104 protein-coding genes, 2 tRNA genes, 1 pseudogene and 1 riboswitch (1 of these 108 cut by a window edge) are annotated in these 115,075 nt (G+C 62.5%); of the genes and pseudogenes, 39 read left to right on the forward strand and 68 right to left on the reverse strand.

What is annotated here, in order from left to right:
* The 5 genes from AC1DDS_RS00005 to AC1DDS_RS00025 form a co-directional block, all read right to left on the reverse strand.
* The coding region (locus AC1DDS_RS00005) for a GTP-binding protein (protein WP_477477730.1) at positions 1-146 on the reverse strand (146 nt) is incomplete at its 3' end.
* Positions 147-213: 67 nt separating this feature from the next.
* A complete protein-coding gene (gene fusA, locus AC1DDS_RS00010; protein WP_310423668.1) occupies positions 214-2,313 on the reverse strand; it encodes an elongation factor G in 2,100 nt (699 codons plus the stop codon).
* 21 nt (positions 2,314-2,334) lie between these two features.
* Positions 2,335-2,805, reverse strand: a complete 471-nt coding sequence (rpsG, locus tag AC1DDS_RS00015; RefSeq protein ID WP_192244053.1) for a 30S ribosomal protein S7 — start codon at positions 2,803-2,805, stop codon at positions 2,335-2,337.
* A 54-nt stretch (positions 2,806-2,859) separates the two neighbouring features.
* The gene (gene rpsL, locus AC1DDS_RS00020) at positions 2,860-3,231 is read right to left on the reverse strand and encodes a 30S ribosomal protein S12 (RefSeq protein WP_108001311.1); all 372 of its coding nucleotides are present in this window, start codon (positions 3,229-3,231) and stop codon (positions 2,860-2,862) included.
* 421 nt (positions 3,232-3,652) lie between these two features.
* On the reverse strand, positions 3,653-3,808 hold the full coding sequence (locus AC1DDS_RS00025) for a hypothetical protein (protein WP_477477037.1): 156 nt from the start codon (positions 3,806-3,808) through the stop codon (positions 3,653-3,655).
* On the opposite strand from AC1DDS_RS00025, the gene AC1DDS_RS00030 reads away from it, so the two are divergent.
* Positions 3,807-4,100, forward strand: coding sequence for a transcriptional regulator (locus tag AC1DDS_RS00030; protein WP_310423672.1), 294 nt, complete (start codon positions 3,807-3,809; stop codon positions 4,098-4,100). The two genes, AC1DDS_RS00025 and AC1DDS_RS00030, sit on opposite strands and share 2 nt — an antisense overlap.
* Positions 4,101-4,219: 119 nt before the next feature.
* Here AC1DDS_RS00030 and AC1DDS_RS00035 read toward each other — a convergent pair whose 3' ends face one another.
* The 10 genes from AC1DDS_RS00035 to AC1DDS_RS00080 form a co-directional block, all read right to left on the reverse strand.
* The gene (locus tag AC1DDS_RS00035) at positions 4,220-4,465 is read right to left on the reverse strand and encodes a hypothetical protein (protein WP_477477038.1); all 246 of its coding nucleotides are present in this window, start codon (positions 4,463-4,465) and stop codon (positions 4,220-4,222) included.
* 261 nt (positions 4,466-4,726) lie between these two features.
* Complete coding sequence (gene rpoC, locus AC1DDS_RS00040) at positions 4,727-8,941, reverse strand: DNA-directed RNA polymerase subunit beta' (RefSeq protein ID WP_477477039.1); 4,215 nt, start codon at positions 8,939-8,941, stop codon at positions 4,727-4,729.
* 180 nt (positions 8,942-9,121) lie between these two features.
* Positions 9,122-13,261, reverse strand: coding sequence for a DNA-directed RNA polymerase subunit beta (gene rpoB / locus AC1DDS_RS00045; protein WP_477477040.1), 4,140 nt, complete (start codon positions 13,259-13,261; stop codon positions 9,122-9,124).
* A gap of 251 nt (positions 13,262-13,512) precedes the next feature.
* Positions 13,513-13,890 (reverse strand): 50S ribosomal protein L7/L12, encoded by a 378-nt coding sequence (gene rplL / locus AC1DDS_RS00050; RefSeq protein WP_310423682.1) that lies wholly within the window; start codon positions 13,888-13,890, stop codon positions 13,513-13,515.
* 60 nt (positions 13,891-13,950) lie between these two features.
* Positions 13,951-14,469 carry a 50S ribosomal protein L10 gene (rplJ, locus tag AC1DDS_RS00055; protein WP_477477041.1) on the reverse strand — a complete coding sequence of 173 codons (519 nt, stop codon included), beginning with the start codon at positions 14,467-14,469 and terminating at the stop codon, positions 13,951-13,953.
* A 341-nt stretch (positions 14,470-14,810) separates the two neighbouring features.
* Positions 14,811-15,506, reverse strand: a complete 696-nt coding sequence (gene rplA / locus AC1DDS_RS00060) for a 50S ribosomal protein L1 (RefSeq protein ID WP_310423688.1) — start codon at positions 15,504-15,506, stop codon at positions 14,811-14,813.
* A 4-nt stretch (positions 15,507-15,510) separates the two neighbouring features.
* Entirely contained in the window at positions 15,511-15,939 is a 429-nt protein-coding gene (gene rplK, locus AC1DDS_RS00065) for a 50S ribosomal protein L11 (protein WP_310423691.1), read from the reverse strand.
* 210 nt (positions 15,940-16,149) lie between these two features.
* On the reverse strand, positions 16,150-16,680 hold the full coding sequence (gene nusG, locus AC1DDS_RS00070; protein WP_310423694.1) for a transcription termination/antitermination protein NusG: 531 nt from the start codon (positions 16,678-16,680) through the stop codon (positions 16,150-16,152).
* Positions 16,681-16,696: 16 nt separating this feature from the next.
* Positions 16,697-16,897 (reverse strand): preprotein translocase subunit SecE, encoded by a 201-nt coding sequence (gene secE / locus AC1DDS_RS00075; RefSeq protein ID WP_310423697.1) that lies wholly within the window; start codon positions 16,895-16,897, stop codon positions 16,697-16,699.
* 180 nt (positions 16,898-17,077) lie between these two features.
* Positions 17,078-17,153: transfer RNA gene (locus AC1DDS_RS00080), tRNA-Trp, on the reverse strand.
* Between the two features lie 506 nt (positions 17,154-17,659).
* Here AC1DDS_RS00080 and AC1DDS_RS00085 point away from each other — a divergent pair.
* Both AC1DDS_RS00085 and AC1DDS_RS00090 read left to right on the forward strand, forming a co-directional pair.
* On the forward strand, positions 17,660-18,853 hold the full coding sequence (locus tag AC1DDS_RS00085; protein ID WP_477477042.1) for an HlyD family secretion protein: 1,194 nt from the start codon (positions 17,660-17,662) through the stop codon (positions 18,851-18,853).
* Between the two features lies 1 nt (position 18,854).
* Positions 18,855-20,828, forward strand: a complete 1,974-nt coding sequence (locus AC1DDS_RS00090; protein WP_477477043.1) for a glycosyltransferase family 2 protein — start codon at positions 18,855-18,857, stop codon at positions 20,826-20,828.
* Here AC1DDS_RS00090 and AC1DDS_RS00095 read toward each other — a convergent pair.
* From AC1DDS_RS00095 to AC1DDS_RS00105, 3 genes are all read right to left on the reverse strand, one after another.
* A complete protein-coding gene (locus tag AC1DDS_RS00095; protein ID WP_477477044.1) occupies positions 20,806-21,969 on the reverse strand; it encodes a cache domain-containing protein in 1,164 nt (387 codons plus the stop codon). The two genes, AC1DDS_RS00090 and AC1DDS_RS00095, sit on opposite strands and share 23 nt — an antisense overlap.
* A gap of 148 nt (positions 21,970-22,117) precedes the next feature.
* Positions 22,118-22,600 (reverse strand): N-acetyltransferase family protein, encoded by a 483-nt coding sequence (locus AC1DDS_RS00100; protein ID WP_477477045.1) that lies wholly within the window; start codon positions 22,598-22,600, stop codon positions 22,118-22,120.
* Positions 22,601-22,800: 200 nt separating this feature from the next.
* Entirely contained in the window at positions 22,801-23,139 is a 339-nt protein-coding gene (locus AC1DDS_RS00105) for a hypothetical protein (RefSeq protein ID WP_477477046.1), read from the reverse strand.
* Positions 23,140-23,647: 508 nt separating this feature from the next.
* On the opposite strand from AC1DDS_RS00105, the gene AC1DDS_RS00110 reads away from it, so the two are divergent.
* Entirely contained in the window at positions 23,648-24,268 is a 621-nt protein-coding gene (locus AC1DDS_RS00110; protein ID WP_477477047.1) for an SCO family protein, read from the forward strand.
* 65 nt (positions 24,269-24,333) lie between these two features.
* Complete coding sequence (locus tag AC1DDS_RS00115) at positions 24,334-24,654, forward strand: hypothetical protein (protein WP_477477048.1); 321 nt, start codon at positions 24,334-24,336, stop codon at positions 24,652-24,654.
* A 222-nt stretch (positions 24,655-24,876) separates the two neighbouring features.
* On the opposite strand, the gene AC1DDS_RS00120 is transcribed toward AC1DDS_RS00115, so the two are convergent.
* The 3 genes from AC1DDS_RS00120 to AC1DDS_RS00130 are packed head-to-tail and all read right to left on the reverse strand — an operon-like array spanning position 24,877 to position 27,821.
* Positions 24,877-25,629, reverse strand: a complete 753-nt coding sequence (locus AC1DDS_RS00120) for an ABC transporter ATP-binding protein (RefSeq protein WP_477477049.1) — start codon at positions 25,627-25,629, stop codon at positions 24,877-24,879.
* Positions 25,623-26,687 carry a FecCD family ABC transporter permease gene (locus AC1DDS_RS00125; RefSeq protein WP_477477050.1) on the reverse strand — a complete coding sequence of 355 codons (1,065 nt, stop codon included), beginning with the start codon at positions 26,685-26,687 and terminating at the stop codon, positions 25,623-25,625. Before AC1DDS_RS00125 ends, AC1DDS_RS00120 begins: the two co-directional genes overlap by 7 nt.
* A gap of 3 nt (positions 26,688-26,690) precedes the next feature.
* Complete coding sequence (locus tag AC1DDS_RS00130; protein ID WP_477477051.1) at positions 26,691-27,821, reverse strand: ABC transporter substrate-binding protein; 1,131 nt, start codon at positions 27,819-27,821, stop codon at positions 26,691-26,693.
* Positions 27,822-27,928: 107 nt separating this feature from the next.
* Between AC1DDS_RS00130 and AC1DDS_RS00135 the strand changes: the two genes are divergently transcribed.
* The gene (locus AC1DDS_RS00135; protein WP_477477731.1) at positions 27,929-28,744 is read left to right on the forward strand and encodes a class I SAM-dependent methyltransferase; all 816 of its coding nucleotides are present in this window, start codon (positions 27,929-27,931) and stop codon (positions 28,742-28,744) included.
* 99 nt (positions 28,745-28,843) lie between these two features.
* On the opposite strand, the gene AC1DDS_RS00140 is transcribed toward AC1DDS_RS00135, so the two are convergent.
* Positions 28,844-29,473 carry a CatB-related O-acetyltransferase gene (locus AC1DDS_RS00140; RefSeq protein ID WP_477477052.1) on the reverse strand — a complete coding sequence of 210 codons (630 nt, stop codon included), beginning with the start codon at positions 29,471-29,473 and terminating at the stop codon, positions 28,844-28,846.
* 123 nt (positions 29,474-29,596) lie between these two features.
* Complete coding sequence (locus AC1DDS_RS00145) at positions 29,597-30,418, reverse strand: enoyl-CoA hydratase (protein ID WP_477477053.1); 822 nt, start codon at positions 30,416-30,418, stop codon at positions 29,597-29,599.
* Between the two features lie 151 nt (positions 30,419-30,569).
* Between AC1DDS_RS00145 and AC1DDS_RS00150 the strand changes: the two genes are divergently transcribed.
* The 5 genes from AC1DDS_RS00150 (at position 30,570) to argC (ending at position 34,389) form a co-directional block, all read left to right on the forward strand.
* Entirely contained in the window at positions 30,570-31,019 is a 450-nt protein-coding gene (locus tag AC1DDS_RS00150) for a PaaI family thioesterase (RefSeq protein ID WP_477477732.1), read from the forward strand.
* 225 nt (positions 31,020-31,244) lie between these two features.
* Positions 31,245-31,709: a 50S ribosomal protein L13 gene (gene rplM / locus AC1DDS_RS00155; protein WP_310423735.1), complete on the forward strand. Its 465-nt coding sequence runs from the start codon at positions 31,245-31,247 to the stop codon at positions 31,707-31,709.
* A gap of 2 nt (positions 31,710-31,711) precedes the next feature.
* Entirely contained in the window at positions 31,712-32,185 is a 474-nt protein-coding gene (rpsI, locus tag AC1DDS_RS00160) for a 30S ribosomal protein S9 (protein ID WP_477477054.1), read from the forward strand.
* Positions 32,186-32,355: 170 nt separating this feature from the next.
* Positions 32,356-33,309 carry an agmatinase gene (speB, locus tag AC1DDS_RS00165; protein ID WP_477477055.1) on the forward strand — a complete coding sequence of 318 codons (954 nt, stop codon included), beginning with the start codon at positions 32,356-32,358 and terminating at the stop codon, positions 33,307-33,309.
* Positions 33,310-33,456: 147 nt separating this feature from the next.
* Positions 33,457-34,389 carry an N-acetyl-gamma-glutamyl-phosphate reductase gene (gene argC / locus AC1DDS_RS00170; protein WP_477477056.1) on the forward strand — a complete coding sequence of 311 codons (933 nt, stop codon included), beginning with the start codon at positions 33,457-33,459 and terminating at the stop codon, positions 34,387-34,389.
* Between the two features lie 116 nt (positions 34,390-34,505).
* Here the strand turns inward: argC and AC1DDS_RS00175 are convergent, their stop codons facing one another.
* Positions 34,506-35,612: a COX15/CtaA family protein gene (locus tag AC1DDS_RS00175; protein ID WP_477477057.1), complete on the reverse strand. Its 1,107-nt coding sequence runs from the start codon at positions 35,610-35,612 to the stop codon at positions 34,506-34,508.
* A 124-nt stretch (positions 35,613-35,736) separates the two neighbouring features.
* Here AC1DDS_RS00175 and AC1DDS_RS00180 point away from each other — a divergent pair, with 124 nt between their 5' ends.
* On the forward strand, positions 35,737-35,952 hold the full coding sequence (locus AC1DDS_RS00180) for a DUF2842 domain-containing protein (RefSeq protein WP_310423751.1): 216 nt from the start codon (positions 35,737-35,739) through the stop codon (positions 35,950-35,952).
* 197 nt (positions 35,953-36,149) lie between these two features.
* Entirely contained in the window at positions 36,150-37,421 is a 1,272-nt protein-coding gene (locus AC1DDS_RS00185; protein ID WP_477477058.1) for a GNAT family N-acetyltransferase, read from the forward strand.
* Between the two features lie 11 nt (positions 37,422-37,432).
* Here the strand turns inward: AC1DDS_RS00185 and AC1DDS_RS00190 are convergent, their stop codons facing one another.
* Positions 37,433-39,652, reverse strand: a complete 2,220-nt coding sequence (locus tag AC1DDS_RS00190) for a GumC family protein (protein WP_477477059.1) — start codon at positions 39,650-39,652, stop codon at positions 37,433-37,435.
* A gap of 201 nt (positions 39,653-39,853) precedes the next feature.
* Here AC1DDS_RS00190 and AC1DDS_RS00195 point away from each other — a divergent pair, with 201 nt between their 5' ends.
* The 7 genes from AC1DDS_RS00195 to AC1DDS_RS00225 all read left to right on the forward strand — a co-directional run bounded on the left by AC1DDS_RS00195 (position 39,854) and on the right by AC1DDS_RS00225 (position 47,004).
* Positions 39,854-40,432, forward strand: a complete 579-nt coding sequence (locus AC1DDS_RS00195) for a polysaccharide biosynthesis/export family protein (RefSeq protein ID WP_477477060.1) — start codon at positions 39,854-39,856, stop codon at positions 40,430-40,432.
* 5 nt (positions 40,433-40,437) lie between these two features.
* Positions 40,438-41,619: a glycosyltransferase family 4 protein gene (locus tag AC1DDS_RS00200; protein WP_477477061.1), complete on the forward strand. Its 1,182-nt coding sequence runs from the start codon at positions 40,438-40,440 to the stop codon at positions 41,617-41,619.
* Positions 41,620-41,676: 57 nt separating this feature from the next.
* Positions 41,677-43,248 carry an undecaprenyl-phosphate glucose phosphotransferase gene (locus AC1DDS_RS00205; RefSeq protein WP_477477062.1) on the forward strand — a complete coding sequence of 524 codons (1,572 nt, stop codon included), beginning with the start codon at positions 41,677-41,679 and terminating at the stop codon, positions 43,246-43,248.
* Positions 43,245-44,504: an O-antigen ligase family protein gene (locus AC1DDS_RS00210; RefSeq protein ID WP_477477063.1), complete on the forward strand. Its 1,260-nt coding sequence runs from the start codon at positions 43,245-43,247 to the stop codon at positions 44,502-44,504. Before AC1DDS_RS00205 ends, AC1DDS_RS00210 begins: the two co-directional genes overlap by 4 nt.
* The gene (locus AC1DDS_RS00215) at positions 44,491-45,645 is read left to right on the forward strand and encodes a glycosyltransferase (protein WP_477477064.1); all 1,155 of its coding nucleotides are present in this window, start codon (positions 44,491-44,493) and stop codon (positions 45,643-45,645) included. Before AC1DDS_RS00210 ends, AC1DDS_RS00215 begins: the two co-directional genes overlap by 14 nt.
* A 255-nt stretch (positions 45,646-45,900) precedes the next feature.
* Positions 45,901-45,977 (forward strand) — tRNA-Pro (locus AC1DDS_RS00220).
* Positions 45,978-46,497: 520 nt separating this feature from the next.
* Positions 46,498-47,004 (forward strand): GreA/GreB family elongation factor, encoded by a 507-nt coding sequence (locus AC1DDS_RS00225; protein ID WP_477477065.1) that lies wholly within the window; start codon positions 46,498-46,500, stop codon positions 47,002-47,004.
* Between the two features lie 121 nt (positions 47,005-47,125).
* Here AC1DDS_RS00225 and AC1DDS_RS00230 read toward each other — a convergent pair whose 3' ends face one another.
* Positions 47,126-48,184, reverse strand: coding sequence for a phytanoyl-CoA dioxygenase family protein (locus AC1DDS_RS00230; protein WP_477477066.1), 1,059 nt, complete (start codon positions 48,182-48,184; stop codon positions 47,126-47,128).
* A gap of 188 nt (positions 48,185-48,372) precedes the next feature.
* Between AC1DDS_RS00230 and AC1DDS_RS00235 the strand changes: the two genes are divergently transcribed.
* Entirely contained in the window at positions 48,373-49,428 is a 1,056-nt protein-coding gene (locus AC1DDS_RS00235) for a DUF2865 domain-containing protein (protein WP_477477067.1), read from the forward strand.
* A 7-nt stretch (positions 49,429-49,435) separates the two neighbouring features.
* On the opposite strand, the gene bluB is transcribed toward AC1DDS_RS00235, so the two are convergent.
* The 4 genes from bluB to AC1DDS_RS00255 form a co-directional block, all read right to left on the reverse strand.
* Positions 49,436-50,122 carry a 5,6-dimethylbenzimidazole synthase gene (gene bluB, locus AC1DDS_RS00240; RefSeq protein ID WP_477477068.1) on the reverse strand — a complete coding sequence of 229 codons (687 nt, stop codon included), beginning with the start codon at positions 50,120-50,122 and terminating at the stop codon, positions 49,436-49,438.
* Between the two features lie 45 nt (positions 50,123-50,167).
* Positions 50,168-50,424: riboswitch (cobalamin riboswitch) on the reverse strand.
* Positions 50,425-50,435: 11 nt separating this feature from the next.
* Positions 50,436-51,974 carry a diguanylate cyclase domain-containing protein gene (locus AC1DDS_RS00245; RefSeq protein ID WP_477477069.1) on the reverse strand — a complete coding sequence of 513 codons (1,539 nt, stop codon included), beginning with the start codon at positions 51,972-51,974 and terminating at the stop codon, positions 50,436-50,438.
* Between the two features lie 171 nt (positions 51,975-52,145).
* Positions 52,146-52,970: a TolB family protein gene (locus AC1DDS_RS00250; protein ID WP_477477070.1), complete on the reverse strand. Its 825-nt coding sequence runs from the start codon at positions 52,968-52,970 to the stop codon at positions 52,146-52,148.
* A gap of 17 nt (positions 52,971-52,987) precedes the next feature.
* Positions 52,988-54,664 (reverse strand): NAD+ synthase, encoded by a 1,677-nt coding sequence (locus tag AC1DDS_RS00255; RefSeq protein ID WP_477477071.1) that lies wholly within the window; start codon positions 54,662-54,664, stop codon positions 52,988-52,990.
* Positions 54,665-54,914: 250 nt separating this feature from the next.
* On the opposite strand from AC1DDS_RS00255, the gene AC1DDS_RS00260 reads away from it, so the two are divergent.
* Entirely contained in the window at positions 54,915-56,843 is a 1,929-nt protein-coding gene (locus AC1DDS_RS00260; RefSeq protein WP_477477072.1) for an LTA synthase family protein, read from the forward strand.
* 136 nt (positions 56,844-56,979) lie between these two features.
* Here the strand turns inward: AC1DDS_RS00260 and mgrA are convergent, their stop codons facing one another.
* From mgrA to ccoG, 6 genes are all read right to left on the reverse strand, one after another.
* Positions 56,980-58,011, reverse strand: coding sequence for an L-glyceraldehyde 3-phosphate reductase (gene mgrA, locus AC1DDS_RS00265; RefSeq protein WP_477477073.1), 1,032 nt, complete (start codon positions 58,009-58,011; stop codon positions 56,980-56,982).
* A 300-nt stretch (positions 58,012-58,311) separates the two neighbouring features.
* Positions 58,312-59,748, reverse strand: coding sequence for an NADP-dependent phosphogluconate dehydrogenase (gndA, locus tag AC1DDS_RS00270; protein WP_477477074.1), 1,437 nt, complete (start codon positions 59,746-59,748; stop codon positions 58,312-58,314).
* A gap of 178 nt (positions 59,749-59,926) precedes the next feature.
* Entirely contained in the window at positions 59,927-60,109 is a 183-nt protein-coding gene (gene ccoS / locus AC1DDS_RS00275) for a cbb3-type cytochrome oxidase assembly protein CcoS (protein WP_310423803.1), read from the reverse strand.
* Complete coding sequence (locus AC1DDS_RS00280; RefSeq protein ID WP_477477075.1) at positions 60,106-62,415, reverse strand: cation-translocating P-type ATPase; 2,310 nt, start codon at positions 62,413-62,415, stop codon at positions 60,106-60,108. The genes ccoS and AC1DDS_RS00280 overlap by 4 nt, the downstream gene beginning before the upstream one ends.
* On the reverse strand, positions 62,412-62,915 hold the full coding sequence (locus tag AC1DDS_RS00285) for a FixH family protein (RefSeq protein WP_477477076.1): 504 nt from the start codon (positions 62,913-62,915) through the stop codon (positions 62,412-62,414). Before AC1DDS_RS00285 ends, AC1DDS_RS00280 begins: the two co-directional genes overlap by 4 nt.
* A complete protein-coding gene (gene ccoG, locus AC1DDS_RS00290; RefSeq protein ID WP_477477077.1) occupies positions 62,912-64,498 on the reverse strand; it encodes a cytochrome c oxidase accessory protein CcoG in 1,587 nt (528 codons plus the stop codon). Before ccoG ends, AC1DDS_RS00285 begins: the two co-directional genes overlap by 4 nt.
* Before the next feature lie 478 nt (positions 64,499-64,976).
* Here ccoG and AC1DDS_RS00295 point away from each other — a divergent pair, with 478 nt between their 5' ends.
* Genes AC1DDS_RS00295 through AC1DDS_RS00310 form a run of 4 tightly spaced genes read left to right on the forward strand, consistent with a single transcriptional unit; the run spans position 64,977 to position 66,439 of the window.
* Positions 64,977-65,390: an SRPBCC family protein gene (locus AC1DDS_RS00295; protein WP_477477078.1), complete on the forward strand. Its 414-nt coding sequence runs from the start codon at positions 64,977-64,979 to the stop codon at positions 65,388-65,390.
* Positions 65,390-65,746 (forward strand): VOC family protein, encoded by a 357-nt coding sequence (locus AC1DDS_RS00300; protein WP_477477079.1) that lies wholly within the window; start codon positions 65,390-65,392, stop codon positions 65,744-65,746. The genes AC1DDS_RS00295 and AC1DDS_RS00300 overlap by 1 nt, the downstream gene beginning before the upstream one ends.
* Before the next feature lie 58 nt (positions 65,747-65,804).
* Positions 65,805-66,032 carry a hypothetical protein gene (locus AC1DDS_RS00305; RefSeq protein WP_477477080.1) on the forward strand — a complete coding sequence of 76 codons (228 nt, stop codon included), beginning with the start codon at positions 65,805-65,807 and terminating at the stop codon, positions 66,030-66,032.
* Positions 66,032-66,439, forward strand: coding sequence for a type II toxin-antitoxin system VapC family toxin (locus AC1DDS_RS00310; RefSeq protein ID WP_477477081.1), 408 nt, complete (start codon positions 66,032-66,034; stop codon positions 66,437-66,439). Before AC1DDS_RS00305 ends, AC1DDS_RS00310 begins: the two co-directional genes overlap by 1 nt.
* 12 nt (positions 66,440-66,451) lie before the next feature.
* Here the strand turns inward: AC1DDS_RS00310 and ccoP are convergent, their stop codons facing one another.
* The 4 genes from ccoP to ccoN are packed head-to-tail and all read right to left on the reverse strand — an operon-like array spanning position 66,452 to position 69,880.
* Positions 66,452-67,330: a cytochrome-c oxidase, cbb3-type subunit III gene (gene ccoP, locus AC1DDS_RS00315; protein ID WP_477477082.1), complete on the reverse strand. Its 879-nt coding sequence runs from the start codon at positions 67,328-67,330 to the stop codon at positions 66,452-66,454.
* A gap of 4 nt (positions 67,331-67,334) precedes the next feature.
* Positions 67,335-67,487 (reverse strand): cbb3-type cytochrome c oxidase subunit 3, encoded by a 153-nt coding sequence (locus AC1DDS_RS00320; RefSeq protein ID WP_477477083.1) that lies wholly within the window; start codon positions 67,485-67,487, stop codon positions 67,335-67,337.
* A gap of 12 nt (positions 67,488-67,499) precedes the next feature.
* Positions 67,500-68,231 carry a cytochrome-c oxidase, cbb3-type subunit II gene (ccoO, locus tag AC1DDS_RS00325; protein ID WP_477477084.1) on the reverse strand — a complete coding sequence of 244 codons (732 nt, stop codon included), beginning with the start codon at positions 68,229-68,231 and terminating at the stop codon, positions 67,500-67,502.
* A gap of 14 nt (positions 68,232-68,245) precedes the next feature.
* Positions 68,246-69,880: a cytochrome-c oxidase, cbb3-type subunit I gene (gene ccoN, locus AC1DDS_RS00330; protein ID WP_477477085.1), complete on the reverse strand. Its 1,635-nt coding sequence runs from the start codon at positions 69,878-69,880 to the stop codon at positions 68,246-68,248.
* A 99-nt stretch (positions 69,881-69,979) separates the two neighbouring features.
* On the opposite strand from ccoN, the gene AC1DDS_RS00335 reads away from it, so the two are divergent.
* Complete coding sequence (locus tag AC1DDS_RS00335) at positions 69,980-70,549, forward strand: hemerythrin domain-containing protein (RefSeq protein ID WP_310418650.1); 570 nt, start codon at positions 69,980-69,982, stop codon at positions 70,547-70,549.
* Positions 70,550-70,571: 22 nt separating this feature from the next.
* Here AC1DDS_RS00335 and AC1DDS_RS00340 read toward each other — a convergent pair whose 3' ends face one another.
* The 6 genes from AC1DDS_RS00340 to AC1DDS_RS00365 form a co-directional block, all read right to left on the reverse strand.
* A complete protein-coding gene (locus tag AC1DDS_RS00340; RefSeq protein WP_477477086.1) occupies positions 70,572-71,516 on the reverse strand; it encodes a lipid A biosynthesis lauroyl acyltransferase in 945 nt (314 codons plus the stop codon).
* A 4-nt stretch (positions 71,517-71,520) separates the two neighbouring features.
* The gene (locus AC1DDS_RS00345; protein ID WP_477477087.1) at positions 71,521-72,549 is read right to left on the reverse strand and encodes a zinc-binding dehydrogenase; all 1,029 of its coding nucleotides are present in this window, start codon (positions 72,547-72,549) and stop codon (positions 71,521-71,523) included.
* Between the two features lie 306 nt (positions 72,550-72,855).
* Positions 72,856-74,142 carry a beta-ketoacyl-ACP synthase gene (locus AC1DDS_RS00350; RefSeq protein WP_310418640.1) on the reverse strand — a complete coding sequence of 429 codons (1,287 nt, stop codon included), beginning with the start codon at positions 74,140-74,142 and terminating at the stop codon, positions 72,856-72,858.
* Positions 74,143-74,152: 10 nt separating this feature from the next.
* Positions 74,153-75,355 carry a beta-ketoacyl-ACP synthase gene (locus tag AC1DDS_RS00355; RefSeq protein WP_477477088.1) on the reverse strand — a complete coding sequence of 401 codons (1,203 nt, stop codon included), beginning with the start codon at positions 75,353-75,355 and terminating at the stop codon, positions 74,153-74,155.
* 3 nt (positions 75,356-75,358) lie between these two features.
* The gene (locus tag AC1DDS_RS00360) at positions 75,359-75,841 is read right to left on the reverse strand and encodes a 3-hydroxyacyl-ACP dehydratase FabZ family protein (protein WP_477477089.1); all 483 of its coding nucleotides are present in this window, start codon (positions 75,839-75,841) and stop codon (positions 75,359-75,361) included.
* Positions 75,842-75,961: 120 nt separating this feature from the next.
* A complete protein-coding gene (locus AC1DDS_RS00365; RefSeq protein WP_310418631.1) occupies positions 75,962-76,240 on the reverse strand; it encodes an acyl carrier protein in 279 nt (92 codons plus the stop codon).
* 356 nt (positions 76,241-76,596) lie between these two features.
* Between AC1DDS_RS00365 and AC1DDS_RS00370 the strand changes: the two genes are divergently transcribed.
* A complete protein-coding gene (locus tag AC1DDS_RS00370; protein WP_477477090.1) occupies positions 76,597-77,322 on the forward strand; it encodes a Crp/Fnr family transcriptional regulator in 726 nt (241 codons plus the stop codon).
* An 18-nt stretch (positions 77,323-77,340) separates the two neighbouring features.
* On the opposite strand, the gene cbiB is transcribed toward AC1DDS_RS00370, so the two are convergent.
* From cbiB to AC1DDS_RS00430, 12 genes are all read right to left on the reverse strand, one after another.
* Positions 77,341-78,318, reverse strand: coding sequence for an adenosylcobinamide-phosphate synthase CbiB (gene cbiB / locus AC1DDS_RS00375; RefSeq protein ID WP_477477091.1), 978 nt, complete (start codon positions 78,316-78,318; stop codon positions 77,341-77,343).
* Positions 78,315-79,325, reverse strand: coding sequence for a threonine-phosphate decarboxylase CobD (cobD, locus tag AC1DDS_RS00380; RefSeq protein WP_477477092.1), 1,011 nt, complete (start codon positions 79,323-79,325; stop codon positions 78,315-78,317). The genes cbiB and cobD overlap by 4 nt, the downstream gene beginning before the upstream one ends.
* A complete protein-coding gene (locus tag AC1DDS_RS00385) occupies positions 79,322-80,623 on the reverse strand; it encodes a cobyrinate a,c-diamide synthase (RefSeq protein ID WP_477477093.1) in 1,302 nt (433 codons plus the stop codon). Before AC1DDS_RS00385 ends, cobD begins: the two co-directional genes overlap by 4 nt.
* Complete coding sequence (cobA, locus tag AC1DDS_RS00390) at positions 80,620-81,462, reverse strand: uroporphyrinogen-III C-methyltransferase (RefSeq protein WP_477477094.1); 843 nt, start codon at positions 81,460-81,462, stop codon at positions 80,620-80,622. The genes AC1DDS_RS00385 and cobA overlap by 4 nt, the downstream gene beginning before the upstream one ends.
* Entirely contained in the window at positions 81,462-81,953 is a 492-nt protein-coding gene (locus AC1DDS_RS00395; protein ID WP_477477095.1) for a cobalamin biosynthesis protein, read from the reverse strand. The genes cobA and AC1DDS_RS00395 overlap by 1 nt, the downstream gene beginning before the upstream one ends.
* 304 nt (positions 81,954-82,257) lie before the next feature.
* Positions 82,258-82,878 carry a riboflavin synthase gene (locus AC1DDS_RS00400; RefSeq protein WP_477477096.1) on the reverse strand — a complete coding sequence of 207 codons (621 nt, stop codon included), beginning with the start codon at positions 82,876-82,878 and terminating at the stop codon, positions 82,258-82,260.
* Positions 82,860-83,987, reverse strand: coding sequence for a bifunctional diaminohydroxyphosphoribosylaminopyrimidine deaminase/5-amino-6-(5-phosphoribosylamino)uracil reductase RibD (gene ribD, locus AC1DDS_RS00405; protein ID WP_477477097.1), 1,128 nt, complete (start codon positions 83,985-83,987; stop codon positions 82,860-82,862). The genes AC1DDS_RS00400 and ribD overlap by 19 nt, the downstream gene beginning before the upstream one ends.
* A gap of 3 nt (positions 83,988-83,990) precedes the next feature.
* Positions 83,991-84,470: a transcriptional regulator NrdR gene (gene nrdR / locus AC1DDS_RS00410; protein WP_310418603.1), complete on the reverse strand. Its 480-nt coding sequence runs from the start codon at positions 84,468-84,470 to the stop codon at positions 83,991-83,993.
* A gap of 9 nt (positions 84,471-84,479) precedes the next feature.
* A complete protein-coding gene (glyA, locus tag AC1DDS_RS00415; protein WP_477477098.1) occupies positions 84,480-85,778 on the reverse strand; it encodes a serine hydroxymethyltransferase in 1,299 nt (432 codons plus the stop codon).
* Positions 85,779-85,973: 195 nt separating this feature from the next.
* Entirely contained in the window at positions 85,974-87,290 is a 1,317-nt protein-coding gene (locus AC1DDS_RS00420; RefSeq protein WP_310418597.1) for a L,D-transpeptidase family protein, read from the reverse strand.
* A gap of 326 nt (positions 87,291-87,616) precedes the next feature.
* Complete coding sequence (gene ldtR / locus AC1DDS_RS00425) at positions 87,617-88,126, reverse strand: transcriptional regulator LdtR (protein WP_310418594.1); 510 nt, start codon at positions 88,124-88,126, stop codon at positions 87,617-87,619.
* A gap of 125 nt (positions 88,127-88,251) precedes the next feature.
* Positions 88,252-88,635 carry a DUF6163 family protein gene (locus AC1DDS_RS00430; protein ID WP_477477099.1) on the reverse strand — a complete coding sequence of 128 codons (384 nt, stop codon included), beginning with the start codon at positions 88,633-88,635 and terminating at the stop codon, positions 88,252-88,254.
* Positions 88,636-88,833: 198 nt separating this feature from the next.
* Between AC1DDS_RS00430 and hemB the strand changes: the two genes are divergently transcribed.
* The 4 genes from hemB (at position 88,834) to AC1DDS_RS00450 (ending at position 92,256) form a co-directional block, all read left to right on the forward strand.
* Entirely contained in the window at positions 88,834-89,841 is a 1,008-nt protein-coding gene (gene hemB / locus AC1DDS_RS00435) for a porphobilinogen synthase (RefSeq protein ID WP_477477100.1), read from the forward strand.
* A gap of 110 nt (positions 89,842-89,951) precedes the next feature.
* Complete coding sequence (locus AC1DDS_RS00440; RefSeq protein WP_310418584.1) at positions 89,952-90,413, forward strand: RDD family protein; 462 nt, start codon at positions 89,952-89,954, stop codon at positions 90,411-90,413.
* A gap of 154 nt (positions 90,414-90,567) precedes the next feature.
* Positions 90,568-91,329, forward strand: coding sequence for an arginyltransferase (locus tag AC1DDS_RS00445; RefSeq protein ID WP_477477101.1), 762 nt, complete (start codon positions 90,568-90,570; stop codon positions 91,327-91,329).
* Between the two features lie 15 nt (positions 91,330-91,344).
* Positions 91,345-92,256: a DMT family transporter gene (locus AC1DDS_RS00450; protein ID WP_477477102.1), complete on the forward strand. Its 912-nt coding sequence runs from the start codon at positions 91,345-91,347 to the stop codon at positions 92,254-92,256.
* A 75-nt stretch (positions 92,257-92,331) separates the two neighbouring features.
* Here AC1DDS_RS00450 and parC read toward each other — a convergent pair whose 3' ends face one another.
* Positions 92,332-94,608: a DNA topoisomerase IV subunit A gene (parC, locus tag AC1DDS_RS00455; RefSeq protein WP_477477103.1), complete on the reverse strand. Its 2,277-nt coding sequence runs from the start codon at positions 94,606-94,608 to the stop codon at positions 92,332-92,334.
* A 215-nt stretch (positions 94,609-94,823) separates the two neighbouring features.
* Between parC and AC1DDS_RS00460 the strand changes: the two genes are divergently transcribed.
* Complete coding sequence (locus AC1DDS_RS00460) at positions 94,824-96,011, forward strand: YdgA family protein (RefSeq protein ID WP_477477104.1); 1,188 nt, start codon at positions 94,824-94,826, stop codon at positions 96,009-96,011.
* A 344-nt stretch (positions 96,012-96,355) separates the two neighbouring features.
* Here the strand turns inward: AC1DDS_RS00460 and AC1DDS_RS00465 are convergent, their stop codons facing one another.
* The 7 genes and pseudogenes from AC1DDS_RS00465 to AC1DDS_RS00495 form a co-directional block, all read right to left on the reverse strand.
* Positions 96,356-98,500, reverse strand: coding sequence for a methyl-accepting chemotaxis protein (locus AC1DDS_RS00465; RefSeq protein WP_477477105.1), 2,145 nt, complete (start codon positions 98,498-98,500; stop codon positions 96,356-96,358).
* 194 nt (positions 98,501-98,694) lie between these two features.
* Entirely contained in the window at positions 98,695-98,943 is a 249-nt protein-coding gene (locus AC1DDS_RS00470; RefSeq protein ID WP_477477106.1) for a DUF1236 domain-containing protein, read from the reverse strand.
* A 147-nt stretch (positions 98,944-99,090) separates the two neighbouring features.
* Positions 99,091-100,881, reverse strand: coding sequence for an aspartate--tRNA ligase (gene aspS / locus AC1DDS_RS00475; protein WP_477477107.1), 1,791 nt, complete (start codon positions 100,879-100,881; stop codon positions 99,091-99,093).
* Positions 100,882-101,154: 273 nt separating this feature from the next.
* Entirely contained in the window at positions 101,155-102,207 is a 1,053-nt protein-coding gene (locus AC1DDS_RS00480; protein ID WP_477477108.1) for a D-alanyl-D-alanine carboxypeptidase family protein, read from the reverse strand.
* A gap of 146 nt (positions 102,208-102,353) precedes the next feature.
* Positions 102,354-102,720: pseudogene (locus tag AC1DDS_RS00485) on the reverse strand (DUF2161 family putative PD-(D/E)XK-type phosphodiesterase); the annotation flags it as partial.
* 151 nt (positions 102,721-102,871) lie between these two features.
* Positions 102,872-103,231 carry a hypothetical protein gene (locus AC1DDS_RS00490; protein WP_477477109.1) on the reverse strand — a complete coding sequence of 120 codons (360 nt, stop codon included), beginning with the start codon at positions 103,229-103,231 and terminating at the stop codon, positions 102,872-102,874.
* Between the two features lie 44 nt (positions 103,232-103,275).
* The gene (locus tag AC1DDS_RS00495) at positions 103,276-105,717 is read right to left on the reverse strand and encodes an arylsulfatase (protein ID WP_477477110.1); all 2,442 of its coding nucleotides are present in this window, start codon (positions 105,715-105,717) and stop codon (positions 103,276-103,278) included.
* 357 nt (positions 105,718-106,074) lie between these two features.
* Between AC1DDS_RS00495 and AC1DDS_RS00500 the strand changes: the two genes are divergently transcribed.
* Positions 106,075-107,313 carry an MFS transporter gene (locus AC1DDS_RS00500; protein WP_477477111.1) on the forward strand — a complete coding sequence of 413 codons (1,239 nt, stop codon included), beginning with the start codon at positions 106,075-106,077 and terminating at the stop codon, positions 107,311-107,313.
* A 69-nt stretch (positions 107,314-107,382) separates the two neighbouring features.
* Here the strand turns inward: AC1DDS_RS00500 and AC1DDS_RS00505 are convergent, their stop codons facing one another.
* Positions 107,383-107,802 (reverse strand): DUF1801 domain-containing protein, encoded by a 420-nt coding sequence (locus AC1DDS_RS00505; RefSeq protein WP_477477112.1) that lies wholly within the window; start codon positions 107,800-107,802, stop codon positions 107,383-107,385.
* A gap of 193 nt (positions 107,803-107,995) precedes the next feature.
* On the opposite strand from AC1DDS_RS00505, the gene AC1DDS_RS00510 reads away from it, so the two are divergent.
* The 3 genes from AC1DDS_RS00510 to AC1DDS_RS00520 all read left to right on the forward strand — a co-directional run bounded on the left by AC1DDS_RS00510 (position 107,996) and on the right by AC1DDS_RS00520 (position 111,205).
* Positions 107,996-109,393: a multicopper oxidase family protein gene (locus AC1DDS_RS00510; RefSeq protein WP_477477113.1), complete on the forward strand. Its 1,398-nt coding sequence runs from the start codon at positions 107,996-107,998 to the stop codon at positions 109,391-109,393.
* A gap of 90 nt (positions 109,394-109,483) precedes the next feature.
* On the forward strand, positions 109,484-110,629 hold the full coding sequence (gene rnd, locus AC1DDS_RS00515; RefSeq protein WP_477477733.1) for a ribonuclease D: 1,146 nt from the start codon (positions 109,484-109,486) through the stop codon (positions 110,627-110,629).
* A 63-nt stretch (positions 110,630-110,692) separates the two neighbouring features.
* The gene (locus AC1DDS_RS00520) at positions 110,693-111,205 is read left to right on the forward strand and encodes a phosphatase domain-containing putative toxin (protein ID WP_477477114.1); all 513 of its coding nucleotides are present in this window, start codon (positions 110,693-110,695) and stop codon (positions 111,203-111,205) included.
* Here the strand turns inward: AC1DDS_RS00520 and AC1DDS_RS00525 are convergent.
* On the reverse strand, positions 111,202-112,017 hold the full coding sequence (locus tag AC1DDS_RS00525) for a methyltransferase domain-containing protein (protein ID WP_477477115.1): 816 nt from the start codon (positions 112,015-112,017) through the stop codon (positions 111,202-111,204). The two genes, AC1DDS_RS00520 and AC1DDS_RS00525, sit on opposite strands and share 4 nt — an antisense overlap.
* Before the next feature lie 287 nt (positions 112,018-112,304).
* Here AC1DDS_RS00525 and AC1DDS_RS00530 point away from each other — a divergent pair, with 287 nt between their 5' ends.
* Together AC1DDS_RS00530 and AC1DDS_RS00535 are read left to right on the forward strand one after the other, a co-directional pair.
* Entirely contained in the window at positions 112,305-113,663 is a 1,359-nt protein-coding gene (locus AC1DDS_RS00530; RefSeq protein WP_477477116.1) for an esterase-like activity of phytase family protein, read from the forward strand.
* A 193-nt stretch (positions 113,664-113,856) separates the two neighbouring features.
* On the forward strand, positions 113,857-115,075 hold the 5' portion of the coding sequence (locus AC1DDS_RS00535) for a calcium-binding protein (RefSeq protein WP_477477117.1). Its footprint extends 92 nt past the window's final position; 1,219 of the gene's 1,311 nt are visible here — the first part of the coding sequence; it begins with the start codon at positions 113,857-113,859; its stop codon lies off the right edge, out of view.

Below are 115,075 nucleotides of genomic sequence, written 5' to 3' on the forward strand. Positions count from 1 at the left end.
GGAGCGGCGTCGATCTGGTCATACGCCTTGAACTCGCCGAAGTACTTCGTGATCGCCGCCGTCGTCGACGTCTTGCCATGGTCGACGTGGCCGATCGTGCCGATGTTTACGTGAGGCTTGTTGCGCTCAAACTTACCTTTTGCCATTTCCGGCTCTCCATATCTGCCCCCTGGAGGGGGAATAGTTCAAATCGTTTCGGATGGCGTATTCCGGTCACTTCTGACCGGAATACTTCGCCTGGATTTCCTGCGCTACGTTCGACGGAACCGGCGCATAGTGATCGAACGTCATCGTGTACTGCGCGCGGCCCTGAGACATCGAGCGCAGGTTGTCGACGTACTTGAACATGTTTGCCAGCGGCACGTGAGCGTTGATGACAACCGCCACGCCACGCGCTTCCTGACCCTGGATCTGACCACGACGCGAGTTCAGATCGCCGATCACGTCGCCGACGTAATCTTCCGGGGTCACGACCTCGACCTTCATCATCGGCTCGAGGAGCTGAGCTCCGGCCTTCTTTGCCGCTTCACGGAAGCAGGCACGCGAGGCGATTTCGAAGGCGAGGACCGACGAGTCGACGTCGTGGAACGCACCGTCGATGAGGGTCGCCTTGACGCCCAGCATCGGGAAGCCGGCAAGCGGACCAGACGTCAGAACGCTTTCGATGCCCTTCTGAACGCCCGGGATGTATTCCTTCGGAACCGCACCGCCGACGATCTTGGACTCGAACTTGAAGTCTTCGCCTTCCGGATTCGGTTCGAAGATGATCTTGACGCGGGCGAACTGGCCGGTACCACCGGTCTGCTTCTTGTGCGTGTAGTCTTCTTCGCAAGCCTTGGTGATCGTTTCGCGGTAGGCAACCTGCGGTGCACCGACGTTTGCTTCGACCTTGAACTCGCGACGCATGCGGTCAACGAGGATGTCGAGGTGAAGCTCGCCCATGCCGGCGATGATCGTCTGGCCGGATTCCTGGTCGGTCTTGACGCGGAAGGACGGGTCCTCGGCGGCCAGACGGTTGAGCGCGAGGCCCATCTTTTCCTGGTCGCCCTTGGACTTCGGCTCGATCGCGATCTGGATGACCGGCTCCGGGAACTCCATGCGCTCAAGAATGACCGGCTTCAGCGGGTCGCAGAGCGTGTCACCGGTGGTGGTTTCCTTCAGACCGGCCAGAGCAACGATGTCGCCCGCGAAGGCTTCTTCGATGTCTTCACGCGAGTTGGAGTGCATCTGCAGCATACGGCCGACGCGCTCGCGCTTTTCCTTGACCGTGTTCATCACCGAAGCGCCCTTCTCGAGCTTGCCCGAGTAGATGCGGCAGAAGGTGAGCGAACCGACGAAGGGGTCGTTCATGATCTTGAACGCCAGCAAGGACAGCGGCTCGTTGTCGTCGGAATGACGCTCGATTTCAGCTTCCGTCTTGGCGTCGATGCCCTTGATGGCCGGGATATCGACCGGCGACGGCAGGTAGTCGACGACCGCGTCGAGGAGCGGCTGGACGCCCTTGTTCTTGAAGGCGGTGCCGCAGAAGACCGGGTGGAACTTGACGTCGATCGTGCCGCGACGAACGAGTTCGCGGATCTTGTCGTTGTCAGGCATCTGGCCTTCGAGATAGGCTTCCATCGCGGCTTCGTCGATCTCGACCACGGTCTCGATCAGCTTCTCGCGATATTCTTCGGCCTGGGCCTTCATGTCTTCCGGGATCTCAACAACGTCCCACTGCGCACCAAGCGCTTCGTCGCGCCAGACGAGGGCGTTCATTTCGATCAGGTCGACGACGCCCTGGAAATCGCTTTCGGCGCCGATCGGCAGCTGCATCGCAACCGGGATCGCACCCAGACGCGACTTGATCATGCTCAGGCAGCGATAGAAATCGGCGCCGGTCTTGTCCATCTTGTTGCAGAAGATCATGCGCGGAACATGATACTTCTCGGCCTGGCGCCAGACGGTCTCCGTCTGCGGCTCGACGCCGGCGTTGGAGTCGAGCAGCGCGACAGCGCCGTCGAGAACACGCAGCGAGCGCTCGACTTCAATAGTGAAGTCAACGTGGCCGGGGGTGTCGATGATGTTGAAGCGGCGCATCTTGCCGTCACGGCCCTTCCAGTAGGTCGTGGTGGCGGCGGACGTGATGGTGATGCCGCGCTCCTGCTCCTGCTCCATCCAGTCCATCGTCGAGGCGCCGTCGTGGGTCTCGCCCATCTTGTGCGACTTGCCGGTGTAATAGAGGATGCGCTCGGTCGTCGTCGTCTTGCCGGCGTCGATGTGCGCCATGATACCGAAGTTACGGTAGTCTTCGATCTTGTATTCGCGTGCCATAAGGGACTGCCTTTTTCGAGATTACCAACGGTAGTGCGAGAACGCACGGTTGGCATCGGCCATCTTGTGCGTGTCTTCGCGCTTCTTGACGGCGCTGCCGCGGTTGTTTGCCGCGTCCATGAGTTCGCCCGAAAGGCGCTCGACCATGGTGGTTTCGTTGCGCTTGCGCGCCGCGGCGATCAGCCAACGGATTGCGAGAGCCTGGCGGCGCTCCGGACGAACGTCGACCGGAACCTGGTAGGTCGCACCACCGACGCGGCGCGAGCGCACTTCGACGTGCGGAGCGACGTTGTCGAGAGCAGAATGGAATACCGTCACCGGATCCTGCTTGGACTTGCCCTGGACAACATCGAAGGCGCCGTAAACGATCGTTTCGGCGACGGACTTCTTGCCGTCCAGCATGATGGCATTCATGAACTTGGTGACTACGAGGTCGCCGAACTTCGGGTCCGGGTTGATCTCGCGCTTTTCTGCTTTATGGCGACGGGACATACTTTTCGTCTCTCAACTTAGAATGGGTTCCAGCGAAATGGCGCCGGTGACTGATTACTTCGGACGCTTCGCGCCGTACTTGGAGCGGCGCTGCTTGCGGTTCTTGACACCCTGGGTATCGAGAACGCCGCGGATGATGTGGTAACGCACACCCGGAAGGTCCTTCACGCGGCCGCCGCGGATCATGACCACGGAGTGCTCCTGAAGGTTATGGCCTTCGCCCGGGATGTAACCAATGACTTCGAAGCCGTTGGTCAGGCGAATCTTGGCGACCTTACGCAGAGCCGAGTTCGGCTTCTTCGGGGTCGTCGTGTAGACGCGGGTGCATACGCCGCGCTTCTGCGGGTTCTCCTGAAGAGCGGGAACCTTGTTGCGCTTTACCTGTGCCTGACGCGGCTTACGGATCAGCTGTTGTACGGTAGGCATATAACCATCCCTTGCAATTTGTCTCGTTTACCCTTCCGGGCGGAAATGTACCGTTTCCGGTGATTGCCACACGCCTGCGTTCATGCGCAAAACAGGACCGATCCGCTTATCGCAGATGGCCCTCAAAGGCAGAGGACGCGATATTCCCGCGTCATGCGTGCAGCAGTCATGTCTTCAACGTGCGTTGGAGCCTTGTTTGAGGCGAACTTCAGAACGAGTCGAACCGAACCAGCCAGCCTCACATGGGCTCCGATGCGCGTGCCATCTACTGACTTAAACCCCTGGCGTCAAGGGGAGCCGGGAAATATTCTTGCGCGCAGGACGTCGAAAGCCCTGAAAAGCGGGGTTTACGCGTCGATACCTGAGGCTTGCTCTTAAAACTGCTATCCAGCTTGGAGCGAAGCCTCTTGCACGGCCATTCTTAAAGAATCGTGAAGAAGGAATCAATGCCGATCTGCGCCGGCCCATCGACGCCGGTGGCAGCCGCGCATTTTTCGGCGTCACTTTCCATTTGGCGGCAATCGGCGTATGCAGGACGGCTCTTGCACGCTCGCAGCATTCCGAAGGACAGCATCATGACCATCTCGCCCGACAACGACAATACCGAGGACGCAATGGTGTTCATCATCATCGGCAAGGCCTATGAGCGCGATGGCGACGAGGAAGGCATCGACATCCACGTCATGTTGCGGGCTCCGGACGACGACAGTGCGGTTCGCGAGGCTCTCAATGCGCTGGCGGAGGAAGGATTTCTGGAGGCCGACCTTGATCAGATCGGTACGCTGTCCGGCGCGCCCGAAGACGAACCGCACGCTTCCGCGTATCAGGGGGCGCTTGAAGGTGAGGTTGCGATCATTCGCTTTGCCTGATCGCCGCCGGCCTGTTCCCCAATAGCCGGCTCATGCAGGTCATCCCAATGCGGCTTCGCCGATCGCCACAGCCCCCTAGCGCGTCCCTGTCCGCGTCGATCGGCGAAGCTCTCGGGAGGCTAGGCCTCCCAAGCGAGATAAACGGCTCCTGCTCTGTCGCTGAAGGTGGCACCTGTGACGGTACCACCGACGGCGACATCGCCTTCGTATTGGAATCCCCTCCCCCTCAAGAGGATCTCGCCACCGCGGGCGTCACGATAGATCGCCTTTGTCGCGGTTTTTGAGATCAGTATCGGCACGCTTCCATTGACGGCACCCAAATGCGATTCAGCAGGGTGCAGTATGCATTTCACTTCATCTGCCATCGAATTCCCCTCTGGATTGTAAGTTGCGCCGTAACTTTTGCGTGCAATGCGTTGTGCCTGCCACCCCCATTTGGGTTAGACCTGCAAATTTTCCCGTGCACTGCCAATCGTGGGCTGCCGTTCGCCGCAGCCTCGGATCGACGTCAATGGCCCGCGATGCTGAAAAGATGCCGCGAAATCCGCCCATAAAAAAACGCCCGGATCTCTCCGGGCGTTCTGCTTTGTCAAATCAGCCGCGCGGCGCGCGGCGCAACGGCCAGCTTACTCACCGACCGGGACGCTGACGTCTTCGGCCAGGTCCGCAAGCATCGGGGTGGCAACAGCCGCCCCCGTCGACTTGCGGCGCTCATCGAGGATCATCTCGTCGCGAGCCGTCGCGATGCGGCGGATCTGGGTCATGGTTCCGCCGGTGCCGGCCGGGATCAGGCGGCCGACGATGACGTTCTCCTTCAGACCCTGCAGGCCATCCGTCTTCCCGGCGATCGCAGCTTCCGTCAGCACCTTCGTCGTTTCCTGGAAGGATGCGGCGGAGATGAAGGACGGGGTCTGCAGCGACGCCTTGGTGATGCCGAGCAGAACCGGGTCGCCGAAGGCAGGCTTCTTGCCTTCCTCGATCAGGCGGTCGTTGACGTCTTCCAGTTCGATCCGGTCGACGTTGTCGCCGACGATGTAGGTGCTGTCGCCCGCATCGGTGATCTCGACCTTTTGCAGCATCTGGCGAACGATCACCTCGATGTGCTTGTCGTTGATCAAAACGCCCTGCAACCGATAGACTTCCTGAATCTCGTTGACGAGGTACGAAGCAAGCGCTTCGACGCCCTTGATCGCCAGGATGTCGTGCGGCGCCGGATTGCCGTCGAGGATGTAGTCACCCTTTTCGATGTAGTCGCCGTCCTGAAGGTGGAAGGGCTTGCCCTTCGGGATCAGGTACTCGACCGGATCGACACCGTCTTCCGCCGGCTCGATCGTGATGCGGCGCTTGTTCTTGTAGTCGCGGCCGAAACGGACCGTACCATCGATCTCTGCGATGACGGCGTGATCCTTCGGACGACGTGCCTCGAACAGTTCGGCAACACGCGGCAGACCACCGGTGATGTCCTTGGTCTTGGCGCTTTCCAGCGGCGAACGGGCAAGCACGTCACCCTGGCTGACCTTGTTGCCGGGCTCGACCGAAAGGATCGCGTCGACCGACAGCATGAAGCGGGCTTCACCACCACGGGCAAGCTTGGCAACGGCGCCGTTCTTGTCCTTGATGACGATCGCGGGCTTCAGGTCGGTGCCACGCGGCGTCGAACGCCAGTCGATAACCTGGCGCTTGGTGATGCCAGTGGACTCGTCGGTTGCTTCCAGAACGGAGATGCCGTCGACCACGTCCTCGAAGTGAACGGTGCCTTCCACTTCCGTCATCATCGGACGGGTGTAGGGATCCCATTCGGCGAGACGCTGACCGCGCTTCACCTTGTCGCCATCGTCAACGAAGATCTTCGAACCGTAGGCAACGCGCTGCGAGGAACGCTCAACGCCACGCTCGTCGAGGATGGTGATCGCCATGTTACGGCCCATCGCGACGAGGTTTCCGTCGGAGTTGCGCAGCATGTTGCGGTTCTTCATCTGCACCGTGCCTTCATACGATGCTTCCAGGAACGACTGGTCGACCACGGTCGCCGTGCCGCCAAGGTGGAAGGTACGCATGGTGAGCTGGGTGCCCGGTTCACCGATCGACTGTGCCGCGATGACGCCAACGGCTTCGCCCATGTTGACGGGTGTGCCACGTGCAAGGTCGCGACCGTAGCAGACGCCGCAGACGCCGGTCTGGATTTCGCAGGTCAGCGCCGAGCGGATGCGGATCGACTGGATACCAGCCTTCTCGATCTCGACGACGTCGGCCTCGAGGATCATCTTGCCGGCATCGACGATGCGCGCACCCGTGACCGGATGATCGATGTCGTCAAGTGCGGTACGGCCGAGAACGCGAGTGCCGATCGAAGCCACGACCTGACCGGCATCGACGATCGCCGTCATCGTGAGGCCCTTGTCGGTGCCGCAATCGACGGAGTTGACGATGCAGTCCTGGGCCACGTCGACGAGACGACGGGTCAGGTAACCGGAGTTCGCGGTCTTCAAGGCGGTATCTGCCAGACCCTTACGAGCACCGTGCGTCGAGTTGAAGTACTCGTTCACGGTCAGGCCTTCCTTGAAGTTCGAAATGATCGGCGTCTCGATGATCTCGCCCGACGGCTTGGCCATGAGGCCGCGCATTCCGCCCAGCTGACGCATCTGGTTCGGCGAACCACGGGCGCCCGAGTGGGACATCATGTAGATCGCGTTCATCGGCTTCTGACGACCGGTTTCCGAGTCGAACTCGACGGCCTTAATGCGGGCCATCATATCCTCGGCGACCTTTTCGGTGGCCTTGCCCCAGGCGTCGACGACCTTGTTGTACTTCTCGCCCTGGGTGATCAGGCCGTCGTTGTACTGCTGCTCGTATTCCTTCACGAGCGCTTCGGTATCTCCGACGATCTTCACCTTGGTGTCCGGAATGACCATGTCGTCCTTGCCGAACGAAATGCCGGCCTTGCAGGCGTGGGTGAAGCCGAGCTGCATGATCCGGTCGCAGAAGATGACCGTGTCCTTCTGGCCGCAGTGGCGATAGACCGTGTCGATCATCTTGGAGATGTTCTTCTTGGTCATTTCCTGGTTGCAGATGTCGAACGGCACGTTGGCGCTCTTCGGCAGCAGTTCGCCGATCATCAGGCGGCCCGGGGTCGTCTCGTAGATCTTCGAGACCGGGTTGCCCTCGGCGTCGACGGTCTTGTAGCGGCCCTTGATCTTGGCGTGCAGGGTCACGGACTTGGTTTCAAGCGCGTGCTGCAGCTCGCCGAGATCGGAGAAGGCCATGCCTTCGCCCGGCTCGTTCTGGTTCATGATCGACAGGTAGTACAGGCCGAGAACCATGTCCTGCGAGGGAACGATGATCGGGGCGCCGTTTGCCGGATGCAGGATGTTGTTGGTCGACATCATCAGCACGCGGGCTTCAAGCTGGGCTTCGAGCGACAGCGGCACGTGAACAGCCATCTGGTCGCCGTCGAAGTCGGCGTTGAAGGCGGTGCAGACCAGCGGGTGCAGCTGGATCGCCTTGCCTTCGACCAGGATCGGTTCGAAGGCCTGGATGCCCAGGCGGTGCAGCGTCGGCGCGCGGTTCAGCAGAACCGGATGCTCGCGGATGACCTCGTCGAGGATATCCCAGACTTCCGGCTTTTCCTTCTCGACCAGCTTCTTGGCCTGCTTGACGGTCGAGGAGAAACCCTTCGCGTCGAGGCGGGCGTAGATGAACGGCTTGAACAGCTCGAGCGCCATCTTCTTCGGTAGGCCGCACTGATGCAGCTTCAGTTCCGGACCGGTCACGATGACCGAACGGCCGGAATAGTCGACGCGCTTGCCGAGCAGGTTCTGGCGGAAGCGGCCCTGCTTGCCCTTGAGCATGTCGGACAGCGACTTCAGCGGACGCTTGTTGGCACCGGTGATGACGCGGCCGCGGCGGCCGTTGTCGAACAGGGCGTCCACCGACTCCTGAAGCATGCGCTTCTCGTTGCGGATGATGATGCCCGGTGCGCGCAGCTCGATCAGCCGCTTCAGACGGTTGTTGCGGTTGATGACGCGGCGATAGAGATCGTTGAGGTCGGACGTCGCGAAGCGGCCGCCATCGAGCGGAACCAGCGGACGCAGGTCCGGCGGGATCACCGGGACGACCTTCATGATCATCCATTCCGGACGATTGCCGGACTCGATGAAGTTCTCGACGATCTTCAGGCGCTTCATCAGCTTCTTCTGCTTGAGATCCGACGTGGTGTCGGCAAGCTCGGCGCGCAGGTCGCCCGCGATCTTCTCAAGGTTCATCGAAGCGAGCATCTCGTAGATCGCCTCGGCGCCGATCATGGCGGTGAACTGGTCCTCGCCATATTCATCGACCGCGATCATGTACTCTTCTTCGGAAAGAAGCTGGTTTTCCTTCAGCGCCGTCAGGCCCGGCTCGGTGACGATGTAGTTCTCGAAGTAGAGAACGCGCTCGACATCCTTCAGCGTCATGTCGAGCAGCGTCGAGATGCGCGAGGGCAACGACTTCAGGAACCAGATGTGGGCAACGGGCGCTGCGAGCTCGATGTGGCCCATGCGCTCGCGGCGAACGCGCGACAGCGTGACTTCGACGCCGCACTTTTCGCAGATGATGCCCTTGTACTTCATGCGCTTGTACTTGCCGCACAGGCACTCGTAGTCCTTGATCGGCCCGAAGATGCGCGCGCAGAAGAGACCGTCGCGTTCCGGCTTGAACGTGCGGTAGTTGATCGTCTCCGGCTTCTTGATCTCGCCATAAGACCAGGAAAGAATCTTCTCCGGCGACGCAATCGAGATCCGGATGGAATCGAAGGTCTGTGCAGGCACCTGCGGATTGAAAAGATTCATGACCTCTTGGTTCATGCCTGTCTCCTTTGTGGGCCTGAGGCCCTCAGCTTAGCGGGCGAATGCGGCGATACCCGGGTGCCGCAATGCCGCTTGAAACGGATAGTGCCGCTCCCGAAGAAGCAGCCAAGCCCCTGCCCCGCCGTTACGGCGGAACAGGAACGGTGCGCGCCACATCGCAGCGCGCGCCCGTGAAGCTTACTCGGCGGCGTCCGAAAGCTGGCCCTCGGCGGTCTGCTCGACCTTCGAGTTCTCCAGCTCGACCGACAGACCCAGCGAGCGCATTTCCTTGACGAGAACGTTGAAGCTCTCCGGAATGCCGGCCTCGAAGGTGTCGTCGCCACGCACGATCGCCTCGTACACCTTGGTACGACCCGCCACGTCGTCCGACTTCACCGTCAGCATCTCCTGCAGGGTGTAGGCGGCGCCGTAGGCTTCGAGCGCCCAGACCTCCATTTCCCCGAAGCGCTGACCGCCGAACTGCGCCTTGCCACCCAGCGGCTGCTGGGTCACGAGCGAGTACGGGCCGATCGAACGGGCGTGGATCTTGTCGTCCACGAGGTGGTTCAGCTTCAGCATGTAGATGTAGCCGACGGTGACCTGGCGGTCGAACTGGTCGCCGGTACGGCCGTCATAGAGCGTCGACTGACCGGTGACCTTGAGGCCGGCCTGTGCGAGCATCTCGTTGACGTCCTTCTCGACGGCACCGTCGAACACCGGGGTCGCGATCGACACGCCACGACGGGTCTGTTCGGCAAGCTTAACGATCGACTCATCGTCGTACTGCTTGATCGGCTCACCCTTCGGGCCGGAACCGATGACGCTGTCGATGGTGTCGCGCAGCGGTTGGATGTCGGCGCCTGCCTTGTAGGCGTCCAGCATCTCGCCGATCTGCTTGCCCATGCCGGCACAAGCCCAGCCGAGGTGCGTCTCCAGGATCTGGCCGACATTCATGCGCGAGGGCACGCCCAGCGGGTTCAGCACGATGTCGACATGCGTGCCGTCTTCGAGGAACGGCATGTCCTCGACCGGAACGATGCGCGACACGACGCCCTTGTTGCCGTGACGGCCGGCCATCTTGTCGCCCGGCTGGATCTTGCGCTTCACCGCGACGAAGACCTTGACCATCTTCATCACGCCCGGAGGCATTTCGTCGCCGCGCTGGACCTTCTCGACCTTGTCCATGAAGCGCTGCTCAAGGCGCGACTTGGATTCGTCGTACTGGCCGCGAAGCGCCTCGATCTCGCCCTGAACCTTCTCGTCTTCGACGGCGAACATCCACCACTGCGAGCGGGGGTATTCGGAGATGACGGCGTTGGAGAGCTCGGTGCCCTTCTTGAAGCCCTTCGGACCGGCAACCGCCACGTGACCACGCAGCATGTCGATCAGACGGCCGTAGACGTTGCGGTCGAGGATCGCCTGCTCGTCGTCACGGTCCTTGGCGAGACGCTCGATTTCCTCGCGCTCGATCGCCATCGCGCGCTCGTCCTTCTCCACGCCGTGGCGGTTGAAGACGCGGACTTCGACGACGGTGCCGAAGGTGCCCGGCGGCATGCGCATGGAGGTGTCACGAACGTCGGACGCCTTCTCACCGAAGATGGCGCGCAGAAGCTTTTCTTCCGGCGTCATCGGGCTTTCGCCCTTCGGCGTGATCTTGCCGACGAGGATGTCACCCGGCTGAACCTCGGCGCCGATATAGACGATGCCGGCTTCGTCCAGATTCTTCAGCGCTTCTTCCGAAACGTTCGGAATGTCGCGGGTGATTTCTTCCGGACCGAGCTTCGTGTCACGCGCCATCACTTCGAATTCTTCGATGTGGATGGAGGTGAACACGTCGTCGGACACGATGCGCTCGGAGAGCAGGATCGAGTCTTCGTAGTTGTAGCCGTTCCACGGCATGAACGCGACGAGCGCGTTGCGGCCGAGCGCCAGATCGCCGAGGTCGGTCGACGGACCGTCGGCAATGATGTCGCCCTTGTTCAGAACGTCACCGACGGTGACCAGCGGGCGCTGGTTGACGCAGGTGTTCTGGTTGGAACGCTGGAACTTCTGCAGGCGGTAGATATCGACGCCCGACTTCGACGGATCGAGGTCTTCGGTGGCGCGGATAACGATACGGGTCGCGTCGACCTGGTCGACGACACCGCCGCGGCGTGCCGCGATCGCAGCACCCGAGTCACGGGCGACGACCGGCTCCATGCCGGTGCCGACGAACGGCGCTTCCGCCCGCAGAAGCGGAACGGCCTGACGCTGCATGTTCGAACCCATCAGCGCGCGGTTGGCGTCGTCGTTCTCGAGGAACGGAATGAGCGCGGCCGCGACGGAGACGAGCTGCTTCGGCGAAACGTCCATCAGGTTGATCTGGTCGCGCGGCGCAAGCATGACTTCGCCGGCGTGACGGCAAACGACGAATTCTTCTTCAAATTCGTTGTTGGCGTCCAGGATCGAGTTCGCCTGGGCGACGTGGTACTTGGCCTCTTCCATCGCCGACAGGTAGACGACTTCGGTCGTTACCTTGCCGTCCACGATCTTACGGTACGGGCTTTCGATGAAGCCGTACTTGTTGACGCGGGCGAAGGTTGCAAGCGAGTTGATCAGACCGATGTTCGGGCCTTCCGGCGTCTCGATCGGGCAGATGCGGCCGTAGTGGGTCGGGTGAACGTCGCGGACTTCGAAGCCGGCGCGCTCGCGGGTCAGACCACCCGGGCCAAGGGCCGAGAGACGGCGCTTGTGGGTGATTTCCGACAGCGGGTTCACCTGGTCCATGAACTGCGACAGCTGCGAGGAGCCGAAGAATTCGCGAACCGCAGCGGCAGCCGGCTTCGCGTTGATCAGGTCCTGGGGCATGACGGTGTCGATCTCAATCGACGACATGCGTTCCTTGATCGCACGCTCCATGCGCAGCAGGCCGAGACGGTACTGGTTCTCCATCAGCTCGCCGACCGAACGGACGCGGCGGTTGCCGAGGTTGTCGATGTCGTCGATCTCGCCCTTGCCGTCGCGCAGGTCGACCAGCATCTTGACGACCGCCAGGATGTCTTCCTTGCGCAGAACGCGGACGGTATCGGCAACGTCAAGGTCGAGACGCATGTTCATCTTGACGCGGCCGACGGCCGACAGGTCATAGCGCTCGGCATCGAAGAACAGCGACTGGAACATCGCCTCGGCCGAATCCATCGTCGGCGGCTCGCCCGGACGCATGACGCGGTAGATGTCGAACAACGCGTCCTGACGGTTTTCGTTCTTGTCGACGTTGAGTGTGCTCCGGATATAGGCGCCGACGTTGATGTGATCGATGTCGAGAACCGGGATTTCGTCGAAGCCGGCCGAGAGGATGACCGGGAGGGTCTTCTCGTCGATCTCGTCTCCGGCTTCCAGATAGATTTCACCCGTCGAGTAGTTGACGACATCCTCGGCGAGGTAGTTGCCGTAGAGATCGTCGTCGGTCGCCTTCAGCGCCTTCAAGCCCTTTTCGGTGAGCTGCTTGAGCAGACGCGGGGTTAGCTTCTTGCCAGCCTCGACCACGACTTCGCCGGTGTCGGCGTCAATCATGTCGGCGATGGCCTTCTGGCCCTTCAACGCGTCCGGATGATACGGCACGCGCCAGCCTTCGCCGTCGCGCTGGTAGAGCGACTGCGTGTAGAAGGTCGACAGAATTTCCTCGCCGTCCATGCCGAGCGCCATCAGAAGCGACGTCACCGGGATCTTGCGGCGACGGTCGATGCGGGCGTGCACGATGTCCTTGGCGTCGAATTCGATGTCGAGCCAGGAGCCGCGGTACGGAATAACGCGCGCTGCGAAGAGCAGCTTGCCGGACGAATGGCTCTTGCCCTTGTCGTGGTCGAAGAAGACGCCCGGCGAACGGTGCATCTGCGAGACGATGACGCGCTCGGTGCCGTTGACAATGAAGGTACCGTTGTCGGTCATGAGCGGCATGTCGCCCATGTAGACGTTCTGTTCCTTGATGTCCTTGATCGACTTCGCGCCGGTATCCTCGTCAATATCGAACACGATGAGGCGCAGCGTCACCTTGAGCGGTGCGGCATAGGTCAGGTCGCGCTGACGGCATTCCTCGACGTCGAACTTCGGCGGCTCGAACTCATAGGAGACGAATTCCAGCATCGACGCGCCGGAAAAGTCGGTGATCGGGAATACCGACTTGAATACGGCCTGAAGGCCCTCGTCCGGGCGGCCGCCCGCGGGTTCGTCGACCATCAGAAACTGATCATAAGATGCCTTCTGAACCTCGATGAGGTTCGGCATCTCTGCTACTTCGGGAATTTTTCCAAAAAACTTGCGTACGCGCCTACGACCGTTAAACGAAAGGGTCTGAGCCATCGTCGCTCCTTCAATTTTGTGCATCCGGGCCTGCAACGGACGGGGTTCGCTGGCCAGTCGATCCCGTCGATCAATGGTATTCTCAATCTCGTCCCGCCTCCCGAACACACCGGCCGGATTGCCTGAAGCGGTTCGGTTTGGGACCATCCTCTTGAGAACCCATTACCCAAGAGCCGTTTTTGACGGATCTTGGGTAATCAGTTCGGGGGAAATGACCGGGGAAGGAGACCCTTCCCCGGCACATTCCGATATTACTTGACGTCGACCTTGGCGCCGGCGTCTTCAAGCTTCTTCTTGAGGTCAGCGGCTTCAGCCTTGGAAACGGCTTCCTTGACCGGCTTCGGAGCGCCTTCGACGAGGTCCTTGGCTTCCTTGAGGCCGAGGCCGGTGATGGCGCGGACTTCCTTGATGACGTTGATCTTGTTCGCGCCGGCATCAACGAGGATGACGTCGAACTCGGTCTTTTCTTCTTCAGCAGCAGCCGGAGCAGCACCGCCGCCAGCGGCAGCAACAGCTACCGGAGCAGCAGCCGAAACGCCCCACTTTTCTTCGAGCATCTTGGACAGCTCAGCAGCTTCCAGGACGGTCAGCGAGGAGAGGTCTTCAACGATCTTTGCGAGATCAGCCATTGTGATAGTTCCTTTTGTTCGGTTCGAACTGGGTTGTTTGATTTACAGCGAAAAACCGCCTCAAGCGGCTTCGTCCTTCTTGGCGTAGGCTGCAAACACGCGAGCAAGCTGGCTTGCCGGTGCTGCAACGACCGTGGCGACGCGCGTTGCCGGGGCATTCAGCAGGCCCAGCAGCTTCGCACGCAGCTCGTCCAGCGAAGGCAGGGTCGCAAGCGACTTGACTGCATCGGCGTCGAGCGTGGTCGCGCCCATGGTACCGCCGAGAACAACGAGCTTGTCGTTGGTCTTGGCGAAATCCATGGCAACCTTCGGAGCGATCATCGGATCATTTGCGTATGCAATGAGCGTCTGACCCTGGAAGAGATCAGACATCCCTTCCGACTCCGTACCCTGAAGGGCAATCTTGGCCAGGCGGTTCTTCGCGACTTTGACGGTTCCGCCCGCTGCACGCATCTTCGAACGAAGATCGTTCATCTGTGCAACGGTGATACCGGCATAGCGGGCCACGACAACCGAACCGGAAGCCTTGAAGACTTCGTTCAGCTCCGTGACGAATTCGCGTTTTTCCGCTCTTTCCACTGCCTATCTCCAGTTGACGGGGCTACGATTGCCGCAGTCCCCATCGGGTTTGCCTTTGCCGCCAGGGATCCTCTTGTCGAAGATCCCGAGCGACGCTCGAGGATCCTGTCCCCTCGCGCTCGACCTTTCGGCCGGGGCACAAGGCAAGGTAGGTTCGAACCGAATCTTTTCCGCGTATCGCTACGGGGTCGAAATCCAGGTCTTACCCGTCTCATGCAGGCAAAGTGATTAAGGGCCAACCACCTGCAATCTCGGACAGGAATTCCGGGTTTCCCCGGAAATTCCCGGCCAGACATGACCGGGAATTCTTGGTACGCCGGACGCATGGTCCGGCGAAATCGTTAAGCCGTTACGGTCGACGGGTCGATCTTGACGCCCGGGCCCATGGTCGAGGAGATCGCTACGCGCTTGACGTAGTTGCCCTTCGCCCCGGTCGGCTTCGCCTTGATGACGGCGTCAGCAAAGGCCTTGATGTTCTCTTCGAGCGCCTTGGCGTCGAAGGAAGCCTTGCCGATACCGGCGTGAATGATGCCGGCCTTCTCGACGCGAAACTCGACAGCGCCGCCCTTCGACGCCTTGACAGCGCCGGCGACATCCATCGTGACGGTGCCGACCTTCGGGTTCGGCATCATGCCACGCGGGCCGAGAACCTTACCGAGGCGGCCGACGAGCGGCATCATGTCCGGGGTGGCGATGCAGCGATCGAAGTCGATCTTGCCGCCCTGGACGATTTCCAGCAGGTCTTCCGCGCCGACGATGTCCGCACCAGCAGCCTTGGCTTCGTCGGCCTTGGCGCCACGGGCGAAAACGGCGACGCGAACCGAGCGGCCGGTGCCGTTCGGCAGGTTGACAACGCCACGGACCATCTGGTCGGCATGGCGCGGGTCGACGCCGAGGTTCATCGCGATTTCGACGGTTTCGTCGAACTTTGCCGTTGCCCGCTCCTTCACCAGAGCGATTGCGTCGCCGAGGGCGACGAGCTTGGTCGGATCGATCCCTTCACGGATCTTCTGAATACGCTTTGCAATCTTCGCCATGGTCTCAGCCCACCACTTCCAGGCCCATGGAGCGAGCCGAACCCGCGACCATTGCCATTGCGCCTTCTACGTCGGCAGCATTCAGGTCCTTCATCTTGGCTTCGGCGATCTTGCGGATCTGAGCCTCGGTGATGGTGCCAGCCTTCGTCTTGCCCGGGGCCTTGGAACCCGACTTCAGGCCCGCTTCCTTCTTGAGGAAGTAGGTGACCGGCGGCTGCTTCATCACAAAAGTGAAGGACTTGTCCTGGTAATAGGTGATGACGACCGGAATCGGCATACCCTTTTCCATTTCCTGCGTGGCGGCATTGAACGCCTTGCAGAATTCCATGATGTTAATGCCACGCTGACCAAGCGCAGGGCCAATCGGCGGGGACGGGTTTGCCGAACCTGCCGAAACCTGCAGCTTGAGCTGGCCTGCAACTTTCTTAGCCATTTCTCTCTGCCTTTTCTGTACGCGACCGGTTGCCCGGTCATTCATGCCGCCCGCAAAGAGCGGGCGACGGCTGCGGTTGCGTGGTGCGGAACGTGACGCCCGGCTTTAGGCGCCCATCCTTCCACGCGATTGCGGGAACTCCCGCACCGGCTCTTAAGGAGCCGGAACTCGAACCGCGCCGAACGGAACTCACTCCGCCGGCGCCGGTTATCAGATTTTTTCGACCTGGCCGTATTCCAGCTCGACCGGGGTGGCGCGACCGAAGATCGAAACCTCGACCTTCAAACGAGACCGCTCCTCGTCGACATCCTGGACAATCCCGTTGAACGACGCGAACGGGCCGTCGGAAACACGAACCTGCTCACCGATCTCGAAGGAAATCGACGGCTTCGGCCGATCAACACCTTCCTGCACCTGGCCAAGGATCCGCTCAGCCTCGTGATCCGGAATCGGAATCGGCTTGTTGTCGGAACCGAGGAAACCGGTCACCTTCGGGGTATTCTTGATGAGATGGTAGGCCTCATCCGTCAGGTTGGCACGCACCAGAACGTAGCCCGGAAAGAACTTGCGCTCTGCATCGACCTTGCGGCCACGACGCACTTCCACAACCTTTTCGGTCGGCACCAGAATCTTCTCGAAAAGATGCTCAAGCCCCTTCTGGCGAGCCTTCTCCTCGATCGATTCAGCAACCTTCTTCTCGAAATTCGAATAGGCGTGAACAATGTACCAACGCGAAGCCATGATCATCTCCACCCAATCACATACCGACGTGCAGGATCAGGCCAATCAGCCAACCCATCAGCTGGTCCGCAGCAAAAAAGAACAATGCGGCGAAGAAGACCATAATGAACACCATCACGGTCGAGATCATCGTCTCGCGCCGCGACGGCCAAGTCACTTTCGACGCTTCGGAGCGAACCTGCTGCAGAAACGCTATCGGATTCGTTTTGGATGCCATTGAATGCCCACGCCATTACGGCGCGTAAAGCCGAAACCTCAGCCCCACGCACCGCGTGTCTGTTTTGCCCTACATAAAGCGCGATTCTTCTTTTCACAAGAGGTAAACACGCTTTTCCCGAAAATGGACGCCTCCGTCCGGTTCGCCTTCCGCCCAGACGGCGCTGCGCTGATGTGCGAATGGCAGGGGCAGAGGGGCTCGAACCCCCGACCTGCGGTTTTGGAGACCGCCGCTCTACCAACTGAGCTATACCCCTTTATGCTGCGCTCAAAGCCCCAACCCAATCGAGTCGAGCGCTAAACAACAAGCATGGCGCTCCTTTAAGACGCGAACGGCACATTGGCAAGGGCGTTGTCTCATTTTTCACATCAATGAAGGCGACCACGCATTGAGCAGGTTTCTGAAGCTCAGATTGCGTCCACAGGTCTTTTTATACCATCCAATCAGCTATTTAAGACAGGCTTGGCTTCCAGCGAGTTTCGGGAAGGTTCGGCCGTTGTGACCACGGAAGGCCGGATCAGCGACCTTTCGAGCCGAAGTTGCCCGCCTGCCCCACCCATGCCGAGCCCGTCCATCTGACGATCGCCTCAAGAGGGTGATTGACGACTCGTTGGGTCCGAACTCGCCACACTGCCGGAGCCGACACGGCACGGGTTCTGTTTACCACTTGTTGAGCATGATTTCATACGGATCAGTAAAGATTGAACCTTTCGTGTCCTTCATGATTCAGTTCTGTGAGCCGAGGTGGAGTGGATGAGTCGGATGAAGTTGCTGCGGATCGTTGTGGGTCTGATCGTTATCGCTGGTGCGTTGTTCATAATCATTGGCGAACAGTTATCCGGTGCAAGCGGCAATGCTTTTGTAAATGCCCGGATAACCACGCTTAGAGCCCCGATCGCGGGCAGTCTTCAACTTACCGACCGGCCATTGGGCGCCCGGGTGGGTGTCAACGATCCCATCGGCACAATCTCCGGCCGGCGTGTCGATGATGTCAGGCTGGCCGACCTCATCAATGAGCGAGCAGTCCACCAAGCGAATGTTGATCGTTTGGCGGTGACAATACAGTCCTTGGCAAGCGCCATCGACAAATTGCGGACGCGCGCCGCCGTTTACCTTGAAGAGCGAACACAACAATTGCGGGCGCAGGTGGATGCCGCTGCCTCCCTCAGCGCCGCTGCAGCAGCTCGCCTGCGCCACGCAAATACCCGCCTTGAGCGATCCACCCGCCTGAGCGAGCGTGGGATTCAGGCCGCCGAGTCTCTGGACGAGGCGCGTTCTCTTGCCGAAGTGTCTGAATTGGAACTTAAGAACGCGCAGCAGCAAGGTGCGGTGTCGAGTATCGGGCTAGCCGCCGCGGAAAGGGGCATCTTTCTCGGCGACGGTTACAATGATGCTCCCTATTCGGAGCAACGCATCTCAGAACTGGAGGTGCAGAAGGCAGAACTCCAGGCGCAACTCGACGCGCAAACGGCTTCGCTAAGGTCGATCGACACACGCATCGCCTCTGAACGTGGCAGGGTCAACCGGCTCTCCTCGGCCACGCTGGAGTCAAATGTCAACGGACTGATTTGGGACTATCTCGCCGCTTCCAACGAGACCGTTCAGAATGGACAGGACCTCCTGAGGCTGGTCGACTGCGGCACCGTGATCGTCAGCCTTTCGGTGTCGGAGAGTGTCTACAACACAATCACCCACGGTGACCGAGTAAGCTTTCGGCTGGATGGCAGTTCTCGGCTGTTGGATGGCACTGTTACACGTCTCGCCGGTTCCGGCACCGCGACGATCTATGAGAATCTGGCCATAAAACCCAGCCAGCGCCACCTCCAGCGTTTTGACGTCACCTTGGATGTCCCCGCGCTGCGTGAGGACCAAAGCTTGAGCTGCCTCATCGGTCGCACTGGCCGTGTCTTCTTCGACAGCCGACCGCTCGACTGGATCAGGCGGCTCTGGGCCTGACATGTCCGTTTGGTATCATGTGAGCGAGGCGCAGTCCGCCTATGCCGCGATTTTCCTCGCAATGGGTCTGGTGCTGCTTCTGCCGGCGCTTCTCGATCCGCGCAACAATGTTCATCGGGGTCTGCTTTTCGCGATCGCGATAGGCCTGTCTCTCCGGTACATCTGGTGGAGAGGCTCGGAGACGCTTGCTCCCGCCGGTCTGACCTGGGACTGCCTGTTCAGTTGGTCCTTCTTCATCCTGGAAGCGGCGGCCTTGATGTCGTCCATCAGTTCCCTGGTCATCCTTGGTCGAACCCGATCGCGCACCGCAGAGGTTGATCAGCACCAGAGTTGGTGGGAGCCGGCGGCTGCTCCTCGGGTGGCAATCCTCATCGCCACATACAATGAAGAGCTGTCGGTGCTGGAACGGACAATCGTCGGCGCGGCCGCGAGCGACCACCCGAATTGCGAGGTTCTCGTCCTGGACGACGGCCGCCGCGATTGGCTCCGTGATTACTGCGAAGACCGGGGCACAAGATATCTGAGGCGCCCCGACAACAAGGGCTCAAAGGCGGGGAATATCAACCACGCGCTCGGAGTTCTGGCCGCTGATGCCGAGCCTCCTGAGTTCATTGCGGTCCTGGATGCCGACTTCGTGCCTCATCGGGACTTTATTCCGCGCGCCCTTGCGCTGTTCCATGACAGCAAGGTCGGCCTTGTCCAGACGCCCCAGCACTTCTTCAACCCCGACCCCATCCAGCACAATCTCGGTCTGAGCCGCTCCTACCCTGACGAGCAGCGCTTCTTTTTCGACCACCTGCAGCCAAGCCGCGATGCCTGGGGCATTGCCTTCTGCTGTGGAACGTCGTCCGTGATCCGCTGGGATGCCGTGCAGGCAGCCGGAGGTTTTCCGACCGACAGCATCACAGAAGATTTCATGCTCACGCTCGCGCTTCAGGAAATCGGCTTCCGTACCGTCTACTTGAACGAGCCGCTGACGGAAGGCCTGGCTCCAGAGGGATTGAAGGAGTATGTCACCCAACGCGCACGGTGGTGCCTGGGGCTGATGCAGATCGCCCGCGGCCGTTTAGGCCCACTCGCAAAAAACCGGCTGCGATTGCGCGACCGGTGGAGTGTCATGGATTCGGTATTCTATTGGCTCACCACCTTCTCCTTCCGGCTGGCGGCGATGACATTCCCGCTGCTGTTCTGGTTTTTCAACATCGCCGTGGTGGACGCGAGCATTTCTGACGTCATCCGGTATTTTGGCCCCTACATCATCTGGATACTCTTCGTCCTGAATTTCATCTCCTCCGGAATGGTTGTCCCGATCGTAAACGACGTTGGGCAACTGCTCGGTGCAATACCGATTACCCGGGCAGCGGTCGTCGGACTGATCAAACCGAAGGGTCACCCGTTCAGCGTCACGGCAAAGGGCGGCGACCGGACGAAGGTCGTGGTCCAGTGGCGGCTTATGATACCGTTTGCCGTCCTGGCCGCGTTGACCTTGGTCAGTCTCCTGATCGGCATCTTTTCCGATCACTTTGCCCACAACGACGCCGGCGACGGCAAGGTCATCATCCTGTTCTGGACGCTCTACAATCTGGTCGTCCTCGGCGTTACCCTTGCGGTTTGCGTGGAACTCCCGAGGATCGAGAAACACTTTGCGGACCAGCCGGAACGTGTCGTGATTTCCGTCGGCGGCGCGCTCAGGCGGGTATGGATGACGGACCTGACGCAGCAGAGCGCACGGATTCGCGGACTGGCACTCGATGCCGGCCATCGTCTGGAGATCAAGATTCGTGGCGTCGGGGTCATGCCCGCCACCGTGATCGAAAGCACCGCCGACGGCGGCGTCCTCTCCTTGTCGATGCAACCCGATCAATACGACGGCCTTCTGCGCAGGCTCTACGCAGAAGGCAGCGTCCCCAGCATCACATCGACCCGGATGAGCGGCATCCTGAGCGACGGGATCAGCAGGCTTGTCCGTCGCTAGGGCGGGCTCTGCCGACTTGCTCAAAACTGCCCTCTTCTTCAGACGTGCTCCGGGCGTATCCCTGAAGACGGGCAAGTGCTGCGCCGATCGTGGACAACTCCGAGGTACGACCGCTTTCGTATGGATAGACGTCCTCCCCTTGGGCGATGGCGCTGGCATTGCCGGCCAGAGCACGGAAGGGGCGGATGTAGGCCACGATGAAGAGAAGCGTCAGCAGCACAAGCAGCAACCCGAAGAGCATGAGGTTGACCAGCACCTCTTTCGACATCGCCTGCGCCGGCCGGATGACGGCGTCAGCATCGATTCGGGCGATGATGTTCCAGCCGAACTTCGGCAGTCCGCGATAAGCAAGCTCCGGAACGGTCGCGGTGAAGTAGAGCTTTCCATCCGGCCAGGTCTCTACGTTGACGCCGGATGCCCCAGCCCGCGCCATGCGAAAGCTTGGAATATCCGGGTCTGTATAGTTGCCGCGGTCGCTCGCAAGGACCGCTCGCCCTGCCGGATTGACGATGAAGAGCTCCAGGCTCATGGCTTCTGCCAACTCTTCGACAAGCGTCTGCGCCCAGTCGAAGTTGAGGTGAAGGCTCAACACCCCGGCGACGGTGCCATCCGGTCCGGCGATGGGGGCCGCCAAATCGAGTAAACTCGGCGGTCGCCCGTCGGCCGCTGGAGGCAGTTTGGAGGCCAGCAAAACAGATTCATGAACGTCGCCGGCAAAATCGCCCTGCAATCCCCGCTGGAACCAGGGTCGGGAGCTGGCATCGGCACCAAGCAGGAGATCGTTGGAGGCTGCAACCACCTGGCCTTCGCTGTTCGAAAATCCGGCCCAGGAGATGACCGCGCCTTCACCAGCAAGGGTGCTGAGCTGATCTTTTGTCCGTGCCGGATTGCCGGGACTTAGGGTCCGGCGAACCGAGGTGAGATTGCCCCACTCCCTGTATAAGGCCTGGGCCAACGCGACCTGCACTCCCTTGACCCGGGTTTCTACCGCCCTTGTCAGGCTTGCTTGCTCGAATGCACGCGCCCGGTCGCTTATGACCTCGTAAGCGATGGCGAGCCCAATCAAGCCACTGACCAGCACAAAGGCGATGGTTACGGTTGCCAAGGACGGTGCCGAAGACCGTCGTTCGCTATCTGCCATTCCACTTTCCTCCAGCGTCTGCCCGTGACCCATATGGCAGAGTGAGAGGTCGGGCCAGTGCCAGTTCTTAGGACCCATGTCCAGGTTGGGGAGAAACTGACGGAATGGTGGCGTCTGTCGCGTGCCCCCTCGCGGCACACGCTGCCCCTTAAAGCTTCCGAAACATCACGAAGGCGTCGACGTAGCCGAGCGAGGGGTGAAGGAACGCTTCCGGAAGCCGACCGACGATCGCAAATCCGAGCGATTGCCACAGCCGCACCGCGCGTTCGTTGCTGCTGACCACGAAGTTGAACTGCATGGCCCGGAAGCCTTTCGCGCGAGCATGAGCGAGCGAGTGCTCGTGCATCTGTCGGGCCACACCTCGGCCACTTGCCGCTGGGTCGGTCATGTAGCCGCAGTTGCAAACATGTTGCCCGCCGCCCGTCCGATTCGCTCGGATGTAGTATGTGCCCAAAATCAGGCCATTCTCTTCCGCGACGAACGTTTCCCGATCCGGACTCATCCAGTAATCCAGCGCATCGCTTTCGCTAAGATTGCTGTCGAGGGTATAGGTCTCACCCGCGCGGATTGTAGGACCAATAATCCTCCAGATGGCGCTTCGATCGTCGTTGGCAGCGGGGCGGATTAGCATTGCTTCACCTACTGTCGGCATAGTGCGCACGCAACGCGCCTATCGCATGCCTGGGCAGACTGCAACAGCTTTCATCGGTCGGAACGGCCCAGGACGAGCGCCCTGATTCCCTGGTTTACTGCCCTCGTCCTTGAGCACGCTCTCCGCTCCTGGCTCGACAGGGCTCGCACTCGCCATCGTGGGACGGTCCAGCAAGGAAGTCAGGTTACAAAGGGCATGATATCCACGCCGTCGCCGGGAAAGACGGTAATGTGGGGGTGGTCCTGAAAAAGCCTTGCGGCGGCATCTGCGGTTTCAGCCTCAACCACAAGATAGCCGCAGAATGGATTGACCGCGTCGTTGACGCCGTTCCTAGTGATGCGCGTCGTCTTTCCCACCATGCCGCCACGATCAAGGATAGACGCAGCGTTTCTTTCCTCCCACGCCGCCCACTGTCCGACGCCGATAGCATCGACAGCATCCTGCTCGGCTTTCGGCAGGCTTCGAAAAGACACGATGTCTTCGGGCTTGATGGTGTAAACGGCAAGGAAACGGGGCATGAGCCACCTCCATGGTCCTGAACAAGCCTCAGCTTACACCACCTCGCACGCCTGAAGCATCCATGGAATTCCATCGTGGCGCGAAGGGTAGAATGACCGCACGTGGCGATTCCGCGCCATGACGGCAGTCGACCCTAAGCGGACAAAAAGGTCTCGAGCAGTGAACGACTGCCTCGCGCCTTATCTCTGTCGTTCAAACCGGCCTTTGACTCACCAAATGTCATGACGGGCACGCTTTGTTCGAGATCACGCGACAGCAGCCGAGGTATCGGTCTGCGGCGATCCTCCTCTCCCGGAGTCCGCCTATGTCGATGCAGGCATGCATCCGAGTTTCAGAGAGCTTCTGAAGCGCGACGGGGCAACGGAGTTGGCGGAAAGCATCTCCGGAACAAAGTATCCGAGACCACCGGATAAAGGGCAGATTGCCGCATTCGCGCACCGTCGGCTTGACCCTCTGGTGGCTTGACGGGTTATTGCCACGCGCCGATGGCAATTGGGGGCACGCATCATGACAAGACTTCGGACTTTCCACTTGGTCGCCTGGACTCTCGTCGCCGCCGCCGCAACGGCGCTATTCGTCTTCGGCTACATCCTGCCTCCAAAGCGGGCCGCTGGCGTGATCATGCCGGAACCTTCGACCTCTGCGATCGGCAAGCCGTTCGAACTGACGTCACATCAGGGGGCGGTGGTGAACAACGGCACGCTGGCCGGTAAGCCGTATCTCGCATTCTTCGGCTTTACGCATTGTCCGAATGTCTGCCCGACGACTCTCTTCGAACTGACCGACCTGATGAAGGAGCTCGGGCTGGACGGCGACAAGCTCAATGTGGTGTTCATTACCGTCGATCCGGAAGGCGATACGCGGGAACTGCTGGAACTCTACATGACCTCCTTCGATCCTCGGATCACGGCGCTGCGGGGCACCGCGGATCAGACGAATACGGCGGTGAAGGCTTTCGCCGCATACGCTCGGAAGGTTCCCATCGATGGCGGCTACACGATGGATCACACAGCGGTCGTTTATCTGATGAACGCCGACGGCAGTTTTCGCGGAACTCTCGATATGCATGAGCCGCGCGAAGTCAGGCTGCAGAAAATCCGCAATCTCATCGGTGGCGCAAAGCAATAGAGCTGCATGCGGGCCTATTTGTCCGCCAAGGTGACAACTCGCTTCAGTTTCCGGAGAGCTTCGACGTGGCCTCTGCTGCGGCGCTTTTAGTCCGAGCAAGCCGTCTCAAACTCGCCAATAACATCGGGGGAATTATCGTCGCGAAGAACGGCATCAGCCCCGACAAGGCTGGGGTCCAGTTCCGCAGCCTGTTTCGTATAGGAGGCTATGAAGAAGGCCTTTTTGCCTTCCCAGACCTCACGACCATCGACCTCGTGCTGGCACGGCCGCGCCGTTTCAAAGTCCGTTTGCAGGTCTTCGACGGTCGGCTGCGCGGCCGTCAACGCCAGGACGGTCGCAAACATCAAAACGAGCATGATCACCTCCGCCTCAACCTTGAAAACTGATCATAAAAACCATCGGATTCTGCCGTCAAGGTCAATATCGCGCGCCGCGTTTTACACCCAATATATACCTGAGCGCGCCAGATTGCAGCGCGGCTTTTCCCCGGCACCTCGTGCGGAAAGGGTGTCCTCAGTCTACATGCGCTTCCGGCAATCACCGGATCGACAATATGAAGTAGTCGCCGCCGAGCAGCCAGGTGGCGTGCGCATGTTCCTAGAAACGCGCTATGCCAATCCGTCCACGAGAATGAACCGATGGCCCCTCGAACAGGCTTCGATACGCGCTGTGACCTTGTAGATATCACGCAACATGTCGGCATTGATGACTTCCGCGGTTGGACCGCTGACAACCATCGCACCGTCGGCAACGACGATGACCTGCTCGCAGTAGCGCAGCACATGGTTCAGGTCATGCAGGGCCACCAAGACAATCATCCCGGTCTTGCCGGCAAGTCCGCTGACGAAATCCAGAACCTCGATCTGTCGATGCAGGTCGAGCGCCGAGGTCGGCTCGTCCATCAGGAGCACTTCCGGCTTGCGGACCAACGCCTGCGCGAGGGAGACAAGCTGGCGCTGGCCGCCCGACAATTCACCCAAACCGCGGAAGCCCAGATCCTCGATCCGCAGCGCTTTCAGGATCGCATCGATCTCAAAGAGCTCGTCGTCGTGGACCCGCCAGCCGCCGCCTTGCTTGGCGGACAGCAGGATGGACTCATAGACGCTCAGGACGGCATTCGCTCCCGTATCCTGCGGCATGTAACAGATGGCGCGGTCACCGCGCGTGGTATCTGACAAATGCACGACACCTGGCCCTGAAATCAGCCCGGCGACGCGCCTGAACAGTGTCGACTTTCCCGCTGCGTTGGGGCCGATTATGGCGGTCAGGCTGCCACTCTTCAGCGCATCTATGCCGACATTGGAAAGCACCGTCTTGCGCCCGTAGGAGGCACCGACGTCCTTGAAAGCGAGGGCTACCATGCCCGCCTCCTGTTGCTGAAAATGAGCACGAAGAAGAACGGCACGCCGACGACGGCGGTGATGACGCCGATCGGCAGAATAGCACCTGGGATCAGAATCTTGCTGACGACAGAGGTGACCGACAGAAGCAGCGCGCCGCAAATGAGGGAGCCCGGCAGGAAGAACCGCTGGTCCTCACCCACCACCATGCGGGCGATATGCGGTCCCACGAGCCCGACGAAACCGATCGTTCCGACGAAGGAGACGGGAATTGCCGCGAGGAGACTGACGGTGAGCAGCGTTTGCAGGCGGAGGCTGCGGACCTTGACGCCCATGCTGGCGGCTTTGTCGTCACCGAGGCGAAGGGCGGTCAGTGCCCAGGCGTTCTTCATGAAGAGCGGCACGGTCAGAACGAGGATCGTCGCGGTGACGTAGACCTTGCCCCAGGTCGCCTTCGTCAGGCTGCCCATTGTCCAGAACACCACGGCTGCGAGCGCCTGCTCAGAAGCGAGATACTCGAGCAGTGAAAGCGCCGCGTTGAAGGTGAAGACGAGCGCGATGCCGAGAAGGACAATCGTCTCGACGGTCACACCCCGCATGGTGGAGGCGAAGTGGATAAACAGCGCTGCCACCATGGCCATCAGGAACGCATTCAGAGGCACCATGTACTGGAGGGCAGCCGGGAAGATGGCGACGCCCGTCACCAGCGCCAGCGCTGCGCCGAAGCTGGCGGCCGCGGAGATTCCGAGCGTGAACGGGCTTGCGAGGGGATTAGACAGAATGGTTTGCATCCGTGCGCCGGCGACCGAAAGCGACGCGCCGACCGTCACCGCCATCAGGGCGATCGGCATGCGGATGTCCCAAATCACGACGCGAAGCTGATCGCCCACCTCCGCTGGATGAAAGAGCGCCTTGAGCACGTCAGCCAGCGCGTAACGCGCCGGGCCGAGCGCCATGTCGGCGGCCATGCTGAATGCCAACGCAGCCGTCAGCAGCATGAGGGTGAAGATGCGCCTGAGGGCGAGAGCGCGATAGCGCTCCCGCCCCGCGGCGACCGGTTGCTGCGCCACGCTGGCCATCGCCTACTCGTCCTTCAGCGAGACGAAGTGCCCGGGCTTGTAGTCAAGCGGCAGGAAGCGTTCGTGCAGTTCCTTGAAGGTCGCCTCGGGATCGAGGTCCTGGAACAGTTCGGGATGCAGCCACTTGGCGATCTCCTGGATGGCCACGAACTGATAGGGGTTGTTGTAGAATTGGTGCCAGATCGCATGAACCTGGCGGTCCTTCACTGCTTTGACGCCTGTGAAGGCGGGGCGCTCGGTCAGCTTCTCGAGCTTTGCGCGCGCTTCGTTGATGTCTGCACCATAGCCGACGCCGACCCAGTCGCCACCGGGCACGAACGCATCCCACATCCCGCCGGTGATGATGACCTGGTCCGGGTTCGAGGCGATGATCTGCTCGGGATTCACCGTGCCGAAGGTGCCGGGAATGATGTCCTTGGCCATGTTGATGCCACCGGCAATCTCGACCATCTTGCCGAAATTCTCGTTGCCGAAGGACATGCAGCAATCGTCGGAATAACCGCCCGCACGCTCTACGAAAACGACCGGTTTTTGCGGATTGGTCTTCGCCAGGACCTCCGTGACGCGGGCAATGCTGTCAGACCGGAACTTGATGAAGTCCTCTGCCAGTTGTTCCTTCGCCATCAGCTTGCCCATGATGCGCATGCTGGGCTCGGTGTTTTCCATCGGCTTTTCGCGGAAGTCGACATAGACCAGGGGAATGCCGACCTTGCCGAGCTTCTCGATGTAGCCCGCCTCTTCCGTCGCGGTCTTCGCGTCGACGTTCATCAGGATGACGTCGGGCTTGAGGGCGACCGCCTGTTCGATGTCGAAGGTGCCATCCTTCATGCCGCCGAAGGTCGGAAGTTTGGCAATGTCCGGGTACTTCGCGAGATAGGCCGCGTAGGTTTCCGGATCGGCCTTCGGCAGGTCGTCGCGCCAGCCGACGACTTGCTCAAACGGATTTTCCTTGTTGAGAGCGGCCAGGAAATAGATTTGTCGCCCCTCGCCCAGAATGACGTGTTTCACCGGAACGCTCACCTCCACGTCACGGCCGGTCACGTCCTTGAGTGTGATGGTGTCGGCCAGTGCCGGCCAGACGGTGGACAGCAGCATGGCGGCCGAGAGGGCCGTAGCTTTGAGGTTGAGGCGCATCGAACTGTCTCCAGTGGAAATTGCGCGCCGTCTATTATTTTATGATTGCAATAGTCAAGTTTTATCTTTTAGAGAAATTCGAAACAACGTTCGCGGGAAACGCTCACATGCATGGTCACAATCACGGTCTGCGCGAGGACATCAAAGCCTATTGGTCTGAACGCGCAGCAACCTTCGACCTGTCGCCGGGACACGAGATTTTTTCCGAAGCCGAGAGACGCGCGTGGCAGCAGCTCATCTGCAAACACCTGGGGCCGGGGCATGGCCGCAAAGCGCTCGATTTGGCCAGCGGCACAGGGGTCATCTCTCACCTGATGGACGATGCCGGCTTCGAGGTGACCGGATTGGACTGGTCGGAGGCAATGCTGGAGCAGGCCCGGGCAAAGGCGAAACAGCGCAACCGCTCAATCCGTTTTTATGTTGGAGACGCCGAGAACACGATGGAGGCGGGCGACAGTTTCGACGTGGTGATCAACCGGCACCTGGTCTGGACGCTGGTCGATCCCGAAGCCTGTTTCCGCGAGTGGCTGCGTGTGTTGAGACCCGGTGGCCGGCTCCTAGTCATCGATGGTGACTTCGTTGACGTGGGCCGCGGCGAGAGAATCGCAAGACGTCTGGCGGCGATGCTGGAGAAGGCGGGTCTCGTGCGGCCTGATCCAGTGCAGGCACCACACATGGCCGAGCGTCACAAGAGCATCCTGGCGCGCGTCCACTTTTCGGAAGGGGCACGCGCCGACGCGGTCGCCAACCTGCTCGAGAAGGCCGGCTTCGAGGCAATCACAGTCGACACCAATCTCCGCGCAATTCACCGGGCGCAGGCAAAGAACTGGAACTTCCTCAAGGCGATGGCGCGCGGCCTTCAGCACCGGTACGCCATTGTCGCAAGCAAGCCCATGGCTACAGGCATGCCTTCCAAGCAGTAGGCTAGTCTGCCGCCCCAAAAGCGGTCGCCGCCAACAGTTCGCTCATCTATGTCCGCCTATTGGCGCAAGGGGAACAAGGCTCGACGACTGCGTTCGACCCTAAGTGGTCGTGCCTTGTTTTTGATCGTACTCGGCTGAAGCAACGACGAGCGCTTCAATATCATCGGCTGAAATGAACGACCTCAAGGTGTCGAACTTAGCCTCGTGCCATTTGTAGATATCGAGGTCGAGAAGCTTCTTGACTGTGTCTGCCGGAAAACGCTGGCGAATGGGAGCAGCAGGGTTACCAGCTACGATCGTGTAGGGTGCAACATCTTTCGTGACGATGGCCCCAGAAGCCACCACTGCGCCTTCGCCAATAGTGACGCCCGGCATGATCATCGCCCGCATTCCAATCCAAGCTCCGTCGCCGAGCGTGGTGTCGCCCTTACCGACGTAAGCATCAAGAATGACCTCAGGAAACGGATAAAGGCTGAACCAGTCGGTCCGGTGCGTGTGATTGCCACCCATCAAGATGACAGCCTCTGCACCGATGCATACGTAATCGCCTATATAGAGCTGATCGATCGGCCACATGGGTTCCCATGTCTTGAGGCTGTACTCATCTCCATAGTGATAGCGAACGACGCTCTCCTCGAATGACCCTGTCCACGCAGCGCTGTAATAGCTATGCGTCCCACGGATATGGATGTTCGGATTTTTCACGGTCTCGTGCAGGAGTTCTACCACGGACCAATGCTTGGACGGGCCGCTCTCTACCATATTACAACGACTTTCTGTGGGCTGGCTGTACGAGTTGGATCGACGCCTTGAGGACGATCTATGGTTGCGAATACAAGGGCGAAGACGAGCCTAGTCGGTTTTCCACTCCGGCATCCGCTTGCCGAGGAAGGCGCCGATCCCCTCCTTCGCGTCGTCGCGCAGCATGTTGTCGACCATCACCGACACGGCCTTGTCATAGGCTTCGGGCAGCGGCAGCCCGGCCTGCGCGCGATAGGCGGCCTTGCCGATCCTCAGCGCCTGCGGCGACTTCGACGCGATCACCGCGGCGTACTTGTCGACGACCTGGCGCAGGTACTGCTTCGGCACGATGCGGTTGACGAGGCCGAAGTCCTTGGCGGTCGACGCGTCGATCGTCTCGCCGGTGAGCAGCATTTCCATCGCCTGCTTCGGGTGTGCCGCGCGCGTCACCGCCACCATCGGCGTGGAACAGAACAGGCCGATGTTGACGCCCGGGGTGCAGAAGGTCGAAGTGTCGGTGCAAATCGCCAGATCGGCGGTGGCGACGAGTTGGCACCCTGCAGCCGTCGCGAGCCCGTCGATTTCGGCAATCACCGGCTGCGGCAGGCCTGCGATCTTCAGCATCAGGTCGGCGCACATCCGCAGCGTCTTTTCAAAAAAACCCCGGCCGCCGTCGGCATCGGAGCGGTGCGCGGTCATCTCCTTCAGATCATGACCGGCGGAAAAGAGGTTGCCGGTCGAAGCCAGCACGACCACGCGGACGGCCTCGTCCGCGGCTGCCGCGTCCAATGCCGCAGACAGCGCCTCCATCAACGCGATCGACAGCACATTGGCCGGCGGATTGTTGAGGGTGAGGCGCAGGACCGCACCGGTCTGCTCCTTCAGCACCAGCCCGCCGGCATCCTCTTTGCGCAAGTGCACCACATCGGCCATGCCCATCTCCCGTGTCGTCGTCGTCGTTGAACCGTGGTACGCGGACGGGAGTGGCCTTTCAAGTGTGTCTGGCTACGTTCCTTGCCAATCAGACTTTCCGGCAATTGCAGCCGGTCGCCTTTGACCTCTAAGAATGCTTGAATCGAAAGCGATGGACACCAGTATGGAAGCCAAACTCACCCCGGTCATGACGGTCGCCGAACTCAACTGTTTTCTCGAGACCGACTTTCCGGAGATCCACACCGACGGCAAGCTGTTCGAGGTGACGGCAGTCGAACCAGGCAGCGTGACGATGCGACTGGCACCGTCGGAGAAACACCTGCGTCCGGGCGGCACCGTTTCGGGCCCGACGATGTTCGCGCTTGCCGATGTCACGGCCTATTGCGCGGTGCTGGCCCACATCGGTCCGGTCGCTCTTGCCGTCACCACCAATCTCAACATCAATTTCCTGAGAAAGCCGGAGCCGGGCGCCCTCTCCTGCACCAGCCGTCTCCTCAAGCTCGGCAAGCGACTCGCCGTGATCGAGGTGTCGATTTCGACAGGAGTAGACGACGAACTGGTCGCGCACGCCACCGCAACCTATTCGATTCCGCCGCGGTAACTTGTGGTATTTAAGTACCACAACAATAGGTCTTTGATTTTAAACACTTATTTCGACAACCACCTGAAACCCGGCGCTTGACGCCCGGCGACGCCTCGCCTATAAGCTGGCGCAGATCGCGGTCCTCACGGGCCGCTTTCGTTTTTGGCATGTTTCAAGCCTGCCAAGCCAAGCAACAAGAAACGCCCGGGCATCGTCTCGGGTCCGAACGAAAAGAGTTTTACCATGGCAACCTTCGTACAGAAGCCCGCCGAGGTGGAAAAGAAGTGGATCATCATCGACGCCGAAGGCCTCGTTGTCGGTCGCCTCGCCTCCATCATCGCAAATCACCTGCGCGGCAAGCATAAGGCCACCTACACCCCTCACGTCGACGACGGCGACAACGTCATCGTCATCAACGCCGAGAAGGTCGCGCTGACAGGCAAGAAGTACTCCGACAAGACGTACTACTGGCACACCGGCCATCCGGGTGGCATCAAGGAGCGCACCGCTCGCCAGATCATCGAAGGCCGCTTCCCGGAGCGCGTTCTCGAGAAGGCCGTCGAGCGCATGGTTCCGCGCGGTCCGCTTGGCCGTCGCCAGATGAAGAACCTGCGCGTCTATGCAGGCCCGAACCATCCGCATGAAGCACAGCAGCCGACCGTCCTCGACGTCGCCAAGCTGAACAGCAAGAACGTAAGGAGCGCCTGATAATGGCTGACCTCTCTTCCCTGAAGGATCTCGGCACGGTCGCAGCCGCTCCGGCTTCCGCCCCGGTTCACGTCAAGAAGGTTGACGCCCAGGGCCGCTCCTACGCGACCGGCAAGCGCAAGGACGCCGTCGCCCGCGTGTGGATCAAGCCGGGCTCCGGCAAGATCACCATCAACGGCAAGCCGCACGGAGCCTACTTCGCCCGTCCGGTCCTGCAGATGATCCTGCAGCAGCCGATCGTCGCTGCGGCCCGCGAAGGCCAGTTCGACATCGACGCAACCGTTGCCGGCGGCGGTCTCTCCGGCCAGGCCGGTGCCGTTCGTCACGGCCTGTCCAAGGCGCTGACCTACTTCGAACCGGGCCTGCGCTCGGTCCTGAAGAAGGGCGGCTTCCTGACCCGCGACAGCCGCGTCGTCGAGCGCAAGAAGTACGGCAAGGCCAAGGCCCGCCGTTCGTTCCAGTTCTCGAAGCGCTAATCGCGCTCGCGGATCACGCATCTGGAAGGCGGGGCTTCGGCTCCGCCTTTTTCTTTGCCCTGTGCCTTGGTGAGGCACACCGGCCCCGCGGGCCAATAAATTCGCACTCCGCCCCCCTTGCCATCCGTCCGCCGATTGTCCACGTTCCCGGCGCATTTCAGGAGGACAAATTGGCCAACAAGACCATCGATCACGCGATTACCGCGAAAACGCTCAAGAGCGCTGCCTCGGACCCGACGCATGCCGGTATCCTCTCCTTCATGCGCCGCCGCTATACGAAGAACCTGAAGGACGTCGATGCCGTCGTCTGGGGCATCCCCTTCGATGCCGCCACCTCCAACCGTCCCGGCGCGCGCTTCGGGCCGCAGGCGATCCGCCGGGCATCGGCGATCATGGACAACGATCCGCAGTACCCGTTCCAGCAAGATCTGTTCGAGAACATGGCGGTGATCGACTACGGCGACTGCCTGCTCGACTACGGCAATCACCAGAAGACGCCGGCCACGATCGAGCGCGAGGCCGCAAAAATTCTCAAATCCGGCGCCTTCCTGCTCACCCTCGGCGGCGACCATTTCGTCACCTGGCCGGTGCTGAAGGCGCACGCGGCGATCCATGGGCCGCTGTCGCTGGTGCAGTTCGATGCACATCAGGACACCTGGGGCGACGAGAAGGGCCGCATCGATCATGGCTCCTTCGTCGGCCGCGCCGTCAAGGACGGCGTCATCGATCCCGACAGTTCGATCCAGATCGGCATCCGCACCCATGCGCCAGAGGACTGCGGCATCCGCATCATGTACGGCTACGAGGTCGAGGAAATGTCCGCCGACGCCATTGCCGATTCGATCGTGCGCCATGTCGGCGACCGCCCCTGCTACATGACGTTCGACATCGACTGCCTGGACCCGGCCTACGCCCCCGGCACGGGCACGCCCGTTTCCGGCGGCCCCTCGAGCGCCAAGATCCTCTCGGTGCTGCGCAAACTCGGCGCGCTGCACATCAAGGGAGCCGACGTCGTCGAGGTCGCGCCGGCCTATGACCACGCCGACATCACCGCCATCGCCGGCTCGACGATCGCAATGTACATGCTCGCCCTGCGGGCCGGTTGGCTGGCCGAACGGCGATAGACCGCCCGGCAATACGCGCGCATTGAAAGCGCCATGGGGAGGCGTTATAGCCTCTCCATGGCGAACGGCTGGCCGCGCTGGGCACCAGTGCATGGCGGCCGTCCTGACCCAGAGCACCCGCAGCCCGGCAGACTGAAAGGCATCCCCATGAGACCGAAGATCTTCATCGATGGCGAACACGGCACGACCGGCTTGCAGATCCGCACGCGCATGGCCGACCGCACCGACGTCGAACTCCTGTCGATCCCGGAAGCCGAGCGCCGCAACAATGCGATGCGCGAGGACCTGCTCAACAGCGCCGACATCGCGATCCTCTGCCTGCCCGACGAGGCGGCGAAGGAAGCCGTTGCCATGATCGCCGGTAACAACCGGGTGCGCATCATCGACACGTCGACGGCCCATCGCGTCAACCCGGACTGGGCCTATGGCTTTGCCGAAATGGATTCGCGCCAGGCCGAACGGATCGCCGGAGCCCTCTATGTCGCCAATCCCGGCTGCTATCCGACTGGCGCGATCGGCCTGATCCGGCCGCTGCGTGCCGCCGGCATCCTGCCGGAAGATTATCCCATCACCGTCAACGCGGTCTCGGGCTACACCGGCGGCGGCAAGCAGTTGATCGCCCAGATGGAAGACGCCGACCACGCTGATCACATCGACGCGCCGCACTTCGTCTATGGCCTGCCGCTGAAGCACAAGCACGTGCCGGAGATGCAGGTGCACGGGCTTCTGTCCCGCGCGCCCCTCTTTTCGCCGTCCGTCGGCAAGTTTCCGCAAGGGATGATCGTGCAGGTGCCGCTCTATCTGGCGGATCTCAACGACGGCGCCTCGCTTGGCAGCATTCACGCGGCGCTCGCTGACCATTATGCCGGGCAGGACATCGTCGAGGTCGTCGACCTCAAGGAGAGCGCCAACCTGGCGCGCGTCAACGCCGTCGAACTCGCGAATACCGACCGGATGAAGCTCTACGTCTTCGGCACCGCCGGTGCTGCCCATATCAACCTCGTGGCGCTGCTCGACAATCTCGGCAAGGGGGCCTCGGGCGCGGCGGTGCAGAACATGGATCTGATGCTGGGCAACTGACCGGCCGAATACACCGGTCGGGATTCGCCAGATGTGCAAAAGGGCGCCGGTCCAACCAGGACCGGCGCCCTTCCTTCATGACATTGCTACTTTCCGCCGACGGCGAGCCCGGCCCGTCACGCCCCGACTTCGATCCACGCCTCTTTCGGATACGGGCCGACGAAACCGCGCCAGTGGGCGACGGCAAAGCCGAGGACGATGAGCGCGCAGCTCTGATGCGCAAGCGCCCACCCAAATGGCACCTGCCAGACCAGAGTGAATATGCCTATCAACGCCTGCAGACTGATGAGACCGAAAAGCAAGACGGTGCGGCGGGCATGGGTGGTATTAGGTGCGGCGCGTAGCGAGGCGATCATGTGCACAAGGGCCAGCGCCCAAAGCACATAGGCGCCACAACGATGGACGAACTGAACCGTCTTGGGGTTCTCGAACAGGTTGATCCACCACGGCTGCTGGATGAACAGGTCGCCCGGGACGATTGCGCCGTCCATGAGCGGCCAGGTGTTGTAGGTCAATCCCGCATGAAGTCCCGCAACGAGCGCACCGAGATAGATCTGAAACAACGCCATGCAGGCGATCGCCGCCGCCATTCCCCGCGATCGCGCCGTCGGCGCCCGATCGTCACTATGCGGCGACAGGCCGCGCATGATCCAGGTACAAGCAGCAAAGATCAGACAGGCGATCACGAGATGGGTGGCGAGCCGGTACTGGCTGACGGAGACCCGTTCCGAAAGCCCGGACGACACCATCCACCAGCCGATAAAGCCCTGAAAGCCGCCGAGGGCCAGCAAGCCGACGAGCGGCCAGCGCAAACGCCGCTCGATCCGTCCGGTCGCCCAGAAGAAAACCAGCGGCAGCGCAAAGACCAAGCCGATGGAGCGGGCAAGGATCCTGTGCCACCACTCCCACCAGAAGATCGACTTGAAGCTCTCCACGGTCATGTCGCTGTTCAGCTCGGAGTACTGCGGAATGCGCTTGTAGAGCTCGAACTCCTCCTGCCATTCGGCCGCGTTCAACGGCGGGATGACGCCGTGGATCGGTTTCCATTCCGTGATAGAAAGGCCCGATCCGGACAGCCGCGTCGCCCCGCCAACTAGCACGAGTGCAAACAACGTCAGCAACACCACGGCAAGCCAGCGGCGCACCAGCCGGCGGTTACGGTCGTTGCGATCAATGTCGCTCAACAGCTGCTGTTCTGTCGCGGCGGCGGCGGTGGTGGTCATGGCGGCTCCTGTCTTATCGGCGTTGATTTGCATCACCGTGCCATGCAAAACAAGCCTGAAACCTTTGCGGCATCCGGTCGCGGCGATTTTGCCGGCCTGCCCGCGCAACGAAATGAGAAACTCGATGCCCCCTCGCCTGCGCAAACTGATCGGCACAGTCCTGATTATCATACTCGTCATCGTCTACGCGCTGGTCGCGACGACCGTGGCATCGCTGACGCTGGCGACATCGCCCTGGTGGGTCCACATGCTCTACTTCTTCTTCACGGGGCTGCTTTGGATCCTTCCGGCAATGCTGATCATCAAGTGGATGGAGAAGCCGTCCAAGCCGCGAGACTGACGGACGGACGGCCGCACTGGCCCAGCAGCAGATCCTGCGCATGCGAGACGTTAGCGTCTTGCTAACCGTGGCGGCCTTTTTTGGCGGACAGATCCCGCCGCTGGCATGGATGTAAACCAGTTACCGATCATCCCGACGTAAGGTCGACAACGGCAGCGTAGCCGCGAAGGGATGCAATGGGGCTGGACATGCGTGCAATGCAGCTTGATTTCCAAGTCATGCCTGCGGACGGGGACGTCCTGGGCAAGCTGGCACGCTATGCCCCCGGCGCAGAGCGGCGTGCGTCCGTCATTCCCTTTACGATCCAGTTGCACAACCGGATGGAACCGCTGGAGGCGACGTGGCGCCGGCTGGAGGCGGGGAACGACCTTTCGCTGCACCAGAGCTATGACTGGTGCCGCGCCTGGGCTCAAACGCACGACAGTCGCCTGCTCATCGTCGAGGGGGTTCATGCGGGCCGGACGGAGCTGATCATGCCGCTGGAAATCGTGCGCCAGGGCCCGGTGCGCACGGCGCGCTTTCTCGGCTCCCGTTTCAGCAACATCAACACAGGCCTCTATACGGAGAGCTTCCGGTCGCTCGTCTCGCCGGCGATGCTGCGCCGGGCGCTCGATCAGGCACGCGGGCAATTCTCACGCCATTTCGATCTGTTCATGCTGGAGAACATGCCGCTTCATTGGCGCGGACACGAACATCCGTTCTCGCATCTTCCCGCCGTGTTGAATCAGAATGCGGCCTATCAGTTACCGCTTCTTGCGGACTTCGATGAGACACTCACACAGTTGAACGCCAAGCGGCGGCGCAAGAAGTTCCGCCAATCCGAGCGCCGATTGGAGTCGCTCGGAGGGTATGAGCATCTCATTGCCGAAACACCGGGCGATGCCGGTTCGACGCTTGATCGGTTCTTCCAGCAGAAGGCGACGCGCTTCGAAGCCCTTGGATTGCCCAACGTGTTTCGGGATGACGAAACGCAGGCATTCTTCCGAACCCTGGTCCGCATGCCGGCAAAGAGAGACGCGTATGCCTTGCAACTGCACGCCCTGCGGATCAAAAGCGGTGACGAACAGGGAAGGATCATCGCCATCGCCGGTCTCTCGCGCAAAGGCGACCACGTCATCTGCCAGTTCGGCTCGATCGACGAGACGTTTGCGCCCGAGACCAGTCCGGGTGAGTTCCTGTTTCACCTGATGATCCGAAAGCTCTGCGGCGAAGGCATCGCCCTGTTCGATTTCGGCATCGGCGATCAGGCGTACAAGCGTTCCTGGTGCACCGTCGAAACGCGTCAGCACGACCTGCTCTGGCCGACGACAGCTGCGGGCAGTGCGATCGCAGCGCTGCACCGTGCCAAGGCGAGCGTCAAGCGGACCATCAAGCAGAACCCCCGACTATACGGCTTCGTCCAGCGGCTTCGCTCGGGCAACACGGATTTCCGCGAGAACCCCGTCGATGGCGACCCGAATGACACCTAAGGGAAACCGCTCTAAGCCGCCCGGCGCCCTGGATACCGTGGCGCCCCACCTCCGGTCATCAGCACGATCTCGCTGTATCCGGCATCGCCGAAGGCGTTGATAAGCTCGACGAGCCGGTCCTCGTCGGCATCGGGGATCGAAAGTATGATCTCCGCCTTGCCGGACCGGGTCAGCCGGCGCACGCCCTCCACCTCCGCCGCCCCGCACTCGACGAGAACCGTGTCGTAGGCATCCGCCAGGGCGTCGATGATCATCGACAGCCGGTCGATGCCACGCATCGCCCGTTTGATGTTGGCGTTGCCGCGCGCGACGATGTGCGCCTTCGATTCCTCGTCGCCGTGAATGATGTCCGAGAACGCCGCATCGCCGACGAGCAGATCGGTGATCCCGGGAAGCCAGGTCGTCGCCGCCATCAGCCGGGTCGGGCACGCGGAGCCGGTCAGGTCGACCAGCACGGTCTTTCGCCCGCTGTTCGAGATGGTCCGGGCGAGCGCCACGGTGGCGGACGAGCCCGGATCGCCGGACGGCGAGATGGTGATCGCAACGGCCACATCGCTATCGATCAGATGGCGCGCCACGGCTGCGACCGTGAAATTCGCGTCTTCTTCACCGTCTCCGGAAGGCTGCGCATCCTGCGGAGACAATCCCGCAGGCTCATCGGGGTTGAGCCCGACCAGCAACGGCTCATGGGCTGGACTGTCCGCCTGCGCGGCGATGTCCACGTCCGTCAATGCGCGCCGCGCTGCCGCCACGTCGGCCCGCGGGGCGTTACGCCCGGCAATGGACTCGTCGTCCGAGAAGTCGTTTTCCGGTTCCCGCTGCGCCGGCGAAACGGGCTTGAGCGCTCGTCCGCTGAACAGTTCCGCCAGCATGATGGCAACGACCGACAGGAGGAACCCGGCCAGGCCGCCGACGATCGTGATCGGCAGCACCTTCGGGAACTGCCGTTCGGTCGGCGGCACGGCTGCCGAGATGACCCGGGCATCCGCGGGCGTCGCGTTGGCGCCGGTGCGCGAGGCGGCTTCGCGGTAGCGCGCAAGATAGGTCTCCAGCAGTTGACGCTGCGCCGTCGCCTCGCGCTCCAGCGCCTTCAGCCCCACCTCATCCTCACCCGCGCGCGCCGAATCCGCCTTCAGCGTGTTCAGTTGCTGCACGAGCTGCTGCTCGCGCAGACGGGCGACCTTGGCCTCGTTCTCGAGGCTCGCGAGGATCTTTGACGTCTCCGCCTTGATCTGGCCGCGAATGCCGGCGAGCTGCGAGCGCAGCCCCTTTAGACGCGGGTGCTGATCGAGCAGCGACGTCGTCAGATCGGAAATCTGGCCCTGCAGCTGCGCCTCGGTCTCCTTCAGCCGCTGGATCATCTGGGAACCGACGACATCGCTCAGCGTATCCGGCTCGCCGCCATTCTTCAGCACGGCCCGCACGCTCTCCGCCCTCGCCTCGGCCGTCGCCTTTTCCGTCCGCACCCGCGCAAGCTCGGTGGAAATGTCGTTCAGCTGCTTCACGGCGAAGGTGGCGTTCTCACCGGTGGGCAGCAGGTCGGAACTGGAGCGGTACTTCGCCACCTTCTCCTCGGCCTCCCGCACCTTCTCCCGCAGATTGGCGATCTCCGGCTCCAGCCAGCGCGTTGCCTCCGAATTGCTGTCGAGCTTCGCACCGCTCTGCAGCGACAGGTAGACTTTTGCTATCTCGTTGGGGATGGAGGCGGCGAGCATCGGGTCCCTGGAGGTGAATTCGATCGCGACGACGCGCGACTTCTCCGCCTGGTAGACGATCAGCTTTTCCTGGAATTCCTTCAGCACACGCTCTTCCGGCGGCAGGTCGAGCGGATTCTTCTTCAACCCGAACGCCACCAGTATGTCCGACAGGGCAGACGGATTGGCGGTCGGATCGAACTCGGGCAGTTCATAGAGCTTCATGTTGCGGGCGACCTGCTTGATGAGGTCCGCCGATTTCAGCAACTGTACCTGGCTGGCCACGCCCAGTTCATCAATCGCCGGTTCACGCCCGGCACTCCGGTCCGCACTGGTCGTGAATTCAGGCTCGCGCGCCTCGATCAGCAGGCGGGTTTCGCTGCGATAGGTCGGCGCGATCAGGCTGGCAACTCCGAAAGCGATGCCTGCGGATGCCACAGTGGCAAGCAACACCTGCCGACGGCGCCGCCAGATCGCACGCACCAGCCCGCCGAGGTCGATATCGACATCGTCCTGAGCTCCGTAACCGCCAGACATCTGCTACTCCATGAACACGCAACTGCACGCGCACGGTAAACAATCATGGTAACCCAAGCGTTAATGCCGGACATCAACCACAACCGCCCAGAGCCGCTGCCACAGAAATCGACATCCACCCGTTGCAGGTTTACCGGCTATTAACCCTAACGGATTGATAACAGTGAGCGAAACGAAGCACTTCCGGCAGGCATGGGCGAAATGGCATTCGCAAGGACAATCAGAGTCGCGATTATTGCGGCGGCGACGCTCGCGCCGGCCGTCGTCGCCGGCTGCAGCGGCTATCGCCCTGCCCCAAAAGCATTTCAGGAAGCAACGATCCAGCCCTACCGGCTCGACAGCGGCGACCGGTTGCGCGTCACCGTGTTCGAACAGGCGAACCTCTCCAACACCTACCTGGTTGACCAGGCCGGCTACATTGCCTTTCCGCTGATCGGGTCCGTGCCTGCGCGCGGCAACACCATCCAGGAGATGGAAAGCATCATCGCCGGCAAGCTGCGGCAAGGATATCTGCGCGATCCGGACGTTTCCATCGAAGTCGCCAACTATCGCGCCGTCTACATCATGGGCGAAGTCGGCCAGGCCGGCCAATACAGTTATGTCGCGGGCATGACAGTGCAGAACGCGATCGCAGTCGCCGGCGGCTTCTCGCCGCGGGCGAACCAGGCGAATGTCGACGTCACACGCAAGATCAATGGCAAGATCATCACCGGCCGCGTATCGATCTCCGATCCGATCATGGCCGGTGACACGATCTATGTCCGCGAGCGGCTGTTCTGACGCCCATGGCCAGCGAGCCTCCACTGCGCATCATCCATTGCTTCCGCTCCCCGATCGGCGGGATCTTCCGGCACGTGCGCGACCTCGCGGAATACCATGCGCGGCAAGGCCATGATGTCGGTATCGTCTGTGACAGCAGCACCGGCGGCGCCTATGAGGACGCGCTGTTCGACGAGATCCGGCCGTTCCTGTCGCTGGGGATCTTCCGCTTGCCGATCCGCCGCTCGGTCAGTCCGGGCGACCTGCGGGCCTTGGCGGGCAGCTATCGTGAAATAAGAAGTTTGCAGCCGGATGTGCTTCACGGGCACGGCGCCAAGGGCGGCGCCATTGCCCGGCTCATCGGCTCAGCGTTGCGGGTGAACAGGTATCGCGTAGCCCGCCTTTATTCGCCGCATGGCGGCAGCCTGCATTACTCCCGCGCCACGATGACGGGAAATGCGGTGCTCCGAACCGAGCGGCTGCTCGAACCCTTCACCGACGCCCTCGTGTTCGTCTGTGATTTCGAGCGCGAAGCCTACGTTGCCAAGGTCGGCAAGCCCCGTTGCCGAAGCGAGCGCATCTACAACGGCATCAGCGACCGCGACTTCGACACGATTTATCCGCACGAGGGTGCGGCCGATTTCCTCTATATCGGCATGCTCCGCGACCTGAAGGGGCCGGACGTCTTCATCGATGCCTTCGCCAAGACGGAGCGGCGGGTCGGACGACCACTCTCGGCATTGATGATTGGCGACGGCCCGGACGAAGAGAAATACCAGCAAACGATGCTGCGTCTCGGCCTGGGCCGGCGGATCGCGATGATGCCGGCGATGAAGGCGCGTGAGGCGTTTGCAATGGCACGCGCGGTCGTCGTCCCCTCGCGGGCGGAATCCATGCCCTACATCGTGCTTGAGGCGCTCGCCGCCAATGTGCCGGTGATTGCGAGCCGCGTCGGCGGCATCCCGGAAGCTCTCGGCCAGGGCAACATCGCATTGGCCGAACCCGCCGATGCCGACGCGCTCGCAGCGACGATGGCACGCTCGGTCACCGACCCGAAGTGGCGGACGCAGGTGATGCCGGACCCGATTTCCTTCAAGGGCAAGTTTTCCGCCTCCGTCATGGCGACGTCGATGATGAAGCTCTACCGCGAACTGCTGCCACGCCCCGGCTGCCAGACAGGTTGTACGGTTTCTCCCCACCTCGCGTAAGCGGTTTCTTAGGGGCTTTCTGCTATCCGGTGCGCATGACCGATCCGGATGCAAGCCATGAACCGTATTGACAAGCCAGATGCCTTCGACCCGGAACGGATCCGGCGCAAGGTTTCCGAGGTGCGCACCATCGAACCGGGTGGCGCGGCCGAGGAGCAGGATGGCGGCAAGACGGTCGAACTCAACCCGCTCGCCCAGCAGATCGCTCTGCAGTTTCGCGCAGAAAATTACTCGCCGAACATGATCACGGGGCTGCTGCGGCTGCTGGAATTCACGATGCTGTTCGTCATCGGCTACGGCATCACAAGCATCTACGTCGCCCCATCGCTGGACATGATGCTGTTCTACATCGGCGTAATCGCCGCCGGCTCGGCGCTCGGCGTGCTGCTGCTGCACGTGGCCGACACCTACCAGATCCCGTCGCTACGTGCGGCCTGGCGCATGATCCCCCGGTTGCTCGGCGCCTGGGCAATTGCGTTCGCGACCATGGCGCTCGCGCTTTTCTTCTTCAAGGTCGCCGAAAACACCTCCCGCGTCTGGTTCATGCTCTGGTTTTTATTCGGTGCCATCTATCTCGTAGCGGAGCGGCAACTGATCGCCTATTCGATCCGTCGCTGGGCCCGGAACGGAACGATGGAACGCCGCGCCGTGATTGCCGGTGGCGGCGAACCGGCCAAGGAACTGATCCGTGCGCTGGAGCGCCAGCCCGACAACGACATCCGCATCTGCGGTATCTTCGACGACCGGGACGAGCGACGTTCCCCATCGATCGTGGCCGGCTATCCGAAGCTCGGAACGATAGCGGAGCTGGTCGAGTTTGCGAGACTGGCTCGGATCGACATGCTCATCATCTCGCTGCCGCTCTCGGCCGAGACGCGCATCCTGTCTCTGCTGCGCAAGCTCTGGGTTCTGCCCGTCGACATCCGGCTGGCAGCGCATTCCAATGGCCTTCGCTTCCGCCCGCGCAACTATTCGCAAGTCGGCAACGTCCCGCTTCTCGACCTCTTCGACAGGCCGATCGCCGACTGGGATTCGGTGGCAAAACGTATCTTCGACATCGGTTTCAGCCTGCTGGCGCTGCTGTTGCTGTGGCCGGTCTTCATCGGCGCAGCCCTTGCGGTCAAGCTGACGTCGCCGGGACCGATCATCTTCAAGCAGAAGCGACACGGCTTCAATAACGAGATCATCGAGGTCTACAAGTTCCGCTCGATGTACACCAACATGTCCGATCCGACCGCGAGGGCCGCCGTCACCAAGGGGGATCCACGGGTGACCCCGGTCGGACGTTTCCTGCGCAAATCCTCGATCGACGAGCTGCCGCAGTTCTTCAACGTGCTCAAAGGCGAACTGTCGCTCGTCGGCCCGCGCCCGCACGCTATCCAGGCGCAGTCGCACGACCGCAAGTACGTCGACATCGTCGAGGGCTATTTTGCCCGTCACCGCGTCAAACCGGGCGTCACCGGCTGGGCCCAGATCAACGGCTGGCGCGGCGAAATCGACCATGACGACAAGATTCGCTACCGCACCGAGTTCGACCTCTACTACATCGAGAACTGGTCACTGCTGTTCGACCTGAAGATCCTGTTCCTGACGCCGATCCGGCTGCTCAATACGGAGAACGCCTATTGAGCGCCGCGGCCCTGCCGATATCCCCGCCCCTGCGGCCGCAGCTTGCCGCCATCGGCGTGATCGCGTCTGCGCTCGTCATGATCGGCGTGTTCCTGTCCGGTTTCGTCATCTCCGAACCGGCGCCGTACGAGCTCTTCATGGCGGGGCTGATCGGCATCTGGGCGCTCCTCGGGCTGCGGATCTCGCGCAGCGTCGCCCCGCTCCTGGCGCTGCTTGTAACCTTCAATATCGGCGGCATGCTTTCGTTGACGGTCATGACCGACATGGCCGACGGCCCGATGTATGTCGCCGTCTCGCTGTTTCTTGCGCTGTCATCCATCTTCTTCGCCGCGATCATCGAGGCGAAGCCGCAGCGGTTGCAACTGATCTTCCGCGCCTGGGTCGCCAGCGCCCTGATCACGGCCACGCTGGGGATCCTCGGCTACTTCAACGCATTTCCCGGCAGCGAGGCCTTCACGCTCTATGATCGCGCAAAGGGCGCATTCCAGGATCCGAACGTCTTCGGTCCCTTTCTCGTCGCCCCCGCCCTCTACCTGATGCACGGCCTGCTCGCCAATCGGCTGGCCAAGGCACCGCTGAACGTGATCGGGCTTCTCATAATCGCGCTCGGGCTTTTCCTGTCCTTCTCGCGCGCGGCCTGGGCGCTGTTTCTGTTTTCGGCGGTCGCGCTGGTCTTCATCATGCTGCTCAAGGAGCGCACCGGAGCCTTCCGCCTGAAAATCCTGGCGCTCAGCATTTCGGCTATCGGGCTCATGGTGATCGGCCTTGTCGTTGCCTTGCAGATCCCGCAGATCGCCGAGCTGTTTTCCAGCCGCACCCAGCTCGTGCAGGACTACGACGGCGGCCATCTCGGCCGCTTCGCCCGGCACCGCCTCGGCTTTCTCATGTCGATGGAAACCCCGCTCGGCATCGGCCCGATGGTCTTCAGCACCATCTTTCCCGAGGACGAGCACAACATCTGGCTGAAGTCGCTGACCAGCTACGGCTGGCTCGGCTTTCTCTGTTACCTGACACTGGTGAGTTGGACGCTCTGGACCGGTTTCCGCAACCTGCTGCTGAACCGTCCCTGGCAGCCCTATCTGATGATCGCCTACATCGCCTTTGTCGGACACACGGCGATCGGCTTCGTCATCGACACCGACCACTGGCGGCATTTCTATCTCATCGTCGGCGTTCTCTGGGGCTGTTTCGCCCTCGAACATCGCCACCGCAAGCGCTTCCGGCCGAACCAGCGAAGCGATCATGGACCGGCATAGCGACAAGGCCACGCGACGCTTGCGCCTGATGCAGGTGCTCGAACCGAGCGGCGGCGGCTCGGGGCGCCATTTCATCGATCTCTGCCGGGGGCTCAGCCAACGCGGCCACACGGTTCACGCCGTCTACTCTCCGCGACGCGCCGAGGAGCGCTTCGTCGATGAGCTCGTCTCGCTTGGGCTCGACGGCGTCCACCCGGTCGACATGGCCCGCTCGCCGGGACTGTCCGACTTCGGCGCCTTTGCAAATCTGCGCCGCCTGATGCGGAAGCACGGCCCCTTTGACGCCATCCACGGCCACAGCTCGAAGGCCGGCGCGCTCGCGCGCATCCGGCTACCGGGTCGCCATGCCCCGCGGGTCTATACGCCGCATGCGTTTCGCACGATGGATCCCACGCTCGGCAGGACCGGTCAGTTCGTCTACGGCACGATCGAGACATGCCTGGCACGATTTTTCACCGAACGGGTGATCTGCGTCTCCGCCGACGAATATGCCCATGCCCGGGCGATCGGCATGCCCCGCAAGAAGCTGTCGATCGTCATCAACGGCGTTGAGACCCCGCCGGGCGGCCTGCGCGGCACGATCCGGAAGGTCTTCACCATCCCGGCCGATGCCCTCGTCTTCGGCTTTGTCGGCCGGCTCTCGCCGCAAAAGGCGCCCGAACGTCTGGTCGACGCCTTCACGATCGCCGCGGCGAAACTGCCGGAGGCCCATCTTCTGATGGTCGGCGCCGGAGAACTGGAGGAATTGGTACGCAGTCGGATCAACCAGAGCCCGGCCGGCGCACGCATTCATCTGACAAGCCGCTTCACCGGACCGGAAGCAATGGATGCCGTCGATGCGATCGTCATGCCGAGCCGCTACGAAGCGATGTCCTATGTCATGCTGGAGGCGGCCTCCGCGGCCAAGCCCCTGATTCTCACCGACGTTGGCGGCGCATCGACCGTGCTGGAGCACGGCCACAACGGCATTCTGGTTGCCAACGACGACGACCCTCGCACGCTGGCAAACGCGATGATCGGCCTCGCGGATCCCTCGTGTCTGCAACGCTACGCCGTGGCCGCGAGGTTGCGCAGCAACGATTACGATCTGCCCCGCATGATATCGGAAACGGAGGCGATCTACCGCAGCCTTGTCACGTAATACAGCCGCACCCACTCCGCCTTAAAGGATGAGTGGGCTTGACACAGGCCCGCTGCGCTTCAGAGCTTTTGATTTCGCGTATCTTTTGGCCCAGACTGCGGGGTGTTCGACAGAAACGCTTCCGTTTCGCCATGGCCGAGCGCCATCCTCACCGCCTGCATCGCGTCCGTAGCGGGAACATCTTCGCAATTTGTTGGCATAGGTGAAATTGCCCCTTGCATCCCCGGCACCGAGACTATAGGGGTTGCGACGGTTCGGAGCGTAGCGCAGCCCGGTAGCGCACTTGACTGGGGGTCAAGGGGTCGTGGGTTCGAATCCCGCCGCTCCGACCATTGAAGACCTTGATTTTGCTACCACATCAAGGAAGTGCCAAGACGAAGTCATTGGCAAAATGAGAACATTCCAGATACAGACTCACGGTGTCGGCGCGGGCTATCCCGAAATAGATGCCGGAACGTTCTCGATGACGCTGACGGGCCAATGTCGTCATCACTGTGCTGGCCACCCTTCATGCGTCGATCTCATCGCTCACCGGCCCGTCGCTTGACTTTTCATGCCGCCGCACCGATCCTGCCATCCGGGCAATTCTAGCGCCTGGGTTGTGAGGATTGGCTGATGGCGTCCTGCACGTGTCATCGACTGAGTTCGGCAGCGATCGCCCTGCCCCGGCTTGGCGCCCCCCCTTCCTCGCCAGTCCACCGACGCCGCCTCCGCTTCATTCATCATGCGGGTAGCTTGATCACGGGCTCGTAGCCCCTGGCGCGGGCCGTCGCGACCAGGGGAAAATTTCAGCGACTTGGACCTCGTTTGGAGCGCGCAACGAACATCGTTGCGGCGAAAGTGAGATTTTAGATGCCCGTGGAACCGATCAGTTGCAAACTCACCCCTAATGACATGGCGATCCTGGAGACCATACTCGACCGCCTGCCCGATGCGAGCGATCCGCTCGCGGTCTTGCTTCGAGCGAAGTTGGCGGTCGCGGAGATCTACTGCAGCGGTGCAATCCCGCCTGATGTCGTCACAATCAATAGCCGTGTGACCTACAGGTTTGAAGGATGCAGCCCTCACACCGTGGTGATCGTGCAGGCGGAACTCCCCGTCGAGGCCGTACCGCACGCGCTATCGATTCACGACCCGCTTGGTTTGGCACTTTTCGGGCTTTCGGAAGGTGATACTGCAGCGGTGATGCCGGACGACGGATGGCCGCGAACGGTCATCGTCGAGAAAGTGGTGCCCCGGTCGGAGCAACGTCACGGGGAGCCTGCGGAAACCTCGCGTGTCATCTCATTTCCGGCCCGCGCAATGCCGGCACCCTTCGACCGGAACGACGGCGACGACCCGGGACCGAGTGCGGCTTGACGGGCTGATTGCAACAAGCAGGGCGGTAAAAAGGCCGGCGCAGGGTTCGAGGTTGACCGAGCCATCCGGCACAGCGCAACTCGTTTTACCCACCCACGTATTTGGCAACCGTATCCTTCGACTACTTCCGCTTCAGCCGCTTGGACCACTCCAGCGCCTTGCCGAGACCGGCCGGCGCCCACGGGGAGCCTTTGAGGCCGATCTTCCCACGGAGGCTCATGCCGCCGATGATCAGCCGATTAACGCGGGACTTGACGAAGGAAAGCGACGCAAAGTGCAGGCCGGTCACCGGCAGGTAAGGGTTGCGGCGCAGCGACCCGTAGATCTCGACCCGCGTCGTTTCCTTGTAGCTCGGGCAGCGCGCATGGAAGCCGTGCGTGTCGGCTACGATCAGCGTGTTCGCTTTCACCACCATCCTCACGGGCTGGCCGTAGCCGAGCGCTGTCAATTCTTCCGGCATGATGCGCAGCGAGCCACGCGCAGAGTACTTGTTCTCGATCGTATCCGAGTTTTCGCTGATGCGCTTTTCCCACGCCATGCGCTGCGGCGTCACCTTGTGCGAACCCGGCACGTACGAGAACGGCCCGTCTTCGTCGCCCACGTCCTTCAGGAAAAGCCAGGCCTTGGCGGTGGGCTGGAAGGTATCGCTGTGCAGCGCCGTCTGCGGGTCGGATGCAGTCTCCTTGGACGGCGTCGAAGGCAGCGCCATCACGACCTGGACGACGAGCAGCGGCTGGCCATCGTGCGAAGAGACGTAACGCAGGAGGTTCGACATGCGAGGATCGTTGCGCGCTGCCTTGAAACCCGGCAGCCGCTCCAGATCGCTGTCATCGATCAGTGCGCGGCGGGTGACAGTGGTCCCCTGCAGCATGTCGTAGCGGTCGAAATCGCTGTTCTCCAGTTCCGCCGTCACCTTGGCAAAGACTTCGGCCGGCAGGAAATTCTCAATTCGAACGAAGCCGTTCTCCTCGTATTCACGCCGCTGCTCGGGTGTGACGAGTTGCGCGAGCGACTTGCGCCGCCGGTCCGCCATGTCCATTGCCACCGCCACGCGTTTCGCGTGCAGGCCCATCCTGTTCAGCGTCTTGCTGCCAATGATCGGATTGTCGGCAAAGGATTTGGCACCCGATGCGAGCTGGAGGGCGTAGAACGGACTCAGCAGGACGGAAGTGAGGCGCATACAAAACCTATAGGTGTGGACGCAATCGGATAGGATGCACTGTGCTACACCATGGGCCGGGCGAGATCAATTCCACCCGGCGGCGCGAACCTGATTTCCAAAATCAGCTGTTTCGACGGCCATCACGGCGATTAATCACATTTCCATGAGCGCGTTGCTCCGGCGCTCCTGCAACGTATGATGATGTGATGCCAGCAATTCCCCTGTCCGGAGTCGCCGCAGTGTTCTTGTGCTCGCGCCGATCGATGGTTCTGGCGACCTCCGCCCTCCTCCTCGCCATGGCCGTACCGGCTCGGGCAGACGACGTCTGCGCAGATCTTCACTCGCGTCTTGCGGCCCTCACGAGTGTGGAAATTCCGACCGGCGACGGCGCCCCCGATTCCAGCGCCATCACCGAGCAGAACAATCAGTTGCAGAGCGCGAGAGCTAGTCTGCGCCAGCTTGGCTGCAGCACGGGCAGCGTCAAGGTCTACCGGACGTCGACTGCCCGCCAATGTAGCGAACTCGCCGCCTCGGTCGAACGAATGGACCGCAACCTCAGGAATATAGAGGCAGGGCGCAGCGCACTTGCGTCGCTGGAAAACGGACAGGAAGCCCGCGCCCGTATCCTTGCGGCGATCGAAGCGCACGGTTGCGGCAGTGGCGACGAACCAAGCACGGCGCAGGCCAGCCAGGCTGCGGAAGCGCCCTTGCCCGATGGCGAGTTTCCGCTTGACGGCCTGGCGACCCGCTACGTTACCAGCGGCGGTTCGGGCGGCAGATTGCGCACGGTCTGCGTCAGAACCTGCGACGGCGGGTTCTTCCCCGTAACCTCAGGCGCTTCCCCGCTCGACTTCCGGCGAGACCAGCGGGTCTGCGCCAGGTTGTGTCCGCAGACGGAAACCGAACTCTTCTACCAGGCGCTCGATTCCGTCGACAGCGGCGAGATGGTCTCGACCGTCACCGGCAGGCTCTACAGACAACTGCCGGCAGCCTTCGCCTATCGCACACGCGGCCTGCCCAAGCCGCAAGCCTGTGGCTGCGGCCGGCTTGCCTACACCAGCCCGGCAACGGGTACCGGAACCATCAAGGACAACACCGGCTCCGTCACGACGATCCGCATGCACCCGGTGGGCAGCGCCGCGTCAAAGGTCGTGATCGAGCGTCCTTACGATCCGGAGAAGGACAAGGTGCGCAATGTCGGCCCTGTTTTCGTCCCGGACGAACCCAAGATCGATCTGCGCAACCCCGCGGGCGCGAACTGAACCGTCTTTACCGCCGCTCTCCCCACCGCTCGGCATAAACGAGCTCGTCGAGCGGCAATCGTTGCCGCCAGCCTTTCACTGCGAGTTCCGGTTCGCGATAGAGCTCGTCGACGAAGCCGAGGCAAAGCCAGGCGACGATTTCGACCCGTTCGGGAATGCCCAGGAGCGCACGAATATCCGCGTCGTGAAAAATGCTGACCCAGCCGACGCCGACGCCCTCCGCCCGGGCCGCAAGCCACAGGTTCTGAACCGCGCACACGGTCGAATACACGTCCATGCGCGGATTGTGCGTGCGGCCCAGCACCACGGCTCCGCCACGGTCCGGATCGCAGGTCACGCAGATGCTGACCGGAGCCTTCAGGAGGCCCTCGAGCTTCAGCGAGCGATAAAGTGACTGGCGCTCGCCGGCAAACATCATCGCCGCCTCCTCGTTGGCACGCTCAAATGCCCTGTGCGCTTGCGCACGCACGTCCTGGTCGCGAATGACGATGAAGTTCCATGGCTGCATGAAACCCACCGAGGGTGCCAGATGCGCCGCGCGAAGCAAGCGCTCGAGCAGGTCTTCGGGCACCGGTTCTGGCAGGAACTGGTCGCGCACATCGCGGCGCGTTTCGATCGCACGGTATACGGCTGCCCGCTCGGCGGGCGAAAATGGCTGTGCGTGGACGAGATCGTCCTTTGGCAGAGGCTGCATCGTCATCTCCCCAACAATGCATGAAACCGTCCGCCGTCCGCGCGGGTTGGTCTATCTCGCCAGGCCGGTCTTCTGACTTCGGATCCTCCGGCCGCGCCGCCTTCCCGGTTGAAGCACCAGTGGCGTTCGGAAGGGTCGATCCTTCCAGGCTTGGCCGTCCCCGTCACAGCGTTGGGCACGTTTCGGCTTCGAGGCTGGAGTTGCCAAGGTGTCTGCGCTCAGATCGAACGCATGGCGTCAGCCCCACCGAATTCCCGATTCTCCCCTGCTCGCGCAAGGGCACCTGACGGGCGACACTTGCGCACGCCGGTGCCTACGATGCAAGGCCGGGGCCGACGATGGCGTGTCGCGAATAGACAACCCCGATGTCTTTTGCCGCGCTGTCCTCATCGGGCGCCGCAAACACGGCACGGTTGCGGCCACCGTTCTTAGCGGTATAGAGCGCCGTATCGGCAACCACCATGAGGTCGTGCACGGTCCGGCCATGCTCGGGGTAGACAGCGACGCCAGCGCTGCTGCCGACAGCCAGCAGTTGTCCGCCGAACGGAATTGGGATCTGCGCGTCGCGCACCAGGCCATTGGCAAGATCGAGGAGAGCCTGCCTGTCGGTCATGCCGTGAAGCAGCACTGCGAACTCGTCGCCACCCAGGCGCGCCACCACTCCCTTGTCGGCGACCCTGCCCAGAAACCGGGAAGCGATCGTCCTGAGCACGGCGTCGCCGGCTGCGTGACCATGCCGATCGTTGACGGCCTTGAACTGATCGAGGTCGACCGCGAAGACGGCAAACGGACGGGTGTCCTTGTCGAGCAGTTCCTTCATGGCATCGTCAAAGCCGGAACGGTTGAGCAAGCCGGTCAGCGCATCGTGGCAGGCGAGATACGCATTTCGCGCTTCGCTTCGCTCCAGGGCCCGCACAGTCGAGGCGAACTTCAGCGCGACGAAACCCATGACCACGACGAAGATCGCGACCAGGGCGGTGATCTGCGGCATCGCCATCGACCAGACGAACGAGCCGGGGCGGTTCGGGCGCCAGGACGCAGCCATCGGGTTGAAGGCGTCGCCGCCGACACCGGTGAGCAAGAGATCGCTATCCTCGGTCGTGATCGGCAAGAAGCCCAGATCGCGGATCCCCAGGCGCTGCTCGGAATTCGCCAGCATCTTGGCCGTGATCGGCTTGACGGTGACCAACAGCACAGGCTTCTTGCGCGCATCCGGAATAAAAAGCCGCTTGGGGACGACGGACTGCACCACGATGATGCTCATCGTGCCGTCGATCATTCGCATTCCGGTGACGTTGATCTGCGCCAATGTCGGCGACAAGACGCCGCCGCTCTCGGCCGGCTTTGCAAGAAGCCAGCCGTCGCGCGTACGGCTGAGCGCCGCATAGTAGGCCGCTTCGGCGCGTTTGGTCAGGTCGCTGACCCAGTAGAGCAATTGGTCGGCATCATGCGGCCGAACGACGTGGCGATTGTGGACGGCCAGGACCGTCTCTTCGCCCGGCTTCGTGAAGACCATCCAGGAAAAGCCGAAATCGCTCCAGAGCCAGTCGCGCAACTCCCGGCGGATGAAATCGTCGCTGAACGAGCCGTCGGCCAGTTCATCGAAGCCTCGATCCCAGACGGACATTCCGCTCTGGTAAAGCACAACCTGTTCGATCTGCTGGCGGAACTCGTTCTTGACCAGCGTCTTTTCGGAGGTCGCAACAAAATCGTTCGCCTGCCGGATCGAGTAGTCAAGCACCATGAAATTGGCGGACGCGAACAGAGCGACGATCACGATCGCCGCAAGACCAATCATGATCTTGACGCTGCTCCGGCGCGCGACCGGACCCTCAGCCCCAGCATTCGCCATGTCTTTCCCCACCGACATGCTGGCGGTCTGCATTGCCGCCTTTTGCGTTTTGTCGCGGCACTTTGGCGCAAAAAGCGGGAATATTCCCTTAAGCAGCCTGGTTTCCGAACGGTTAAAATCTGAAGCTGCAGAACGGCCCTTGAAGCGTCACATGGTCGAGCCGCGAGCGCGTCAACCTGCAGGGGCGTAGCGCACAAAGGCGAACTCGTCGCCATCGGGTGACCAGTTCGGCACATTCATCGTCCCCTGCCCGCCGAGCAATTCGAACAGCACTCGGTCGTTTCGGCCGTCGGCATCCATCAACCGGAGGCGGACGCGCTGGTCACGGGGATGGTCAAGCACGTCGGCATCGTAGGAAAGCACGAGCAGGTGTCGCCCGTCCGGCGACGGATGCGGGAACCAGTCTGCCCATTGGCTGTCGGTGATGCGCGCGACCTCGCGATTTTCCGGCCGAACACACCAGATCTGCATGCGCCCGCTCCGGCTCGAATTGAAGTAGATGCGACCATCGGCCGACCAGTCCGGTCCGTCGTTGCGCCCCTCGCCGAACGTCAGCCGCTCCTCCTCGCCGCCTTCGACCGGGATCGTATAGATGTCAAAGAGATCCTCGCGGATACCGCAATAACAAATCCGTTTCCCATCCGGCGACCAGCCGTGCCAGTAGGACGGCAGCTTTGGCGTCACAAGGCGTGGCGTGCCACCCTCGGCGGGCAAAATGTAGATGGCCGACTTGCCGAATTCCGTCTTGTCGCAGATGGCCAGCCAACGCCCGTCCGGCGACAGGCCGTGATCGTTGTTGCAGCGGGTCGCAAATCCGGTGTCGAGCGGCAAAGGCGAGCCGCCGTCAAGCGGCAGCCGGTAGAGCCGGCCGTCGCCATTGATGATGAGAGACCGGCCGTCACGAGAAAAGTTCGGCGCTTCTACCAGTTGGTCGGTCTCCCAGGCGACGCGCGTCAGTCCCGTCCTGATGTTGTGTATCTCGACCGAGCTGCGCATCATCGCTCATCCCTGTCTCATCGGTCGCGGAACCGGTTGGTGATCGGATAGCGCCGGTCGCGGCCAAAATTCTTCTTGGTGATCTTCACGCCAGGTGCCGACTGCCGGCGCTTGTATTCGGCAATGTAGAGCAGGTGCTCGATACGATGGACGGTCGCTTCGTCATGGCCACGCGCGACGATCTCTTCGGTGCCCATCTCGTTTTCCACCAGGCACTCCAGGATGTCGTCGAGCACCGGATAGGGCGGCAGCGAATCCTGGTCGGTCTGGTTTGGCCGCAATTCGGCGGACGGTGCCTTGTCGATGATGTTGCGCGGGATCACTTCGCCGGAAGGGCCGAGTGCCCCGGGCGGCACCGAAGTGTTGCGCCAACGCGACAAGGCATAGACCTGCATCTTGTAGAGGTCCTTGATCGGATTGAACCCCCCGTTCATGTCGCCATAGAGGGTCGCATAGCCGACGGACATCTCGGACTTGTTGCCGGTCGTCACCACCATCGAGCCGAACTTGTTCGAGATCGCCATCAGGATGGTCCCGCGTGCGCGGCTCTGCAGGTTCTCCTCGGTAATGCCGGACTCGGTGCCTTCGAACATGTCGGACAGCGCGTCCATGAAGCCGACGACCGGCGCTTCGATCGGGACGATGTCATACCGGCAGCCCAGTGCCCTTGCGCAGGCCGCCGCATCGCTCAGCGACTCCTGCGAGGTGTAGCGATAGGGCAGCATCACGCAGCGCACCCGCTCCTCGCCCAGCGCATCGACGGCGAGCGCGGCACAGATCGCTGAATCGATGCCGCCGGAAAGTCCGAGCACCACGTTCTTGAAGCCATTCTTGTTGACGTAGTCGCGGAACCCCAGCATGCAGGCGCGGTAGTCCGCCTCCTCCTGCTCGGGCAGTTTGGCCATCGGCCCGCCGTCACAGCGCCAGGTGCCGTTCTCCTTCTTCCACGTGACGAGCGCGACCGATTCCTCGAACTGGCTCATCTGGAAGGCGAGCGACTTGTCGACATTCAGGCCAAAGCTCGCACCGTCGAACACGAGTTCGTCCTGTCCGCCGAGCTGGTTGGCAAAGACCATCGGCAACCCGGTTTCGATCACCTGTCGCAGCGCCACCTGGTGGCGCACGTCGACCTTACCGCGATAGTAGGGCGAACCGTTCGGCACCAGCAGGATTTCCGCTCCGCTTTCTGCCAGCGTCTCGCATACGCCCATGTCGTTCCAGATCTCCTCGCAGATCGGAATGCCGAGCCGGACGCCGCGGAAATTGACCGGACCGGGCATGGCGCCTTCGACAAACACGCGCTTCTCGTCGAACTCGCCGTAGTTCGGCAGGTCGAGCTTGTCGCGAAAGACGAGAATGCGTCCGCCATCGAGGACGGCGACGGAATTGTGCCGGCCGGTCGCACCCTGGCGGGGGAAGCCGACGACGACGCCCGGACCACCATCGGCGGTGTCGGCGGCGAGCGCATCGACGGCCGCATGGCATGCCTTGAGAAACGCCGGCTTCAGAACGAGGTCCTCCGGCGGATAGCCGGAAATGAACAGCTCCGTCAGTAGCAGCAGATCCGCTCCCTGACGGGCGGCGTCGGCACGCGCCTCGCGCGCTTTCGCCAGGTTTCCGGCGACGTCCCCGACCGTTGGATTAAGTTGGGCGACCGCAATGCGGAGCGTCGTCCTGTTGTTGTTCTCGTTCATCTCTGCCCTCGATCCGCACTCGCCCGGGCGTCATAACGACGGGCGGTCTCAAGACGCTGTTTAAAGGATGATCGCTGGTTTGAAAATGAAGGGTTTTCGTTTCCGCAAAGGCGCGTCAGGCGACGCGGCCGGATCGTGCGATCTGACGGCCAGCGAGCACCCGCCGGCGGCGGCGTGACTATTCATCCCCTGTTCAAGGTGACAGCGATATGACAGAGAGACGACACTTTTATGAAGCCTGGAGTAACGCGTGACCCTTGTAAGTTCTGCCGTCACGGCAACCGCCGTCGAGAAGCGGTTTACCGTCGACACAGGTCATCCCGCCCGCGTCGCAAAGACGATGGCGGTGCTGGGTTCCGTTGGCCTGACGGTGCTGCTCGCCGTCGCCACCGTCGCCGCCGTCGAACTGATCACGCGCAACTCGACCAATGCCACGATCACCTTCCTGACGACCTATGCGCAGCCCGGCTGGACCACCTGCGGCCTGTTCCTTCTTGCCTTTCTCGGTTTTGACGCGCTGATCGGCCGCCAGCACAAGGCGGTGCTGGTGTTGGCGCCGATCGCTATCCTTCTCGCCTTCATCTCCGAGCAGAAGCAGATCTTCCTGACTGATCCGCTCTACCCCACCGACCTGCTGTTCGGCCGCCAGATCATGGAACTGATGCCGGCGCTGGTTCGCGATCGGCCGTGGACGGCTGTCGCCGTCGGAATCGGCTCGCTGTCGGCCATCGCCGTACTCTTCTCGGTCTGGATTTTTGCCTGGAAGCGGTTTCGGCCGCTGACCCTGAAGGAGCGCGCCCTGCGGCTGGCGATCGCCGTTCCGCTGCTGGCAGGCTTCTCCTCGATCATGGACTACAACCAGTTTTCCTGGGTCCGCGATCGTCTGCACGTCTTCCCGATCATGTGGGACCAGGCGGAGAACTATCGCCACAACGGCTTCATGCTCGCCTTTGCGATCAACCTGCCGATGGCGAACGTCAAGGCTCCGGCCGGCTACTCGGGCGACGCGATCGACCATATTCAGCAGGAACCGCTTCCCGCAGGGACCAACCACCGCAGCAAGCCCGACGTGATCGTGGTCATGAGCGAGTCGCTATGGGATCCGACGCGCCTGCCGAGCCTGAAACTCTCCCCTGACCCGATGCCCGTCATTCGCGAGAACACGACCGGCGCGGTCTTCTCTCCGGAGTTCGGTGGACTGACGGCGAACGTGGAGTTCGAGGCGTTGACCGGCTTCTCCAACGCCTTCCTGCCAACCGGCAGCATTCCCTACCAGCAGTATGTCCGCAATCCGATTCCGTCACTGGCGACATTCTTCCGCGGCGAGGGCTACACCGCGCGTGCAATTCACCCCTTCGCCGGCTGGTTCTGGAACCGCACCTCTGTCTACAAGTCCTTTGGCTTCGAGACCTTCCGCACCGAAGAGACGATGCCTGTCATGACGAAACGGGGGATTTTCGCCTCCGATGAGGCGCTGACGAACGAGATCATCCGCCAGGCCGATGCACAGCAGGATCCATTCTTCTTCTTCGCCGTAACCTTGCAGGGTCACGGCCCCTATGAGCCGAACCGGTATGCGAAGAACACGATCAAGGTCGAAGGCAACCTGCAGTTTGCCGACCGACAGGCACTTTCCACCTATGCGCAGGGCGTGAAGGAGGCGGATGACAGCCTGAAGACGCTGATGGACTGGGCGAGCAACCGTGACCGCGAGACGATCATCGTCGTCTTCGGCGACCACCTGCCACCGCTGAACACCGTCTATACGGCGACCGGCTACATGAACAATGTAACCGCCTCCCGCCGCGGCTCGGTCGAGCAGATGAAGCAGGAGCACGAAACCCCGCTCATCGTCTGGTCCAACAAGACCGGCGTGAAGGAAGACATCGGCACCATCAGCCCGGCGCTGCTGCCCTACCACATCCTGACGGAGGCGGGCTTCGAGCACCCCTACTACACCGGCTTTCTCGGTCGTGTTCAGAAACAGTATGACGTCATCGACCGCTACCAGCTGATCGGCGACGACGGCAATGCGACGCCTGACTGGTCGCGCAAGAAGAACATCGATCCGCTCATTCGCGACTACCGGTTCCTGCAGCACGACATCCTGTTCGGCAAGCGCCGCGGTCTCGAGCGTTTCTTTCCCTCGCATGCGGGCGTTGTCGGCGCGGCATCCTGACGACCGGACATCGACGAAAAAGAACCCTCGTTTTCCAGGGACAACGAGGGTTCTTTGGTATTTGGGCCATTTTCCTTTCAGTAGGCGCAGTCGCCGAAGTCGAAAGGCATGTCGGCTGCGGGTCGGGACCGTACGACTATTCGAGTTCGGCTGACCGGGTCCAAAGGTTGATGTGGGCCTCGCGCGCGTAACCGTCGATTTCCGCCAGTTCCTCGGCAGTGAAATCAGCACGTTCCAGCGACTTGACGCAATCGACGATCTGGGCGGCACGGCTCGCGCCGATCAACGCCGAGGTGACACGGTCGCCGCGCAGAACCCAGGCGATCGCCATTTGCGCCAGCGTCTGGCCGCGGCGTTCGGCGATCTCGTTGAGCTTGCGGACGTTGTCGATGATCTCCGGGCGGATGAAATCCTTCTTGAGGAAATGGTTCTGTGCCGCCCGGCTGTCGCCCGGGATACCGCCGAGATATTTCGTCGTCAGCATGCCCTGCGCGAGCGGCGAGAAGACGATGGAACCGATGCCGAGTTCGTCGAGTGTGTCGAGCAGGCCGTCTCGCTCGACCCAGCGATTGAGCATCGAATAGCTCGGCTGGTGGATGAGGCAGGGCGTTCCGAGATCCTTGAGGATCGCCGCCGCCTCGCGCGTGCGCTGTGAGTTGTAGGAGGAAATGCCGACATAGAGCGCGCGGCCCGAGCGGACGATATGGTCGAGCGCGGCACAGGTCTCCTCCAGCGGCGTCTCGGGGTCGAAGCGGTGCGAGTAGAAGATGTCGACATAGTCGAGACCCATGCGCTTCAGGCTCTGGTCGCAGGAGGCGATCAGATACTTGCGGCTGCCCCATTCGCCATAGGGACCGGGCCACATGTCATAACCGGCCTTGGAGGAAATGATCAGTTCGTCGCGCAGGCCGGCAAAATCGGTGCGGAGGATTTCGCCGAAAGCGGTTTCGGCCGAACCGGGTGGCGGGCCGTAATTGTTGGCGAGGTCGAAATGGGTGATGCCGAGGTCGAAGGCCGTCCGGTACATCTCGACCTTCCGCTCGTGTGGCGTATCACCACCAAAATTGTGCCACAGGCCGAGCGAGACGGCCGGCAGCTTGAGGCCGGAGCGTCCGACGCGGTTGTACTTCATGGTGTGGTATCGATTTTCCGCGGGCTGCCAGGCCATCGTTCACTCCCTCTGTTTATTTCTTCGGCAATGGATACCCCCGCCCGGGGGCCTCTCACAAGGGGCAACTGAAACGCATCGGCTCTCCTGGCCGCGACCTCCGCGCCGGCACGCGATACCTGGACACTGGCTGCGTCTTGGGTGAGGCCGCCTTCTTCTTTCGTTCTCGCATATCCTCTCGCAGCAGCGCGCGTGCCTCCGCGCTGCCGAAGCCGGCAGGCTGGGTGCACGTGGTGCTGAGTTCTATGAAACCAGGATTGGAGGGGCCGGCGCCACCGTGCAGCCCCTCCGAACGATCGGTCAGGCGCCGGTCCCGAGCCCGCTGCCCCAAGGGCCGTGATGGCTGTCGGCGCCATCGACGCGGTCGAAACCATGCGCCCCGAAGAAGTCACGCTGGGCCTGGATGATGTTGGCCGTGCCGCGGCCGCGGCGATAGCTGTCGAAATAACCGAGCGCAGATGCGAGAGCCGGCACGGGTAGACCGCCAAGGACTGCCGTCGAGACGACGCGACGCAGCGCAGCGTCGGTTTCCTCGAGCATGGCGGCAAAGGCCGGCGTGACGATCAGGTTCACCGCATCCGGGTTCTTGGTGAACGCGGTGGTGATCTCGTCGAGGAACTGCGAACGGATGATGCAACCGGCCCGCCAGATCTTGGCGATCGTCGGCATCGGCAGGTTCCACTTGAACTCCTTCGACGCGGCCGCCATCACCGCGAAACCCTGCGCATAAGCGCCGATCTTGGCGGCCAGCAATGCGAGCTCAAGATCCTTGATGAACGCCGCCCTGTCGGAAACCGACAGCGGCGCCACGGCAGGAAGGCCAAGAACCTTCTGCGCCGCCTCGCGTTCGGCCTTCATCGAAGAGATACCGCGCGCAGCCACGGCCGCCTCGATCGCGGTTGCGGGAACGCCCAGGTTCTGTGCCTCGATCACGGACCACTTGCCGGTGCGCTTCTGGCCGGCCTGGTCGAGGATGACATCGACGATGGGCTTGCCGCTGATGGGATCGGCAGCCTCCAGAACCTTCGCGGTGATCTCGATCAGGTAGGAGTTCAGGCGCCCCTTGTTCCAGTCGGCGAAGACTTCGCCGATCTCGGCGGCGCTCAACTTCAACCCGTCGCGCAGGATGCCGTAGATTTCCGCGATCATCTGCATATCGGCGTATTCGATCCCGTTATGGATCGTCTTGACGAAATGGCCCGCACCGTTCTCGCCGAGCCAGGCGACACACGGCTCGCCATTGTATTGCGCGGCAATCGACGTCAGCACCTTCTCGACGCGCTTCCAGGATTCTTCCGTGCCGCCGACCATGATCGAGGGGCCGTGGCGCGCGCCCTCCTCGCCCCCGGAAACGCCCATGCCGATGAAGGTGAGGCCGGTGTCCTTGAGTGCATCGAAGCGGCGCATCGTGTCGCGGAAGTTGGCGTTGCCGGCGTCAATCAGGATATCGTTCTTCTCGAGAAACGGCCTCAACTGCTGCATCTGCTGATCGACCGGATCGCCGGCCTTGATCATGATGATGATCGGCCGCGGCGGCCGGATGGCGGCGACGAACTCCTCGATCGTGTCACAGGGCACGATGTTGTCCTGCAGCGCCCCGGCCTCCTTGTAGAACTCGTGGGTGCGCGCGACGGTACGGTTGAAGACCGCGACCCTGTTGCCCTTTTCGGCGATGTTGAGCGCCAGATTCGATCCCATGACGCCGAGACCGATCAAACCGATTTCCGCCTGTACCACCGTCTTACCTCCGTATGAAAATGGACGCATCGCCGGATGCAAAAGCACCCTACGAAAATGCGCACGCCCGACTGCTCGAAGCGCGGGATTGAAGCATCCCGAACTTTGGTAGTCGTGGTTTTCGCACTCAAATCGATTTACGACAAGGACAAGTGTGTCGTCCGGGCTCGATGGACCATCACGCCCGACGATCGTCCGGCTGTTCTCCATGCCTTGTCGCGCCATCTCCATCGTCGAGAACACGCCAGGCCGCGCCGTCCAGGTCTTCGTACTGACCGCTCTTGATCGACCACAGAAAGGCCGCAAGGCTAAGTCCGCCAAGAGAAAGCGCAATCGGGATCAGATAGACCAGCGTGCTCATGCGGGCCTTGCCATTCCGACAGAGGGTGCCTGCTTCACGGCATTGTCTGCCGCCGCAGGCGCCTTGCCCCTCAGCCTCAACGAATTGCCCACCACGATGATCGAGGAGGTCGACATGGCGATGGCGGCGATCAACGGTGTCGCATGGCCAAGGATCGCGATCGGAACCGCGATGACGTTGTAGCAAATCGCAAGCGCGAAGTTCTGCCGGATCAGGCTGCTGGCCTTGCGTGCAGTCTCCAGCGCAAAGGAAACCGAGTCGAGCCCGTTGTGCAGGAAGACGAGGTCTGCCGCCTGCCGGCCGATGTCGGCGGCGGTCGCCGGCGCCATCGACACGTGCGCGGCCGATAGCGCCGGTGCATCGTTGATGCCGTCGCCGACCATCAGCACCTTGCGGCCGGATTCGGCAAACGTCGTCACGGCCTCCGTCTTGTCCCGCGGCGCGAGGGCGGCGCGCCACCGCTCGACACCCAGCACCGATGCGACCCGTTCGACCGGAGCCGGCCGGTCGCCGGAGAGGATGCCCACTTCGACACCCTGGTGGCGCAAGCTGTCTATCGCGTCTCGCGCAGCCGGCCGAAGCCGGTCCTCGAAACTGTAGGTTTCGAGGGGCCGCCGATCGAGAGAGAGAACGACCTCCGACGTCGCCGCGCCGTCATTCCCGTCGTCGGCAACACCACAGGCAAAGGCACGATTGCCAAGCCGGTAGGTTCCTTCGGGCGCCACGGCCTCAAGCCCGCAGCCGGGGATCTCCGTGACGGTCTGGAACTGCGGCAAGGGTCCGGTGTAGGCGGCGGCCAGTGCGCCCGACAGCGGGTGGCGCGAGTGTCCGCCGATCGCCGCAGCGATGGCGAACGGTTGGGCTGCCGGACGTCTCTCACCGGCGGCTTCGACTGCGGACGTGCGCCCGACCAACCGTGGCGTCCCCATGGTCAGCGTTCCGGTCTTGTCGAACAGCGCGGTGTCGATTTCTGCAAGCCGTTCCATCGCCGAACCGTCCTTGACCATGACGCCATTGCCGAACAGGCGGCCGGCGGCCACGACCTGCACAACCGGCACGGCCAAGCCGAGCGCACACGGGCAGGTGATGATCAGCACGGCAACAGCAACGAGCATCGCATGCTTCCAATCGCCGTCGTAGAAGCCCCAGCAGAAGAACGAAATGAGGGCGAGCAGGTGCACGACCGGTGAGTAGTAGGCAGCGGCACGGTCGGCAAGGCGACGGTAGCGGGCGCGCCCGCCTTCGGCAGCCTCCATCAGGCCGATCACTTCGGCGAGGAAGGATTCGCGCGCCACTGCGGTCGCCTCGACCACGAGCGCCCCGGTGAGGTTCATGACACCAGCCTCCAGCTGGGTCCCCGGGCGGGCCGTAACAGGTGCGCTCTCGCCGCTGACGAGGGAACGATCCACGTCGCTCGTCCCCGAGACGACGCGCGCATCGACGGCGATCCGCTCGCCGGCGGCAACCGAAAGCTGGTCCCCAACCGCGATCTCCTCGACCGGCCGGTATTCCCTTGCACCGCTGGCCGATACCACCATGGCACCGCGCGGCGACAGCCGGGCGAGGCCTGTGATTGCGGAGCGGGCGCGATCTCGCATGACGTGATCGAGCGTACGGCCGATCAGAAGGAAGAACAGCAGCGTGACCGTCGCGTCGAACCAGGCGTGCTCGGCGTGATGGATCGTCTCCCACAGCGAGACAAAATAAGACAACGTGACGGCAAGCGAGATCGGCACGTCCATATTGGTGCGGCCGTGCTTCAGGGCGCCCCAGGCGGAGCGGAAGAAGAAGCGGCCGGCATAGAGCAGCACCGGACCGGCGATAAAGGCCGAGATCCAGTGGAACATGTCCCGGGTCGAGGCTTCGGCTCCGGACCAGACGGACACCGACAGCAGCATGATGTTCATGGCCGCAAAGCCCGACACCGCCACAGCCCGTATCAGTTGATTGCGCAACTCATCGTCGCCGGCAAGCTGAGCCGTGAACAGATGCGCGGCATATCCGGTCGAGGTAATTGCGGTCACGATCGTCTGCGGATCAAAGCCCTGCCCCGCGCGCCACCGCACCGTCACGCGTTTCGCCGTCAAGTTGACGCGCGCGCTCTCGATCCCGGCCAACTCCGTCAGTGCATTTTCGATCGTCGAAATGCAGGCGCCGCAGTGCATCGCAGGAACGCTCAGATCCGTCTGGCGCAGCCCTTCGCCGAGATCGCGGCTTGCAAGCAGAAGCTCTTCGGCCGATGGCGTGGCTCCGAAGGCCGCCGCGCCGTCGAGGGCGCCTTCGGTACCGGGCGCGCAGCAACTCATGGCTTCTCTCCCGCAACGACAAGACGGATCGTCTGATGAAAGATCGTTTCTCCGCCCCGGACTGCGCTGACGTCGGCGATCCACTGTCCGCCTGCCATGTCCCGCTTGGCAGCGTAGTTCCCGGCACCGTCTTCGACAAGGGTGAGCCGAAAATCCTCCCGCTCGTCGACGGGGCGCTTGAACGTGACCGTGACGGCGTCGGCTGCCACCGCGGCGCCCGCGGCATCGCGCAGCTGATAGCTGACCCGGCCGTCGGCGGTCTGCAGCGAGCCCGCCAGTCCACTGGCGGCAAAGGCTTTCGCTTCCGCCACCTTGCCGTTGAACTGCTGGCTGGCGACGTAGGTATTCTGTACCACCAGACCGCTCCAGCTGCTGACCGCGTTCCACGCCATCACGAGGTTAACGGCGATGATCGTGCCGAAGAACAGCAGCATCACACCCAGCATATGCCATCCGGTGAATGTGAACGGCGCCTTTGGGGTCTTCGCAGCCCGGCTCATCGCGTACCTCCTGGAACGTTGAAGTTGGCGTCATAGGCGCTGTGCTCGTTGCCCGGCTTATCTTCGGCCACGAGCCGGAAACCGCCATCTGCTTCTGCGCCGAATTCCTTCGGCAGCGTCACGAACACTTTCAACGCCGTCACCTTGTCCGGCAATGCCGGGATGTTGAAATGACGGCTGTCGGGGCTGTCGTGACCGGCAATGCGCATCGTCGCATTCGGCATCCCCTCGATCGAGAGAGTGATGATGCGGGGCTCCGGGATCATGTTCAGAAGCTTGACCTCGTAGCCGTTGCGGATCGAACCGTCCGACTCGAGCACATATTGCGGATTTCGATCATGAATGACATTCAGCCCCAGGCGGTCGCGCGAAACAAGCGCGAAAATCAGCCCCAGACCCGCAAGCGACCAGACCACCAGGTAGAAGATCGTGCGGGGGCGGAAGATCACATGCCAGTTGAAGTGGCGCACCTTGTCCGAAAGGGTACCGTCCGTCTGGTTGCGAACGCGCGCGGGATCGATCGGCCCCGCACCGCCATTGGTGGCGAGCGCCATGTTGTCCATGTAGTCCGAGAGGGTCGCGTAGGCGATCAGCCCGCGCTCCTTGCCGAGCTTGTCCATGACGCTGTCGCAGGCATCGATGCACAGGGCACAGGTGATGCATTCCAGCTGCTGTCCGTCGCGAATGTCGATTCCCATCGGACAGACGGCGACGCAGGCGTTGCAGTCGACGCAGTCACCCACGCTTTCGCCGGTCGCAAGCGCCTTCTTGGAGTGGCGCGAGCGCGGCTCGCCACGCCAGTCGTTGTAGGTGACGACCAGGGAATTCTCGTCCACCATTGCAGCCTGGATGCGCGGCCAGGGGCACATATAGGTGCAGACCTGCTCGCGCATCAGCCCGCCGAAAACGTAGGTCGTCGCCGTCAGCACGGCGACGGTGACATAGGCGATGGGCGGCGCATCGAACGTGAGGAAGCTTCTGAGCAGTTCCGGTGCGTCGGCGAAATAGAAGATCCAGGCGCCGCCGGTGGCAACCGCAATGGCGAGCCATACGACGTGCTTGGCAACCCGTTTGCGTAGTTTATCAAGCGTCCACGAACCGGCATCAAGCTTGATCCGCGCATTGCGGTCCCCCTCGATCGCCCGCTCGACGACGAGGAACAGGTCGACCCACACGGTTTGCGGACAGGCGTAGCCGCACCAGGCGCGACCGACTGCCGACGTGACCAGAAACAGCCCGAAACCCGCCATCACAAGCAGGCCGGCCACGAAGAAGAACTCCTGCGGCCAAATCTCGATGAAGAAGACGTAGAAGCGACGATTGGCCAGGTCGATCAGCACCGCCTGGTCCGGCGCATGAGCGCCGCGATCCCAACGAATCCAGGGCGTCAGGTAGTAGATGCCGAGCGTCACCAGCATCACGATCCACTTGAACTGCCGGAACTGGCCCTCTGCGCGCTTCGGAAAGATCTTCCGCCGCTTCTCGTAGAGTGGCTTGCGGTGTTTGGCGGAATTGACCGCCTCGGCCTCGAGCCGCTCGATGGCGGGCTCCGTCTTGGGTTCTAGAGCATTGTAAATATTCATCGAGCGGCACCGTCCTTCGGTAACCTTGTGCGCCCCGTATCCTGAGGCCTCCTTGACTTAAATCAACTATTACGGCCGCAGCGGCCGAAGTGGCATGCGACAAATCCGCCGCAGGCGCGACCGCCGTCGCTCCAGGCGTGAACAGCCGTTGCGGCTGCGTCCCCTCATCGCTCAAGCAACCGCATAGTCGGCCACGGCGAGGTCATGACGATCCTTGCCGACGCACGAATCGGTGTCCTTGGTGCGGATCAAACAGCAGTCCATTTCCGGGCGCCCGCCTCGCGGGCAATATTTCCCGCCTCTGGAGAGGTCGGACGAAAGTCGACCTGACGTGAGAGACGAATCGCAAGCCGGGCGCAAATGCGCTCTACTTGGGAATGACACAGCCGAATTGCGTCGATACGCTCGGTCGTGTGGTCGAATTTTCTTCAACCGACGTGCGTCGTCTCCTATGCTGCAACTTGAAAGGAACGCGACGATGGCCACCCTGCCCGCCCGAATCATCCACTGCTCGATCGCTCGCGACTGGCGCCAGGTCTATGCCTTTGCCTCGAGGCCGGAGACGGTGCCGCGTTGGGCCGCGGGCCTGGCGTCCGGCCTGGCACCGGACGGCGCCGACTGGATCGCCGATGGTGGGCCGATCGGACAAGTTCGTGTTCGCTTTGCCCCGGAGAACGATTTCGGTGTGATCGATCACACCGTCACGATGCCGGACGGGCAGGTCATCCACAATGCGCTGCGCGTCGTTCCCAACGGCGACGGCGCAGAGGTGATGTTCACCCTGCTCTGCCTGCCTGGCATGGACGATGCGGCATTCGAAATGGACGCCGCACAGGTGGCGCGTGATCTCGAGACACTGAAAGAATTACTGGAAACACAGGGAGACGGCTGATGGCCACGACCGGAAAGGACCGCAAGATTGACTATATCGAGTTCACCGTGGCCGACATCGCCCGATCGAAAGCGTTCTACGGCGGTGCTTTCGGCTGGACCTTCACGGACTACGGCCCGCAATACTGCGAGTTCCAGGATGGCCGCCTGACCGGCGGCTTCACGACGCTGGCGCCGGTAAACGCCGCCGGGGGTCCCCTGGTAATTCTCTTTGCCGACGATCTTGAAGACGCCACCGCCCGAGTGGAAAAGGCTGGCGGACGGATCGTCAAGGCGATTTTCCCGTTCCCCGGCGGACGGCGCTTCCACTTTGCCGACCCGGATGGATACGAACTGGCGGTGTGGTCGGACCGGTAGGGGGGCGGGCTGATCGCCGCCGTGCACAACAATGGCTTTCCCGGCGAATACCTGTAGGATGTCGCGGGAGATCGAGGTAACGGCCATGATTGCGAACGCAAAAAATAATCATCCGGATGTCTCCGACGAGCGGACGGCGCGAGACGCCGCGGCGGAAGAAAGCAGGGAGCGGTCGCCGCGAATGCAGCGCCTACAGTCGATCCTGAAGCAGACCGACAAATACAGACACCATCTTTCCGAGAGAGAGGTGCTGCGCCAAATCGCTGATGTCCGCGGCGAGACGTGATGGCGCGACGAATCTATGTCGACAGCAACATCTTCATCTATCTGCTCGACGGCAGTGACGATCTCCGCCAGCGCACCTTGGCTAAATTGGCAGTCTCTGAGGTTGAGAAAGCCAAGCTCATCACATCAGAACTCACGATCGCGGAATGCACGATCGCGCCGTTGCGGGAAAAACGGAAAGAAATGGTCGAAGCCTTCCATGCGCTTCTCTATGACCCGGAAATCGTCGAGCTGATTTCGGTCGCGCAAGATGTCATTGTTCAATCGGCGGAGATAGCCGCGGAACTCAAATTGAAGCTTCCCGACGCGATCCATGTCGCAACGGCAATCGTCGCGGGATGCGATGCCTTCCTCAGCAATGACCGGGGCATTCGCGCCCCGGCCGGGATCGAAATCCAGCATCTGTAACCGGACGGCAGGTTATTCCCCGCCACCCAGCGAGTGCACATAGACGGCCAGCTGCTTGACGGTGGGCTCGCCGAGACGTGCCACCCAGCCCGGCATCACGCCGTGCTTTGGTGCGCGGATCTGGTTGGCGATCGCTTCTTCGCCCTCCCCCTTCAGCCAGATGGCATCGGCAAGGTTGGGCGCGCCCATCTCGCGGATGCCCCTTGCATCCTCGCCATGGCAGGAAGCGCAGTTGTCGGCAAAGAGCTGCTTGCCCGGTTCGATCATGCCGGAGTCGGCAGGCGTCCCGGTGAGGCTGACCACGTAAGCGGCAACCTGCTTGATCTCGGCCGGCTGCAGCATGTCGTCGAATGCGGGCATTTCGGAAACATGCGTGTCGGCGTCGCCTTCAAAACGGATGCCATGGGCGATGGTCTTGTAGATCTCATCAGGACTGCCGCCCCAGATCCAGTCATCGTCGTTCAGGTTGGGGAAGCCGGCCGAACCGGCAGCGCCGGACCCATGGCACTGGACGCAGTTGACCTTGAACGCCGCAGCACCGCCGGCAATCGCGAACTGGGACAACTCCGGATCGGTGACGATGTCGGCGAGCGGGGTCGCAGCGATCCGATCCACGAATACCGTCTGTGCAGCCTTGGCCGCCTGCAACTCCTTCGCCACCTCCGCGCGGCTGGAATAGCCGAGCACGCCACGCGTCGCCTCCGTCAGCATCGGCCAGGCGGGATAGGCGATCATGTAGCCGATCCCCCAGACGATGGTCGCGTACAATGTCCAGAGCCACCAACGCGGCATCGGGTTGTTCAGTTCGCGTATGCCGTCCCATTCATGGCCGGTGGTTTCGACGCCCGTGATGTCGTCGATGTGCTTTTCAGCCCCATGCTTGTCAGCCATGGTGTCAGTCCTCCTTAAGAGGGATTTGCGCGGCATTCTCAGCGGACTTGCGTCCGCCGGGCCGGAAGGTGAAGAGGATGACGCCGACGAAGAAGATCGTCATGGCGAGCAGCCCCCAGACGTCGGCGAAGTGCCGCATGGCCGTGTAGGTTTCCATGGTTCGTCTCCCTTACCGGTAGCCGCTGGCGTCGTCATAGGTGGAGAAGTCCACCAGCGTGCCGAGCATCTGCAGGTAGGCGACCAGCGCGTCCATCTCGGTGAGCTTCTGCGGGTCACCGTCGAAGTCGCCGATCTTAGCCTTCGGATAGCGCTCCAGGAGACCGGACGTATCCGCGTTCGGATCCGCCTGCGCCTTGAGGTCGGCCACCGCGTTCTCGAGCATCACATCATCGTAGGGAACACCGACGGCGCGGTTGGCCTTCAGGTTCATGGTGACATCGGTGATCTTCAGCGGCGTCTCCTTGAGGAAGGCGTAGCTCGGCATGACCGATTCCGGCACCACCGAGCGCGGCTCGATCAGGTGCTGCACGTGCCATTCGTTGGAGTAGCGGTCGCCGACGCGGGCCAGGTCCGGCCCGGTGCGCTTCGACCCCCACTGGAAGGAATGGTCGTACATGCTCTCGGCTGCGAGCGAATAGTGCCCGTAGCGTTCGACCTCGTCGCGGAACGGCCGGATCATCTGGCTGTGGCAGACATAGCAGCCCTCGCGGACATAGATGTCACGGCCAGCGAGTTCCAGGGGCGAGTAAGGGCGCATGCCCTCAACCTTCTCGATGGTGTTGTCGAGATAGAAGAGCGGTGCGATTTCAACGATGCCGCCGACCGTGACCACGGCGAGCGATGCGACCAGCAGCAGCGTTGCGTTTCTCTCCAGTTTGGAGTGGTGGTTCAATATAGACATAGATCACACGCTCCTTATTCGGCAGGTTGCAAGGCCGCAGCCGGCCGGGTGCCCGTGGGGGCTTCGTCGCGCAGGCGCCCGCGAATGGTCTGGTAGACGTTCCAGGCCATCACCAGGCCACCGGCCAGGTAGAGCACGCCACCGAGCGTCCGGATGACATAGTAGGGGAACATTGCGAGCACGGTTTCCGCGAAGGAATAGACGAGGAAGCCCTGGTCGTCGTATTCGCGCCACATCAGACCCTGCTGGATGCCGGCAACCCACATGGCGGCGGCGTAGAGCACGATGCCGAGGGTGGCGAGCCAGAAGTGCCAGCTGACCATGTTGACCGAATAGAGCCGCTCGCGGTTCCACAGCTTGGGCGCCAGATAGTAGACGGCAGCGAAAGTGATCATGCCGTTCCAGCCGAGCGCGCCCGCGTGGACGTGGCCGATGGTCCAGTCCGTATAGTGCGACAGCGAGTTGACCGCCTTGATCGACAGCATCGGCCCCTCGAAGGTCGCCATGCCGTAGAACGCCATGGCAGCAACCATCATGCGGATGATCGGATCGGTGCGCACCTTGTCCCAGGCGCCCGACAGCGTCATCAGGCCGTTGATCATGCCGCCCCAGGAAGGCATCCACAGTACGATCGAGAACACCATGCCGAGCGTCTGCGCCCAGTCGGGTACGGCGGTATAGTGCAGGTGGTGCGGGCCGGCCCAGATGTAGAGGAAGATGATCGACCAGAAGTGCACGATGGACAGGCGGTAGGAATAGACCGGCCGCTCTGCCTGCTTCGGCACGAAATAGTACATCATCGCCAGGAAGGGGATGGTGAGGAAGAAGGCGACGGCATTGTGACCGTACCACCACTGCGTCACCGCGTCCTGCACGCCTGCGAAGGCGGAATAGCTCTTCACGCCGAGGAACGACACCGGAATCGCCAGGTTGTTGATGATGTGCAACATTGCGATGGTGACGATGAAGGAGAGATAGAACCAGTTCGCCACATAGATATGCGGCTCCTTGCGCCTGATCACCGTTCCCAGGAAGACAATGAGATAGGCGACCCAGACAATCGTCAGCCACAGGTCGACGTACCACTCAGGCTCCGCATATTCCCGGCTCTGGGTAATGCCCAGCAGATAGCCAGTCGCGGCCATGACGATGAAGAGTTGGTAGCCCCAGAATACGAACCAGCTGAGATTGCCGCCGAACAGGCGAGCCCGCGACGTGCGCTGTACGACGTAGAACGAAGTCGCGATCAGCGCGTTGCCGCCGAAGGCGAAGATCACCGCCGAGGTATGCAGCGGGCGCAGCCGGCCGAAATTGAGCCAGGGCTCGAGGTTGAGATCGGGGAAGGCAAGCTGTGCAGCAATGAGCACGCCGACCAGGAATCCGACGACACCCCATAAGACAGTGGCAATGACGCCGTACTTGATCACTTCATCGAAGTAGGGACTACCGTCACCCTGCTTCGCACCGTTTCCGGGCACGTGGTAGGGCGCGAAGGAAACCCGCCGGACCATGATGATGGTGCCGCCAAGAAGCACCGCGAAGAGCACCCACATGTGGGCCTGGAACAGATTGTCATGTGCGAAGGCAGCGCCGAGCAACGCCAAGAACGTGCCCACCGCCAACAGCGCGGTCTCAAAACCATATTTCATCGTTGGCATCCCCAACTCAACGTCGTTACGCACCGCGCAGGTTCACCCGAATCCTACACGGCCTCACTGCACTGCTCGCAGATACACGACGAGGCAGCCTTGATACAGATCAAGGCCGGGTGCCCTTTCCCGGAGCAAGAGTCAGTCTGGTTACATTTGGGAAGGGGAGCAGACGCCATGACGCTGGCACAACTGGAACAAGACAGAGTGGATAACCTTCTCTCCACCATGCCGCGCAACACCATATCGCTCGACTGGCTGGCAGGAGCCCACAGGGAACAGCTGTTGCTGTGTGACGCACTCGAAGAGATCGCCGATAGCCTCCCTGCCAACGTCAACCGGCAGAAATGCATCTATGCGGCGAAGGTTCTCGGCCCGTTGATCCACAACCTGCATCGCTACGAAGAACAGGTGATTTTCCCGCACCTGGTCGCGCAGGCCGGACACACCGGGGCGCTCGAGGCGACGTTGAACCGGCTGAAGTTCGAGCACTGCGAGGACGAGTGCTTCGCGGAGGAACTGATCGATACGCTGCTGAAACTTGGCAGCGGCGCCGACGACGTCAACGCCGAAGCGGCCGGCTACATGCTGCGCGGCTTCTTTGAAACGATTCGCCGCCACATCGCATTCGAGCGCGAACACCTGTTGGGCCGGTTGTGGCACTCTTGAGACCGTGACGGGACCTTCCCCGTCACGCCTTGACGTTTTTCAAGTCGTGCTTGATTTCCCAACGGTCGTGATACCACAACCATTGACCGGGGTACTCGCGCACCCACTCTTCGACCTTGTCGTTCAGTTTCTGCGCCGTCGCCTCGACATCCACCGCGCCGTCGGGACGGCGCGGGATTTCTATGGCCGGCTCCAGCTCAAGGCGGAACCGGTTGCCCGGCAATCGGATGCAGCGGGCCGGAAAGACCTCGCAACCGAACTGGCGCACCAGTTTGGGCAGTAGCGGATTGGTGTGGACCGGGCGACCGAAAAAGGTCGTGGGAACGCCTTTCCTGTACTTCTGGTCGACGAGAACGCCCACCGGATTGCCACTGTCGAGCTTACGCGCCAGCGTGAATGAAGAACCCGCATGCGACGGCACCAGATTGCCCATGCGCGCCCGGCGGAACTCGAACACCTTGTCGGCGACATAGGGATTGTTCGGCGGCCGGAACAGCACCGTTACGTCCAGCCCGAAGGCCGCGCCCGCGACCGGCAGCATCTCGAAATTGCCGGTGTGGCCGGTGAAGACGATGAAGGGGCGCGGATTGTAGCGGAGATCGACGAAGAGCGGGATGCCGGATACCTCGACGCGGCCGACCTCCAGATTGTAGGGATCGAAATCGAAGAGCCGGTCGAGAAAGACGTACTCGGCGGCCATGCGGCCCATGTTTCCCCAGCTATCCAGTGCGATCGCATCGAGTTCGGCCTCGGATTTCTCCGGAAACGCGTTGCGCAGATTTGTCATCATCAGCACATGACGGCGCGTCTTCGGCCCGATCCAGCGCACGATGCGGTCGGCGAAATTCATCGCCCCGTCGGCCGGAAAAAGCTTCATGAGGCTCAGGAGGCCGAAGACGAACTGGGCGACCAGCCACTGCTCGAAATTGCGTAGCGCCAGCACAATGCGGGTGATGATTTTACGCACGGGGTCAGTCCAACCGCAGCACGATCTTGCCGAAGATCTGGCGTGATTCCATGCGTTCCAGCGCAGTGGCGATGCCATCAAAAGTGATTTCAGTGTCTATGACCGGATGAACGATGCCGCGGGCCATCTTCTGCATGGCGTTCGCCATGTTCTCCATCCGGCAACCGAACGAGCCGAGCAGCTTCAGCTGCTGCTGGAACAGCATCATCAGGTTCATGTCCGTCGACACGCCGGACGTTGAACCGCAGGTGACGAGCCGGCCGCCGCGCTTGAGGCAGAGCATCGAGCCGGCCCAGGTATCCTTGCCGACGTGTTCGAAAACGACGTCGACGCCCTTCTTCTTGGTCAGCTTGCGCACCACGCCTTCGAAGCGGTCCTCGCGGTAGTTGATGACGTGATCGGCGCCCAGCGCCTTCGCCTTCTCGATCTTGTCGTTCGAGCCCACGGTGGTGATCACGGTGCAGCCGATCTTCTTGGCGAGTTGGATCGCCGCCGTGCCGATACCCGATCCGCCGGCGTGGACAAGGATCGTTTCGCCGGATTCGAGCTTGGCATTGTCGAACAGCATGTGCTCGACCGTGCCGAAGGTGACGGGCGCGAGCGCTGCAGCCACCGCATCGATGCCGGGCGGTGCAGGCACCAGCTGGCGTGCCGGAATGTTGATCTTCTCCTGCGCGAACCCGTCCAGGTGGAAGCCGTGGACGCCGCCGACGTGTTCGCAGAGGTTGTCACGTCCCTCGCGGCAGGGCTTGCACAGACCGCAGATGCGGGCGCCATAAACCGAAACGAGCTGGCCGGGCAGGACGTTTCCGACACCCGGTCCGATCTGGTCGACGACACCGGCGGCTTCGGCCCCGATCACAAGCGGCATCTTGCGCTTGGCAAACGCCATACCGCGCCATCCCCAGACGTCGATGTGGTTGAGGGCAACCGCCTTGACACGAAGCGTTACCTCGCCCGGCCCTGGTGCGGGCGGCTCCGGGATGTCGGTCAGTTCGAGCTTGCGGTCGTCGAGAAGCTGCAGTGCGCGCATGTTGTTCGTCCTTCGCCACCAAGGCGGCATGGTGTTCGTCGGAGGCGGCGTGCCGACCCGTTATCGGGATGCACACCGCCGATGCATCGCTTCCCGAGAGGAAGGATGCGCTGCGTCTGGTCCGATGCTCTAGCGCATGGACGGAAAAACCGGAACCGATTTCGCAGAAGATCCTGCGCAAATTCAGAATGTTCCCGGCATCTCGTGGCGCCAAGGAACCTCCATGTGCGCGGGCCAGCATGGTGTGGACCCCGAATATGGTCGGGATCCCCTGCCCGTCTTCCGTGCCCGCCGGCCGCGTTGCCGTCAGGCCGGCTCGGCCGTCATGACCAGGCTGGCATTCTGCCCACCGAAGCCGAAGGAATTCGACAGCACGGCCGAAACCTGCTTGTCGCGCTTTACGTTCGGCACCACGTCGAGCACGATGCCGGGATCGGGGTTCTGGTAGTTGATCGTCGGCGGCAGCGTGCCGGTGAGCATGGTCTGGATCGAGAACACCGCCTCGATCGCGCCCGCCGCCGTCAGCGTGTGACCGATCATCGACTTGTTCGACGAAACCGCGATCTTCGACAGTCCCTCCCCGAACACGGTCGACATGGAGAGAAACTCCATCTTGTCATTCTCGGGTGTCGAAGTGCCGTGCGCATTGATGTAGCCGATCCCGTCCTCGGCGATTCCCGCATCTTCAAGGGCCGCACGGATGGTGGCGATCGCAGGTCCGCCGTCCGGCGAGGAACGGGTGCGGTGGAAGTGGTCGGCCTTTTCGCCACAGCCCTTCAGGATGCCGAGCACGCGGGCACCGCGCGCGATCGCCGATTCCAGCGACTCCAGCACCAGTGTCGCCGCACCTTCGGCGATCACGAAACCATCACGATCCTTGGTGAAGGGTTTCGATGCCTTCTCCGGCGGATCGTTCTGTGTCGAAAGAGCCGACAGCAAGGCAAAACGGATCAGGGCCTCCGCGGTTACAGATCCATCCGTGCCGACAGTCAATGCGCGTTCGGTGCGCCCCTGGCGAATTGCTTCCACACCGAGCTGGATCGCGGTGGCGCCGGATGCGCAGGCAGTCGAAAGCGTCACCGGCAAGCCGCGCGTGCCAAAGCGATCGGCGAGCCGCTCGGAGATCGCCCCGAAGAGCCAGGTCTCGTACAGCGCCGGATCGGGCTTCTCACGCAGAACCGACATGAACCGGTCATAGGCATCGCCGGGCTGCTGCATCGGCGGGGCGCGTTCGGCCAGCGCAAACCGCTGGCTCCATTCCGGCTCGATCGGCGGTGCAGCCAGAAACAGCGGCCCGCCGAAATCACCTGAAAGTCCCGCCTGGGCCAGTGCTTCCTCGGTCGTCTCGCGCGCGTAGAAATAGGAGCGTTCCACCGGATTTTCCGCCGGCAGTTTGACGAAATCGACCGTGCCGGCGATGCGGGTGTTGAGGCCGTCCACCGGAAACCGGGTGATGCCATGGATTCCGGACACGCCGCCGGAAAGGGCGGCCCAATTGTCCTTGAGCCCCTGGCCGAGCGAGGTGATCACCCCCATGCCGGTGACGGCGACGATTGGACGTCCAAGATGGTCCCTGTAGGCTGCCTTACTCATGCGCCCGTCCTCACTTCTCTGCTCTCAGCACGGCGAGGCCCTCGCCACGCGTGTGGCCGACGGTCGTGACGATCGCCGTCGAGGCGGGTCCGCTCATCGCCCGTTCCGCCGCAGGATCGAAAGGCGGAACCTTCGCCTCGCTCGAAACCGCAAGTGCGGCAAGTGCCAGCCCCAGCGGGAATTGCGTTTCCAGCGCGTGGCCGACCAGTCCGCTGTAACCCCGCACCGGTACGTCGGCGAAGCGGCGCTCGAGCCAGGTCTTTTCGCGACCGGTTACGTCGCGCAGGCCAGAAGCGCCGGAAAAGATGACCGTTGAATCGGCGTCTGCCGCGACACCATCTGCCAGCAGATCAAGCCGGCGCTCCAGACGCCCGTCGTCGCGCAGGCCACGGTCACCGCCGATCGTCGTGATGGTGGCATAGATGCGTGCACCGCGCGCCTCGGCGTGCGCGCGTGATTCCAGCACCAGGAACGCCCCCACCGATCCGATCATGATACCGCCGCCGGCATTCGGCTCGCGCGACCAGAGCGGTGTCCAAGCCCCCGTCGCATGCGCACCGAGCGCCTCGTAGAGCAAAATGACATCCGCCCGCTCCGCGACAAACGCACCGCCGACCAGCGTATGCGTCGACTGCCCTGCCTGGATCCGGGCAAACGCGGTCTCGATCGCGCTGATGCCCGCCCCCTCCTCGCCCATGAAGGTCCGCGACGATCCCGTGACCTTGTGAACGATCGAGATGTTGCCCGCCATGAGGTTGGACAGCTGGGCAAGGAACAGAGTCGGGCGCAGTTCGGTGGTCAGCTTCTCATTCAGCAGCCGCTCGCGGTCATTGCGCTTCAGCCCCTCGTCGACGATCAGCGAGTCGACATTGATGTCACGCTCGCCGCCCCCGCAGGACACGATCATATCCATCGTGCCGCAGGCCTCGACATCGTCCTTCAGTCCGGCATCGTCGAGCGCGAGACCCGCGGAAAAGACGCCAAGGCGCTGCCAATTTTCCATCTGCCGCTGATCGCCGCGCTTGGCGATCTGCTGCGACCAGTCGATCTCCGGCAGAGGGTGCACCGGATAGGGCGCAAAGCGGCCCGTTTCGATCCTCAGCTCCGGCAGGCTCTCGGAATTCAGGTGAGCGATGTGCGGCTCGACCCCGACACCTTGACAGGTAACGATTCCGATTCCGGTTATGACGACGTCGTTTGCAGCCTTCGTCATGCGTCAGTTCCTTTCGCCGCTGGCGGCAAGCGCTTCGAACAGCCCGAGGTCCTCGGCCCGCTTGCGCACTATATCGCCCAGAGGCACTTCGTTGAACGGCATGGTCCGCAGCTTGAGTTGCGCGTCACAGACCTTCTTGCCGTCGGATGTGATCTTGGCTTTCGTCACCGCAAAGCCGGACCCGTCGTGTTCGAGAAAGGCCTCGATATCGAGGACGGCGTCGGGCTCGACAAAGGTCCGCATCTTCGCGCCGTCGACCGACATGAGAAAGGGCATGGCGGCAAAATTGGTCGCGGCGAGCACGAGAAAGCCTGAAGCCTGCGCCATCGTCTCGATCAAAAGCACGCCCGGAACGAGCGGCATGCCGGGAAAATGGCCTTCAAAGACCGGACTCTTCGCAGGCACGACGGAACGCGCCTTGAGCGTCGCGCGCTCGGCGTCCACCGACACCACGCGATCGATCATCTGGAAATATTCAAGCAGCATCGAGAACCCATACCTCCGGGCACCCCGGAAATCGAATGGACTGTCGGACATAACAGGCCGTACAGCCTGTTATCGGTAAGGAGCGGCACCTGGCGCGCCGCTTGTCAATTCGAAGGCGAATCAGGCTTTGGCAGCCCGCAGGTCGTCGATCTTGGCGCAAAGGTTCCGCAGGACGAAGTACTCTTCGGTCGCAACCTTGCCTTCATTGACGTCCTGCGTCCATTGCTCGAGCGGAATCTTGATGCCGAATTCCTTGTCGATCGCAAACACGATGTCGAGGAAATCGAGGCTGTCTATGCCGAGATCGTCGATCGTGTGGCTCTCAGGCTTGATCGTTTCACGATCTATCTCGCTGGTTTCCGCGATGATGTCGGCAACCTTGTCAAATGTAGCTGTCACGCCAGTACCTCATGATTTCTATGGTCGGGCGATCCTATAAGTAAATGCGGCGGAAATGCCAATGGGCAGATCCCACGCTGCAGCATTTTGGCAACAGCTCTGTTGCTTGAATCAGTTGAAGCCGCCCACAGCCTCCCGCGCCTCGTTCCAGAGCTTTGCAATGTTGCAAAATGCTGGCCAACTAAAACCCTGCATCTGATTCTGGTCAAGCCGGCCTTGTGCGTTCGATTGGCTGGCTTCAAACGACTGTCGCGATAAATTGCCGCGATAGGGGGCTGCGGCAACCATGTCGCATTGTATGCGTCTGCGATCTCCTCCAAGGGTGGCGGGCGTCAAATCGAAGAGAGGCGGCACCAATGGACATGCAGCGCAAAGATATTCACAACTCAGACACCCCGGTCATGTGCCGCTCCTGCGAAGCACGTCACGGTGGTGTCTGCGGAGCGCTGTCCGCCGAGCAGCTTTTGGAGCTTAGCAAGCACTCGACGCGCAAGCGTCTCGACGCCGGCACCGAAGTGGTCGGTCAAGGCGAAGAGACCTGCAGTTGCTCCAACATCATGCGCGGTGTCGTCAAACTGACACGGATGATGCCGGACGGCCGCCAGCAGATCGTCGGCCTGCAGTTTGCGCCAGACTTCCTCGGCCGCCCGTTTGCCACCGAAAGCCCGCATAGCGCCGAAACGGCAACAGAGACGGAAATCTGCACCTTCCCACGGCAGATGCTTGAACGCCTCGTGGCCCGCTCGCCGGATCTGGAGCATCGGCTTCATCAGCAGACCCTCAAGGAACTTGATGAAGCACGCGACTGGATGCTGACGCTTGGACGGAAGAATGCCCAGGAAAAGGTTGCAAGCTTCCTGCACCTGATCGCGACACACTACGATCCGGAAACGGTCGAGGGTACGTCGTTCGACCTGCCGCTTTCGCGAGCCGATGTTGCAGACTTCCTTGGCCTGACGATCGAGACCGTCAGCCGCCAGTTCACCAAGCTGCGCAAGGAGGGTGTCATCCAGATCGAGAACAATCGCCACGTGACCGTGCCTGACGTCGAACGTCTGCAGCAGATTGCCGGCATCGACTGAACAACGGACTCGCCGTCCTCAGATCGCCGCAATGAATGCGCCGGCGACAGCCGCCAGCACCAGCGCATCGCAGGCACGATCAAAGATCATCAGTGCCAAACCGATGTCGGTGGCCGTCGCGATCGGCCGGCCGGCCGCGTTGATCATCGGCTCCTCCACCCGCACGCCGCCATAGATCCGCGGCCCCGCAAGACCGATGTCGAGCGCCCCTGCCATCGCCGCTTCCGGCCAGCCGGCATTGGGAGAACGGTGGAGGCCATTGTCGCGTAGCGCGAGGTCGAGCGCAGCACGCGCCGCGCGGCCGCCCTTCGCCATCCACGCGCCGGCAGCCAACAGCAGGATCGACAGACGCGCCGCCGGCCAGTTGGCAAGGTCGTCCAACCGCGCGGATGCCCAGCCAAACTCAAGATACTTCGTGTTCTTGTGGCCGATCATCGAATCCGCCGTATTGAGCATCTTGTAGGCAAGCAGGCCCGGCAGTCCGAGCAGGGCATACCAGAGAGCCGGCGCAACCACCCCGTCGGAGAAATTCTCGGAAAGGCTCTCAATCGCAGCACGGCACACGGCAGGCTCGTCGAGCGTTGCCGGGTCGCGGCCGACGATCATCGAAACCGCCTGTCGCCCGCCCTCCAGGCCGCCGCGCTTCAAGCCGGTCGCAACCGCGCCGACATGGTCTGCAAGGCTCTTCTGGGCGAGGAAAAGCGCGACGATCACCGCTTCGACCGCCCAGCCGAACCAACTGAGCACCATCAGCAGGCTGTGGACGAGGTAGCCGGCAAGAAGGCTGACCGCAAGCAGCGCGCCGATCGCAACCGTTCCGTTGAACCTGCGGGTCTCGGCATGCATGCGCTTGCTGTTGAAGAAATGATCGAATGCCGAAATCGCCCAGCCGAACACGACCACCGGATGCGGCACACGGTTCCACAGCTTCGGCGGATCGCCGACGATGCGGTCCAGAACAAGGGCAGCGGCAAGGACGATGAGCGTGGCGGTCATGGATCGGAGCGATAACTGGCAAGTGCTTCTGCAAGGCGCATGTCGGCGGCGGCATCCGGCGCAAGACCGAAGCGCAGCCAGCGCCGATCATAGTCGAATGCGCGCACGAGAACACGCCGCACGCAGAGCCATTCCTGCAATTCTTCCGCTTGCTCATGCTCAACGAGCGAAAACAGTGGCGTCCCGCCAGCAATCCTGAGACCTGCAGCTTGTAGCACGGCATCGAGGGCCGCCTTGCGTTCACGAATCGCCTGGCGGATCGGTTCACAATCGCCGGTCATCAGACCGGTGGAGATCGTCAGCGCCGGACCGGATACCGCCCAGGGTCCAAGCCACTCCGCAACATCCGCAAGCAGCGCTTCCTCGCCGAGGACATATCCCAGCCTCAGGCCGGCCAGGCCGAAAAACTTGCCGAACGAGCGGAAGACCACAAGCCCCCTGCCGGCGCCGGCATGGGGAGCGAGCGTGGCTGCCGGCTCCATATCGGCAAAGGCTTCATCCACGACCAGCGTCCCGCCGGCGTCCGCCAGGTTTCTCCACAACCGCAAAAGCTCTTCGGAGCGATAGAGGCGCCCGTCGGGATTGTTGGGATTGACGACAACCACCAGCCCGTGTTCGCGGCCGACGTCCTCCAGACTTTCGATCGTATCCACCGCGAGCCCCGCATTCCAAAGCACGCGACCGTACTCGCCATAGGTCGGGGAGACGACCGCGGCGCGGCGGCCAGGCGGCACGATCCTGGGCAGAAGCTGGATCACCGCCTGCGTTCCCGGCACCGGCAACGGCTGGCAGTTCCCGCTTCGATAGTAGGCGGCGGCGGCCAGGCGCGCCGCGCTGAGCCGGCTCTGGTCCGGGAGCCGGTGCCATGCGGCCGCATCGATCGGCGGCAGTTGCGCCGGACATGGATTGATGCCGGTCGACAGGTCGAGCCACTCCTCCGGGCGACCGCCATAACGTGCCGCGGCGGACGAGATGCCGCCACCGTGCTGGATCGGCGCCTCGCTCATGGCTGCCCCGCTATGTCGATGAGATGCATGTAGGAACCTGAAACATTGCCCCGCTGCAAGCCGGTCTTGCCGAGGTCCGCCCCCGTTGCATCGGCTGCGGAAAAGAGCCTGTCGCCCTCGCCCTCATGGACGATGGTCGAATAGTGAAACTCGTGTGCTGTCATCGGTCGCGAAAATCCCGAGGTGCCAAGTGGCGTCACGCGCCGGTATCCGAGCTGGCGGCGGCGCTCGGCAAAGCTGGTCACAAGCGGAAGCAGGCCAAGCATGGCGTGCCGGGTACCATCCGCTGACACCAGCGCCTCCCCCAGGGTCATGTAGCCTCCGCACTCGCCATAAATGCGCGCGCCGCGACGGGCAGCGGCAACCATGCCTTCCCGGAATTTCGACGCATTGGAAAGCGTTTCGCCGTGAAGCTCCGGGTAGCCGCCGGGCAGGAACACCGCGTCGCAATCCGTCGCCGGCGCCTCATCGGCAAGTGGAGAGAAGAAGGAAATCGCGGCGCCGTTGTCCCTCCAGCCCTGGAGATGGTGCGCATAGATGAAGGCAAATGCCTGATCGCGCGCGATCGCGATCCGCTGACCGAGTGGCTCCAGGCGGGGAACGCTCGCCGATACCGGCCTGGTCTGGCAGACGCTGGCAGCCGCCAGCCGATCAAGGGCGATGCACCGACGCATCACGTCCGCTGCCCGGCTGACGAAGTCCTCCAGCGCGGCGTGCTCGCCCGCCTGCACGAGCCCCAGGTGTCGCTCCGGCAGGACGAGACCGGGGTCTCTGGCGATCGCACCAAAAACGGTGACATCGGCCCTTTCCAGCGCATCGCGCAGCATCGCCTCGTGGCGGGCGCTCCCGACCTTGTTGAGGATGACCCCGCATACCCTGACATCGGTACAGAAATCGATATAGCCGCGCACGAGCGCTGCAACCGAATGGGACAGCTTGCTGCAATCGACCACAAGCACGACCGGAAGCCCGAGCATCGCGGCAAGATCCGCAGGCGTGCCGCTGCCGTCCGCCGCACCATCGAAAAGGCCCATCATCGCCTCGACGAGAAGCAGCCGATCGCCGCTGCGCTGCTTGTCTGCAAGGCCCGCCAGCAATTCCGGACGCATCGCCCAGGGATCATAGTTGATGCAGTCGACGCGGCTGGCGGCGGAATGAAAGGCCGGATCGATATAGTCCGGGCCGGCCTTTCCCGGCGCCAGCGCCATTCCCTGATCCGCGAAGGCCCGAAGCAGGCCAAGGGTCACGGTCGTCTTGCCGGATCCGGAGGCCGGAGCCGCGATCATCAGCCCACTCATGCAGGATCTTTCAGCGTGCGCGAGCCGAAGGGGTCGGGCGCGAGTACCTTGCCGTCCCGCAATGCCCCGAGCCAATCGAGCGATCCGCGAAGCCGGACCACATCGCCGACGACAACGATCGCCGGGGGCTCGAGACCCGACTCAGCCGCATCGACCGCGGCCCGCGACAGGGTGGTTTCCAGAACCGACTGTTCCGGCGTCGCCGCATTGCAGACGAATGCAACCGGCTCGTCCGGCGACCGACCGGCGCCGATCAGGTTTTCGGCAATCTGACCGATATGCTTCATCGCCATGTACATGACGATGACCGGGGAGCCGGCCGCGATGCCTTTCCAATTGATGCGGTCGGGAACCACGCCGGATGAGTCATGGCCCGTCAGGAAGGTGACGGCGTGATTGACCTCGCGATGGGTGACGGGAATGCCGGCATAGGCGAGCCCGCCGATGCCGGCGGTGATCCCTGGAACCACCCGAAAGGGGATATTGTGCTCGATCAGCGTGAGAGCCTCTTCACCGCCACGACCGAAGACGAACGGATCGCCGCCCTTCAGCCGCAAGACGCGCTTGCCGGCGCGGGCAAGCTCCACGAGACGCAGCGAAATGTCGCGCTGTTTCGATGACGGCTTGCCGCCTCGCTTGCCGGCGAACTCCAGCACGGCCCCCATCTTTGCCAGTTTGAGGCATTCTGCGTTGACGAGTGCATCGTGGACAATGACGTCGGCCTGCCGCAGCGCCTGCACGGCAAGCAGCGTCAGGAGTCCCGGGTCTCCCGGTCCGGCCCCCACCAACCAGACGCTGCCCGGTTCCAAGACCGGAAGGGACGAAAACAGCGCGTCCATCAACCGACCCTCCCAATGGAGGGCTCGACGCTTGAAACAAACGACTCAGTTTGCAGAGACGCAGCGGCAACGGGTTGAATGGCTTCCGCGATCGCGGCGGTCGCGTGCGCCGACTTGATCTTTGGCACCACAAGCCGACCATCGAGTCCGGCGGCCGCGAGTGCCGACGCCTCGGCGACCCCATGGCAGCCCGTGTGGCGAAACACGATCTCGGACGGATTGGCCAGCCGCGATGTCTCCGCTTCCAGCGTTGCCGGATCGAACGTGCGGAACGGAACGGAAAAGTGGCGGGCAACCGCCTGGATCGCCGGCTCGTCGGCGCGTGTGTCGAGGGAGACGACCATCGCCAGAGCGGCGGATTCGAGACCGGAGGAGCGCAGCGCCTGCTCGGCAAGCGCAATGACCTCCGTCGCGCAGGTCCCGCGCTCGCAACCCAAGCCGAGCACGAGGGTCGGTCCTCCGCCCTTGGTGGCTTGCGCCGATTGCTTCATCTGCCCTCTCCTCGCCTTCAGGTCATGCGAGAGTGCGGGCATTCCCGTCTCGACAGCCCCGACCTTGATCCCCTTCCCGGGTCGATCTCATCGGGCACCTCTCCGGCCCCGCCAAGGGCACCGTCGCATGTCCAGCCTGTTTACCGGAGCGCTTTTTCGCGGTCAAACCGGATTGCGGCGTCGGATGGAGCGATGGCGCCATTTCATCGGAGATGACGAGAGCACCGGGGTCAATTTGCCTCGCAAGCCAAACGGCACAGTGACTGAAGCGCGACGAGCGAATCCTGAAAGATCGTGACGCGCTTCAGTCGGCCTTCGGGGTGGGGAACTCCGACAGGCGCGCGGCATATCTGGCCATGGTGTCGACCTCGAAGTTGACGAAGTCGCCGGCCTGGCGGTCACCCCAGGTGGTCACCTCGAGCGTGTGCCGGATCAGCAGCACGTCGAAGACGTCGCCGTTGACGGCATTGACCGTCAGCGAAGTACCGTCAAGCGCGACCGAGCCCTTCGCCGCAACGAAACGCTCCAGTCCAGCCGGCGCCCGCAGCACGAAACGCGTGGCGTCGCCCTCTGCCTCGACGGAAAGTATTTCCGCCTTGCCGTCGACATGGCCGGAGACCAGGTGACCGCCGAGTTCGTCGCCGATCTTGAGCGAGCGCTCGAGATTGATCCGGGTACCGGCTTGCCAACTGCCGATCGTCGTCAGCCGCAAAGCCTCCTCCCAGGCCTCGACCTCGAACCAGCGCTCGTTGGAGCCCGGTTCGGCAAGTGCCGTCACGGTGAGGCAGGTGCCGGCGTGCGCGATGGACGCCCCCATGTCGATCGTCGCCGGATCGTAGGCCGTGCCCACCCGCAACCGCACGCCTTCATTCATAGGCTCCACGCGCTCGATCGTGCCGATGTCCGTTACAATGCCGGTGAACATTCTTCGTCTCTTTCGTATTCTTCAAAAAGGTCTGCGCCGAAGCGCATCGTCCGCCGGAGCGAGAAGCCCGGCGGCATGGCGCCGGACACACATGGGGACGCGACCCCGCTTTCGCCAATCGGATTCGGACCGGTGTAAAGGTGGATGCGGTCAACGAGGCCGGCGTCCAGGAAGCTGCGCGCCACGGTAGCGCCGCCCTCGACCACCAGCGAGGAAATACCACGCGAGGCAAGCCCCGCCAGCAGGGTGTCCAGTTGGCTTGGGTTGCATTGCAGCACTTCGACGCCGGTCGAGTCCAACGCCGCGCGACGTCTGAGAATGGACTTGTCGGTTTCGTCATCAAATCCCGGCGGTTCCTGCGCAACGTCGATCACAGGCACTGCGCGCGCCGTCAGGGCGAGCTTGCCGTAGAGCGGAAGCCGTAAATCGTGATCGAGCACGATGCGTATCGGCGATCTGTCTTCAAGCCCGGGCAGACGGCAGGTCAACACGGGATCGTCCGCCCTGGCGGTGCCGATGCCGACCAGGATCGCATCGCTTTGGGCGCGCAGCACGTGCACCTGGCCGCGTGCGACCGACCCCGTCACCGCGACCTGCCCCGCGCCCAGCCGGCCGAGCATCCCATCCGAAGAAACAGCAAGTTTCAGAGTCACATATGCGCGTTTGCTCACTTGACGCATCAAGTACGCGGCGAGAGCCCGGCGCCCTTCGGCTTCCAGGACCCCGGTCTCCACCTCAATCCCTGCGGCCTCGAGCGCGGCGATCCCCCTGCCCGCGACACGCTCGTCGGGATCGACGACAGAAATGACCACGCGGGCAACGCCGGCGGCGATCAAAGCCTCAGCGCAAGGCGGCGTCTTGCCATGGTGCGAGCAGGGTTCGAGCGTCACATAGGCCGTGGCGCCGCGGGCGCCCTCGCCGGCCTCCGCCAGCGCGATGCGCTCGGCGTGCGGCCGACCACCGACGTCCGTGACACCGGCGCCAAGCACGATATCGTCCTTGACGAGAAGGCAGCCGACGGAGGGATTGGTGCCGGTCCGCCCCAGGTTGCGCAGGCTCAGCCGGATCGCGGCGGCCATGAAGCGTTTATCTTCCGCCGCGCTCGCCATGGTTCAGCCCTCGCCGCCCGGATCGCGGGCGATCTTGGCGGCGACCTCGGACAAGATCTTCTCGAAGTCGTCGACATGCGAGAAGTCGCGGTAAACAGAGGCGTAGCGGACGAAGGCCACGTCATCGAGCGCCTTGAGCGCTTCAAGCACCTGCAGGCCGATTTCCTCCGAGGAGATTTCCGTTTCGCCGGAACTCTCCAGGCGCCGGACGATGCCGGAGACCGCGCGCTCGATCCGGTCCCGGTCGACCGGCCGCTTGCGCAGCGCAATCTCGAAGGACTTCATAAGCTTGTCGCGGTCGAAGGGGGCCTTGCGGCCCGTCTTCTTGAGCACCATCAGTTCGCGAAGCTGCACCCTCTCGAAGGTGGTGAAGCGACCGCCGCAGTCCGGGCAGATGCGGCGGCGGCGGATGGCCGTCCCGTCCTCTGCAGGACGGGAATCCTTCACCTGGCTATCCTCCGAAGCGCAATAGGGGCAGCGCATACCTTGTCCTTACATGTAGGGATACATGGGGAAGCGGTCGGTCAGCTTGACGACCTTTTCGCGCACGGCGGCTTCAACGGCCGCATTGCCCTCGTCGGAGTTGGCGACCTTCAGACCGTCGAGCACCTCGACGATCAGGTTGCCTATTTCCTTGAACTCGGCTTCCTTGAAGCCGCGGGTGGTGCCGGCCGGCGTACCGAGACGGACGCCCGAGGTGACGAAGGGCTTTTCGGGGTCGAACGGAATGCCGTTCTTGTTGCAGGTGACGTAGGCGCGGCCGAGAGCGGCTTCCGCACGCTTGCCGGTCGCGTTCTTCTTGCGAAGGTCGACGAGCATCAGGTGGTTGTCGGTGCCGCCCGAGACGATATCGAGACCGCCGGCGATCAGCGTCTCGGCGAGTGCCTTGGCGTTCTTGACGATCTGGGCCGCGTAGTCCTTGAACTCCGGCTGCAGCGCCTCGCCGAAGGCCACGGCCTTGGCTGCGATGATGTGCATCAGCGGGCCGCCCTGGAGGCCCGGGAACACGGCCGAGTTGATCTTCTTGGCGATGTCCTCGTCGTTCGTCAGGATGACGCCGCCGCGCGGACCGCGCAGCGATTTGTGCGTCGTGGTGGTAGCGACGTGGCAATGCGGGAACGGCGAGGGATGCTGGCCACCGGCGACCAGGCCGGCAATGTGGGCCATGTCGACCATCAGGTAGGCGCCGACTTCGTCGGCGATCTCGCGGAAGCGCTTCCAGTCCCAGATGCGGGAATAGGCGGTGCCGCCGGCGATGATCAGCTTCGGCTTGTGCGTGCGGGCCTTCTCGGCGACGGCGTCCATGTCGAGCAGGTGATCGCCCTCGCGCACGCCGTAGGAGACGACGTTGAACCACTTGCCGGACATGTTGACCGGCGAGCCATGGGTCAGGTGCCCGCCCGAATTCAGGTCGAGCCCCATGAAGGTATCGCCCGGCTGCAGCAGCGCCAGGAACACGGCCTGGTTCATCTGCGAGCCCGAGTTCGGCTGGACGTTGACGAAGTTGACGCCGAACAGTTTCTTCGCGCGCTCGATGGCGAGTTCTTCGGCGATGTCGACGAACTGGCAGCCGCCATAGTAGCGCTTGCCCGGATAGCCTTCCGCGTACTTGTTGGTCATGATCGAGCCCTGGGCCTCGAGCACGGCGCGCGACACGATGTTTTCGGACGCGATCAGTTCGATCTCATGACGCTGGCGACCGAGTTCCTTCTCGATCGCGCCGAAGATATCCGGATCGGTATCGGCAAGAGAACGCATGAAGAAAACGTCGGTGACGGAAGACTGGCTCATCCTCGGGGGCTCCTTAAGGTCAAGTGGCTCGGTGTTTATCGTCCTCGCATGGCAAGGGCAATATCCGCTGTGCCGAATGCGCCATTTCGGAACGGCTTGTGGGATAAAAACGACGCCCGGGCGCCGAAGGGCCTGAAACGCAACGGGCCGCGCAACTCTGCGGCTGCACGACCCATCGGAATGGCAAGGTAGTGGTTACTGCGGCAGCGAGTCCTGCTCGACGGAACCTTCCTGTCCGAAGCTCGTCTGCAACGCCAGTTCGGCTACGCCGTCGCGCTGATAGATGTCGTCGCGGAACTGGACGACGCGGTCCTTGGCCGACCACGCGGTGATATAGACGAAGAACACCGGCACTTCCTGGGCGAGCTTGATCGGCGTGTTGACGCCCGTCTTGATCGTTGCTTCCATCTGCGCGCGCGACCAGCCGGGCGTATCCTTCAGCAACCACGTGGAGAGGTCGCGCACGTTCTGCACGCGCACACAGCCGGACGATTCGAAGCGCATTAGCTTGTTGAACAAGCCCTGCTGCGGCGTGTCGTGCATGTAGACGGCATGCTCGTTGTGGAAGTTGATCTTCGTCGACGACATCGCGTTGATCTTGCCCGGATCCTGCCGGAACATCAGGTTCGGTGCCTTGTCGGCGAACCAGTCGATCGTTTCCGGAGAGACCTCCTTGCCGCTGCCATCGATCAGGCGGATGTTGTTGCGCGTCAGATAGGTCGGATCCTTGCGCATCAGCGGCACGATGTCCTTCTGGACGATCGAACGCGGCGCGGTCCAGTACGGGTTGATGATCACCTCGTAGATCTTGGAATTGAGGATCGGCGACTGGCGGTCGAACTTGCCGACGATCGCGGTGTGGCGCAGCGCCACGCGGTTGTTCTCCACCGCCTCGATGTAGGCGGCCGGGATGTTCACCATCACAAAGCGATAGCCGAGGTCGCCGGACATGGCCTGGATTCGGACAAGGTTCGTCTGCAACTGGCCCAGGCGGACGTCCGCCGGCACGTTCATCGCCTTGAGCGTGTATTCACCGAGAACGCCGTCAGCCGGCAGGCCATGGCGCGCCTGGAACCGCTTCACCGCGCCGTCGACATAGGAATCGTAGGCGTTGGAAATGCCGGCCGAACGCGGCAGATCACCGGAGATGATCAGGCGTTGGCGGAGCGTCTGGACCGCCGGATCGCTGACGCCGAGCTCCAGCCGTTGCGAGGCGTTGACCATCGGCCAGCCGCCGCCCGAAACAATGTTCTGGTAGTCGAAGATCGCCTGCTGGATGTGACCGGTGGAATCAGGCCCGAAAATCGGACTGTTCGACACGACGGCGGTTGCCGTGCGCGAGGCCTTGGCGTCGAACTGGTCGTCCCAATTACCCCGCCGGGGTGCGTTCAGGATGTCATCGATCGCGGTCTGGGCCGCAGCGGAGCCTGCAACGGCGGCGGCGCCGAAGGTTGCGGCGGAGCGCAGGAAGGCGCGGCGCGAAAAAGCATCAGTTCCGATTTTGCGAGACATCTATCCTACCATTCTCTGCGGGCCGCAATCGCAGCCAAGGCCCGTACGGGTCCTGCGGCCATCAAAGGCCCATATCCGACGACGCCTACCACGAACAGGGTTAACAAACGGACACCGGTCATGCGACTGGCGCATGCCTACGGCCATTGTCCGCTGTCACAGCAATATGGCCGATTCGTGTTGCGGGGCAGCGTATGCACAGGTCGTGTCGATGGCTCAGCCGGAGCCTGAACGCAGAAAACCGGACGCGCAGGGTCGCATCCGGTTTTGATTTTGACGCTGGAGGTCGTCATGCGCGCCGCGCCGGCACGCGTCAGCCATGCGGCTCAGAGACGGTAGAGGATCGAGTCGTTCCAGAACCGGTCGAGGCGCTGCAGCAGGCGGTTCATCTCGTTGAACTCGTTCTCGCCAATGCCGCCGACCTTCTGGATCGAGCCGATGTGGCGGTCATAGAGCTGGGCGACCGTCTCGGCGACCTCCTGGCCGGCCTCGGTCAGGCTGATGCGGACCGAGCGGCGGTCGACGCGCGAACGCTGGTGGTTGATGAAGCCAAGGTCGACCAGCTTCTTGACGTTGTAGGACACGTTCGAGCCGAGGTAGTAGCCACGCGAGCGCAGCTCGCCGGCGGTCAGCTCGGAATTGCCGATGTTGAACAGGAGCAGCGCCTGGACGGCGTTGACGTCCGAACGGCCGGCGCGGTCGAATTCGTCCTTGATGACGTCGAGCAGGCGACGGTGCAGGCGCTCGACGAGGTGGAGGGATTCCAGGTAGAGGTTACGGATCGCGTCTTCCTGCGCATCGACGGCGGAGACCTGCGGCTTCAGCTTCGTGTTCATGTTTTCTGCCTCACTGTTTTGGTGGCGGTGTCTTTTTCCCGCCTTGAGTGAGACCCTATCGAATGCGTCTAAAATTCTACTTAAACCGCAGCCTTAACAGTACCTTACCCTTTCGCAACCGTGGCTCAGGGTAAATCAGTCCTTACCTGTCGCGCCTGCTTGCGGCGCTGGAAGAAGAGCGCGACCTGAAACACGAGGTACACGGCGGCCACGGCGACATGGGTCAAGACGAGCAAACGGTTGATGCCGAAAATCGACGGATAGAATTCGTGCATGGCAATTTCGGTGGCCGCGGCAAGCACCCAGACGACCGCCCCCCACGGCGCAAGCATCCATAGTCCGACGGAGGCGACCGGAAACATCACGGCAAGCGCGGTTGCGGCTGCCTTCCAGGCGGGCGGCAGAAGATCGAAGCGTCCCCTGCCCCCGAGCGAGAAACCGGTGACCATCGCCCAATACTGCAGCGCGAACCACAGGCACACCACCGCCATCAGCCGCAAGAACAGCATGAACAGCGTATCCGTGAGCGTCCGCCGCGGCATGTTTGGAGAATCAGAAACCATCGGCCGACAATAGCAGCCCCCCGCCGGGCATAAAGCCGCATTGTTTTCGCAAGCGGCCTTGTGCCGCATTCGCGCCACGCCTTCGGTTTTGGCAAGCCGCGCCAGGCGTGCTATGAGCGCCGCAACAACGGCAAGGGCAAATTCATGACCAACATCGTCGACCAGATCACCGGCCACCGGCGCATGCGCCGCAACCGCAAGGCGGATTGGACGCGCAGGCTTGTCCAGGAGAATCGCCTGACGGTCGACGATCTCATCTGGCCCGTCTTCGTGGTGCCCGGCACGAATGTCGTCGAACCGATCGCCGCCATGCCCGGTGTCAATCGTATGAGCATCGACCGCCTGGTGGAGGCTGCGAAGGAAGCCGCCGACCTCGGGATTCCGGCACTGGCCACCTTTCCGAACATCGAAATGAGCTTGCGCGACGAGACCGGTTCGAACTGTCTGGCCGCCGACAACCTCATCAATGAGGCAACGCGGGCCCTGAAACGACATGTGCCCTCGATCGGCGTCATCACCGACGTGGCGCTCGACCCGTTCACCAGCCACGGTCACGACGGCATCCTGCGCGAGGGCGAGATCGTCAACGACGAAACCGTCGAGCAGGCCGCGAAAGCGGCGGTGATCCAGGCGGATGCCGGTTCCGACATCATCGCTCCGTCCGAGATGATGGACGGGCGTATCGGCGTAATCCGCCAGGCGCTCGACGATGCCGGCCACCAGAACGTCGGCATCATGTCCTATGCGACGAAGTTCGCCTCCGCCTTCTACGGCCCCTATCGCGACGCAATCGGCACCGGCGGGCTGCTGAAGGGCGACAAGAAGACCTATTACATCGACCCGGCCAACGGCACCGAGGCGATCCGCGACGCTGCCCTCGATGTCGAGGAAGGCGCCGACATGCTGATGGTCAAACCGGGCCTGCCCTACCTCGACATCTGTTGGCGGATGAAGGAGGCCTTCGGCCTGCCGGTCTTCGCCTACCAGGTCTCCGGCGAGTATTCCCAGATCAAGGCGGCCGCGATGAACGGCTGGATCGACGGCGACCGCGTGATGATGGAGACGCTGCTCGCCTTCAAGCGCGCGGGCTGCGACGGCATTCTCACCTATTTCGCCGTCGAGGTCGCCCGGGCCCTGTCGAAAAAGGGCTGACGGATCGCACAAAACTCCTGTGCGCCACCATCGCGCGATGCCGTGCCGTGCATTGCATTTGCGCCGGCGTTTCCCATATCAGTGCGGTAAGGGAGCACAGGAGCATTTTCATGAGCAACTATGACGAGGTTCGTCTGCCGAGCACGGACTGGCGTGCCTATCGCGGCGTGCTGTCGCGGCGGGTCTTTGCCTTCCTGATCGACTACGCGATCGTCGCGCTGCTGTGGGTGCCGGCGGCCGTTGTCGTCTTCTTCCTCGGCATCATCACGCTGGGATTGGGCTGGATGCTCTATCCGGTGCTCTTTGTCATCGTCGCCATGCTCTACTTCGGGCTGACGATCGGCGGGCCGAACCAGGCGAGCGTCGGCATGAATGTCATGGACCTTGCCGTCATGCGGGTCGACGGGCGGCCGATGGATTTCCTGACCTCCGTCGTCTATCTCGTGCTGTTCTGGATCGGCAACGCGATCCTGACGCCCTTCATTCTGCTGATCGGCCTCTTCACCGATCGCAGCCGCCTGCTGCACGACCTGCTGCTCGGCACCGTCGTCGTTCGACCATCAAGGCTGTGAACAGCCGAACGTTCGCGCCTGTGGGTTATCCTCCGGGATATCCACCGCCACCTTCGTCAGGTCGTAAACCTCCCGTTTGCCGGAGTTGACCTTTTCCTCAGTTGCGCCATGCTAATACTGTTTGTGAGGCCCGGTTGGAGTCGCGCGCCGAAAAATGAACACCCAGACAACCCCTGCTCCGCAATTCTATCTGACGGCTCCGGCGGCATGTCCCTACCTGCCGCACGAGATGGAGCGGAAGGTGTTCACGCACCTCGTCGGCGAGCGCGCGCCCGAACTCAATGATCTCCTGACCCAGGGCGGCTTCCGCCGGTCGCAGAACATCGCCTACCGGCCGGCGTGCGAAACCTGCCGCGCCTGCATCTCCGTTCGCATCCTCGTCAACGAATTCCGCCCGTCGCGGTCGATGCGGCGCGTGCTCGCGGCCAACGCCGATCTCGTCGCCTATGAGTACCCGGCCGAGCCTTCGAGCGAGCAGTATTCGCTGTTCCGCCACTATCTCGACAACCGCCACCAGAAAGGCGGCATGTCGGACATGTCGGTGCTGGACTATGCGATGATGGTCGAGGACACCCATGTCCATACCAAGATCATCGAGTATCGGTTGCGCCAGGAAGGTTCGGGGCTCGACGAGCGCCCGCGCGGCGAACTCGTCGCCGTCGCCCTGACCGACAAGATGGGGGACGGCCTGTCGATGGTCTATTCCTTCTATGACCCCGAACGCGCGCCGCGCTCGCTCGGGACCCACATGATTCTCGACCACATCCGGCGGGCCAAGGCGCTGGGGCTGCCGCACGTCTACCTCGGTTACTGGGTCAAGGGGTCGCAAAAAATGGATTACAAGGTAAAGTTTTTGCCGCAGGAGCACCTGCTGTCCCATGGCTGGGAACGCTATGATGGCGAAAGTTCAGCCTGAGAATCGGATTTTCGAGTGTCACAAGCCCAAGACCTCTCCTTGCATCGCAAGGGGCTTCTCATTACCGCGATCGGCGGCCTTGCCCTCTCCTTCGACATTCCCCTGATCAGGTCCTCGCAGGGCGACGTCTGGTCGGTGCTCGCCGTGCGCAGCCTGTCGACGTTCCTCGTCGCGATCGCGGCCTGGTCGTTCATTCGTTTCCTGTTGAAACGGCCGATGGCGCTCATCCCCGGCCGAGCGGGGATTGCCGCCGGCATCTTCTACGGCATCAACTCGCTGACCTTCATGCTGTCGGTCTTCAACACGACGACCGCCAACGTCGTCTTCATCCTCGCCTTCACCCCGATGTTCGCCGCCCTGCTTTCCTGGATCTTCCTCGGCGAGCGTCCGACCAAGGCTACGCTGCTGACGATGGCAGCGATGGTCTCTGGGGTGGCGCTCATCGTCCACGACGGGCTCGAGAGCGGCAATCTCTTCGGCGACGCCATGGCGACCTGCTCGGCCTTCCTGCTGGCCTCGGCCATCACCATCAGCCGCAAGAGCGGCGCGGACATGGGCTTCGTGCCGCTGGTGACAGCGATCATTCCCGGCATCGCCGCCCTGTTCATGCTTCCTGGGGGCACCCTGCAGATCGAACATCCGGGCTTCATCCTCTTCGACGGGCTGGTGTTGGCGCCCCTCGCCTTCTGGTGCCTTGCGACCGGCCCGCGCTTCCTCACCGCGCCTGAGGTCGGCATGTTCTACCTGCTGGAAACGGTCCTGGCACCGATCTGGGTGTGGATTATCTTCACGGAGCGCCCCTCGAACCAGACGCTGGTCGGCGGCTCGATCCTGATCGCCGCCCTGCTGTTCCATTCGCTCTGGCAGATGCGCAGCAAAGCAAAGGCAGCGGTGCTGCAGAGCGGCATGGCAACAGAGGCGGGATAGGGCCTTTGTGGCGAATAAGCAGCGCTTCCTGCGCGACTTTACTGTCCCGTACTCCGGCTAAAGAGCCGGAGCCCCTCAGCCACTGAACTTGCCACTCCGCGGAAAACCCTTCGGCACGGTTCGGCCGGCACTGGCGCGATCGCCCATCCACTCGGCCAGTTCATCCTTGGTGCGCACGAAATTGCGTCCGGCGCTGTCGTCCCACGACAGGCCCTCATCGATCGCGAAGCAGCGCACATCGGAAACGCCGCCATCCTTGTAGCGCTGCAGGCGCACGCCCTTGCCGCGCGACATCTCCGGAAGCTGGACCAGCGGGAAGACCAGCATCTTGCGGTTCTCGCCGACGACGGCGACGTGGTCGCCGCGCACTGGCACGACGAGCTTCGCCTCGTCCGGCATCGTCACGTTCATGATCTGCTTGCCCTTGCGGGTATTGGCAACCATTTCCGTCTCGGCGATCACGAAACCATTGCCGGCCTGCGAGGCGACGACGACCTTGCGGCCGGAATCATGGACAAACGCCGTCAGCACGTCCTGGTCATTCTCCATGTCGACCATGATGCGCAGGGGTTCGCCATGGCCGCGGCCACCCGGCAGCTTGTCGGCGCCGAGCGTGTAGACCTTGCCGCCGGTCGTGACCACAAGGATCTTGTCGGTCGTCTGGGCCGGGAACGCCACCTTGAGTGCGTCGCCCTCCTTGAACTGGAGGCCGGAGACATCGGCGAGGTGGCCCTTGAGGGCGCGGATCCAGCCCTTTTCCGAGATGACGACCGTCACCGGCTCCTTCTCGATCATCGCCTGCTGGATCGCCTCCACATCCGCCTCTGGCGCATTGGCGAACTGGGTGCGGCGCTTGCCGATCTCGGTCGCCTTGGCGAACTTCTTCTTCACCTCGCCGATCTGCCAGGCGACCGTCTGCCATTGCTTCGGCTCCGAACCGAGCAGCGCCTCGATCTCCGCCTTCTCCTTCGTCAACGCGTCGAACTCGGTGCGGATCTCAAATTCCTCGAGCTTGCGCAGCGAGCGCAGGCGCATGTTGAGGATCGATTCCGCCTGCAGGTCAGTCAGCGAGAACCGGGTCATCAGCGCCGGCTTCGGCTCGTCCTCCTCGCGGATGATGCGGATGACCTCGTCGATGTTGAGGTAGGCGACGAGGTAGCCGCCGAGGATTTCCAGCCGCCGCTCGATCGCGGCAAGGCGATGACGCGAACGGCGCACGAGCACCTCGCGGCGATGCGCCAGCCATTCCGACAGAACCTCGTTCAACGCCATGACGCGCGGCACGCGCCCCATCGATAGCACGTTCATGTTCAGCGGAATCCGGCTTTCGAGCTCGGAGAGCTTGAACAGCGATTCCATCAGGATGGTCGGATCGACGCTGCGGCTCTTCGGCACCAGCACGACGCGCACATCCTCGGCCGATTCGTCGCGGACGTCCTCCAGCAGCGGCAGCTTGCGGGCCAGCAGCAATTCGGCGATCTTCTCGATCAGGCGGGACTTCTGCACCTGATAGGGAATTTCGGTGACGACGATCTGATAGCCGCCGCGGCCAAGATCCTCCGTTTCCCACTTCGCCCGCACGCGGAAGCCGCCGCGGCCGGTGCGATAGGACTCGATCATGCTTTCGCGGCTCTCGACGATGATACCGCCGGTCGGAAGATCCGGCCCCTCGACACCACCCTTTTGCGGATTGGCCGGGTCGAACATCAGATCCTCGACCGTCGCGTCCGGATTCTTGATGAGGTGGAGCGCGGCGTCGCACAATTCATGGGCGTTGTGCGGCGGAATGGAGGTGGCCATGCCAACGGCGATACCCGCGGCGCCGTTGGCGAGCAGGTTCGGGAAGGAGCCCGGCAGGACGACGGGTTCCTCGTCTTCCTCGTTGTAGGTCGGCCGGAAATCGACCGCGTCCTCGTCCAGCCCTTCCAGGATCAACGTGGCGACCTCGGTCATCCGCGCTTCGGTGTAACGCATGGCGGCAGCGTTATCGCCGTCGATGTTGCCGAAGTTCCCTTGTCCGTCCACCAGCGGGTAGCGAATGGCAAAATCCTGCGACAGGCGCACCAGTGCGTCATAGATCGAGGCATCGCCATGCGGGTGGAACTTACCCATCACGTCGCCGACGATGCGGGCGCACTTCTTGTAGGCCTGCCCCGGATCGAGCCGGAGCACGCGCATGGCGTGGACGATGCGGCGGTGAACGGGCTTCAACCCGTCGCGCACGTCCGGCAGCGCGCGGTGCATGATGGTCGAAAGCGCATAGGCAAGATAGCGCTCTTCCAGCGCCGCCTTCAGGTCAACCGGTTGGATATGATCGTCTCCGCCAGAGGGCGGCAAAATCTCTTGTCCCATGGGGCTTGACTACCGAATCTGCCGATTCTCGGCAAGGAAAACCGGGCGAATGCGTTGTGGATAGCGTCTGACGCCGGTGAGCCACAATTACGGAACTTTCACATCTTACACTTCGTCGACATAGACACTTAACCCGGTCAGAATATAGTTCGCGCCCGACACGTCTAACTGCCGGAGACGGCATTCGCCGTTACACATCCATTCAAGAGGACAACATGCTTCAGAACCGCACCCTTCGCAGGATGCTCGCCGGCGTCGCACTCTCGGCGTTCGCAACTCCCGCCTTCGCCATCGACGGCACCGACCTGGTCAACAAGCTGAACGCGGCGAATGTCACGAGCGGCGTCACCGTTTCCTATGGCAACATCGTCGTCGACGGCGACACGGTCACGCTCGAGGGGGCGAAGATGGCGTCGGCCGGCGGTGAAGCCGCGGAAATCGGCGATGTGACGCTCAAGGGCGTCGAGGAAGACGGTGATGGCGGCTACAGGGTTGAAACCGTTCGCTTTCCAGACTTCAACACGACCGAGGACGGCGTGACCATCACCGCGTCTGATCTGCAGATCGGCGGCCTGACCATTCCCGCAGAGGTCAACACGCACTCGCTCGACTCGATGCTCATGTACGAAACGGCCAGTTCCGGCCCGGTCACCGTGAGCAGCAAGGGCACGGAAGTCTTTTCCATGTCGGGCATGCAGGCCAATGTCGGGCGCATGGACGGCGACGCCGGGCTCACCTTCGACGCCACGCTTTCGGACATCAAGGCGGACCTGACCCAAGTCGAGGATGCGAAGTCCAAGGAAACGATCGAAAAGCTCGGCATGCAGTCGATCGACGGCAAGATGACCATCAAGGGCAGTTGGGAACTCGCCAGCGGCAAGCTTGCGCTCGACGAATACGCGCTCGACTTCAACGACGTCGGCCGGCTTGATTTCTCCTTCGCGATCTCCGGCTATACGATGGAATTTCTCAACGCGATGCGCCAGGCGATGGAAGCGAGCCAGGCCAATCCGAACAAGGACGAGGCCAATGCCGCGCTCGGCATGTCGATGATGGGCTTGCTGCAGCAACTCACCTTCAACAGCGCCGCCATCAGCTTCGCCGACGCCTCGCTGACGAAAAAGGTGCTCGACGTCGTCGGCGCCGAACAGGGCGTCTCCGGCGAGCAGATGGCGCAGTCGCTGAAGGGCATGGTGCCGCTGATGATCGCACAGCTCAACATGCCGGAGCTGCAGAACCAGATCGCCCAGGCGGTCAACACCTATCTGGACGACCCGAAGTCGATCACCATCAGCGCCGCCCCGGCAAACCCGGTCCCCTTCCCGATGATCATGGGTGCCGCCATGGGCGCGCCGAACACGATCCCGCAGGTGCTGGGCGTGAAGGTGACGGCAAACGACTAGCCACTGCCCTACGCATGAAATGGCCCGGTAGCGATGCCGGGCCATCAGACAGCTGACAAAACCTTCAACGCCTCTTCTATCTCCAAGCGGCATCTTACGACTCCGTCATGCCGGACCTGATCCGGCATCCAGCGCGCTCAAGTCCTTGAGCGCAAAAAACCCTTCCGCGCCGCAGACGCGGCGCTTCTGGACCCCGGATCAAGTCCGGGGTGACGGAAACAGGGCTGTTTGCGACGATTGACGGTTTGTTAGCTGTCCAATGGTCCGGTAGCGATACCGGGCCACTTTTGTTTCGGGCCGGCTGCAGGGCGCCGGTTCTCCGGCCACCCCGCCTGGTCGGTACCTTAGCTTGCGCGGCGGTCGCGCGTGTGAACTGGCACCGCATGGTTCGCGCCGGCAGCGAAATCGGGTGTAGCGGTATCGTCGGAAGGCAATCTGAACTGCGCCACAAGGCTGCGAAGCTTTCCGGCCTGCTCGGCAAGCAAGGCGCTCGCTGCCGTGTTCTCCTCGACCATCACGGCATTCTGCTGCGTTTCCTGATCCATCTGATTGACGGCTGCGTTCACCGCGGAAATGCCGTGCGACTGCTCGCGCGCGGAGACGGCGATCGCCTCCATCAGGCCGTGGATCGCCGTCACCTCCTGGCCGATCGCCTCCAGCGCGGTGCCGGTGGTGCGGACGATCCCGACGCCGTCTTCGACTTCCGTGGAAGAACTACGGATCAACTCCTTGATTTCCTTGGCGGCGCCGGCCGAGCGCTGCGCCAGCGCGCGAACCTCTTGCGCGACGACGGCAAAGCCGCGGCCGGCCTCGCCGGCTCGCGCCGCCTCGACGCCGGCATTGAGCGCCAGCAGGTTCGTCTGGAAGGCGATGTCGTCGATGACCCCGATAATGCTGGAGATGCGCCGCGACGACTGTTCGATGCGCTCCATCGCGCCGACGGTGCCGCCGACGAGCTCGGCGGTGCGCGCGGCGTTGGCGTTGGCGCCGGACGCGACGTCGCGGGCCTCCTGCGCTCGTCCGGCCGCATTCGCCACATTGGCGGTGATCTGTTCGAGGGCGGCCGCGGTTTCCTCCAACGACGCCGCCTGCCGCTCGGTCCGCGCCGAGAGGGTGTTGGCGCCGGCACTGATTTCGTGGCAGCCGCCATCGATCGTTCGACTGACGGTGGAGATCTCCAGAAGGGCGGTACCAAGCTGACGCAACGCCTGGTTCAGATCGGTCCGCAGCCCCTCGAACTCCGGCGAGAACGATTCGGTCAGCTGGAAATCGAGATCGCCCCCGGCAAGGCTGCGCAGCCCCGTGGCGAGGCCCTGCGTCGCCTGCATCAGCCGTTCATGCGCCTCGGCCTCCGCAGCCACCTGGATTGCGATGCGCTCGGCCTCCGCCTTGCGACGTTCCGCTTCGGCCTGTTCCTCCAGCCGCCGGTTGGCGATCGCCGCCTGGCGGAACACTTCAAGCGCGGCGGCCATGGCGCCGATCTCGTCGCGGCGGTCGAGCCCCGGCACGGTGATTTCGCTCCGACCGCCGGCCAGCGTCCGCATGGCCGCCGTGATCGAGCCGATCGGCCGCACGATGGAGCGACCGACGAACCAGACGGCAATCAGCAGGGCGGCAACGCCGGCGCCGACCAAAGCCGCCACCATCGTGATCGTCCGGCGGGCCGACGCCTCGTTCGCGGCGACGTGCTCCGACCATTCGCGCGCGAAAAGCGCGGACGCCCGATCCCTTGCAGGCTGGATTTCGGCGTGTGCCGCAGCGATCGCCTCGCGCGCCGCCGCTTCCCGCAGGCTCGTCTCCGCGTAGAGCCGAAACGCGTTGCGATAGACGTCGAACGTCTCCATCACCCGCTGGCGCTGGGCGCCGGGGCGGAAGGATTTGCGCACCAGGCCGATGAAGGTTTCCGTCTCTGCTGCATGCCTGTCGATATATTCCGCATCGCGGCGCAGGATAAAATCCTTCTCGTGCCGCCGCAGCATCAGCATGCTGGCGACGACACTGGCGTCGTCAACGCCCTGCAACTGTTCCTCGATGCTGTGGACGGCCGAGCGCATCGCCCCCTCCAGCCCCTGCGACGGGTTCAGCCCCAGTTCCTCGTTGATCTTGACGAGGTTGGCAAAGGCCTGACCGTAGACGTCGAAGCGGGCGCCGAGCTCCTTTAGTTCCGCTGCGAGATCCGCGCCGGCTTCCGCCTTCAGGCGGTCGAGGCGGGACATCGCCGCCGCAGCGGTCGCCTCGAAAGCAGCCTTCGTCGACAGGTCGCGTCCGAGCAGAAAATCCTTCTCAGTGAGGCGCGCGGCGAGGAAATCGGCCGACAGGCCGCCGAATTCGGCCTCGCGAGCAGCGATGCGGTAGCCGACCTCGCGGTTGGCCATCTCGACCTGCCGATGCACCAGAAGAATGCCGGCGATAAGCGTGATGCCGAGCACGGCGAGCACGCCCAGCAGCAACACGCGGTGTGCAATTTTCAGATTCGATGAGAACGACATGGAAAGCGCGCCACTCAGACAATAATTGGCTACGCTATCGCCTTGAAAGAATTAACGAAGTTTCAAGTGATCATGAAGGTTTCATGACAATTCACAGAGGCTACGGCACCCGATCGTTGCCACCGCATTTGCGGGTTCGGGGCACCGCGGGGCGAAATGAAGAAGCCCGGCGCATTGCACGCCGGGCCCTTCCATTATTCGACGACCTGGATCACCGCTCGCGTCTGCGGATTGACGATCACCCGCCGGTTATTGACGATGACATAGGCATAATCACCATGCCCCTGGATAGTGTGGAGTTCCACCGTGTCAGGGATCGGTTCGCCGACGACGACGTCGCCCTCGTAGACCACGGACTGCACCTGCTGTTCCAGCACATAGGTCCCGACCTCGCCCGGAACCACGACCGTCGTGCTCTGGGCATAGGACGCGGACAGGCTCAAGGCACCCACCGTCACGGCGATGAAATGATTGCGTGGGGTCGTTCTCCTTGTTGCACAGTCGCAGAACGACCGGGCAAGGAAACGGTTCCGACATGCGCCGCAGCGGGCCGCCCCAGAAAACCGGAGCGGCTACGCTGCAAGGCCTACTTAGTCCTTCTTCGGCGACGGCATGACGCGCAGCGCCAGTTCGCGCAGCTGGGCCGGCATGGCCGGGCTCGGCGCGCCCATCAGAAGGTCCTGTGCCTGTTGGTTCATCGGGAACAGCGAGATCTCGCGCAGGTTCTTGGCGCCGACCAGCAGCATGACGACGCGGTCGATGCCGGCCGCCATGCCGCCGTGCGGCGGCGCGCCGTACTGGAAGGCGCGGTAGAGGCCGCCGAAGCGCTCCTCGACGTCAGCCTGGCTGAGGCCGACCTTCTCGAAGGCCTTGACCATCAATTCCGGCGACTGGTTACGGATCGAGCCCGAGGCAATTTCGAAGCCGTTGCAGACCATGTCGTACTGGTAGGCCTTGATCGTCAGCGGATCCTGCTTTTCCAGCGCCTCAAGGCCGCCCTGCGGCATGGAGAACGGGTTGTGGGCGAAATCGACCCGCTTTTCGTCCTCGTTCCATTCATAGAACGGGAAGTCGACGATCCAGCAGAGCTCGAAGCGATCGCGGTCGACGAGGTTCAGCTCCTCGCCGGCCTTGGTGCGGGCTTCGCCGGCGAACTTGTAGAACTTGGCCGGGTCGCCGGCGACGAAGAAGCAGGCGTCGCCATCGTCAAGACCGAGCTGGGTGCGGATCGCGTCGGTGCGCTCCTCGCCGATGTTCTTGGCGAGCGGGCCGGCGCCTTCGAGCTTGTCACCCTCCTTGCGCCAGAAGATGTAGCCGAGGCCGGGCTGGCCGTGGCTCTGCGCCCAGGCGTTCATGCGGTCGCAGAAGGCGCGCGAGCCACCGGTCTTGGCCGGGATCGCCCAGACCTCGACCTTCGGGTTCGAGGCGATCATGTTGGCGAAGACCTTGAAGCCGGAATCGCGGAAGTGATCGGTGACGGCCTGCATCTCGATCGGATTGCGCAGGTCCGGCTTGTCGGTGCCGTAGGTGCGGATTGCCTCTTCATGCGGGATGCGGCGGAATTTTTGCGTCACCGGCTTGCCGTCGGCAAACTCCTCGAAGATGCCGCGGATGACCGGCTCCATCGTGTTCCAGACGTCTTCCTGCTCGACGAAGCTCATCTCGAGGTCGAGCTGGTAGAATTCGCCCGGCAGGCGGTCGGCGCGCGGGTCCTCGTCGCGGAAGCACGGCGCGATCTGGAAATAGCGATCGAAGCCGGCGACCATCAGCAGCTGCTTGTACTGCTGCGGCGCCTGCGGCAGCGCATAGAACATGCCCTCGTGGATGCGGCTCGGCACCAGGAAGTCGCGCGCGCCTTCCGGCGAAGACGCCGTCAGGATCGGCGTCGAATACTCGGTGAAGCCGACATTGTTCATCTCGCGGCGCATGGCGGCGATGATCTGGGTGCGCTTGACGATGTTCTTGTGCAGCGTTTCGCGGCGCAGGTCGAGGAAGCGGTACTTCAGGCGCACGTCTTCCGGATAGTCCGGCTCGCCGAACACCGGCAGCGGCAGTTCCTTGGCCGCCGACAGCACCTCGATCTCCTTGGCGTAGAGCTCGATCTCGCCGGTCGCCATGTGCTTGTTGACCGTGTCCTCGGTGCGCGCCTTGACGAGACCGTCGATGCGGATCACCCACTCGCCACGGACGGCTTCGGCGATCTTGAAGGCCGGGCTGTCCGGGTCGGCGACGACCTGGGTGATGCCGTAGTGGTCGCGCAGGTCGATGAAGAGCACGCCGCCGTGGTCGCGGACGCGGTGGACCCAGCCGGAGATGCGAGCGGTCTGACCGACGTCGGACTTGCGGAGGGCGGCGCAGGTATGGCTGCGATAACGGTGCATTGTTCTATCCTGGAATGCGTTCGAGGGCGGCTCCGGCAAGCGCAGCCACACGTCTTCAAAATCGGGCGGACAAGCGCATGACCGGCCGGTTTTGTCAAGGCTTGGGAGCATCAAGGCGCCCGAAGCGGGCTCCGGACCGCGTCGCTTTTATGCGCTTTGCAGGCTGCGACCAGACAAGCGGCAACGATCGCGCGACGGATTCTTCCGCCCGCGTCATGTGGTGTTTCGGACGGGGGCATTGGCCTCAGCTAGCAACGCCGGGCGTTGCTGTTGTTATGAAGGTCGTGGAGTGGGTATTGGTACATCCGCTGCGTTATCATTGGCCCAGGTGCTGATCGTGTGGATCTGGCTAGGTATCTGGTCGCGCAAATAGGATTCGTGCCCGGGCAGGCCCATTGGATAAAGCCTGTTCCGGGCAGTCTCGTAGGCTGCGCTCTGGTCGGTGCAGAGTTGAATGCGCATATCCGGTGGCGCGACATCGGTACGGTTTTGAAGATCGTCGACAAGCCCTGCACCGGACGACAGACGGCCGTCGAAGGCTTCTGTCAGATATTGCGCTGACCGTTCGTTACGTTCCCGTTCTGTGGTCGCGCCCATAATAACCACCATCACGCGCTTTCCGTTGCGCGTGGCCATACCGATGAAGTTTCGTCCGGATGCGCATAGAAAACCGGTCTTCATGCCGATCGTGCCGTTGAAACGGGTTAGCAGCAGATTGTTGGACTTGATTTCTTTGCCGTCGATCGTGACCGCGGAGGCCAGGAAAAAGCGGCGATATTCCGGGAATTTTCGGTCCACTTCCAACCCGAGGATCGCAAGATCGCGCGCGGTCGCATAGTTGTTCCGGTCAAACAGGCCGTTTGGGTTGGTAAAATGCGTGCCTGTGAGCCCAAGACGTGCCGCCGCTTCATTCATTCGCCGGACGAAAGACGTTTCGTTGCCGGCCACGGCTTCTGCCAGGCCTACAGCGACGTCGTTTGCCGATGCGGTGATCATAGCAAAAAGCGCGTCTTCCAGCGTCATCGTTCGCCCGACGGATAGGCCGGACTCCAGAAAGGCCTGTTTCATGGCGTTCCGCGTCATGGTGACTGGCGTCGTCAAGCTGACTTCGCCAGATCGAAGGGCTTCAAACACGACGAGCGCCGACATGAGCTTGGTTGTCGAGGCCGGATACCAGGGGACACCCGCATCCTCCTGATGGAGCACCTGATGAGTTTCGGCATCCACAACGAGCACAGGTGTGGCGTTTGCGGGTGACCACGTGAAAAGAGATGCAATGAGCACCAGTCTTTTCCATGGTCGTCCGGCCCTTGTATTTTTGGTCATGTGCCAGTCTCCAGAGGGAAGGTCGTCCCAATGCCACGATGCGCCCTCCGAGCACAAGCAATTGCAGGTCGACTGTTTGACCGCTTTGGGCCGCCAGAGGCGCCCCACAACACCTGGCATTGAAAGGTTGCCACGAGCTGCTGGCTTGACTGCATATCCGGCTGCGGCCATCGCTGTAACCCTTCCCGCCCAGAATCCGTCAAGCCGTAGACGCCTCTCTCAAGCCGCTCAAACCAACCATATACATTCGAAAGCAATATCTTCCCCGTCTCCGGAATGCCCGCTCTTACATCGCGAACACGCGATGGTCCGGCAGCTAGAGCCGCCGCACAGCCGAGCGCCTGCTGGCGATATGCCGTCATCGCGTGTGCTGCCACCCAGTGCGGGATCACCACGTCGCTTCTGGTGTTCGCGCATGAGCCTCGAACGCCGTTTCGGGTTGGTGCGCGGCATTGGAGAGACGGAGCCGACGATGACGTTGACATTGCCGGCGTCGGAAATCCCGAGCATGCCTGTCCAGTATGCGCCTTCGGCACCAGCGGCCCCCAGACACTCCCGTCCTCCGACCGCCCGCCCTTGCAGTTCTTCTGGTCGTGCGGCTGACGATTTTGCGCTGCTGCCACCCTGTCCGGCGTCTTCGGGTGGCGGGCTGGAACGGGCGATGTCAGGTCGATATGGTTTTGGTATGACTGCGCCAGAGCAGGATCGACAGCAGTGCGTGAACGGCGACCGCCGGCCACAGCAGGACACCGGTGAAGCCGCCCCATAGTCCGACATAGGCAAGATAGAGGGTGGCGGCGGCGCTGTAGGAAAGCATGCCGAGCAGCGGCGAATTGCGCCAGCAGGCGATCGCCAAAGCGATCAGGGCAATGCCGGCCACGCGCGCCGCCGGGACCGCGACGCCAACCATCTCCGCATCGAGCAACAACCGCCCAACCAGAGACGGAGCGGCCAGCAACGCCGCCCCCGTTACGGCTTCGCCGGCTGCCGCGACCATCAACGCCCGGTTGCTCGATCCCGTCATTCCGAATGCCCTTCCCTCTGCTGTGGCAGCGTCGCTGTCCACCGTCACGGGGTCGCCTTCGCCTCCCCGGCGAGCCTGAAGGTCAGCTTGTCGATCTTGCCGGTAAACTTGAAGGGCGGATCGTAGCGATATTCCAGCAGCGCCACACCCGTGCGCGTGTCCTGGCCGATGTCAAAGGTTTCGTCCTCGGGAAAGGTAATCGGAATTCCATGTTCCAGGGTATTTTTGGCCACCTCCTTGCCATCGACGGAGAGCACGCCCGTTCCGCCCGTGCCCAGGCTTGAGCCGTCGGACTTGTAGTCGAAGACGATCGTATGCTTGCCGGGCTCCAGTTCCGGCCCCTCCCACGTTGTGCGCTTGAGGTCGAGGAGGTTGTAGAGGAACACCACCCTGCCGCGGTCGAAGCCGAACTCCCCCTTGCTGAGGAACAGACCGTAGCCGCCGAACCGTCCACCCTGCGTGACGATCATGCCTTCCGCGCCGCCTTCGGGTATCTGTACCTCGGCGGTGATGGTGTAGGATTTGTTCAGGGTGCTCGGGGCGGCGCTGGCGGGCACGCCGGTCAAAGCGCCGGTATAGGTGAACTCCGTCCGCCCGGCAGTAAGGCTCGGCCGCGGCGTACTCCAACGGGCAAGCGTCGAATTATCGAGGGGCAAGACGTTGTATTTCTTCGCCTCCGCGTAGAACAGGTCCTGCATCGCCTTTAGCTTGTCGGGCATCTTGGTCGCCAGATCGTTGAACTGGGTGGGATCCTCAGCGACGTTGTAGAGTTCCCAGTTGTAGCCGGTGATCACGTCCGGCGGTGTCTTGGTGCTCAGTTCCCATGGCAGCGTCGCCGGCGTCGTCGCAGCCACCCATCCGTCGTGATAGATGGCGCGGTTGCCGAGCATCTCGAAATACTGGGTCTCGTGCCGTGTCGGGGCGGCGGCATTCGCCTTGTCCCAGGTATAGGCCATACTGACGCCTTCGATCGGCTCCTGCCTGATGCCGTTGATCGTCTCCGGCTGCGGGATGCCGGCGGCTTCCAGGATCGTCGGTACGATGTCGATGAAGTGGTGGAACTGCCGGCGGATGCCGCCCGCGTCGGTGATATGACCGGGCCACGCCATAACCATGCCCTGCGCGGTCCCGCCGAAATGCGACGGCACCTGCTTGACCCACTTGAACGGCGTATCCATCGCCCAGGCCCACCCGGCGGCGAAATGCGGGAAGGTTCGTTCCGAACCCCAGAACGGATACCAGAGGAACTGGTCCTTGACCGGCACGGACACGCCGTTGAAGGTGGTGAACTCGTTCGGCGTGCCGTTGACCATGCCCTCGGCACTCGCGCCGTTGTCACCACCGATGTAGATGATCAGGGTGTTGTCCAGTTCACCGAGGTCGTCGACCGCCTGGATCACCCGGCCGATCTCATCGTCCGCATAGGCGAGGTATGCGCCATAGACGTCCGCCTGTTTGATGAAGAGCTTCTTGTCCTCGAAACTGAGCTTGTCCCATTCTGGCAGCCCGTCGGGCCACGGCGTCAGTTGGGCGTTCTCGGGCATGATGCCGAGCCGCTTCTGGTTGGCGAAGATCTTTTCGCGCACCTTGTTCCAGCCATCGTCGAACAGGTGCATATCGCTGATCTTCTTGATCCATTCCTGCGTGGGGTGGTGCGGCGCATGGGTGGCGCCGGGCACGTAGTAGACGAGCCAGGGTTTTTCGGGCGCAATCTCCTTCAGCTGCCTGATATAACCGATCGCCTCATCGGCCATGGCCGTTTCCAGATTCCAGCCGGGATTGTTTTCGAACGGATAGATGGCGGTGGTGTTGCGGAACAGGTTCGGCTGCCATTGGCTGGCATCGCCACCGACGAAGCCGTAGAAATACTCAAAGCCCATGCCGTTCGGCCATTGCTGGAACGGCCCGGCCTGGCTCGATTGGTAGGAGGGCGTGTTGTGGTCCTTGCCGAACCACGACGTGGCGTAGCCATTTTCCTTGAGAATCGTGCCGATCGTGCCCTTTTCGATGGGAATGATCGAATCGTAGCCGGGATATCCGGTGGCGATCTCGCCGACAACGCCGAAGCCAACCGAGTGGTGGTTGCGCCCGGTGATCAGCGCCGCGCGGGACGGCGAGCACAGCGACGTGGAGTGGAAATTGGTGAAACGCAGGCCCGAATTGGCGATGCGGTCCATGGCGGGCGTGGGCACGACACCGCCAAAGGTGCTCGGGGCGCCGAACCCCTGGTCGTCGGTCATGATCAAGAGCACGTTGGGGGCGCCTTTCGGGGGCACGACGCGCGGCGCCCACCAGGGGGTCGACTCCGAGGCTTTGTCCTTGATCACCCCGCCGAACTTGGGATCGGGCGGAGGAAGCTGCTTGCCGTCGATCGTCGTCGTGGCACCGGGCGAACCCGGTGTGCCGGTGGCCTGCTGCGCCCACCCGCTGACACAGCCGAGGGCAAAAAGTGCAGCGCCCGCAAGCATGGTGCGACCGAACTTCATGTTGATTACCCCTGCTGTCTTGGAAGTACAGGGGAATATTAGCACGCTCTCATTTTCATGTCCTCGCAGTCGGGCACAGAAGCAAAGCGAAAACGCTGCGAAGACCGCCGCACGCCAAACGTTCGTTCTCTGCCTTATCCTTCTGTCCTCGCCCAGCTCCCGGGGCCCTGCTGCGAGACGGGCGCTGTCAGCGGTAAAGCCGCGGCTAAAGTGCAGCATCGTGCGTTCGGGGATAGGTTGGTGTTCCCAGCTGCGCAAAAAGTCCGTGCGTGTCGCTTCTGGCACTGTCGCCGCACGCTTTCCGCTTGTAGGAATGGACGTCACGCCTCGACCCCGATTCCCCTCTCCGGCGGCAGCATGAGCCAGATCCGTCCTCTCCTTCCCCTACTCGTCACGGCCGGGATCCTGATCGGCGGCAATGGACTGCAGGGGACGTTCATCTCGCTGCGTGCCTCGCAGGAAGGGTTTTCCACCTCGCTGATCGGCGTCGTCGGCGCCGGCTACAACATCGGCTTTGCGATCGGCTGCATCTATGTCACCCGCGTGCTGAGGGCGATCGGGCACATTCGTACCTTCTCGGCCATGGCGGCGATCGCCTCGGCCTCGTCGCTTGCGATGCTGCTTGTCATCGACCCGACCTTCTGGTTCTTCATGCGTCTGCTGGCAGGGCTCTGTTTCGCAAGCCTGTTCGCCACCGTCGAAAGCTGGCTGAACGCCAGCGTCACCAATGCCAACCGGGCGCGCACGCTCTCGGTCTACCGCCTCGTCGACCTCGGCTCGGTGACGGCGGCGCAGTATCTCATCCCCGGGGTTGGCATCGGCGGCTTCCAGCTCTTCGCGATCATCTCGATGGCGCTGACGCTGTCGCTGGTGCCGATCTCGCTCGCCGACCGCTCCAGCCCGATTGCGCCCGAAGCGATCCGCTTCGACGTCAAGAAACTCTGGAACATATCGCCGCTCGCCACGATCGGCTGCATCGTCGTCGGCCTGACGAACGCCGCCTTTCGCTCGCTCGGGCCGATCTATGGCCAGGAGATCGGCCTTTCGGTGACGGAGATCGCCAGCTTCATGAGTGCCGGCATCATTGGCGGCGTCGTGCTGCAATATCCGCTCGGACTCTATTCGGACAAGTTCGACCGGCGCGTGATCATCCTGATCGCGACACTCGGCGCAACGCTCGCCGCCCTGTTCCTGGCGATCTTCGCCGGCGGCGACGAATGGCTGAACATGGTCGGCATCTTCGTCTTCGGCGCCTTTGCGATGCCGCTCTACTCGCTCTGCTCGGCCCATGCCAACGACCACGCTGGTGACGGCGAGCACGCGCTGGTCTCAGCCGGCATGCTGTTCTTCTGGTCGATCGGCGCGATCATCGGTCCGCTCTTCGCCTCGGTGCTGCTCGACATCTTCGGACCCAATGCGCTGTTCACCTACACCGCCGTCATCATGGTGATCTTCATGGGCTACACGCTGCTGCGCATGACCGCCCGGCCCGGCGTCCCGGCGGAACAGCGGCACGGACGCTTCCGCAGCCTGCTGCGCACCTCCGCCTTCTTCAACAAGCTTGCCGGCGAGGGACGCAACGGCGGGGAGCGGTAGGCGCTGCTCGCGCCTTACGCGCCTTGGGCTGGAATGCCGCGGAAGGAGCCACAGCGCAGGAGCAATGGCTCAAGTCCCGCTGCTCTTTGACTGTTTCGCCCGGGCAGCCGCGGGGGCATTCTTTTTCAACTTCGTTCGATTGTGTTCAATGGCGGCCCGGACAAGGTTTATCAGCGCCGGCGCGTCGATCTCGTCGCCCTCGAAAAAGTCGATCGCCCGCCGCGCGTTACCGTCAAGGCTGGCGTTGAAAAGCCTGTCCGGATCCGGCAGGCTCGCCCCGTAGGCAAAGGTCAGCTTCACCTTCCCCTTGTGGGCGTCGGCGACGGCGATCATTCCATCCCGCGACCACACCGGACTTCCCATCCACTTCCACTCCTCGACGATTTCCGGATCGGCCTCGAGAATGGTTTTCCGGACACTGGCGAATGTTTTGCCGCGCCAGTCTGTGAGACCCGCAATCAGCTGGTCAATTTGCTCCGATGGGGTCATTGGATTTCTTGCCTCAGAATGCTGGGGTGGAAGGATGCCGTCCGCGCTGTGCGTGCATCATGCACGATCATGGTGCGGCTATCCACCCGTAGCCCCCTGCCGCCACTCCGGTCTTATGATTGATTTGCCGTATTGATGAGTTTCGCCATCAGGTTTAATCAAGCGACGACGTTAATTCCTGTCTGGATGCCCCATGCCGATCAGCCGCCGCACGCTTCTCAAGGGTTCCGCACTCGTCACCGCCGCCTACGGGACCGGCCTTGCCGTGCCGCTGGCACGTCGCGCGCTGGCGGAGGCTCCAACGGAACTTATCGCCTATGAGGGGAGCTCACGACTTTCGGGAAAGGCAGCGACGAAGGGCACGATGTCCTACCGGCTCGGCACGGCCGGCGACGGCGTTCCGCCGGTGCTGCGCATGCGCAAGGGTGAGGAATTTGCGGTGCGGCTCATCAACGAGCTCAAGGAGCCGACGACGGTACATTGGCACGGGCTGCGGATCGCCAACGCCATGGACGGCGTGCCGGAACTGACACAGCCCTATGTCTACCCCGGCGACCGGTTCGACTACCGCTTCACCCCGCCCGATGCCGGCACCTTCTGGTATCACCCCCATTGCAACACGCTGGAGCAGATCGGCCGCGGACTGACCGGCGTGATCGTCGTCGAAAACCCCGACGATCCGGTATTCGACGCGGACATCGTGCTCAATCTGCGCGACTGGCGGTTCGGCGGCGACGGGCAGTTCATCGACCAGTTCAAGCCGCGCGATGCCGCCCGCGGCGGCACTTATGGGACCGTCCGCACCACGAACTGGTTGGAGGCTCCAATCTATGACGCACCGGCGGGCGGTCTGGTCCGCGTCCGCATCTGCGCGACCGACGTGACCCGCATCTACCGGTTCGGGCTGGAGGGCGGGACGGCAATGGTGGTCGCGCTCGACGGCAACCCGCTGGAAGCGCCCTTCCCGCTCGACCTCCACGACGTCGGCCCCGGCCAGCGCATGGACCTCGTGCTGCGCATGCCGGACGACGAAGGTGAGATCGTCACGCTCGGCAACGTGAAGGGCAGCGCGCCGTGGACGGTCGCCTCCTTCCGGGCGGTCGGAACCAGTCTGAAGCGCGACTTGAGAAGCGTGCCAGCCCTGCCGGCCAACCCCGTCGCCGTGGCGGACACGACGGCGGCGGAAATCATTCCGATGGAATTCACTGCGACCGCCGAGCATGGGGCGAAACCCAGCATCTGCGGCTCGCTCGGCTACACCTTCTGGGCGATCAACCGCGTCGCCTGGCCGGGTGACGCGTCCGATCCCGTTGCGCCGCTTGCGGAGATGAAGCTGGGCAAAAGCTATGTCTTCCGCATGGCCAACCGCACGCCGCACGCCCACCCGATCCACCTGCACGGGATGAGCTTCCGTGCCGTCGCCTCGAACCAGCCGCGACTTCTCGGGCACCCGACCGACACGATCCTTTTGCAGCCGGACGAGACGGCGGATCTCGCGCTCGTCGCCGACAATCTGGGCGACTGGGTGTTCCATTGCCACATCATCGAGCACCAGAAGACAGGGATGACCAGCTATGTGCGCGTGACCTGACGGCCGCGGCGCAGTTTTTGATTGTGGCGGAATGGTGGAGCAGGTAAACCATCCGGTCAAACGAAGCCTCCACCGAGCAAACTGATGCAAATCATCGAAACTACCGAAGCCCTTGCCGACGCCTGCGCGCTGCTTGCCAAATCCGATTACCTGACGATCGACACCGAGTTCCTGCGCGAGACCACCTTCTGGCCGGTGTTGTGCCTGATCCAGCTGGCGGGGCCGGAAACGGAAGTGATCGTCGACCCGATGGCCAAGGGCATCGACCTTGCGCCGTTCTTCGCGCTGATGGCCGATACGAGCGTGGTCAAGGTGTTCCATGCGGCGCGCCAGGACCTCGAGATAGTCTACAATCTCGGCAAGCTGATCCCGCATCCGATCTTCGACACCCAGGTCGCCGCCATGGTCTGCGGTTTCGGCGACAGCGTTTCCTACGACCAACTGGTGCAGAAGACGAAGGGCGTGCAGATCGACAAGTCGTCGCGCTTCACCGACTGGAGCCGGCGGCCCTTGACCGACAAGCAGCTCGAATACGCGCTCGCCGACGTCACCCACCTGCGCGACGTCTACCAGCTCCTGAAGGGCAAGCTGGAGCAGGAGGGCCGCTCGCTCTGGCTGGCCGAGGAGATGGCGGTACTGGAGGCCCCCGGTACCTACGACATCCACCCGGATGATGCCTGGAAGCGGTTGAAGCTGCGCGTGAAGAAACCGATCGAACTGGCTGTTCTGCAAAAGGTTGCCGCATGGCGCGAGCGCGAGGCACGCGGCCGCAACGTACCGCGTTCGCGCATTTTGAAGGACGACACGATCTACGAGATCGCCCAGCAGCAGCCCGCCGATGCCGAGGCGCTGGGGCGGCTTCGCACGATCCCGAAGGGCTGGGAGCGCTCGCAGTCGGGCGCCGCCCTCGTCGCAGTGATCCAGGAGGCGCTGGCGATCCCCAAGGCCGATCTGCCCCGCCTGCCCCGCCAGAGCCAGGTGCCCGAGGGCGTGGCCGCCGCCAGCGAGATGCTGAAGGTGCTGCTGAAGCTCGTCTCGGAGAAGCAGGGCGTCGCCTCCAAGATCATCGCCAATAGCGACGACCTGGAAAAGATCGCCGCCGAAGGCGAGGCCGCCGACGTCCCCGCCATGCACGGCTGGCGCCGCGACCTGTTCGGCAATGTCGCGCTGGACCTGATCGGCGGCAAGGTTGGCCTGCGCTTCGTCAACAAGCGGATCGAGGCGGTGGCGATCTGACGCACATCTTCATTCACGGCCGGCACTGCTGACGCGCCGGCCATCACGGCGTAGAGTGCACCCATGGACACGCCGGAGAAATTCACGATTGCCACCGTCAAGCTGCCGAACGGCGGTCGCATCGGCTTGAGCCGCATTCCGGGACGTACGGGCGAATATGCTTCCGACCTGCAGGCGATCGCCGACTGGGGCGCGGATGCCGTCATATCGATGACCGACAGGGTCGAGATGGAGGCACGGGGTTGCAGCGATCTTGGCACACGGCTTGCCGAACGGGAGATCGCCTGGTTTCACCTGCCGATCCGCGACTTTGGAGGTCCGAGTGGCTCGGTGGAAGCACACTGGCCTGAGTATTCCGCAAAACTGCATGAGATTCTCGATCGCGGCGGCGCTGTGCTGGCCCATTGCCACGGTGGCCATGGGCGCGCCGGCATGGTGGCGCTGCGGCTGCTCGTCGAACGCGGCGAGGAACCGGACACTGCGCTCCGGCACATCCGGGCCGTGCGGCCGGGAGCGGTGCAGACGGAGGGTCAGTACCGCTGGGCGGCATCGGCAACGGCTAAGCCGAAGCCCTAGGCGACAGGTTTGTAAGCCTTTCGCGCCGTAACGATCAAGGCCGGCATATCGAACTCGACCCGTCCGTCGAGCACGAACGGCCGTAGCACCACCTGCGCCTCCTGCTTGAGCCGGGCGAACTGTTCGTCGGAGAGGACGCCACCGAGCGTCCACACGCAGGCGCGTTCGGTCGAGACGAGCGCATCGATCGAATTGAAACGAACCTTGCCGTTGCGTCGGGTGATCTTTGCCTCGGCAATGCCCGCCTCGCGGCAGATGTCCTGCAACTGTCCGGCATCGCCAAGAACGAACGGCGCGCGAAAGGCGTCTCCAACCTCCCGGCCGAATAGCCGGTCCAGCAACTGCGCAAAGGCACCGTAACCCGGCGAGTTGTCGACGCTGTCGCAGACGGCAACCGCCAGCCTTCCGCGGGGTTTGAGCACCCGCATCATCTCGCGCAATGCCCGCGGCCTGTCCTCGAAGAACATCAGGCCGAACTGGCTGACGACGGCGTCAAAACTGTCGTCCGGCAGCGGCAGGGCCTCGGCCACGCCCTGCAGCCATTCGATGCGCGGATCGTTGCGACGGGCCACCGCCAGCATCTCGGGATTCGCGTCCAGTCCGACCACCGATCCGGCCGGTCCGACGATCGAGGCGGCGGCAAGCGTGAGCGCGCCGGTGCCGCAGGCCACATCGAGGACGTGATCGCCCGCGCGCACGGAAGCCTCCGCTGCAACAATCGGGGCCCACTGAGCGAAAAGAGCGGGCACGAAGTACGCATCGTACACTTCGGCGGGATTGAGGGCGGCCGGACCAAGGGGTGTGTCAGGCATGTTCGTGCTGCCTCCAATTCCGGGACAGGTGATGCCGGATCGGTATGCGCCCCCTCCTGTGGAAAGCCGACCCTCTATGCCCCTGAGACCGGGTGGATTTTATCAGAAGCGAGCGTTCCTCGCAGCATTTTTGGGGCCGGACCAGCGGTTCGCCAGACCTTCGCCAGTTGGCACCGGTTCCCCGCAAAGCGGCTCCCGTCACGAAAGCTTCAGCCAACCGTCAAGCAGCGGTCATGTGTGATGCCTATCGGGAGCGTATTCGATCCTTCCACAACAAGGTGACTTCCATGACGAAATCGCTCCTGGCCGGCACTGCGCTCGGCTTTCTCTTCGCCAGCACCGCGCTTGCCGCCGATACCGAGTTTCCCGCAACGCTGAAGGCGCATGCGATCCTGCCCGCCAACACGATCATTGCCGCACCGGCCGATGCGGCCGACTACCTGAAGACTTCGGGCAAGTTTACGACAGCCGACCGCAAGCGGGCCGAGCAGCTCGGCACGGTTGCGGGCAAGGACGGCGTGCGCCCGACCGGCCTGTCGCTTCCCTTCGACGGCCAGCCGATGCAGGGTTTTTCCGGCATCAAGGCGATGGAGGACGGCACGTTCTGGACGCTGTCGGACAACGGCTTCGGCAACAAGCTGAACTCCACCGACGCGATGCTGATGCTCCACAACGTCAAGTTCGACTGGGATAGTGGCAAGGTCGAGCCGGTCAAGACGGTGTTCCTCTCCGATCCGGACAAAAAGGCGCCCTTCCCGATCGTGATGGAAGGTTCTCAGACCCGCTACCTGACGGGCGGCGACTTCGACGTCGAGTCCATCCAGCCGGTCGAGGACGGTTTCTGGGTCGGTGAGGAGTTCGGCCCGTATATTTTGAAATTCGACCGCGACGGCAAGCTCGCCGACGTGATCGCCACGCAAGTCGACGGCAAGCTGGTCACCTCGCCCGACAACCCGACACTGACCGTGCCGGCCGATCCGTCGAAGAAGATGCCGGCCTTCAACCTGAAGCGCTCCGGCGGTTATGAGGGTCTGGCGCTTTCGAAGGACGGCGCAAAGCTCTACGGCCTGCTGGAAGGCCCGCTCTGGGTCGACAGCGAATCCGTCGAACAGGCAGATGGCCGCCCGGCTCTGCGCATCATCGAGCTCGACGTCGCCACCAAGGCGTGGACGGGCCGCAGCTGGCTCTATCCGCTCGCAGAGGGCGGCGAGGCGATCGGCGACTTCAACATGCTGGACGCAACGACCGCACTGGTGATCGAGCGCGACAACGGTGTCGGCACCGCTGACAAGGCCTGCGCCGATCCGAAGGATCCGAAAGCCGACTGCTTCGCGGTCGCCTCAAAGGTCAAGCGCGTCTACAAGATCGAGATGAACGACGCCAACGTCGGCAAGGCCGTGCGCAAGATCGGCTATATCGATCTCCTGAAGGTCGCCGATCCGGACAACAAGAAACGCCAGGGAGGCGGCGACGGCTTCTACGACATGCCGTTCCTGACGATCGAGAACGTCGACCGGGTGGACGAAACCCACATCGTCGTCGGCAACGACAACAACCTGCCCTTCTCCGCCGGCCGCTTCATCGACAAGGCCGACGACAACGAGTTCGTGCTGATCCAGGCCGGTGATTTCCTCAAGGCTGAGTGAGCACAAACGTTAGCACCGGGGGCGGCGACAGCCGCCTCCGACTTGGAGGAGCGCGGCAGACACGGCAGGCGCTCCCCTGCATCAGCGATGCCTGACCCTTTTATTATGATCGGCGTAACCCAAACAGGTGATCCACAAACTCGCCGTTGGTGATTTATTTCCGCTTCTGCAATCGGATCGACGGGAAATCAACATGGCCACCTACACGCTGAAAATGCCAAACGGAAAGTATCCCGGGCAATATATCCCGGCGCACTGGGCGACCGACTACAATCCGGCCCTGAACGAACTTCTCGCGTACGGGAACTATACCTCGCAATCTGCGACCAAAGCAGTGTACCGGATGGACAACGGTGTCACCTTGGTCATTACCGGCACCAATCTAACCTACGTCAAGCCGGGCAGCGTGATCAGTGGCGGCACGATAACATCGCTCCAGTTCCTGGATACCGCCGGTGGTTCGGTTGTTCAGACGGTTACCGGCCTCAAGCTGGCAGGCAGCGAGTTCCGCGCGGCGGTCAACGTCGGAAGCACCGTGCACACCGCGAAAGTCATCCTGCGCGGTGCCGATACCCTTCACGGAACTGACGGAAAGGACGAGCTCTGGTCGTACGGTGGCAATGACAAGCTCTTCGGCGGCGCCGGAGCTGACAACCTCATGGGCGGGCGCGGCGCCGATACCTATGATGGCGGCACCAGTGCCGGCAGCATCGACCAGCTCGATTTCGAAGACGCTTATAATGACGCAAACGGCGCCAAGGGCGTGACCGTCGACATGGCCAAAGGCACGGCGATCGACCCTTGGGGTTACAAGGAAACCTTTGTCAACATCGAGCGCATCAAGGGAACCCAGTTCGTCGACAAGATGTACGGCTCGGCGCGCGCGGACGAATTCCGGCCGCTCGGCGGCAACGATATCGTCGACGGGCGTGGTGGGATCGACACCATCCGCTATGACCGCGACGCCCAGCACGACGGCAGCAAGGGCGTCTCGGTCGATCTCAACGCCGGTGTCGGCACAGACGGTTTCGGAAACAAGGACAAACTTGCCAACATCGAAAACATCGTCGGCACAGAGAAGGGCGACACGCTCAAAGGCAACAGCGCTGCGAACGAGCTCACCGGCAGCGGCGGGAATGACAAGCTCTACGGCGGGCTGGGCAAGGACGTGCTGATCGGCGGGACCGGCCAGGATACGTTCGTCTTCAACACGAAACCCACCTCCAGCAACATCGACACCATCAGGGACTTTAATGTCAAGGATGACACGATCTGGCTCGATGACGACGTATTCACCAAGATCGGTAAGGTCGGAGACCTGGCGCCGGCGGCGTTCTACATCGGTGCCAAGGCTCATGATGCCAGCGACCGGATTATCTACGACAAGACGACGGGAAAGCTGTTCTACGACG

This window comes from Mycoplana sp. 10N416, from assembly GCF_056394765.1.

Coding starts and splice junctions, on each gene's coding strand:
- fusA (WP_310423668.1), bottom strand. CDS start 2,313: ATGGCACGCGAATACAAGATCGAAGACTACCGTAACTTCGGTATCATG.
- rpsG (WP_192244053.1), bottom strand. CDS start 2,805: ATGTCCCGTCGCCATAAAGCAGAAAAGCGCGAGATCAACCCGGACCCG.
- rpsL (WP_108001311.1), bottom strand. CDS start 3,231: ATGCCTACCGTACAACAGCTGATCCGTAAGCCGCGTCAGGCACAGGTA.
- AC1DDS_RS00030 (WP_310423672.1), top strand. CDS start 3,807: ATGACCATCTCGCCCGACAACGACAATACCGAGGACGCAATGGTGTTC.
- AC1DDS_RS00025 (WP_477477037.1), bottom strand. CDS start 3,808: ATGATGCTGTCCTTCGGAATGCTGCGAGCGTGCAAGAGCCGTCCTGCA.
- AC1DDS_RS00035 (WP_477477038.1), bottom strand. CDS start 4,465: ATGGCAGATGAAGTGAAATGCATACTGCACCCTGCTGAATCGCATTTG.
- rpoC (WP_477477039.1), bottom strand. CDS start 8,941: ATGAACCAAGAGGTCATGAATCTTTTCAATCCGCAGGTGCCTGCACAG.
- rpoB (WP_477477040.1), bottom strand. CDS start 13,261: ATGGCTCAGACCCTTTCGTTTAACGGTCGTAGGCGCGTACGCAAGTTT.
- rplL (WP_310423682.1), bottom strand. CDS start 13,890: ATGGCTGATCTCGCAAAGATCGTTGAAGACCTCTCCTCGCTGACCGTC.
- rplA (WP_310423688.1), bottom strand. CDS start 15,506: ATGGCGAAGATTGCAAAGCGTATTCAGAAGATCCGTGAAGGGATCGAT.
- rplK (WP_310423691.1), bottom strand. CDS start 15,939: ATGGCTAAGAAAGTTGCAGGCCAGCTCAAGCTGCAGGTTTCGGCAGGT.
- nusG (WP_310423694.1), bottom strand. CDS start 16,680: ATGGCTTCGCGTTGGTACATTGTTCACGCCTATTCGAATTTCGAGAAG.
- secE (WP_310423697.1), bottom strand. CDS start 16,897: ATGGCATCCAAAACGAATCCGATAGCGTTTCTGCAGCAGGTTCGCTCC.
- AC1DDS_RS00085 (WP_477477042.1), top strand. CDS start 17,660: ATGAAGTTGCTGCGGATCGTTGTGGGTCTGATCGTTATCGCTGGTGCG.
- AC1DDS_RS00090 (WP_477477043.1), top strand. CDS start 18,855: ATGTCCGTTTGGTATCATGTGAGCGAGGCGCAGTCCGCCTATGCCGCG.
- AC1DDS_RS00095 (WP_477477044.1), bottom strand. CDS start 21,969: ATGGCAGATAGCGAACGACGGTCTTCGGCACCGTCCTTGGCAACCGTA.
- AC1DDS_RS00100 (WP_477477045.1), bottom strand. CDS start 22,600: ATGCTAATCCGCCCCGCTGCCAACGACGATCGAAGCGCCATCTGGAGG.
- AC1DDS_RS00105 (WP_477477046.1), bottom strand. CDS start 23,139: ATGCCCCGTTTCCTTGCCGTTTACACCATCAAGCCCGAAGACATCGTG.
- AC1DDS_RS00110 (WP_477477047.1), top strand. CDS start 23,648: ATGACAAGACTTCGGACTTTCCACTTGGTCGCCTGGACTCTCGTCGCC.
- AC1DDS_RS00120 (WP_477477049.1), bottom strand. CDS start 25,629: ATGGTAGCCCTCGCTTTCAAGGACGTCGGTGCCTCCTACGGGCGCAAG.
- AC1DDS_RS00125 (WP_477477050.1), bottom strand. CDS start 26,687: ATGGCCAGCGTGGCGCAGCAACCGGTCGCCGCGGGGCGGGAGCGCTAT.
- AC1DDS_RS00130 (WP_477477051.1), bottom strand. CDS start 27,821: ATGCGCCTCAACCTCAAAGCTACGGCCCTCTCGGCCGCCATGCTGCTG.
- AC1DDS_RS00135 (WP_477477731.1), top strand. CDS start 27,929: ATGCATGGTCACAATCACGGTCTGCGCGAGGACATCAAAGCCTATTGG.
- AC1DDS_RS00145 (WP_477477053.1), bottom strand. CDS start 30,418: ATGGCCGATGTGGTGCACTTGCGCAAAGAGGATGCCGGCGGGCTGGTG.
- AC1DDS_RS00150 (WP_477477732.1), top strand. CDS start 30,570: ATGGACACCAGTATGGAAGCCAAACTCACCCCGGTCATGACGGTCGCC.
- rplM (WP_310423735.1), top strand. CDS start 31,245: ATGGCAACCTTCGTACAGAAGCCCGCCGAGGTGGAAAAGAAGTGGATC.
- rpsI (WP_477477054.1), top strand. CDS start 31,712: ATGGCTGACCTCTCTTCCCTGAAGGATCTCGGCACGGTCGCAGCCGCT.
- argC (WP_477477056.1), top strand. CDS start 33,457: ATGAGACCGAAGATCTTCATCGATGGCGAACACGGCACGACCGGCTTG.
- AC1DDS_RS00175 (WP_477477057.1), bottom strand. CDS start 35,612: ATGACCACCACCGCCGCCGCCGCGACAGAACAGCAGCTGTTGAGCGAC.
- AC1DDS_RS00180 (WP_310423751.1), top strand. CDS start 35,737: ATGCCCCCTCGCCTGCGCAAACTGATCGGCACAGTCCTGATTATCATA.
- AC1DDS_RS00185 (WP_477477058.1), top strand. CDS start 36,150: ATGCAGCTTGATTTCCAAGTCATGCCTGCGGACGGGGACGTCCTGGGC.
- AC1DDS_RS00190 (WP_477477059.1), bottom strand. CDS start 39,652: ATGTCTGGCGGTTACGGAGCTCAGGACGATGTCGATATCGACCTCGGC.
- AC1DDS_RS00195 (WP_477477060.1), top strand. CDS start 39,854: ATGGCATTCGCAAGGACAATCAGAGTCGCGATTATTGCGGCGGCGACG.
- AC1DDS_RS00200 (WP_477477061.1), top strand. CDS start 40,438: ATGGCCAGCGAGCCTCCACTGCGCATCATCCATTGCTTCCGCTCCCCG.
- AC1DDS_RS00205 (WP_477477062.1), top strand. CDS start 41,677: ATGAACCGTATTGACAAGCCAGATGCCTTCGACCCGGAACGGATCCGG.
- AC1DDS_RS00215 (WP_477477064.1), top strand. CDS start 44,491: ATGGACCGGCATAGCGACAAGGCCACGCGACGCTTGCGCCTGATGCAG.
- AC1DDS_RS00225 (WP_477477065.1), top strand. CDS start 46,498: ATGCCCGTGGAACCGATCAGTTGCAAACTCACCCCTAATGACATGGCG.
- AC1DDS_RS00230 (WP_477477066.1), bottom strand. CDS start 48,184: ATGCGCCTCACTTCCGTCCTGCTGAGTCCGTTCTACGCCCTCCAGCTC.
- AC1DDS_RS00235 (WP_477477067.1), top strand. CDS start 48,373: ATGCCAGCAATTCCCCTGTCCGGAGTCGCCGCAGTGTTCTTGTGCTCG.
- bluB (WP_477477068.1), bottom strand. CDS start 50,122: ATGCAGCCTCTGCCAAAGGACGATCTCGTCCACGCACAGCCATTTTCG.
- AC1DDS_RS00245 (WP_477477069.1), bottom strand. CDS start 51,974: ATGGCGAATGCTGGGGCTGAGGGTCCGGTCGCGCGCCGGAGCAGCGTC.
- AC1DDS_RS00250 (WP_477477070.1), bottom strand. CDS start 52,970: ATGCGCAGCTCGGTCGAGATACACAACATCAGGACGGGACTGACGCGC.
- AC1DDS_RS00255 (WP_477477071.1), bottom strand. CDS start 54,664: ATGAACGAGAACAACAACAGGACGACGCTCCGCATTGCGGTCGCCCAA.
- mgrA (WP_477477073.1), bottom strand. CDS start 58,011: ATGGCCTGGCAGCCCGCGGAAAATCGATACCACACCATGAAGTACAAC.
- ccoS (WP_310423803.1), bottom strand. CDS start 60,109: ATGAGCACGCTGGTCTATCTGATCCCGATTGCGCTTTCTCTTGGCGGA.
- AC1DDS_RS00280 (WP_477477075.1), bottom strand. CDS start 62,415: ATGAGTTGCTGCGCGCCCGGTACCGAAGGCGCCCTCGACGGCGCGGCG.
- AC1DDS_RS00285 (WP_477477076.1), bottom strand. CDS start 62,915: ATGAGCCGGGCTGCGAAGACCCCAAAGGCGCCGTTCACATTCACCGGA.
- ccoG (WP_477477077.1), bottom strand. CDS start 64,498: ATGAATATTTACAATGCTCTAGAACCCAAGACGGAGCCCGCCATCGAG.
- AC1DDS_RS00295 (WP_477477078.1), top strand. CDS start 64,977: ATGGCCACCCTGCCCGCCCGAATCATCCACTGCTCGATCGCTCGCGAC.
- AC1DDS_RS00300 (WP_477477079.1), top strand. CDS start 65,390: ATGGCCACGACCGGAAAGGACCGCAAGATTGACTATATCGAGTTCACC.
- AC1DDS_RS00305 (WP_477477080.1), top strand. CDS start 65,805: ATGTCGCGGGAGATCGAGGTAACGGCCATGATTGCGAACGCAAAAAAT.
- AC1DDS_RS00310 (WP_477477081.1), top strand. CDS start 66,032: ATGGCGCGACGAATCTATGTCGACAGCAACATCTTCATCTATCTGCTC.
- ccoP (WP_477477082.1), bottom strand. CDS start 67,330: ATGGCTGACAAGCATGGGGCTGAAAAGCACATCGACGACATCACGGGC.
- AC1DDS_RS00320 (WP_477477083.1), bottom strand. CDS start 67,487: ATGGAAACCTACACGGCCATGCGGCACTTCGCCGACGTCTGGGGGCTG.
- ccoO (WP_477477084.1), bottom strand. CDS start 68,231: ATGTCTATATTGAACCACCACTCCAAACTGGAGAGAAACGCAACGCTG.
- ccoN (WP_477477085.1), bottom strand. CDS start 69,880: ATGAAATATGGTTTTGAGACCGCGCTGTTGGCGGTGGGCACGTTCTTG.
- AC1DDS_RS00345 (WP_477477087.1), bottom strand. CDS start 72,549: ATGCGCGCACTGCAGCTTCTCGACGACCGCAAGCTCGAACTGACCGAC.
- AC1DDS_RS00350 (WP_310418640.1), bottom strand. CDS start 74,142: ATGAGTAAGGCAGCCTACAGGGACCATCTTGGACGTCCAATCGTCGCC.
- AC1DDS_RS00355 (WP_477477088.1), bottom strand. CDS start 75,355: ATGACGAAGGCTGCAAACGACGTCGTCATAACCGGAATCGGAATCGTT.
- AC1DDS_RS00360 (WP_477477089.1), bottom strand. CDS start 75,841: ATGCTGCTTGAATATTTCCAGATGATCGATCGCGTGGTGTCGGTGGAC.
- AC1DDS_RS00370 (WP_477477090.1), top strand. CDS start 76,597: ATGGACATGCAGCGCAAAGATATTCACAACTCAGACACCCCGGTCATG.
- cbiB (WP_477477091.1), bottom strand. CDS start 78,318: ATGACCGCCACGCTCATCGTCCTTGCCGCTGCCCTTGTTCTGGACCGC.
- cobD (WP_477477092.1), bottom strand. CDS start 79,325: ATGAGCGAGGCGCCGATCCAGCACGGTGGCGGCATCTCGTCCGCCGCG.
- AC1DDS_RS00385 (WP_477477093.1), bottom strand. CDS start 80,623: ATGAGTGGGCTGATGATCGCGGCTCCGGCCTCCGGATCCGGCAAGACG.
- cobA (WP_477477094.1), bottom strand. CDS start 81,462: ATGGACGCGCTGTTTTCGTCCCTTCCGGTCTTGGAACCGGGCAGCGTC.
- AC1DDS_RS00395 (WP_477477095.1), bottom strand. CDS start 81,953: ATGAAGCAATCGGCGCAAGCCACCAAGGGCGGAGGACCGACCCTCGTG.
- AC1DDS_RS00400 (WP_477477096.1), bottom strand. CDS start 82,878: ATGTTCACCGGCATTGTAACGGACATCGGCACGATCGAGCGCGTGGAG.
- ribD (WP_477477097.1), bottom strand. CDS start 83,987: ATGGCGAGCGCGGCGGAAGATAAACGCTTCATGGCCGCCGCGATCCGG.
- nrdR (WP_310418603.1), bottom strand. CDS start 84,470: ATGCGCTGCCCCTATTGCGCTTCGGAGGATAGCCAGGTGAAGGATTCC.
- glyA (WP_477477098.1), bottom strand. CDS start 85,778: ATGAGCCAGTCTTCCGTCACCGACGTTTTCTTCATGCGTTCTCTTGCC.
- AC1DDS_RS00420 (WP_310418597.1), bottom strand. CDS start 87,290: ATGTCTCGCAAAATCGGAACTGATGCTTTTTCGCGCCGCGCCTTCCTG.
- ldtR (WP_310418594.1), bottom strand. CDS start 88,126: ATGAACACGAAGCTGAAGCCGCAGGTCTCCGCCGTCGATGCGCAGGAA.
- AC1DDS_RS00430 (WP_477477099.1), bottom strand. CDS start 88,635: ATGCTGTTCTTGCGGCTGATGGCGGTGGTGTGCCTGTGGTTCGCGCTG.
- hemB (WP_477477100.1), top strand. CDS start 88,834: ATGACCAACATCGTCGACCAGATCACCGGCCACCGGCGCATGCGCCGC.
- AC1DDS_RS00440 (WP_310418584.1), top strand. CDS start 89,952: ATGAGCAACTATGACGAGGTTCGTCTGCCGAGCACGGACTGGCGTGCC.
- AC1DDS_RS00445 (WP_477477101.1), top strand. CDS start 90,568: ATGAACACCCAGACAACCCCTGCTCCGCAATTCTATCTGACGGCTCCG.
- parC (WP_477477103.1), bottom strand. CDS start 94,608: ATGGGACAAGAGATTTTGCCGCCCTCTGGCGGAGACGATCATATCCAA.
- AC1DDS_RS00460 (WP_477477104.1), top strand. CDS start 94,824: ATGCTTCAGAACCGCACCCTTCGCAGGATGCTCGCCGGCGTCGCACTC.
- AC1DDS_RS00465 (WP_477477105.1), bottom strand. CDS start 98,500: ATGTCGTTCTCATCGAATCTGAAAATTGCACACCGCGTGTTGCTGCTG.
- aspS (WP_477477107.1), bottom strand. CDS start 100,881: ATGCACCGTTATCGCAGCCATACCTGCGCCGCCCTCCGCAAGTCCGAC.
- AC1DDS_RS00480 (WP_477477108.1), bottom strand. CDS start 102,207: ATGACCAAAAATACAAGGGCCGGACGACCATGGAAAAGACTGGTGCTC.
- AC1DDS_RS00490 (WP_477477109.1), bottom strand. CDS start 103,231: ATGACGGGATCGAGCAACCGGGCGTTGATGGTCGCGGCAGCCGGCGAA.
- AC1DDS_RS00495 (WP_477477110.1), bottom strand. CDS start 105,717: ATGAAGTTCGGTCGCACCATGCTTGCGGGCGCTGCACTTTTTGCCCTC.
- AC1DDS_RS00500 (WP_477477111.1), top strand. CDS start 106,075: ATGAGCCAGATCCGTCCTCTCCTTCCCCTACTCGTCACGGCCGGGATC.
- AC1DDS_RS00505 (WP_477477112.1), bottom strand. CDS start 107,802: ATGACCCCATCGGAGCAAATTGACCAGCTGATTGCGGGTCTCACAGAC.
- AC1DDS_RS00510 (WP_477477113.1), top strand. CDS start 107,996: ATGCCGATCAGCCGCCGCACGCTTCTCAAGGGTTCCGCACTCGTCACC.
- AC1DDS_RS00520 (WP_477477114.1), top strand. CDS start 110,693: ATGGACACGCCGGAGAAATTCACGATTGCCACCGTCAAGCTGCCGAAC.
- AC1DDS_RS00525 (WP_477477115.1), bottom strand. CDS start 112,017: ATGCCTGACACACCCCTTGGTCCGGCCGCCCTCAATCCCGCCGAAGTG.
- AC1DDS_RS00530 (WP_477477116.1), top strand. CDS start 112,305: ATGACGAAATCGCTCCTGGCCGGCACTGCGCTCGGCTTTCTCTTCGCC.